Origin of the sequence: Streptomyces sp. NPDC052042, from assembly GCF_044548345.1 — a bacterium.
Lineage (GTDB): Bacteria > Actinomycetota > Actinomycetes > Streptomycetales > Streptomycetaceae > Streptomyces.
The window spans coordinates 1-110,675 of sequence record NZ_JBIUBU010000024.1 but is presented as its reverse complement, the minus strand read 5'-3'; the positions used below and the strand labels follow the sequence as shown (position 1 = coordinate 110,675).

60 protein-coding genes and 3 pseudogenes are annotated in these 110,675 nt (G+C 72.7%); 46 read left to right on the top strand and 17 right to left on the bottom strand.

Annotation, left to right across the window (positions count from 1 at the left end; translation table 11 throughout):
• The first annotated feature begins 425 nt into the window (after nucleotides 1-425).
• Together ACIHCL_RS29890 and ACIHCL_RS29885 are read left to right on the top strand one after the other, a co-directional pair.
• The gene (locus tag ACIHCL_RS29890; protein WP_399866763.1) at nucleotides 426-587 is read left to right on the top strand and encodes a hypothetical protein; all 162 of its coding nucleotides are present in this window, start codon (nucleotides 426-428) and stop codon (nucleotides 585-587) included.
• A gap of 81 nt (nucleotides 588-668) precedes the next feature.
• Complete coding sequence (locus ACIHCL_RS29885; RefSeq protein ID WP_399866762.1) at nucleotides 669-1,382, top strand: GNAT family N-acetyltransferase; 714 nt, start codon at nucleotides 669-671, stop codon at nucleotides 1,380-1,382.
• Nucleotides 1,383-1,688: 306 nt separating this feature from the next.
• Here ACIHCL_RS29885 and ACIHCL_RS29880 read toward each other — a convergent pair whose 3' ends face one another.
• Nucleotides 1,689-2,327 carry a response regulator transcription factor gene (locus ACIHCL_RS29880; protein WP_399866760.1) on the bottom strand — a complete coding sequence of 213 codons (639 nt, stop codon included), beginning with the start codon at nucleotides 2,325-2,327 and terminating at the stop codon, nucleotides 1,689-1,691.
• A 1,107-nt stretch (nucleotides 2,328-3,434) separates the two neighbouring features.
• Between ACIHCL_RS29880 and ACIHCL_RS29875 the strand changes: the two genes are divergently transcribed.
• The 25 genes from ACIHCL_RS29875 to ACIHCL_RS29755 all read left to right on the top strand — a co-directional run bounded on the left by ACIHCL_RS29875 (nucleotide 3,435) and on the right by ACIHCL_RS29755 (nucleotide 24,463).
• Nucleotides 3,435-5,102, top strand: coding sequence for an MFS transporter (locus ACIHCL_RS29875; protein ID WP_399866758.1), 1,668 nt, complete (start codon nucleotides 3,435-3,437; stop codon nucleotides 5,100-5,102).
• Between the two features lie 339 nt (nucleotides 5,103-5,441).
• On the top strand, nucleotides 5,442-5,693 hold the full coding sequence (locus ACIHCL_RS29870) for an acyl carrier protein (protein WP_399866756.1): 252 nt from the start codon (nucleotides 5,442-5,444) through the stop codon (nucleotides 5,691-5,693).
• Nucleotides 5,694-5,712: 19 nt separating this feature from the next.
• A complete protein-coding gene (locus ACIHCL_RS29865) occupies nucleotides 5,713-6,939 on the top strand; it encodes a beta-ketoacyl-[acyl-carrier-protein] synthase family protein (RefSeq protein ID WP_399866755.1) in 1,227 nt (408 codons plus the stop codon).
• Nucleotides 6,940-6,973: 34 nt separating this feature from the next.
• Entirely contained in the window at nucleotides 6,974-8,119 is a 1,146-nt protein-coding gene (locus ACIHCL_RS29860) for a beta-ketoacyl synthase N-terminal-like domain-containing protein (protein WP_399866753.1), read from the top strand.
• Entirely contained in the window at nucleotides 8,116-9,117 is a 1,002-nt protein-coding gene (locus tag ACIHCL_RS29855) for a beta-ketoacyl synthase N-terminal-like domain-containing protein (RefSeq protein WP_399866751.1), read from the top strand. Before ACIHCL_RS29860 ends, ACIHCL_RS29855 begins: the two co-directional genes overlap by 4 nt.
• The gene (locus ACIHCL_RS29850; RefSeq protein ID WP_399866749.1) at nucleotides 9,114-9,968 is read left to right on the top strand and encodes an alpha/beta fold hydrolase; all 855 of its coding nucleotides are present in this window, start codon (nucleotides 9,114-9,116) and stop codon (nucleotides 9,966-9,968) included. The genes ACIHCL_RS29855 and ACIHCL_RS29850 overlap by 4 nt, the downstream gene beginning before the upstream one ends.
• Nucleotides 9,968-10,999: a hypothetical protein gene (locus ACIHCL_RS29845; RefSeq protein ID WP_399866748.1), complete on the top strand. Its 1,032-nt coding sequence runs from the start codon at nucleotides 9,968-9,970 to the stop codon at nucleotides 10,997-10,999. The genes ACIHCL_RS29850 and ACIHCL_RS29845 overlap by 1 nt, the downstream gene beginning before the upstream one ends.
• Nucleotides 11,000-11,048: 49 nt before the next feature.
• Complete coding sequence (locus ACIHCL_RS29840) at nucleotides 11,049-12,236, top strand: beta-ketoacyl-[acyl-carrier-protein] synthase family protein (RefSeq protein ID WP_399866745.1); 1,188 nt, start codon at nucleotides 11,049-11,051, stop codon at nucleotides 12,234-12,236.
• Complete coding sequence (locus tag ACIHCL_RS29835) at nucleotides 12,233-13,243, top strand: beta-ketoacyl synthase N-terminal-like domain-containing protein (RefSeq protein ID WP_399866742.1); 1,011 nt, start codon at nucleotides 12,233-12,235, stop codon at nucleotides 13,241-13,243. The genes ACIHCL_RS29840 and ACIHCL_RS29835 overlap by 4 nt, the downstream gene beginning before the upstream one ends.
• Nucleotides 13,244-13,254: 11 nt before the next feature.
• Entirely contained in the window at nucleotides 13,255-14,049 is a 795-nt protein-coding gene (locus tag ACIHCL_RS29830; RefSeq protein WP_399866740.1) for an SDR family oxidoreductase, read from the top strand.
• Entirely contained in the window at nucleotides 14,049-15,059 is a 1,011-nt protein-coding gene (locus ACIHCL_RS29825; RefSeq protein WP_399866738.1) for an alpha/beta hydrolase, read from the top strand. The genes ACIHCL_RS29830 and ACIHCL_RS29825 overlap by 1 nt, the downstream gene beginning before the upstream one ends.
• Nucleotides 15,056-15,382: a hypothetical protein gene (locus tag ACIHCL_RS29820; RefSeq protein ID WP_399866735.1), complete on the top strand. Its 327-nt coding sequence runs from the start codon at nucleotides 15,056-15,058 to the stop codon at nucleotides 15,380-15,382. Before ACIHCL_RS29825 ends, ACIHCL_RS29820 begins: the two co-directional genes overlap by 4 nt.
• Nucleotide 15,383: 1 nt before the next feature.
• Entirely contained in the window at nucleotides 15,384-15,791 is a 408-nt protein-coding gene (locus tag ACIHCL_RS29815) for a hypothetical protein (RefSeq protein ID WP_399866733.1), read from the top strand.
• 2 nt (nucleotides 15,792-15,793) lie between these two features.
• On the top strand, nucleotides 15,794-16,195 hold the full coding sequence (locus ACIHCL_RS29810) for a hypothetical protein (RefSeq protein ID WP_399866731.1): 402 nt from the start codon (nucleotides 15,794-15,796) through the stop codon (nucleotides 16,193-16,195).
• A 38-nt stretch (nucleotides 16,196-16,233) separates the two neighbouring features.
• Nucleotides 16,234-17,343, top strand: coding sequence for a beta-ketoacyl synthase N-terminal-like domain-containing protein (locus ACIHCL_RS29805; RefSeq protein WP_399866728.1), 1,110 nt, complete (start codon nucleotides 16,234-16,236; stop codon nucleotides 17,341-17,343).
• Nucleotides 17,340-18,272, top strand: a complete 933-nt coding sequence (locus ACIHCL_RS29800; RefSeq protein ID WP_399866727.1) for an ACP S-malonyltransferase — start codon at nucleotides 17,340-17,342, stop codon at nucleotides 18,270-18,272. Before ACIHCL_RS29805 ends, ACIHCL_RS29800 begins: the two co-directional genes overlap by 4 nt.
• A 76-nt stretch (nucleotides 18,273-18,348) precedes the next feature.
• Nucleotides 18,349-18,606: an acyl carrier protein gene (locus tag ACIHCL_RS29795; RefSeq protein ID WP_399866725.1), complete on the top strand. Its 258-nt coding sequence runs from the start codon at nucleotides 18,349-18,351 to the stop codon at nucleotides 18,604-18,606.
• Nucleotides 18,606-18,992 (top strand): 3-hydroxyacyl-ACP dehydratase FabZ family protein, encoded by a 387-nt coding sequence (locus ACIHCL_RS29790; protein ID WP_399866723.1) that lies wholly within the window; start codon nucleotides 18,606-18,608, stop codon nucleotides 18,990-18,992. Before ACIHCL_RS29795 ends, ACIHCL_RS29790 begins: the two co-directional genes overlap by 1 nt.
• Nucleotides 18,989-19,519: a 3-hydroxyacyl-ACP dehydratase FabZ family protein gene (locus ACIHCL_RS29785; RefSeq protein WP_399866721.1), complete on the top strand. Its 531-nt coding sequence runs from the start codon at nucleotides 18,989-18,991 to the stop codon at nucleotides 19,517-19,519. The genes ACIHCL_RS29790 and ACIHCL_RS29785 overlap by 4 nt, the downstream gene beginning before the upstream one ends.
• The gene (fabG, locus tag ACIHCL_RS29780; RefSeq protein WP_399866719.1) at nucleotides 19,512-20,252 is read left to right on the top strand and encodes a 3-oxoacyl-[acyl-carrier-protein] reductase; all 741 of its coding nucleotides are present in this window, start codon (nucleotides 19,512-19,514) and stop codon (nucleotides 20,250-20,252) included. The genes ACIHCL_RS29785 and fabG overlap by 8 nt, the downstream gene beginning before the upstream one ends.
• 26 nt (nucleotides 20,253-20,278) lie before the next feature.
• Entirely contained in the window at nucleotides 20,279-20,992 is a 714-nt protein-coding gene (locus ACIHCL_RS29775) for a 2-hydroxychromene-2-carboxylate isomerase (RefSeq protein WP_399866718.1), read from the top strand.
• Nucleotides 20,993-21,094: 102 nt separating this feature from the next.
• Nucleotides 21,095-22,030, top strand: a complete 936-nt coding sequence (locus ACIHCL_RS29770; RefSeq protein ID WP_399866716.1) for an alpha/beta hydrolase — start codon at nucleotides 21,095-21,097, stop codon at nucleotides 22,028-22,030.
• 9 nt (nucleotides 22,031-22,039) lie between these two features.
• Nucleotides 22,040-22,567, top strand: coding sequence for a hypothetical protein (locus ACIHCL_RS29765; protein WP_399866715.1), 528 nt, complete (start codon nucleotides 22,040-22,042; stop codon nucleotides 22,565-22,567).
• A gap of 43 nt (nucleotides 22,568-22,610) precedes the next feature.
• The gene (locus tag ACIHCL_RS29760; protein WP_399866714.1) at nucleotides 22,611-24,272 is read left to right on the top strand and encodes an acyl-CoA carboxylase subunit beta; all 1,662 of its coding nucleotides are present in this window, start codon (nucleotides 22,611-22,613) and stop codon (nucleotides 24,270-24,272) included.
• The gene (locus tag ACIHCL_RS29755) at nucleotides 24,269-24,463 is read left to right on the top strand and encodes an acyl-CoA carboxylase epsilon subunit (protein WP_399866713.1); all 195 of its coding nucleotides are present in this window, start codon (nucleotides 24,269-24,271) and stop codon (nucleotides 24,461-24,463) included. Before ACIHCL_RS29760 ends, ACIHCL_RS29755 begins: the two co-directional genes overlap by 4 nt.
• Nucleotides 24,464-24,602: 139 nt before the next feature.
• Here ACIHCL_RS29755 and ACIHCL_RS29750 read toward each other — a convergent pair whose 3' ends face one another.
• From ACIHCL_RS29750 to ACIHCL_RS29740, 3 genes are all read right to left on the bottom strand, one after another.
• Nucleotides 24,603-26,429: an acyl-CoA dehydrogenase gene (locus tag ACIHCL_RS29750; protein ID WP_399866711.1), complete on the bottom strand. Its 1,827-nt coding sequence runs from the start codon at nucleotides 26,427-26,429 to the stop codon at nucleotides 24,603-24,605.
• 333 nt (nucleotides 26,430-26,762) lie between these two features.
• Nucleotides 26,763-27,191, bottom strand: a complete 429-nt coding sequence (locus ACIHCL_RS29745; protein WP_399866708.1) for a hypothetical protein — start codon at nucleotides 27,189-27,191, stop codon at nucleotides 26,763-26,765.
• Between the two features lie 76 nt (nucleotides 27,192-27,267).
• Entirely contained in the window at nucleotides 27,268-27,741 is a 474-nt protein-coding gene (locus ACIHCL_RS29740; protein ID WP_399866706.1) for an alpha-hydroxy acid oxidase, read from the bottom strand.
• 508 nt (nucleotides 27,742-28,249) lie between these two features.
• Here ACIHCL_RS29740 and ACIHCL_RS29735 point away from each other — a divergent pair.
• Entirely contained in the window at nucleotides 28,250-28,627 is a 378-nt protein-coding gene (locus ACIHCL_RS29735; RefSeq protein WP_399866704.1) for an SdpI family protein, read from the top strand.
• Nucleotides 28,628-28,721: 94 nt separating this feature from the next.
• Nucleotides 28,722-29,349, top strand: a pseudogene (locus ACIHCL_RS29730) (transposase family protein); the annotation flags it as partial.
• 281 nt (nucleotides 29,350-29,630) lie between these two features.
• On the opposite strand, the gene ACIHCL_RS29725 reads toward ACIHCL_RS29730, so the two are convergent.
• Nucleotides 29,631-30,881 carry an MFS transporter gene (locus ACIHCL_RS29725; RefSeq protein WP_399866702.1) on the bottom strand — a complete coding sequence of 417 codons (1,251 nt, stop codon included), beginning with the start codon at nucleotides 30,879-30,881 and terminating at the stop codon, nucleotides 29,631-29,633.
• Between the two features lie 45 nt (nucleotides 30,882-30,926).
• Between ACIHCL_RS29725 and ACIHCL_RS29720 the strand changes: the two genes are divergently transcribed.
• Nucleotides 30,927-31,949, top strand: a complete 1,023-nt coding sequence (locus ACIHCL_RS29720; protein ID WP_399866700.1) for a DUF5937 family protein — start codon at nucleotides 30,927-30,929, stop codon at nucleotides 31,947-31,949.
• A gap of 331 nt (nucleotides 31,950-32,280) precedes the next feature.
• Here the strand turns inward: ACIHCL_RS29720 and ACIHCL_RS29715 are convergent.
• Both ACIHCL_RS29715 and ACIHCL_RS29710 read right to left on the bottom strand, forming a co-directional pair.
• A pseudogene (locus ACIHCL_RS29715) lies at nucleotides 32,281-32,553 on the bottom strand (maleylpyruvate isomerase N-terminal domain-containing protein); the annotation flags it as partial.
• 394 nt (nucleotides 32,554-32,947) lie between these two features.
• Nucleotides 32,948-33,739, bottom strand: a complete 792-nt coding sequence (locus ACIHCL_RS29710; RefSeq protein WP_399866698.1) for an IclR family transcriptional regulator — start codon at nucleotides 33,737-33,739, stop codon at nucleotides 32,948-32,950.
• A gap of 608 nt (nucleotides 33,740-34,347) precedes the next feature.
• Here ACIHCL_RS29710 and ACIHCL_RS29705 point away from each other — a divergent pair.
• From ACIHCL_RS29705 to ACIHCL_RS29680, 6 genes are all read left to right on the top strand, one after another.
• Nucleotides 34,348-35,841, top strand: a complete 1,494-nt coding sequence (locus ACIHCL_RS29705; RefSeq protein WP_399866696.1) for an ABC transporter substrate-binding protein — start codon at nucleotides 34,348-34,350, stop codon at nucleotides 35,839-35,841.
• A complete protein-coding gene (locus ACIHCL_RS29700; protein ID WP_399866694.1) occupies nucleotides 35,834-36,709 on the top strand; it encodes an ABC transporter ATP-binding protein in 876 nt (291 codons plus the stop codon). The genes ACIHCL_RS29705 and ACIHCL_RS29700 overlap by 8 nt, the downstream gene beginning before the upstream one ends.
• Nucleotides 36,706-37,758 (top strand): oligopeptide/dipeptide ABC transporter ATP-binding protein, encoded by a 1,053-nt coding sequence (locus tag ACIHCL_RS29695; protein WP_399866692.1) that lies wholly within the window; start codon nucleotides 36,706-36,708, stop codon nucleotides 37,756-37,758. The genes ACIHCL_RS29700 and ACIHCL_RS29695 overlap by 4 nt, the downstream gene beginning before the upstream one ends.
• Nucleotides 37,755-38,702, top strand: coding sequence for an ABC transporter permease (locus tag ACIHCL_RS29690; RefSeq protein WP_399866690.1), 948 nt, complete (start codon nucleotides 37,755-37,757; stop codon nucleotides 38,700-38,702). The genes ACIHCL_RS29695 and ACIHCL_RS29690 overlap by 4 nt, the downstream gene beginning before the upstream one ends.
• 15 nt (nucleotides 38,703-38,717) lie before the next feature.
• A complete protein-coding gene (locus tag ACIHCL_RS29685) occupies nucleotides 38,718-39,611 on the top strand; it encodes an ABC transporter permease (RefSeq protein WP_399866688.1) in 894 nt (297 codons plus the stop codon).
• A gap of 113 nt (nucleotides 39,612-39,724) precedes the next feature.
• Complete coding sequence (locus ACIHCL_RS29680) at nucleotides 39,725-41,080, top strand: serine hydrolase domain-containing protein (RefSeq protein ID WP_399866687.1); 1,356 nt, start codon at nucleotides 39,725-39,727, stop codon at nucleotides 41,078-41,080.
• A 157-nt stretch (nucleotides 41,081-41,237) separates the two neighbouring features.
• On the opposite strand, the gene ACIHCL_RS29675 is transcribed toward ACIHCL_RS29680, so the two are convergent.
• From ACIHCL_RS29675 to ACIHCL_RS29630, 10 genes are all read right to left on the bottom strand, one after another.
• Nucleotides 41,238-41,552: a hypothetical protein gene (locus tag ACIHCL_RS29675; RefSeq protein WP_399866684.1), complete on the bottom strand. Its 315-nt coding sequence runs from the start codon at nucleotides 41,550-41,552 to the stop codon at nucleotides 41,238-41,240.
• Nucleotides 41,553-41,722: 170 nt separating this feature from the next.
• On the bottom strand, nucleotides 41,723-43,066 hold the full coding sequence (locus ACIHCL_RS29670) for an MFS transporter (RefSeq protein ID WP_399866682.1): 1,344 nt from the start codon (nucleotides 43,064-43,066) through the stop codon (nucleotides 41,723-41,725).
• A 375-nt stretch (nucleotides 43,067-43,441) separates the two neighbouring features.
• Nucleotides 43,442-44,404 (bottom strand): Gfo/Idh/MocA family oxidoreductase, encoded by a 963-nt coding sequence (locus tag ACIHCL_RS29665; RefSeq protein WP_399866680.1) that lies wholly within the window; start codon nucleotides 44,402-44,404, stop codon nucleotides 43,442-43,444.
• Entirely contained in the window at nucleotides 44,404-45,246 is an 843-nt protein-coding gene (locus ACIHCL_RS29660) for a class III extradiol dioxygenase subunit beta (RefSeq protein ID WP_399866678.1), read from the bottom strand. The genes ACIHCL_RS29665 and ACIHCL_RS29660 overlap by 1 nt, the downstream gene beginning before the upstream one ends.
• A 2-nt stretch (nucleotides 45,247-45,248) precedes the next feature.
• Nucleotides 45,249-45,638, bottom strand: a complete 390-nt coding sequence (gene ligA / locus ACIHCL_RS29655; RefSeq protein WP_399866677.1) for a protocatechuate 4,5-dioxygenase subunit alpha — start codon at nucleotides 45,636-45,638, stop codon at nucleotides 45,249-45,251.
• On the bottom strand, nucleotides 45,635-46,537 hold the full coding sequence (locus tag ACIHCL_RS29650) for an amidohydrolase family protein (protein WP_399866675.1): 903 nt from the start codon (nucleotides 46,535-46,537) through the stop codon (nucleotides 45,635-45,637). The genes ligA and ACIHCL_RS29650 overlap by 4 nt, the downstream gene beginning before the upstream one ends.
• Entirely contained in the window at nucleotides 46,534-47,550 is a 1,017-nt protein-coding gene (locus tag ACIHCL_RS29645) for an amidohydrolase family protein (protein ID WP_399866672.1), read from the bottom strand. The genes ACIHCL_RS29650 and ACIHCL_RS29645 overlap by 4 nt, the downstream gene beginning before the upstream one ends.
• Complete coding sequence (locus tag ACIHCL_RS29640) at nucleotides 47,547-48,710, bottom strand: 4-oxalomesaconate tautomerase (RefSeq protein ID WP_399866670.1); 1,164 nt, start codon at nucleotides 48,708-48,710, stop codon at nucleotides 47,547-47,549. Before ACIHCL_RS29640 ends, ACIHCL_RS29645 begins: the two co-directional genes overlap by 4 nt.
• Nucleotides 48,710-49,396 (bottom strand): 4-carboxy-4-hydroxy-2-oxoadipate aldolase/oxaloacetate decarboxylase, encoded by a 687-nt coding sequence (locus ACIHCL_RS29635; RefSeq protein ID WP_399866668.1) that lies wholly within the window; start codon nucleotides 49,394-49,396, stop codon nucleotides 48,710-48,712. Before ACIHCL_RS29635 ends, ACIHCL_RS29640 begins: the two co-directional genes overlap by 1 nt.
• Nucleotides 49,393-50,577 carry a 4-hydroxybenzoate 3-monooxygenase gene (locus ACIHCL_RS29630; RefSeq protein ID WP_399866666.1) on the bottom strand — a complete coding sequence of 395 codons (1,185 nt, stop codon included), beginning with the start codon at nucleotides 50,575-50,577 and terminating at the stop codon, nucleotides 49,393-49,395. Before ACIHCL_RS29630 ends, ACIHCL_RS29635 begins: the two co-directional genes overlap by 4 nt.
• A 118-nt stretch (nucleotides 50,578-50,695) precedes the next feature.
• Between ACIHCL_RS29630 and ACIHCL_RS29625 the strand changes: the two genes are divergently transcribed.
• The 10 genes and pseudogenes from ACIHCL_RS29625 to ACIHCL_RS29580 form a co-directional block, all read left to right on the top strand.
• Nucleotides 50,696-51,472 (top strand): IclR family transcriptional regulator, encoded by a 777-nt coding sequence (locus tag ACIHCL_RS29625; protein WP_399866665.1) that lies wholly within the window; start codon nucleotides 50,696-50,698, stop codon nucleotides 51,470-51,472.
• Nucleotides 51,473-52,344: 872 nt separating this feature from the next.
• Nucleotides 52,345-55,173, top strand: a complete 2,829-nt coding sequence (locus ACIHCL_RS29620) for a LuxR C-terminal-related transcriptional regulator (protein WP_399866664.1) — start codon at nucleotides 52,345-52,347, stop codon at nucleotides 55,171-55,173.
• Nucleotides 55,174-55,325: 152 nt separating this feature from the next.
• Nucleotides 55,326-58,091, top strand: a complete 2,766-nt coding sequence (locus ACIHCL_RS29615) for an AAA family ATPase (protein WP_399866663.1) — start codon at nucleotides 55,326-55,328, stop codon at nucleotides 58,089-58,091.
• On the top strand, nucleotides 58,088-61,030 hold the full coding sequence (locus tag ACIHCL_RS29610) for an AAA family ATPase (RefSeq protein WP_399866661.1): 2,943 nt from the start codon (nucleotides 58,088-58,090) through the stop codon (nucleotides 61,028-61,030). The genes ACIHCL_RS29615 and ACIHCL_RS29610 overlap by 4 nt, the downstream gene beginning before the upstream one ends.
• Before the next feature lie 322 nt (nucleotides 61,031-61,352).
• Nucleotides 61,353-62,447 carry a cytochrome P450 gene (locus ACIHCL_RS29605; protein ID WP_399866659.1) on the top strand — a complete coding sequence of 365 codons (1,095 nt, stop codon included), beginning with the start codon at nucleotides 61,353-61,355 and terminating at the stop codon, nucleotides 62,445-62,447.
• Nucleotides 62,444-62,656, top strand: a complete 213-nt coding sequence (locus ACIHCL_RS29600) for a ferredoxin (RefSeq protein ID WP_399866658.1) — start codon at nucleotides 62,444-62,446, stop codon at nucleotides 62,654-62,656. The genes ACIHCL_RS29605 and ACIHCL_RS29600 overlap by 4 nt, the downstream gene beginning before the upstream one ends.
• Nucleotides 62,657-62,793: 137 nt before the next feature.
• A complete protein-coding gene (locus ACIHCL_RS29595; RefSeq protein ID WP_399866656.1) occupies nucleotides 62,794-64,467 on the top strand; it encodes a GMC oxidoreductase in 1,674 nt (557 codons plus the stop codon).
• A 153-nt stretch (nucleotides 64,468-64,620) separates the two neighbouring features.
• On the top strand, nucleotides 64,621-87,705 hold the full coding sequence (locus ACIHCL_RS29590) for a type I polyketide synthase (protein WP_399866654.1): 23,085 nt from the start codon (nucleotides 64,621-64,623) through the stop codon (nucleotides 87,703-87,705).
• Between the two features lie 194 nt (nucleotides 87,706-87,899).
• Nucleotides 87,900-98,648, top strand: a pseudogene (locus ACIHCL_RS29585) (type I polyketide synthase); the annotation flags it as partial.
• A gap of 44 nt (nucleotides 98,649-98,692) precedes the next feature.
• Nucleotides 98,693-110,675: type I polyketide synthase (locus ACIHCL_RS29580; protein ID WP_399866652.1), on the top strand; the 11,983-nt coding region annotated here is incomplete at its 3' end.

Sequence of the window (110,675 nt, the reverse complement as noted above, 5' to 3'; positions counted from 1 at the left end):
CGTCGTCTACGCGGGCGGTCGGCCCGCGGGCTCGTGGGTCGGTGCGGCGCCCAAGCACGTCCTGGAGAAAAAGCTCACCTCGATCCTGCGGGCCGAGGGCGATGGCCGGTAAGCACCGGAACCGAACAGGCCGGACCGCGGGTGCAGGCCACGCACGGGAGGCTGCCGTTCGGCGTCTATCTGCTCGCCTTCTGCCTGTTCGCGATGGGCAGCGCGGAGTTCCTGGTCGCCGGGGTGCTGCCGGCAATACTGGCGCTGTTCAGGGGCCGGGTAGAACACCGTTCTCCCGTCGGCCCGCCGCCACAGCACTTCCCAAGCACGCAGCCAACACCGAGAGAGGATCCTCAGTGAGCGGCACGGCACATCACTGTCCTGGACTCCGCCCATTTCGGGCTGTCTCCTACGGCTCGGCCCCGGCGAGCCAGGTGACGATCATCTGGGTGGACCTCGATGGAACCGTGGCCGGACTGCCGCGGCGAAGGCATCGCGACGTTGACGCCGAGAACCCCACCGGCGCCCTTGGTCTGTATCAGAGCCTTGGATTCACCGTCGCCGCACGCTCGGTCAGTCTCGTCAAACGCTACTGAACCCCGGGCGGGTCCGGCCGCACGATCGTCCACGGCATCGCCCAGCCACCACCCGACCACGACGAGCAGAAAGTCCCAGACGTGTTCCCTTCCGCCATCACCGACTTCTGGCTGAGCCCGTCCCCGACAAGCCGACTCCTCTACAGCGGCGAAAATCTCAGCGTCACCGCCGATGCCGCCCTGGAGGAGGACGAACGACTCACCATTCTCACGACGACTGACGGAAGGACACGCGTACTGCTCACCCCGACCATCGCCGCGACCATGGCACTGGAAGAAGGACGGCCGGTCGACGAAGCGGGCTTCCGCCAACGCCTGGAGAAGTCCGGCATCTCGCTGCACGGAGCCGACAACCTGTTCTACTTCACCGACAAGGACCGGGACATGCTGCTCGGCGAACCGGACGCCCCCTCCATCCGCCCGCTCACCAAGACGGATGCCCGGGCATTCCAGCAGTTCCAGGAAGCCGCGTCGGAACAGGACCTCGACGACACATCGGTCGAACTGGATCACTGGGCCGTATACGGCGCCTTCGACGACGGACGGCTGGTGTGCGTGGCGAGCATGTACCCGTGGAACGATGCTCCACTGGCCGACCTCGGCGTGCTGACACTCCCGCCCTACCGGGGCAAGGGCCACGCCCGGCGTCTCGTACGGGCGATCTCCCGGCACGCCCTCGCACGGAAACACGAACCTCAGTACCGCTGCCAGCTCGACAACCATGCCTCGGTGGCGGCAGCCGAATCAGCCGGCCTGACACGATTCGGCACCTGGGACGTCGTCTCGCCGGATTGAAGCTCCCTGTGACGCCGGCTCCCTGTACCGCCCAACGTCCCCAGCAGATTGATCAAATGCTCCGGTGCCCATGGTTGAATGCGCGCAGTTCGAGCGCTGTACTTGTGCGGCTCTTGCTGCTGGTCTGCTTCAACCATGGCGCACGCAGCGCCGAGGCGGTGGTGTCCTCGGGCAAGCTCGTGGTCGACGTGTGCTGCCTCCACCCCGCGGCGTCCTCCGGCTGTGCGCCGAGCGCCCCGCCTCCGCGTGTACGGGCAGAAGCCCGGACCGGAGGTGGTCCGGCCCAGGCTTCTTTCGGTGGCGCTGTCAGGGGCGGGAAGCCCGGCGGGTCCGGAGCAGGCCGGAGTGGGCGGCGAGGACTCCGGCCTGGAAGCGGGAGTTGGCCCCCAGCTCGCTCATCAGCGAGGCCACGTGGCGCCGGTATGTGCGCACCGACATCCCTGCCTCCTTGGCGGCCGCGTCGTCCGTGTAGCCCTTCATCATCAGCTCCAGGACGCGGATGGTGTTCCGGCGGCGGGCCGCGTCCGAGGTGGTGCCGAAGTACGCCGGCGGCGCCTTGGGGCGGGCCGTGCTGGTCAGCAGGTGGTGCAGGGTGTCGGCCACGGTGGGGTCGTGGATGACCATGCCCTTGGAGGCGCCGGTGGTCTCGGCGTCGGTGTGCCGTATCACCACCATCTCCCGGTCCACGATGCCCAGGCTCCGGTTCACCGGCCGTTCGATGATCGCCTGGGGCTTCAGGGACTCCAGCTGCTTCGCGACCTGTTCGTCGTCGAGGGTCTCCGGTCCGCACACCAGGGTGACCGCCACACCGTGGGAGATCAGCTGGGCGACGGTCCTGCTGACGGCGCCCATGCGGTGGGCGGTGTCGGACGCGGGTGAGGCCGTGACCGTGCCGGGCAGGCACCAGACGACGTCGCGCTCCGCCGCGAGGAACAGGCGTGTCATCCAGCGGAGCGAGGAGGCCAGCGCGGCCGCCCGGACGGAAGCGGGCGACCCGTCCTGCGGGTGGGGGGACCCGTCGGCTTCGTAAAGGGATTTCTTATCAGGAGACGCTTTTCGGAGTTGGCTGCTTGCCGGGAAGTCAACTATGGAACCATGTTGAATTTTCAATAGGAATTACCCCCCGCTGTTCGTCTATGACCGCACCAAGGCGTCGGTACCGGCCGCCGACTGTACACATTGTCCTGGTGCTGCCGAGGGTTCGCCTCGGTGGGTGGAACGGCCCATTTCGGCCGACGCTACCACGCGCCCCAGGCTTACTCCTCGGTAATTGAGTGTTGATATGTGAAGCGCTTTGATGTTCCCCTCGTCGGTCTTTGTCTCCATCGGTTCGGATAGGCGTCCGCGGTTTGCCGACGGTTGCGGAACGGTATGTTCCGGCTTGTTGTCGGCGGCGCTATTGTCACCGGACTCAATTATTCCGGCTTGTTTTCCGAGGGGCAGCCGGTGACCCGCTTCTTGTATTTCGGCATGAAGAGGCCACGGGCGCGGATCCGGGCGCGCGGAGGGGTGGAAGGGCCGGGACGGGGGTGGTGCGTACGGGGTCCGGCGCCGGGCGGGGGGCGCGGTCCGGTGGGCGTGGGAGGGGGGAAGCGGCCAGGGCTGCGGGGCTCCCGGCGGTGTGCGAGCCTCCGGGGCGCGGCCTCCCTTCGTCGGGCGGTATGTGCTGCGCGACGCTCCTCTACGACGGGCAGGGATGGTCGCACCAGGGGTACCGGCGATTCGGTGCCGTATGCATTTCGGCTGAATTATCGCTGCGCGGTCGTGCGAGATGACGGCACGACGTGGCTTTTTGTGGGGTCTGTTGCCCAAAGCAAGCCTGTATTCAGCCACTTCTGGTTGTCAGGCACCGGGAATGGCAGCAACTTGCCAGAAATCCGGGAACGGGTTGTTTCCGTACTCGCGAGTTCCGCAGAATCGCTCAGAATTGCGCGATCTTGCCCGCAGGGAAGGCGAAGTGCCATATTCCGGTCAGGAGGAACGCCTGCCGGCCGCCGGCCGCTCGGTCCGATCGCGGAGCTGCGCACCTGCGACCCGTGAGGAACATGTCCTGTGACGACTCAGTCCGCCGCGCCCGGTCCACCCGTCGGCGTGGGTGAACAGCGCCCGACGGCCCGCCAGTGGCTGGCGCTCTCCGTCCTCGTCCTCGCCCAGTTGGCCGTCTGGCTGGACAACACCATCCTCAACGTCGCCCTCAAGACCCTGGCGGACCCGGACAAGGGGCTGGGGGCCAGCCCCAGCGAGCTGCAGTGGAGCATCAGCTCCTACACGCTCGTCTTCGCCGTGCTCTTGTTCACCGGCGGTGTCCTCGCCGACCGCTACGGCCAGCGGCGCGTCCTGCTCATCGGCATGGCGGTCTTCGGCCTCTGCTCGGTGTGGGCGGCATGGTCGGGATCGCCGACCGAACTGGTCGTCGCCCGCGGGGCGATGGGGATCGGCAGCGCCCTGATCATGCCCGCGACGCTCTCGCTCATCGCGGAGGTCTTCGACGCCCGGCACCGGGCCAAGGCCATCGCGATCTGGTCGGGCTGCAGCGGGCTGGCGATCGCCGCGGGCCCGCTGATCAGCGGGGCGCTGCTGGAGAACTTCTGGTGGGGCTCCGTCTTCCTGGTCAACGTGCCGCTGGTGCTCGTCTCCGTCGTGGGGGCGGTGGTCTTCCTGCCTGCGGCCGGGCCCCGGGACCGGCAGAAGTTCGACCCGCTGGGTGTGGCCCTGTCGACCCTGGGCATTTTCGCCGTGGTCTACGGAATCATCGAGGGCGGTCACCGCAACGAATGGCTCCAGTGGAACATCCTCGGTGTCGTCATCGGCGGTCTCGTGCTCCTGGCGCTTTTCGTCTTCGTCGAACTGCGGGCGCCCAACCCGAGTTTCGACGTGCGTCTTTTCCGCAGCGCCCGGTTCACCGGAGCCAGCGTCGCGGTGATGCTGACCTTCTTCGGCCTCACCGGCTCCCAGTACTATGCGACCTTCTACCTCCAGGGCCCGCGCGGGCAGACACCGTTCGAGGCCGGGCTCACCCTCGCACCGGTGGCCCTGGGCGTGCTGCTCGGCGCTCCCGTGTCGGCGGCCCTGGTCAAACGTTGGGACGCGCGCCGTGTCGTGGCGGTGGGGATGCTGACGGCCGCCGCCACCTTCCTCTGTTACGTCTTCTTCGACGAGAACACCCCGCTGTACTGGTTCTGGGTGCTGCTCGTCGTCCAGGGACTCGGCCTCGGCGGCTGCGTCGCCCCCACGACCGAGGTCGTCATGGCGGCCCTGCCGTCGGACCGCACCGGGGCGGGCTCCGCCGTCAACAACTCCATGCGGCAGATCGGCGGGGTGCTCGGGGTGGCGGTCCTGGGGACCGTCCTGGTGAGCAGCTACCGCGACCGGATCGCCCCGAGCCTGACCGGGCTGCCGGCCGAGGCGGCCGAGGCCGCCAGGGGGTCCGCGGAGGGGGCCCGGCACGTCGCGGGGCAGACGGGTCTGCGGGACCTCGTCGCGGCGGCGGACACCAGCTTCCTGGGTGCCATGCACGTGACGACCGTCATCGGGGCCGTGGTGACCGCGCTCGGCGCCGTCGTCATCCTGTTCACGTTCTCCCGCGGTCATGACACCGTGCCCGAGAAGGAGCCGGGAGCCCTGCCCGCAGAGTCCCCGGGCACCGTCCCCGCGCAGGACGCCGGTGCCGCGTCCGCGAAGGACCCCGCACTCGCGAAGGACCCCGTGACCGGCGACTGACCCCCATCGCGTCCGGGCCCCGGTACCGCCCGGACGCCCGTACCCGCGGACGCCTTGCCTTCCGTGCCGGCGGTCCGTCGCACCTTCCTCCGTTCCCTGCCCGGCAGGGGCGGAGGATTTTTTGTGCACCTGCCTGCATGCGGAACGGTTCCGGGATGACATAAAACGGCCGTTCCCCGTGGGAAAGCGGTGCGGTGGTGGCAGTTTCCGGTGCCTGCCGGTGAATGAGGCTTTAACGGCGGAAGCCCGTGGCAGTTTCAGGTCATTTCCTTGAGTAGGGCTGTGGCCACTCCTAGGGTTACGGGTGTTAGAAGGCGGATGAATAACGGAGGTAAAGGCATGTCCACCGTGACTGCGGAACGCCAGGAGCAGATCCGGGAAATTGTCTGCGACATTCTGGAGCTTGAGCCGGAAGAGGTGACGGAGGAAAGCCTTTTCAAGGAGGAGCACAACGCCGACTCCTTGCGCGCCATTGAGATCCTCGCCTCGCTGGAGAAGAACTTCAGCATCGTCATCGACCAGTCCGAGCTTGGACGCATGGTCAACCTGAAGGGTGTCTACGCAGTCGTTTCCGACGCCGCCGGCTGGTAGTCAAGAAAACGGGGAGACCATGCTCGACGCATCGGCCCGCAGGGTCGTCATCACAGGACTCGGAGCCGTCTCCAGCATCGGTGTCGGGGTCGGCGAGTTCCTTCCGGGGCTTCGTTCGGGGCGCAGTGCGGCCAAACCCATCACGGCTTTCGACACAACGGGATACGAGCACGCGATCGGCTGCGAGATCGCGGATTTCGACTCCGGCCGGTGGATTCGCCGGCTCGACCCGGACAGCCTGGGCCGGGCCAGCCAGTTCTCGGTGTCCGCGGCAAGGATGGCCGTGGACGATGCGGGGCTGGACGACGACGAGCTGCGGCGGAGCCGCTGCCTGACGTCGATCGGTACCACCGACGGTGAGTCCAGGGACCTGGACCAGCTCGTGGAGACCGAGGTGCGCCGGGGCCCCCAGCACATGGACGCGGGCGTCGCCCGCCGGGTGCCGGCCGGGCGGCTGTCCGCCGCCGTGGCCCACGAACTCGGGCTGCGTCGCGTGGAGGCGGTCACCCTTCCCACGGCCTGCGCGGCCGGCAACTACGCCATCGGCTACGGCTACGACGCGATCCGCGCCGGAGACGTCGACTACGCCCTGTGCGGGGGCGCCGACGCACTCTGCCGGAAGACGTTCACCGGTTTCTACCGGCTGGGGACGATCGCCCCCGAGCGGTGCCAGCCCTTCGACAAGAACCGGCAGGGCATCCTCACCGGTGAGGGCGCCGGTGTGCTGCTGATGGAGACCCTGGAGTCCGCGCTGGCCCGTGGGGCCCGTATCTACGCGGAGGTCCTCGGGTACGGCCTGAACTGCGACGCCTACCACCCGGTGGCGCCCAACCAGGACAGTGTGGCGCGCTGCATGCAGCTGGCCCTGGACGACGCCGGCGTCAAGCCGTCCGAGGTCGACTTCATCTCCGCCCACGGCACCGGCACCAAGGCCAACGACGTGACCGAGGCCGCCGCCATCCGCCAGGTGTTCGGCGATCGGACGCCGCGCACCGTGTCGATCAAGTCGATGATCGGCCACAGCATGGGGGCCGCCAGTGCACTGGCCTCCATCGCCTGCGCGCTCGCCCTCACCGAGGGGTTCATTCCGCCGACGATCAACCACGTCGAGACGGACCCGGAGTGCGCCCTCGACTGCGTCCCGAACCAGGCGGTCGACGCCGATCTGCGTGTGGTGCAGAACAACGGGCTCGCGTTCGGCGGCAACAACTCCGTCGTGATCTACGGCAAGTACGGGGGGAAGTAGTGGAGACCGGCCGCACGAGCGCGGGGGTTCCGTCATGAGCACGATGGTGACGGGAGCCGGGGCGACGGCCGCCGTCGGCGACGGCGTGGACGAGGTGTTCGACGCCCTGTGCGCCGGCCGCAGCGGACTCGCCGAGCTGCGGGGCTTCGACGCGACGAATTACCGGACGAAGCACGCCTACGAGATCGACGACCGGCCCGGAGCGGGCCGGGACGTGCCGTACCGCGCCACCGGATGGCTGGTGCGGGTCGTGGAGGAGGCGGTCGCCCAGGCCGGTCTGGGCGAGGACCTGCGGGACGTGCCCGTTCTCGTCGGCACCGGGCTGCGCGAGCTGCGCTCGGCCGAGCTCGCCCGGCGCGACGGCACCGGATTCGGTGTGGAGCGGCTGCACTTCGGCACCGCCCTGCGGGAACGTTTCGGCGCGCTGAGCACCCACACCTTCTCCAACGCCTGCTCCGCGTCGCTGCACACGCTCGCGCTCGGCGCGGACCTGCTGGAGGCGGGCGAGTGCGACACGGTCGTGGTGGCGGGCGTCGACACGCTCACCGAGAGCATGTACGGCCTTCTCGACCGCGTCCACATGGAGGCGCCCCGCCGGGTGCAGCCCTTCGACCGGGAGCGGCGCGGCGTCCTGATGGGCGAGGGGGCTGCGGCGGTGGTGCTGCGCCGCGAGTCCGCCGTAACCCCGGGGAGCGCTCTGGGCAAGCTGCGCGCCGTCAGCATGAACTGCGACGCGCACCACGTCACGGCTCCGGCCGCGTCGGGGATCACCGAGGCCATCCGGGACGCCCACGACCGGGCCGGGGTCAAGCCGGCCGACATCGACCTGGTGATGCTGCACGGCACGGGCACGCTGCTCAACGACGAGGCGGAGGCCGAGGCCGTCGCGGCGGCGTTCGGCGGCGACGTCCAGGCCCCGCTGATGACCGCGGTCAAGTCCATGACCGGGCACACCTCGGGGGGTTCGGGGCTGCTCAGCCTCATCGTCGCCCTGCGCAGCCTGGCCACCGGACGGGTGCCGGCCACGGTCGGGCTGCGGGAGCCCGTACCGGAGGCCGCGGGGTTCCGGTTCGTCCGCGACGAGGCCAGGACCGAGCCCGGGATGCGTCTGGCGCAGGTCGACGCCTTCGGGTTCGGCGGAGTCAACGCGGTGGCCATCGTGGAAGGGACGGGCCGATGACGCGGCAGACAGTACAGATCACGGGTGTCGGCCTGGCCCTGCCCGGGGTGGCGGACGCGGCGGCACTGGTGTCCCCCGTGCCGGACGGCGAACCGGTCGTGCCGGCGGACCGCATCGGGCGCAAGGGCCTGCGCTACAAGGACAGGGCCACGCAGCTCGCCCTGGTCGCGGCACGTGACGCGCTGCGTGACGCCCGGCTCGTCCCCGAGGACGGGGAGAGCTGCGCCCACGGTACGACGACGGCCGTCGTCGCCAGCTCGAACCTGGGCAACCTGGACACCGTCTGCCGGATCTCCGCGCAGATCGGGGAGGAGTCCGTGGAGCGCATCAGCCCCATGGACCTGCCCAACGCCTCCAGTAACGTGGTGGCGTCCTCGGTCGCCATCCGGTTCGGTCTGCGCGGCCCGAACATGATGCTGTGCAACGGGGCCACCAGCGGGCTGGACGCCCTGTGGTGGGGTGCCCGTCTGATCAGGTCGGGGCGGGTCGCGAGGACCCTCGTCATCGGCGTCGAGACGCACAACGAGATCACGCACGAGCTGACCGGCCGGCCGTCCGGGCGGCAGCTCGACGGAGCGGTGGCGCTGGTGCTGGAGAGCACGGAGTCCGCCGGGGAACGGGGCGTCACCCCCCTCGCGGGGCTCGGCGCGTACGGCCGCCACGAGTCGGTCGTGGCGTGCGTGTCGGCGCTGCTCGGCGGGGACGGCTCCACGCGGGACACCGCCGGCGACGACGCCCCGCGCGAGGGCGGTCCGGGCCTCTGGTTCACCCCGGAGGGGTTCGACGAGGGACGCGCGGTGCCCGGTACGGGGACGCTGGTGCGGCACGACCTCAGCCTGGGGATCGGCCGTGCGTCGGGGGCCCTGGGCGTCGCCCAGTGCGCCGCCGCGGTCGGTCTGCTCACCCCGGGCGGCCCGGAGGCGGCGCTGCTCACCAGCGGCGACGACTCCTGCGACGCGGTCGCCGGGATGCTGGTGCACGCCGCGGGCGCCCGATGACGGGCAGCCCCGCGGACACCAGCGGCCCGGAGGCGCCCGTCGTCGTGGCCCGCGCCAGGGCGGGCCAGGGGGCTGGGCCGACGCGTGTGCTGCTGCTGCACGGGCTGGCGAGCAGCTCCACCACCTGGAACGGCGTGGTGGAGCGGGTGGCCCCCGCCTGCGAGGTGTGGACCGCCGACCTGCCGTGGCGCGGGGCCGGTGTCCCCGGCTGGTGGCGGCGCACCCCGGCCGAGTGGGCCGGGGAGGCGGTCGACGCGGTGCCGGGCGGCCCCGACGTGGTGGTGGCCCACTCCTTCGGTGCCAACGCCCTGCTGAGCCTGCTCGACACCCGCGGTGCGGAGCCGGCCGGTTCCTGGCGGCCGCCGCGCGGGGTCGTCCTGGCCTCCCCCTTCTACCGGAGTACGGAGGACGACTTCGACTGGGAGGCGATCTCCTACTACCTCAACGACTTCGACCGGATCCTGGAAGACGGGGTGCGGGTGCGTTCCGGCGGCCGGCTGCCGCAGGACGTACGCCACCGCATGGCCCTCAAGGTCCGTGACCGGGTCGGCTGCTACGGGTGGATGCGCTTCTTCGACAGCTACCTGGCCACCCCGGCGCTGCGGACCTCGCGCATGCGGATGCCGTTCCTGCTGATCGGCGGCGGTGACGACTTCTCGGCCTACCCCCGGGACGCCGAAGCCCTCGGCCGGGCCCTGCCCGACGCCGCCGTACACATCCTGGGCGGCACCGGCCACTTCGCCATGACCGAACGGACCGAGGACTTCGCGGACCTGGTCAACGCCTTCATCCACGACACGGACGCACCGGCCCACCCGGACGTCCCTCTCTCAGCCCTGGAGTACCACTGATGAACGCAACCCCTGACCTCGCACTGCCGCAGGCCGTGAAGGCGCTGCTGAACGAGACCGCCGCCGTGACGGTCCGCCCCCGCTACGAGGGCTCCAACATCTGCACCTGGATCGGCTTCAAGCACGTCAACTACATGGTCGAGGAAGCGGTGCTCGACCACTTCCGCACCTCCGGCCTGGCCGCCCGTTCGCTGTTCGAGCAGTACGCCCTCGGGCTGGACATCGTGGACCTGGACACCCGTATCCTCCACGCCTTCCACATGGACGACACCGCGCGGGCCGAGGTGGTGCCCGACACCAAGGACGCCGACGGTGTCCTCGGCTTCCGGGTGACGCTGACCGTCGAGCGGAACGGCGAGCCGGTCAAGGCCGTCACCTCCAAGGTCAAGGTGTCGCTGCGCCCGGACGGCTACCTGGACAGCGCCCCCGAGGTGCCCGCGGAGCTCGGCCGGTTCGTGGTGCCCCGGCTCGGCGCCCACCTCGGTGCCCCGGCCGGCGAGGGTGCCGCCGTCACCACCGCGCAGAACACCTCGCTCGCCCAGGGGCGCGGCACGAGCGCGGCCGACGACCCGGTTCTCGCCCAGCTCACCCAGGGCGAGAACGCCTTCGGCTGGAAGTGGCGCATCCCCTACCCCTACTGCCACTTCACCGAGCGCCTCCAGATGTCCGGCTACCTGCGGCAGATGGAGGAGGTCGTCGACCTGTTCCTCGCCGACCGCGGCATCTCCATCAAGACGCTGCTGGACGACCGCCGGTGGATCCCCGTCGTCCCGCACTCGCGCGTCCAGATCCTGGACGAGGCACTGATGGAGGAGGACCTGTACACGGTCTACACGGTGGAGGACATCTTCAAGGACTTCACCTACACCTCGCGCATGGACTGCTACGTCGTGCGCGACGGGCGCCTGGTGCAGACGGAGACCGGCCGGATCACCCACGGGTACGCCGTGATCGAGAACCGCCGGGACTGGTCGCTGGTCAACTTCGACGCGCGCGTCGTCGACGCCTTCCGCGGCGGCCCGGCCGGCTGACCCGGACCGTGTGACGCCACCACCCCTCGCCCGTACCACGGAGAGACGCATGGACGACGACATACTCATCACCGGACTCGGGGTCATCTCCTGCCTCGGTACGGGAGTTGACGCCTTCTGGAGTGGCATGCAGAGGGCGGCCTCCGCGCCGCGGAAGGTGACCGACCCGCACGCCCACATGGCCGTCCCGCTGATGTACGCGGTGCCCGAGGCCGATGTCCCCACCCGGGCGGAGACGCTCGACGGGCAGGAACTCGGGCTCTGCTCCCGCTTCGCGCTGGAGGTGACCCGGCAGGCGCTGGCCGACGCCGGGTCCGCGGACCTCGATCCGTCGCGTACCGCCGTGGTCATCGGCACCGGCATGGGCGACGCGGGGCTGCACGAGCAGTGGCGGGTGCACGGCCACCCGGAGACCGACACCTGGAGTCCCACGTTCTCCGTGGCCTCCGCCGTCGGCGCCCTGGTCGGTGCGGAGGGGCCGAACACGAGCGTGAGCAACGCCTGCGCGGCGAGCGGGTTCGCGCTGTCCCTGGCCGCGGACCTGATCCGGTCCGGCGAGGCGGACGTGGTCGTCGCGGGCGGGGCCGAGGCCTACTCCCGGGTCGCGCTCGGCTGCTTCAACCGGCTCGGGGCGGTCGACACCGTCCGGTGCCGCCCGTTCGACGCCCACCGCGAGGGGACCGTCTTCGGTGAGGGCGCGGCGGCCCTCGTCCTGGAGTCCGCCGCGCACGCCGCCCGCCGGGGCGCGCCGAAGGTGTACGCCCGGCTGGCGGGCTCCGGCTGGAGCTGCGACGCGTACCACGCCACGGCCATCGAGCCGGAGGGCACGCAGATCACCCAGGCCATGCGCCGGGCCCTCGACGCGGCGGGCGTCGTGCCGGAGGACATCGGCTGCGTGGTGCCGCACGGTACGGGGACGCTCATCAACGACACCGTGGAGAGCCGGGCGCTGACCGGTCTGCTCGGCCCGGGGCCGGCCGAACGCCCCTTGTACAGCCTGAAGTCGCTGATCGGTCACACCGGGGGCGCCGCGGGGGCGCTGGCCGCGCTGTCCGCCGCCCTCATCGTGCACGCCGGGACGGTGCCGCCCAACGTGGCGCGCGACGAACCCGACCCGGAGTGCGGGATGTCGCTCCCGGAACGGGCGGGCACCCTCACCGCCTCCTCCGTCCTCGTGAACGCCTACGCGTTCGGCGGCAACAACGTTTCCCTCGTCCTGCAGGAGGCCGGTTCGTGAACGCCGACGACACCACGCGGATGGCCGTGACCGGGGTCGGTGTGGTCAGCCCGCGCGGCTTCGGCCCGGAGGCCGCGGACCGCCCCCGCGCGGCCGTGCCCGAGGGCTGGTTCGACCACCGCACCGAACTCGGGCGCCGGGGTTACAAGTACCTCCCCACGGCGGCGCAGTACTTCCTCGCCGCGTCCAACCGGGCGCTCGCCGCGGGCGCCGGCTTCACCGGTGTGCCGCCGCAGGAGCGCGGCGCGGCCGTCGGCACCAACAGCGGCGCCGACGCCCTGCACTCCGCGATGGACGCCACCGTCATGAAGTCCGGTGCGGGGGACCTGAGTCCCGCGACCGCCCCGTTCTTCTCGATCAACCTCTTCGGCAGCCGGATGGCCATGGAGCACCAGCTCCAGGGCTTCAACCTGACGCTCACCAGCCCGCGGGTGGCCGGTCTGGAAGCTGTGCAGACCGGGGCGCGTGCGCTGCGGCTCGGCCGTGCGTCCTGGCTGCTCGCCGGTGCGACGGAAGAGGCCGCCGACCCGCTCGAACCGGGCGTCTCGGCCGCGGAGAGCGGGGCGGTCGCCCTGGTGCTGGAGTCCGCCGACCGGGCCGCCGCGCGCGGCGCCACCGTCCTCGGGCACATCTCCGTACGCTCCGGCTACCTCCCGCCGCCGGCCGCGGGCACGGACCGGGGCCGCCGCCGGCTGGCCCGGTTGCTGGACGGGCTGGCGCCGGAGGAGGCCGACGCGACCCCGTACGGGGTGACGGCCGTCCTCGACGACTCGGCGGTCTCCGGCGCGGTCGCCGCCGCGCTCGGACCGGCCGCCCGGCACGTCCCGGCGGGCTCGGGGTGCCTGGAACCCCTCCTGCAGACCGCCGGTGCCCTGGCGGGCGGCCGGGAGCGGCGGCCCACCGCCGTGGTGACGGCCGCCGCCCAGGGCGGCGTGGCCGTCTGCTGGATCACCCCCGCGCACCCCACCGACGACACCGTGGCCGGACCGCGTCACGAAGAGGCATGAGGAGAACATCGATGGAAACACCTCTCGAAGGCTCCTGGGCGCTCGTCCTGGGCGTCTCCAGCGGCATGGGGCTCGCGGTCGCCCGTGAACTGGCGCACCAGGGCGTCAACATCCTCGGTGTCCATTTCGACACGGCCTCCGGCCAGGAGAAGGCGGAGACCGCCGCGGAGGAGCTGCGCTCCCTCGGCGTCCAGGCCCACTTCCACAACGCCAACGCGGCCCGCGCCTCGACGCGTAACGAGCTGGTCCCGCTCTTCGCCGGACTGACCGGGGAGCGTGGCATCCGCGTCCTCGTGCACTCGCTGGCCTTCGGCACGCTCGTCCCGTTCCTCCCCGCCGAGGGCACCCCCGGGGTGTCCGAGCGGCAGATGAACATGACGCTCGACGTGATGGCGAACTCGCTCGTGTACTGGACGCAGGACCTGTACGCGGCCGGGCTGCTGCGCAAGGGCGCGAAGGTGTACGCGATGACCAGCGCCGGGGACTACAAGGTCTCGCCCAACTACGGCGCGGTCTCGGCCGCGAAGTGCGCCCTGGAGGCGCATGTGCGCCAGCTCTCCGTGGAGCTCGCGCCCAGCGGCGTCGCGGTCAACGCGCTGCGCGCCGGCGTCACGGTCACCCCGTCGCTGGAGCGCATCCCCGAGCACCGGGCGCTCGTCGAGCGGGCGACGGACAACAACCCGCACCGGCGTCTGACGCGCCCGGAGGACGTCGGCGAGGCGGTCGCCCTGCTCTCCCGCACCGAGTCCTCGTGGATCACGGGCAACGTGATCGGCGTCGACGGTGGGGAAGTCCTCACCGCCTGATGAACGACAAGGAAGCCATGAACGTCACGGAGTCCGGACCCGGCGGCCCGGCACGGCGGGCCGCCCGGCTGCTCGCCGCGCCCGTCGGGGCGGTGCGCGGGGCGGTCCACGGCGTGCGCCACGCGTACCGGCTGTACCACCCGCCGCAGAGCCGGGTCGGCCGCACCCCGGAGAACAAGGGGCTGTCCGTCCGCCCGATGCGGGTCGTCACCTCGCGGGACCGGATCCCCCTGGCGGCGTGGGTCGTCCCCGGGAAGGGCCCGCACACCGTCGTCGTCTGCCACGGGGTGGAGCGGTCCAGGTCCAGCACCCTCGGCCACATCGAGATGCTGCACCGGGCCGGACACCACGTGGTGGCGTACGACATGCGCAACCACGGCGAGAGCGGCGGCGACCGGCGGATCGGCCGAATGGCGGTGCGGTACACCAGCGACCTGCTCGACGTGCTGCGGAGCGTGGCCGCCGACCCCGAGGTCGGCGGCGGGCGGCTGGCGGTGCTCGGCTTCTCCTTCTCGGCCTGGCCGGCGCTGTACGTGCTGCGCGAGGCCGGTCCGCCGGTGAGCGCGGTGATCACGGACAGCGGGCCGATGTTCGACATCCCCTCCGGGCTCGGGGCCTTCGCCGACCTGCGGCGCGGGTCGCTCCCGGAGCATCTGAGAGCCCCTGTGGCGTTCGGCGCCTACCGGTGGGCGTTCCGGACGGCGGCGCTGCGCATGCTCGGGCTGAAGGAGTGGCCGCCGGACCTCTCGCACGTGCCGGCCCGGTTGATGTTCGTCGCGGGCGGCGAGGACTTCGTCGTCCCCCAGGAGCAGGTCGGCAGGGTCGCCCGGTGCTTCCCCGGGGCCGAGTTCTGGGTGGCACCCCACGCGATGCACATGAACGCGATCCGCTTCGACCGGCAGGAGTACCGCACCCGGGTGCTGGAGTTCCTGTCGGCCGCCTTCGCCGCCGGCGACGAGCCGTCCGGCGAGGTTGTCCCCCTACACGGAACGGAAGGCCACGGCCGGTGACCGACATGCTGCTGATCGAGAGCGACGCCCCCGCGCCGGGGCCGGGCGGCGACCGCTTCGTGGAGGATGCCGTGCACCTGGCCGGGGCCGGGCACCGCACGGCGCTGTTCCTCGTCGACAACGCCGTCTTCTCGGCGCTGCCCGGCGCCGTGCCGCGCGTCGAGGAGTTCGTCGCGCGGGGCGGGGAGTTGATGGTCGACGTCTTCTCCCTGCGGCAGCGCGCCCTGGACGCCGGTGACCTGCTGCCCGGGGCCCGGCCGGTGGAGATGGACGACGTGACCCGCAGACTGCTCGACCCGCAGACCAAGGTGGTGTGGCACTGACATGGCTTCGACCCTTCCCCGTTCCGACGTCCTGCTCGCGGTGTTCGGCGGGCCGCACCGCACCGACCTGGTCAGCACGGTGTTCCGGATGGCGCACTCGCTGCTGGACCAGGGGGCGAGCGTGCAGGTCTGGACGTGCGGGGACGCCACCGGCCTGACGCGTGCCTCGCTCGGCGACAGCAAGCCCCGCAACGTCGTGGACTGGACCCGCGACTACCCCACGACGGCCGCCGTCGCCCGGAGCCTGATCGCGGACCACCCGGAGCGGCTGCACTGGTACGTGTGCCGTTTCTGCTCCGACGAGCGCGGCATGGGCGAGCAGATCCCCGAGGTCCGCCGTCGGCCGCCGTTCACGTTCTGGCAGCACACCGAAGCGGCCGGCAAGTCCCTGTGCCTGGGGGTGTGCTGACCGTGTCCGCACCGACCCTGCCCGCCCTGGTGATGGTCGAGCGCGCCTACCGGGGCGCCGTGGAGAGCCAGTTCGCCGACGTCCTGTACATCGTCCGGGAGCTGAACCGCCAACTCGGCGGAGTGCACCTGGCGTTCCGGGGCCAGGCGGTGACGTACGCCGTCGAGGCACCCGGCCACGAGCCCGTACTCACGCTCGGCAGCCGCACGATCGACACGCTGCCGGACCCGCGGCGGTCCGTCCGGACCCTGCTCGACGAAGGCGTGAGCGTCTGGGCCGAACAGGCCGACGTGGACCGGCTCGGCGCCTCGCTGCCGGACCGGCTGATCCCCGGCGTGCGCACGCTGCGGCCGGGGGAGCTGGCCGCGAGCTGGCCCACGTACACCCAGGTGTGGTTCATGTGACCCCGCCCGCCGGCACGACCGAAGGAGAGAACCCAACGATGGCCACCGCTGCCACTCGCGGCCCGCTGATCTCCGCATGGGCGGCCGTGTCGCCCTGGGGCGACAGCGCCGCGGACTTCAGCTCCGGTCTCGGCGAGGCCCGCCGGACCGACCAGCCGGTCGACCAGGACCGCTGGCCCGTCCCGTACGAACGCGCCTGCCTCGTACCGGACTTCGACGTACGGGCGGCCCTCGGCCGCAAGGGGACGCGGTCCATGGACCGGACCACCGGGCTCGCCGTGACCGCCCTGGGCCGGCTCGTCGGGGAGACCCGGCTGCCCGGCGTCGGCCCGGACACCGGCCTGGCGCTCGGCACCAGCACCGGCAGCGCGCAGAGCATCATGGACTTCACCCGTGACTCGCTCGTCGGCGAGAAGCCGTTCTTCGTCGACCCGGCCCGCTTCCCCAACACGGTCATGAACTGCGCCGCCGGGCAGTCCGCCATCTGGCACGGGCTGAAGGGGCCGAACACCACCATCGCCGGAGGCCGCGCCACCGGGCTGCTGGCCCTGCGGTACGCCCTGCGGCTCCAGCGGGCCGGGCGGGCCGGGACCGTGCTGTGCGGGGCGGTCGAGGAGTTCTCCACGGCCCGCGCCTGGCTGGAGTGGCACACCAGCGGCGGTACGCGCACGGGCGCGCCGCTCGGTGAGGGCGCAGCGTTCTGGCTGATGGAGGACGAGGAGCGGGCGCGGGAGCACGGCCGGTCCGGGCTGGCGCGCGTGGAGGGGCTGGAGTTCGGCTTCGCCTCCGAGCCGCAGGAGATCCGCGGTGTGCTCGCCGACTGCCTCCGCCGGGTCCACGAACACAGCGGGGCCCGCCCCGACGAGGTGTGGGCGGTGGCCGGTTCGGGTCTGGCCGGACCGGACGGCGACGCCGAGCGGGAGGCCCTGGGCGACGTCCTGGGCGACCACACGCCGCAGGTGCTGTCCTGCGCCGAGCTGATCGGCGACACCTACGCCGCGTCGGCGGCCTTCCAGGTCACCGCGGTCCTCGCGCGGGCCGGGCAGGACCCCGCCTCCGCGGGCCGCACCGCGCTGGTCACCTCCGTCGAGCGGGACGGCGTCGTGGCCGCAGGCCTCTTCCGCCTGCTGGACGGGGAGGAACGGTGACCGGCGCGGACGGCACCGCCCTGCTCTTCCCCGGGCAGGGCGCCCAGCGCGCCGGCATGGGGGAGGTCTGGCGGGACTGTGCCTCGTGGGAGCTCATCGGCACCCTGTCGGAGCACACCGGCGCGGACGTCGAGGAGCTGCTGCTCAAGGCGGACGACGAGACGCTGCGGCGGACGGACCTGGCCCAGATCGCGGTGTTCTCGACCGCGGTGCTGGCCCTGTACGAGGCCCGCGCGGCCGGCCTGCACGGCACCGCGTACGCCGGGCACAGCCTCGGCGAGTACGTCGCGCTCCACGCGGCGGGCGCGCTCACGCTCCCGGCGGCCGCCGCACTGGTGGGCGAGCGGGGGCGGGCCATGCGGCAGGCGGCCGCCGAGGAGCCGGGGTCCATGGCCGTGCTCGTCGGTGCGGACGCCGCCGCGGTGGACCTGCTGGTCGCCTCGGCGCACGCGGACGGCCACCGGATGTGGGTCGCCAACGTGAACTGCCCCGGGCAGATCGTCGTCGCGGGCACCCATGAGGGCATCGCCCATGTGGACGGGGCCGCCGGGGACCACGGCGCGAAGGTGATCCGGGTCCCGGTCGGCGGTGCCTTCCACACCCCGCTGATGGCCGGGGCGGGCGAGCGCCTGTCGCGGGCGCTGCGCTCGGTGCGGTTCGCGCCCCGGCACGAGCCGCTCGTCGCCAACGCCGACGCGCGTGTCCACACCGGCGCGGACGTCGACTGGCGGGACCTGGCGGTCCGCCAGCTCACCGGCCCCGTCCTGTGGGAACGGAGCGTGGAGGTGCTGCACGACGAGCTCGGCTGCCGCCGTTTCGTCACGCTCGGCCCCTCCGGGGTGCTCGCCGGCATGGTCCGGCGCATCCGCCCCGAGGCCGCCGTCACCACCCTCGACACAGCTGAACGGGCGGCGGCCCGGGTCTCCTGAGCCCGGTGTCGTACGCCTGCCATCCGAACCGAACACCAGAGAAATCCGAACCGAACACCAGAGAAAGAGGCTGAACATGTCCGACGCCACCATCCAGCTGGACCTCGAGGACCTGCGCCAGACCGTCGCCGACATCCTCGACGTGGACGAGGCCGAGCTGACCGACGATGCGCACTTCGTCGAGACGCTCGGGGTCGATTCCCTGATGGCCCTGGAGGTCATGGTCGTCCTGGAGAAGAAGTACGACGTCAAGCTCGGCGAGGAGGAGCTGAAGGAGGTCACCTCGCTGAAGAAGGCCTATCACCTGCTCGCCGCGAAGCTCGAGGCCAAGTGATGCGCACGCTGTGCACACCGGTGGACGGCACGCCGGAGGTGACGGACGTCCGGGACGGCGGCGCCACCACCCGGGTCACCGTGTCCTCCGACGAGCGGGTCTTCCCCGGCCACTACCCCGGCTTCCCCATCTTCCCCGGGGTGTGCGTCGTCGAGTACGTCCATCTCGGGGCCCTGGCGACGCTGCCCGCCACCGAGGGGGAGTGGGAGCTGTCCGCGGTGGAGACGACGAGGTTCCTCTCGCCGGTCTTCCCCGGTGACGTCCTGACCACCGAGCTGGCGTGGTCGCGGGACGGGGAGGCGTGGCGCTGCAAGGCGGTCGCCTCCTCTCCGCGGGGCAGCGCCGCCCAGGTCAGGCTCCGCTTCGAGCAGAGGAGTCCGCGATGAGCGGTACGCCCATGGGAACAGCCGGCATCAAGGCCGTGCTGCCGCACCGCCACCCCATGCTGCTGGTCGACCGGGTGGTCGGCCTGGTGCCGGGGGAGCGCCTGACGGCGCTGAAGGCGGTGACGTGCAACGAGCCCTTCTACGAGGGGCTTTCGGAGAAGGCTTCGGAGGAGGACCACGACTACCCGCGGGTCCTGGTGATCGAGTCGTGGTGCCAGGCCGCCGGTGTCCTGGTCGCCGCCGAACGCCCCAACCCGGATGTGCTGAGCGGCCAGGTGATGCTGTTCGGAGGCATCTCCGACGTGCGGTTCACCGGCCGGGTGCGGCCGGGTGACGTCATGGAGCACGATGTCCGCCTGACCCGGTCGCTGACCGACACGGTGATCTTCGAGGGGGAGTGCCGGGTGAACGGCGAGGTGGTCGCGGAGATCGGCCGGGTCGTCATGGCGATGCGCCCGGCGTCGGAACTGACCGAAGGGACGCGGCAGGGTGCCGCGGGCGGCGAACAGGGGGACCGGGATGTCTGAGAGCACCACCCGCACGGCGCTGGTCACGGGCGGTTCGCGCGGTCTGGGCCGCGCGACCGTGCTGCGGTTGGCCGACGACGGGTACGACGTGGCGTTCTGCTACACGGCGAACGAGGACGCGGCGCGCACGCTGGAGAAGGAGGTCTCCGAGCGCGGTGTGCGGGTGCTGTCGGCGCGGGCCGACGTCTCCGACCCGGTCTCGGCCAAGGCGTTCGTCACGGCCGCGCAGGAGGAGTTCGGCGCGCTGGACCTCGTCGTCACGTCGGCGGGGATCGTCCGGGACAACCCGCTGCTGATGATGCGGGACGAGGACTGGAACCGGGTCGTCGAAGTCAACCTCAACGGCACGTACTACATCTGCCGTTACGCGATCTTCGAGATGATGAAGCGCAAGTCGGGCTGCATCGTCAACATCTCCTCGGTCGCGGGGGTCCACGGCAACGCCACGCAGAGCAACTACTCCGCGTCCAAGGCCGGGATCATCGGTTTCACCAAGGCGGTCGCCAAGGAGGTCGGTCCCTACGGCATCCGGGCGAACGTGGTCGCGCCGGGCTTCATCGAGACGGACATGACCGCGTCCCTGACCGGCGACGTACGCGACCGGGCCCTCAAGAGCATCCCGCTGCGCCGGCTCGGACGGCCGGAGGAGGTGGCCGACCTGGTCGCCTTCCTGGCCCGCGCCGACTACGTCACGGGGTCGGTCTTCCAGGTCGACGGCGGAATCGTCCTCTGAACCCCGAGCCAAGGAAGGCGCGCACGATGAGACGCGACAGCACCCCGCGCTTCTACTTCTCGCTCCGCAGCCCCTACTCGTGGCTCGCCCACCACGACCTGGTGCACCACTACCCGGACGTGGCCGCCCAGGTGGAATGGCGGCCGTTCTGGGAGCCCGACCCCGCCTCCCGGGAACTTCTGCGGGAGGCGGGCGGGGAGTTCCCGTACGTGGCGATGTCCCGGGCCAAGCACCTCTACATCCTCCAGGACGTGCGCAGGCTGGCGCGGGAGCGGGGACTGGAGGCGGCCTGGCCGATCGACCGGGACCCCTGCTGGGAGGTGCCGCACCTGGCGTACCTGGCGGCGGCGGACGCGGGGCTGGGTGAGGAGTTCGTCGCCCTCGTCCACCGAGTGCGCTGGAACGAGGGACGCGACATTTGCGACCCGGCTACGATTGCGGCAGTGGCAACGGAGTTGGGGCTGGGTCAGGACCGTCTCGCCAAGGCGTCCACCGACCCGGAGCTTCGTGAGAGGGGGGCCGGGGCACTGCTCGCCGTCCACCGGGACGGTGTGTTCGGTGTTCCCTTCTTCGTGAACGGTTTCGAGAAGTTCTGGGGGGTCGACCGGCTGCCGGCGTTCGTCGAGTCGGTCCGTGCGCGTACGGGCGCCGCACCGGCACGGCCGGATACGGCCGCGGCGTCCCCGGACCTGACTCCCGCCCCCGGTGGAGACCAGGGCCACGCCGGAGGGTGCGGCTGAGGCGTTCCCCGTCGCCGGTTCCCCGTCGGCGAGGCGGCCACCCGCGCCCTCCATGGTTTCCACTACGACCAGCGACGGAAGCACCGACGAGGAGGCACACCCATGTCCCCAGCCCCGGAACGAGACGGGCCGAAGAGATACCCGCCGTTGACCCGCGCGTTGTCGGTGGCGGCCCTGCCGCTGGCACCCGTCTTCGGGCTCCTGCTGTCCTACATGCTGTTCCACCCGCCCCGCCGCCCGCACCACAAGGGGCCGCGGGACGTGGGACTGCCGGAGCCGGAGGAGCTGCGGGTCGGCATCGGCGGCGGCAAGCAGGTGCACGCCTGGCTCTGCCCGGGGGACACGGACCGCATCGTGGTCGTCGGCCACGGCATGGGGCTGAGCAAGTCGGCCACGCTGGGGCACGCCAAGTTCCTGCACGACGCGGGGTACACCGTGTGCCTCTTCGACCACCGCAACCACGGTCTGAGCAGCCAGGACCGCTCGGTGAGCGGTCTCAGCGGCAAGTTCACCAGTGACGTCCTGGCGCTGGTGCGGCTGCTGCGGTCCCGCGAGGAGTACCGGTCGGCGAAGGTCGCGGTGTACGGCTTCTCCTTCTCCACCTTCCCGATGCTCTACTCGCTGAGGGACGACGACTGCGAGGTCAACGCCGTCATCTGCGACAGCGGTCCAGGCCTCGAACTCGACCCGCTCTTCCGGAACTTCATCGACGCCAAGGTCCTGCCGATCCCGGCGGCCCTGCGCGCCATGCCCGCCCGGTGGGCGCTGGAGGGGACGCTGAGCAGCGCGGGCGTGGCCATGCTGCGCTCGGAGTGGCCGCCGCCGGTCACCGGCCGGTACGCCGACACCCCGCTGCTCTTCATCGCGGGCGAGGAGGACCGGATCCTGCCGGCCTCGTCGGTCGACGGGCTCGCCGCCCGGTACTCGCACGCCGAGGCCCACGTCCTGCCTGGTATCGGTCATCTCCAGGGGCTCAAGGAGGCCCCGGAGAAGTACACCTCGACCGTGCTGGACTTCCTCCAACGGGCGATGGGCTAGGGAGACGTCGTGAAGCTGCCGCAGGTCTGGGGGGTCCGCGAGGACGAGGTCCGGGCGGTCTATCCCTGTGACGGCCTGCTGGAGGCGCCACGGGAGCAGTGGTTCCGGGCGGTCACCGTGCGTGCCGACCGGGCCACCGTCTTCCGCTGGCTATGCCAGCTGAAGGTCGCGCCGTACAGCTACGACCTCCTGGACAACCTCGGGCGGCGCAGCCCCCGGGTTCTGACTCCGGGCGCCGAGCACCTGGAGAACGGCCAGCGGGTGATGTACATCTTCCGGCTGGCCGCCTTCGAGCCCGACCGCCACCTCACGGTGGTGCTGGACCAGCCGAGGGCGCTGCGGTTGTTCGGCGGTTTCGCCCTCTCGTACACCCTCACCGAACAGGCGCCGGGGGTGACGCGGCTGGTGGCCAAGCTGGTCGTCGGCGACGACGACGGGGTCCTCGGCCGGCTGCGCAGGCCCCTGATGTCCTGGGGGGATCTGTTCATGATGCACAGGCAACTGCACACCTTGCGCAAGCTCGCCGAAGGGCGATGACCCCGCCGGAGGGCGGGGCACAGACAACGGGGGGAAGGACGCCATGACGATCACCAGTGAGCGGCAGCCCGCGGAGGCCGGCCAGGGCGAGGCGCCCGGCCCGGCTACCGGGTCCGTCACCGGCCCGGCCGCCGGTCCGGGCCCGGAGGTCACGCCCGGCCACGGCGAACTCGTCGAGCAGCTCGCGCTCCGCCGGCAGGAGGCGCGGGACGGGCTCAGCGAGCGGGCCACCGAGGTCCAGCACGCCAAGGGCAAGCTGACGGCCCGGGAGCGCATCGAACTCCTGCTGGACAAGGGGTCGTTCAATGAGGTCGAGCAGTTCCGCAGGCACCGGGCCACCGGCTTCGGCCTGGAGAACAGGCGGCCCCTCACCGACGGCGTGGTGACGGGCTGGGGCACCGTGCACGGCCGCACGGTCTTCGTGTACGCCCATGACTTCCGCATCTTCGGCGGCGCCCTCGGCGAGGCCCACGCACAGAAGATTCACAAGATCATGGACATGGCCCTGACGGCGGGGGCGCCGCTGGTGAGCCTGAGCGACGGGGCGGGCGCCCGCATCCAGGAGGGGGTCACGGCACTCGCCGGATACGGCGGCATCTTCCAGCGCAACGTGGCCGCGTCCGGGGTGATCCCGCAGATCAGCGTGATCATGGGGCCGTGCGCGGGCGGCGCGGCGTACTCGCCGGCGCTCACCGACTTCGTGTTCATGGTGCGCGGCACCGCCCAGATGTTCATCACCGGGCCCGACGTCGTGCGCGCGGTCACCGGTGAGGAGATCTCGCACGACGGGCTGGGCGGGGCCGACGTGCACGCCACCACGTCGGGTGTGGCCGCGTTCGTCCACGACTCGGACGAGGAGGCGCTCGAAGACGTCCGGTACCTGCTGTCCCTGCTGCCCTCCAACAACCGGGAGCTGCCGCCCGCCGAGCCCACCTCCGATCCGGCGGACCGCCTCAACGAGGCGCTGACGCGGATCGTGCCGGTGGACGGCAACCGCCCCTACGACATGCGCGAGGTCGTGGGGGAGATCGTCGACGACGGCGAGATGTTCGAGGTGCACAGCGGCTGGGCCACGAACGTGCTGTGCGTGCTGGCACGGCTGGACGGCCAGGTCGTCGGCGTCGTCGCCAACCAGCCGTCCGTCCTGGCCGGGGTGCTCGACATCCACGCCAGCGAGAAGGCGGCGCGCTTCGTCTCGTTCTGCGACGCCTTCAGCATCCCGCTGGTCACGCTGCTCGACGTGCCGGGCTTCCTGCCGGGGATCGACCAGGAGCACGCGGGTGTGATCCGCCACGGCGCAAAGCTGCTGTACGCGTACTGCAACGCCACGGTCCCGCGGATCCAGGTGATCCTGCGCAAGGCGTACGGCGGCGCCTACATCGTCATGGAGTCCCTGTCGATCGGCGCCGACCTCTCGTACGCCTGGCCGACCAACGAGGTGGCGGTGATGGGGGCCGAGGGCGCGGCCAACGTGGTCTTCCGCCGGGAGATCGCGGCCTCCGACGACCCGGAACGCACCCGGCACGAACGCATGACCGAGTACCGGCGCGAGCTGATGCACCCGTACTACGCCGCCGAACGCGGGCTGGTGGACGATGTCATCGATCCCGCGGAGACCCGGGCCACGCTGATCCGGGGGCTGCGGATGCTCCGCAACAAACACAAGGTCCTGCCGGACCGCAAGCACGGGAACCAGCCCGCGTGAGCGCGCGGCCGGTTCCCGACGTGGTGGTGGTGCGCGGCGAGCCCGACGCCGCGGAGCTCGCGGCGGTGACCGCGGTCCTGTGGGCGGTGCGCGGGCGCGAGGAGGAGGAGCCGGAGCCGCGGACAGCGGCTCCCTGGCGGCGCGGGGCGGGCCCCTTCGTCGCCCCGGCGTCATGGACTCGCCGGGGCTGACGGGCCCAGGGCCGCCCGCCCCGGCCTCATGGACACGCCGGGAGCGACCGGGCCCGGTGCTACCCGCCCCGTCCGGGGCGGACCGGTCGGGGCGGGCCGAGGCGGTCCGGACCCGGTGTGCGGGGCGGGCGGCCGGCGGTCAGAAGGCCGACTCGGGCAGGTCCATCAGCGCGTTGTCGGTCTTCTCGGCCAGCCGGCGCGCGACGGCCACGCCCGGCAGCACCTCGGCGGCGAAGAACGAGGCCGCCGCCACCTTCCCGGCGTAGAAGTCCCGGTCGTCGCCCCTGGCTTCGGGCACCCTGGCCGCCGCCACGGCCGCCCCGCGCTGGAGCAGATAGGCGACGAGCACGTCCCCGGCGGCCATGAGCAGGCGCGTGGTGTTCTGGCCGACCCGGTAGAGGGCCGTGGAGTCCTGCGCGCTCTCGGTCAGCTGCCGCACCATGGCGCCGGTCATCGCCTCCAGGTCGTCGACGGCACCGGCCAGTTCCGCGCGGGCCGCCGTCAGCGCCTCGCCGCCGGCCGCCTCGGCGAGGAACTTCCTGATCTCCTTGGCGAGCGCGTCGAGAGCCCGGCCCTGGTCGCGGACGATCTTCCGGAAGAAGAAGTCCTGGCCCTGGATGGCGGTGGTGCCCTCGTACAGGGTGTCGATCTTGGCGTCGCGGATGTACTGTTCGGCCGGGTACTCCTGGAGGTACCCGGAGCCGCCGAAGGTCTGGAGCGACTGCGCGAGCTGCTCGTAGGCCTTCTCCGAGCCGTAGCCCTTCACGACTGGCAGGAGCAGGTCGTTGAGCGCGCGGGCGGCGGAGGCGTCCTCGCCCGCCCTCGTCCTGAGCGCGATCTCGTCCTGCACGCACGCCGTGTACAGGACCAGCGTGCGCAGGCCCTCCGCGTACGCCTTCTGCGTCATCAGCGAGCGCCGTACGTCGGGGTGGTGCGTGACGGTGACCCTGGGGGCCGTCTTGTCGGCGGCCTGGGTCAGATCCGGGCCCTGGACCCGCTCCCTGGCGTACGCCAGGGCGTTCAGGTAGCCGGTGGAGAGGGTCGCCATGGACTTCGTGCCGACCATCATCCGCGCGAACTCGATGATCTTGAACATCTGGCGGATGCCGTCGTGCCGCTCGCCCAGCAGCCACCCCTTGGCGGGGTGTTCGCCGCCGAAGGTCATCTCGCAGGTGTTGGACGCCTTGAGGCCCATCTTGTGCTCGACGTTGGTGGCGTGGACACCGTTGCGCGCCCCCAGCTCGCCGGTCGCCGGGTCGAACTCGTACTTCGGTACGAGGAAGAGGGACAGGCCCTTGGTGCCGGGACCGGCCCCCTCGGGGCGGGCGAGGACGAAGTGCACGATGTTCTCGGAGAGGTCGTGCTCGGCGTTGGTGATGAACCGCTTCACGCCCTCGATGTGCCAGCTGCCGTCCTCCTGGCGTATGGCCTTCGTGCGGGCCGCGCCGACATCGGAGCCGGCGTCAGGCTCGGTGAGTACCATCGTCGCGCCCCACCGGCGGTCGACCATCAGCCGGGCGAGGGTGTGCTGTTCCTCGGTGCCCAGTTCGTGGACCACACCGGCGAAGCTCGGGCCGCCGGAGTAGAGCCACAGGGCCGGGTTGGCGCCCAGGACCAACTCGGCGAACGCCCAGTACAGGGAGGGCGGGGCGTCGGTCCCGCCCAGCTCCGCGGGCAGGGCCAGCCGCCACCACTCGCTGTCCATGAACGTCTCGTAGGCCTTCTTGAACGACGCGGGAAGCGGGGCGGTGCCGGTCGCCGGGTCGAAGACCGGGGGGTTGCGGTCGGCGTCGACGGCGGAGTCCGCCAGCTGGTGGACCGCGAGCCGCTCGATCTCGGTCAGGATGTGTTCTGCCGTCGCCGGGTCGATCTCGGCGAAAGGGCCGGTCCCGTACACCGAGGTGCGGTCCAGGACCTCGAAGAGGTTGAAGGTGAGGTCACGGAGGTTGGAGAGGTAGTGGCCCATGGGTAGCAGCTCCGTCTCTGTGGGGTGGTGGCAACCGGCGAGAGGCCATGGCGCCGCACCGCGCCGGCGGTATGCCGAACAGAGTGCTACTGGCAGGTAGGTCAGGGCAACAGGCCCACGTCCCCAGGGCGTCGAGACGGCAGGTTCCTGCCATGTACGACGGTGCGGAGGGTTCGTAGGCCGGAGGTGTGATCGAGGCCGCGACAGCCCCGGGCTCGACGCAGCTGCAGCCACCTCCCGCCCGTTCGGCGACCGTGCGAACACGAGCACGTCCGGGACCCGAGCTGTATGCGAGGGTCCCGGACGCGTTTCTTCGTGCACGCTTGATGGATACTACGTCGCGTCCCCCGCGACGGTCGCGGTGACGAACGCGTGAAGGCGATCGAGCCCATCAGTAATCTGATGTAGCGTCAGTACGCTGCAAAATAGACGCAGTTGACGCTTGCCGCCCGTCCCCTCGTAGAAGTGGCTCATCGGTGTCCACAGCACACCGTGCTGGCGAGCCGCCTCCTCCAGTGCCGAGTCGTCCGCGGTGAAGGGGACGTCGACGACGACGAAGAATCCGCCGGACGGTCTGTTCCAGGACACCGGGAACGGCCCGCTGTCGGGGAACCGTGCGGCCAGTCCGTCGAGGAGGAGCCGACGGTTGCGCCGGTAGACGTCGATCTGCCGTTTGTTCGCGGTGACCAGGCTGTGGTCGTGTTCCAGCAGCTTGCCACCGATCACCGCCTGTGCCAGCGGGGAGGTGTTGACGGTGATCATGCTCTTTACCTTGGACAGTTCATCGACTGCAGAGCGGGGTCCGCCAGCGCGGGATGGAGCTCGCTCAGCGATCCCGTCACCTCGCGCTCCCCTCCCCACGCCGGAGTTCGAGTGCCCGTACCACGGCGAGATCCGCACACCCGGACAGCGCCATGGCGTCGACCAACTCGTCACGCAGGATGCCGAGTACGCCGGTGACTCCGGGTTCTCCCCCTGCCGCGAGCCCCCACAACACCGGACAACCCACGAGGACGGCGTCCGCGCCGAGCGCCAGCGCCTTGAGCACGTCCGTGCCGGATCGGATGCCACTGTCCACCAGCACCTCGCACCGGCCCGCGACCGCGGCGCACACCCGTGGCAGCGCGTCGGCGGTGGTGACCGCGCCGTCCAGTTGTCTGCCGCCGTGGTTGGACACGACGACGGCGTCGGCGCCGAGACCGGCGGCCGTCACGGCGTCCTCGGGATGCAGCACTCCTTTCAGTACCAGGGGCAGCTCGGTTCGCGACCGCAGCCATGCCACGTCGTCCCAGCCCAGCGACGGATCCACCACCAGATCGGTGTGCTGCGTGGTAGACGAACCCCGAGCACACCGCGTTCAGGTCGAAGGCGGGTACGCCCGCCAGGTCGAGGCGGCTCACCACAAAGGGAGCTGTCGCAGGGCAAGGATGATCCGGCGTAGTCGTCGCCACTACGACCACGTCCACCGAATCGGCCCGCGACGACTTCAATGCACGTGCAGCCGCCATGACGGCGAGATCCGACGTCGCCGTCGAGGGGTCGACGATGAATCGCTGACAGATGCCGGTTCGCTCCCTGATCCAGTGAGCCATTTTCAACCTGACGGGTGGTTGGACCGGTGACCCGTGCGGGGCATGAAGAAAGCTCCTGGCGGACTGGTGATTTCGGCCGTGAACCCGACCACCGGTAGCCTTATTCATGCTGCAGCCGGGGCCACCCATCCGCCCTCCCGTCAGATCGGAGACTGCTCACTGGTTGGCACGTGTGGCCCCCGGCCCGGTAGGGATGGGATTTTGCACTTGCCAGGAAGGGAAACGTTGATGGCTTCCGATATAGCGGGGCTGGTATCGATCCTGTTCGGGGTGATAGTCGTCTCCGCGGCGTCCACCTGGACGGCCCGTGCGGGAGCTAAAGGGGAGTTGACGCGCAATGGCTCTGTCGGGCTCCGCACACGGCACACCCAGACTTCCGATTCGGCCTGGCAAGCCGGCCATGCCGCAGCGCTGCCACTGCTGACCAGAACTGTCTGGGTTGCCGTTATCACCATCGTGCTCGCGGCCCTGGTCCAGCTTTCGTCCGGTGGGCCGTGGGGAATCCTCGTCGGGGTATGCGGCATGGTGGTCGAGGTCATCATGCTTGTAGTCGCCACGAGGGCGGCTAACCGAGCAGCGAAAGACGCTGAGTCGTTTCCAACCTGACGGGTGGTTGGACTGGCACCCCGGCAGCAGGCATGGGGAAAGCTCCTGGTAGACGGGTTCACGACCAAGATCACCAGTCCGCCAGGAGCTTCGTGTGCTTGTCTGCCCGTCCGGCATCGATCTGTCCAGCCGCAACCTGCAACACCTCGCCGGTCTCCTCGCAGGTCACCGCCGTCGGATCGGCTCCCGGTGGCGGCGCCTGACCTGCGGCCGACAGGCCCTGCTCGTCCTGGCCCACCTGCGCTGCGGCGACACCTACGCCCGCCTCGCCGCGGGCTTCCGCATCGGGATCGCCACGGCCGACCACTACATACGCGAGGCCGTCGACCCTCTGGCCGCCCTCGCGCCCACGCTGGAACAGGCCATGACGACCGTCCGGAAAAAGGCGTACGTGATCCTCGACGTCACCGTGCTGCCAATCGACCGCATCGCCGCCGACCAGCCGTACTACTCCGGGAAGAAAAAGCACCACGGGATGAACGTGCAAGTCCTCGCCGATCCCGCCGGACGCCTGATCTGGGCCTCGGACGCACCGCCGGGAGCCACACACGACCTGACCGCGGCCCGGACCCAGCGTTCCCGCCGCCCTCGCCGCACACGACATCAAGTGCTGGGCCGACAAGGCGTACCAGGGCGCCGGCCCTACGATCCGTGTCCCGATCCGTGGCAAGCACCTGCGCGGCCGGCGCCGACGTCACAACCGGGACCACGCGAAGATCCGCATTCCCCTGGCTTCGAATCCAGAGAGGGGAATTGGTGTATTTCTGTGGGTATCTGTCGACGTTCGTGGAAGGTGATCGGTGGATGACGGTTTGAGCGCGTCGGGAGGCGAGAATCGGAAACGATGGCGAAAACACTCCTGCCCGAGGTCTCGCGGCGGAGGGAATGAGCCCCCGCGGAACCGTTTCTCTGGAAGTCGGAAATCTTCCCTCTTCGACCGTATGCAGCTACAGGCCGCGCGGCCCCCGTTTTCGCCGGTGCACATATTTCAACTGTGTACGCGTCACGGCCTTTTGGCGTGATCGTTTTCGCTGGGGGAGGGGAGACGGGCCTCGTCGAACGCGCGACGTGAGAGGTTGCGCCAGACCAGCGCGATGCCCACGGCCTGGGCGGCGGCCGCGACGCCCCATACGGTGTCGAGCCCCCACGAGGCCGCGACCAGACCGCCCGCCGCCGCACCGAGCGGCGCGACGCCCCATGAGAGGGCTCGATGGCTGGTCAGCACCCGCCCCAGCAGCTCCGGCGGAGTGAACCGCTGCCTGCTCGACTGGGAGCCGACATTCCACAAGAACGTCACGAATGAGTGAAGGGCCAGTACCGCGCCCACCGAGGCCCAGTGCGCCGCTACGACTCCGAGCAACAGTTTGCAGACGACCTCACAGGCCATCGCGGCCCGCATCGTCACCGGATAGCCGAGCCGGGCGATGACCCGGCCCGAGAGCGGGGCCGCGGCGGCGAAACCCACGGCCATGCAGGCCAGCAGCACGCCGTACCACCAACGATCGAGATGAAGGACCCGCTCGACGTAGAGCACGAGCGTCGCGTATCCCATGAACCAGGCGAACGACGCGGCCGAGACCTCGACCGTGATCGACCGGAGCAGCCGGTTGCCGAACAGATAGCGCAGGCCCAGCTTCACCTCGTGCACCGGGCGCAGGCGTGTGACCGGAGGCTGCACGTCCGGAGTCCGCAGCCGCGTCGAAAGCGCCAGCGCGACCGCCGAGGCGGCAAGTGCCGCCCAGCCCACGGAGACCGGGTTCCAGACCACGAGAAAACCGGCCACCGGCGGGACCAGAAAACGCACGACGCCCACATCGATGAACAGCAGCCGTGAGTTCGCCGCGTCCAGACCGGTCGGCCCCACCACCCACGGCACGAGGGCACCGCGCGTACCTTCCCCGATCACCTGCCCCGCGACGAGCACGAACGCCGCGGCCATCAACACCGACAACGACGCCGCGCCCATCAGGACCGCCACCACGAGGCCCAGGTACGCGACCGCCTGCACAGCCAGCGAGACCCCGAGCAACGACGACTTGCGGACACGGTCGATGAGCACGCCGACAGCCAACGGCAGGACCACCCACGGCGCCTGACTCGCCGCCGTCACCAACGAGACACTCTTGGGATCCGCGGTGAGGGACACCGCCATCACCGACAACGCCGCAAGCAGCAACCCCTCCGCCCCCGATGCGCACAGTGCAATGCCCTGCAGCTTCCGCCAAGCCGATGGTCGTGCAACGGTGCTCCCCATACCCGCATGATCCCCGAGCCCGACACGCCCCCGTATGTTTCACCTGTGGCTAAACAGTCGAGTGCGCAACAGCAGGCGGTCGCGCTCACCGGCCGAGTCGCCGAAGGAGCACGCTTCTCGGTGTCGCCGCTGTGGGAGACGGTGTCCGGCCTCCGCGCCGTCGCCCGCCCCCGACTCCAGACCGTGCACGCGCGGTGGGCCGCCTGGGCCGACGACCGCCTCGCGGATCTGCGGGACGACCGGTGGTTCCGGCTCCTTCTGCGGTTATTGACCTCCGGAGCCGAGATTCCGGAGTTCCTCGTGGTCACGCCTGGCCTGCGTTCGGTCCCCATCGACACCGAGATAGAGGCTGTGATCGCCACCCCCGCGGTGCGTGTGCGCGCCGCGTTCGATGCGGCCTTCGGGCCGCACGAACTCCCTGCGGACATCCGCGCGCTCGCCGACCGGCCCGAGGAGACGTGCCGACTGCTCGCCGAACGGCTCGCCCTCTGCCACGACGCCGTGATCGCGCCGATATGGTCCCGGCTTGCAGGTGTGCTGGAAGGCGACATCGAATGGCGCGCGAGACAACTGGTGGAGTTCGGCCTGCCTCATGTCGTGCCGAGACTGCACGACTCGGTCCGATGGATCTCCGGATCGATCGTCATCGGTGATCCGGCACGGGCGACCGCCCGGGCCGCGAGCGATCGCGACCTGGTGTTCGTGCCCTCGGCGTTCGTCTGGCCCGACGTCTATCTGAGGTACATCCCGCACCGGACCGCGCTCTGTTACCCGGCCCGGGGGTTCGGCTCGCTGTGGCAGCGGACCCGTACCCCGTCGGGCAATTCGCTCAAGGCGCTGCTGGGGCGCAACCGTGCCCGCCTGCTCTGCACGCTGGAGCGTCCAGCGACCGTGACCGAACTCGCCAACTGCCTGGGAATCACCCCCGGCGCGGTGTCACAGCACTTGGCGTTGCTGAGGGCGGCCGGTCTGGTGGTCAGCAGACGCAACGGCCGGGAGACCACGTCGCTGCGCACGGCCCTGGGACATGCCCTGGTAGATGGACAGCTACCTGGGACACCGGCCTGATGGCCATTCAGAAATCCGGCGAGAAGAACTTGCGCAGATGGGCGTGCGCTCATCGGCGGCGGTTCGGGCGGTTCAGTTCGAGGCGGACGGCATTGACGCCTGAGGTTGCCCCGTCGTTCGGAAGGCGCTGATCAGCTGGTCAGAAGTGGGTTGACGGGTTCGCTCGTTCGATCGTTGCCTGCTCGGCGTAGTACTTCTCTACGAACTCGATGGGGCCCCTCGGTCTTGATCAGCATCCGCAGGTTCTCCGCCAGGGCATCGTCGTACGCGTCACCGACGGCCCCGATGCTCGCCGCGATGCCGGCGGCGTCCAGGTGCTCGGCGAGGTCTATGCGGCGGCCAGCCGGGGGAGCAGCGCATCGAGGGGGTCCTCACCGGTCGGTGGTTCGTCCAGGAGGCCCCAGTAGGTGACCGCGTCCGTGGTTGGTTCGGTTTCGGTGGGCGTGACCAGGATGATCAGGACGTCCTGGGCGTCGATGACCAGGTGGCAGACCAGGTCCCGCACGAGCCAGCCGGTACAGCCGGACGGCCGCTCGAAGTCCTCGTCCGGTAGTTCGGCGACCGCCATGCGCAATGCTGTCCAAGAGTGTGAGAAGAGATCCACTACGGCACGGTAGGCCGGACTCGGAACGGCGGACAAGCGAGTTCGGACGGTCGGCTCGTGTATCCAACCGCTCTTCCGTGACGTCTTACGGGCTGCCCCGCGATCAATCGCGGGGCAGCCCGTTACCGCCCACCGTCAGCAACGTCGGCTCGTCCCTGTTCGTCGAAAGGGTCCGCGAGACAGGCCTTGACCAGGCGATATCCGCCGTCGATCAGCTCCGGCGTCCGGACGGACGCGCCCCGGATGCGCTGCGCCGCGGCGGTCGAGGGTGACCGTGCCGAACTCGCCCCGATGAAGGCGGTCGGCGTGGCTGGGGGACGAGCTTGCCCGGGCCCTGGGACGGGATCGAAAGACGCTCGGAATCGGGTGGTGCGGCCCCGGCTTGCGGGGCCTGTCAAAGCACTGCTCCGAGGCGGGTGGAGATCTCGTCGGCCGCCGCGGTCACCAGTGGTACCAGCTCCGGCACCTTCTCGCGGGGCAGCCGATCCACGGGTGCCGACACGCTGAGTGCCGTCGTGCAGGCCCCCGACTGGTCGAAGACCGGGGCCGCGACGCAGCGGATGCCCTCCTCGTGCTCCACGTCGTCGACGGCGTAGCCGATCTCCCTGATCTCGCTCAGCGCGGCTTTCAACTCGGCGGCGGTGGTGATGGTCCGGGAGGTGAATGCCGGCATACCGTTCTCGATCACCAGATCGACTGTTTCCGGTGAGGCGTGGGCCAGCATGGCCTTTCCGACACTGGTGCAGTATGCCGGTGCGCTGTTGCCGATCCGGGAGAACATCCGGACCGGGTGCGCGGTCTCCACTTTGTGGATGTAGACGATGCTCGGGAAGTCCGCGACAACCAGGTGGACGGTCTCGCGGGTCCGCGAGGCGAGTTCCTGCAGGACGTCATGCATGCTCCTTGGCAGGTCCAGGCCCGCGAGATAGGCATTGCCCAGTTGGGCGTTGCGTCGGCCCAATCGATAGTTCCCGGAAGGGAGTTGTTCGACGAGGCGGGCTTCCAGGAGCGGCTGGAGCAGCCGGAACAAAGTGCTCTTGTTGAGGCCGACTTTCTCGGCGAGTCCGGTGAGTGGGTATCCGGTCCCGTCGGTCTCTTCTCCGAGTTTCAGAAGGATGCATATCGCCCGGCGTAGTGACGCCGAGTTGTTACGAGGTTTTGGTGCAGGGCTCAGCTCCCGGCTCACCTTGGGGTGCTCCTCTCTTCACTGAAAGCGCGACAGGTGCTCATGGTGGTGGTTCGTTTCCGTTTTCGGGAATGAAAAAGAGTGAGAGTGCCCCGTCTCTTTCAGGCAGGGGTGGTCGCGCTCTCGCAAGGCGGAATGTTCTCAAGAGTTCCATGCGTGCCGACATCGTGGCTCGTAGCCGGGCAGATGGAGGGGTGGGCACACCATACGACCAGGTCATGGTTTTTCAAACACCGGGCGGACTCGACTGTGTGAGGCATTGGGTATCGCCTGGCGCTGCCGACGGGCCGGGCTCGCACGATCCGGCGGGCGGTGGGCCAGGGCGGGAGATTCTCCCCCCAGGGCCCTTTCGGTCGGTTTCTCTTTTTGGGATGGCCGGGCCTTGACAGCACTGTGACACGCCAGCAAACATTCTGCAATGCACGCAGCTCGATCGCATTGCAAAACGCGATCCAATTGCAGTGCAGATCCTTCCAGAATTTGCACTGCAAAATCCTTCGCCTTGCGGCATATCAGTGGCCCTGAAGAGAGTTCAGAGGCGCTCTGAGACCTACCCTCCGAAGAGGTCAGAGATGAAAATGCAGCCCAGATTTGCCTTCCGTTCCGCTGTGGGCGCGATAGCCTGCTCAACGGCCGTGGTCGCCGTGGGGTGTTCGGCCCCGGCCGGCGGCACGTCGGCCAAGGGCATCACCGTCGCCGAGACGTCCGCGCCCTCCACGCTCGACCCTCAGGGATCGGCCCTCTACGCCGACCGTTTCGCCTGGCAGCTCTCCTACCAGTGCCTGATGACCACCACACCGGACGGGAAGATCGAGCCGGAGCTGGCCACCGGCTACGAACGGTCCTCGGACGGGCTCACGTACACCTTCGAACTCCGCAAGGGCGTCACATTCCACAACGGCGAGACGCTGACGGCCGCGGACGTCGCCTATACCTTCGACCGGCTCAAGAGCAGTCCCGACGGGATCGACAAGGAGCTGTTCCCCACCTTCGACCGAGCCGAGGCGGTCGGTGACTCCTCCGTCAGGTTCCACCTGAAGAGCCCCGACGCCGGATTCATCAACAACATGGCCAACCCCCTGGTCTGGGGCTGTGCCGTCATGAGCAAGAAGGCCGCCGCCTCGGGGAAGCCGGCGACCAGCATGGTCGGCACCGGGCCGTGGGCCCAGGAATCGTACCGTCCCAACAGCGAGCTGAAGCTCAAGCGGTTCGACGGCTACTGGGGCAAGAAGACCGCGTCGGACCGGCTCGACGTCCTCTACGTCCCCAGCTCCTCCACCCAGGTCAACAACCTCAAGGCGGGAGCCGTCGACCTCATCTTCACCGGCACCTCCAGCGCCCGGACGCTCTCGGGGTCCGACAAGATCGAGGTCAAGAACGTCCCGACGGACTCCACACTCTTTCTCCAGGTCAACAACCTCACCAAGCCCTTCGACAACGTGAAGGTCCGTCAGGCCGTCGCCCTCGCGCTCGACCGCACCGCCCTCGCGGAGGCCGCCTACAGCGGCGGCGGCGCGCGTGCCAGCGTCTACATACCCGATGGCGAGCCCTGGGCGCCCAAGCCCGCGGACCTGCCGAACTCGACCCAGGACGTCGCCAAGGCCAAGGCGCTCCTTGCCGAAGCCGGTTTCCCCAACGGCTTCTCCACCTCCCTGATGTACATCAGCGGTTACGACCCCGGCACCAACGACCTCACCGCGGCCATCCAGGCCCAGCTCGCCAAGGTGGGCATCAAGGTCACGCTGGATCCCCTGGAGCGCGGTGCCTGGCTCGACAAGCTGACGAACGCCAAGCACGCCCTCAGCTGGAACTCCCAGTCCTCCTACCCCGACCCCTACCAGTACGTCGCACCCGCCGACGGCCGTCAGGGCCCCGTCCCGTCCGCGCTGAAGAAGCTCCTCGACGAGGCCCTGCGCGCCAAGGACCAGGCGGCCTACCAGCAGGCGCTCATCGCCGTGGAGAAGTGGGAAGCCGAGAACGTCTACCCGACCGTCACCCTGCTCGCGACGAACATCCTGGTCGCGCACCACAGGGGGCTGAGCGGAGTCGAGATGCCGCCGAGCCAGAGCCGCGCCTTCCTGGCCCAGGTCAGCCGTGGCTAGCACTTCTGGGAACGGGCGCGCCCCCGGCGGCGCGCCCGCGACGGCCCACGAGCCGGGGCCGCTGCTCACGGTGGACGGACTCACCGTCCGCTACGGGTCCGCGAAGCGGCCCGCCGTGGACGACGTCTCCTTCACGGTCTCGCGCGGTGAACGCGTGGGACTGGTCGGGGAGTCCGGGTCCGGCAAGTCCACGCTGGCGGCGGCCGTCCTGCGGCTGCTCCCGGCGACGGCCTCGGTCAGCGGCGGCATCACCCTGGACGGCCACGATCTGGCGGCGCTCGGACCGAGGGAACTGCGGGCTCTGCGCAGCACCCTGATGGCCCGTGTCCCACAGGACCCGCTCGGCAACCTCAACCCGGTCTTCACGATCGGAAGGCAGCTGTCCGACGTGGTGTCCGCGCACCGCAAGCTCGGTCGCGGCGAGCGCACCGAGATCATCGAGGACGCGCTGCGCCGGGTCGGTATCGGCGACGCCGCGGTCAAGCGGCGCAGCTATCCGCACGAGCTGTCGGGCGGTATGCGCCAGCGCGTCATGATCGCCATGGCCCTGCTCAACCACCCTGATCTGCTGATCGCGGACGAGCCCACCACCGCACTGGACGTCACCGTTCAATCGCAGGTCATCGAGTTGCTGCGGGAACGCGTGGCCGGTTCGGGCATGACGCTCCTGCTGATCTCTCACGACGTCGGAGTGGTCTTCGAACTGTGCACGACCGTGATGGTGATGTACGAGGGGCGGATCGTGGAGCGGGGCACGGCCCGGGAGGTGCTGAGCAGCCCCTCCCACCCCTATACCCGGTCCCTGCTCGCCGCCGCGCACGGCGGGGCCTTTGATGGTGGTCCTGATCCCCGGAAGGTGACGGCATGAGTGGCAATCAGTCTCCGCGAGGTGCCGCCGGGCGGCCGGACCTGGTACTCGAGGTCCGGGACGCCGTCAAGCACTTCCGGATGAGGCGCACCGGTCTGACGGGCGGACGTCCGCAGGTGCACGCGGTGGACGGGGTCAGCCTGCGGCTGCGCGCCGGACGGACCCTCGGCCTGGTAGGTGAGTCGGGCTGCGGGAAGTCGACGCTGGGGCGGCTGATCACCGGCCTCGACGCCCCGACCTCCGGTTCGGTCCTGGTCGGCGGCCAACTGCGGCAGGCCGGCGCCGGCACGGGCGGAAAGGTGCAGGCTGTGTTCCAGGACCCGGCGAGCGCGCTGGATCCGCGCATGACCGTGCGCGCCAGCATCGCCGAGGCCCTGCCCGGCGTGGACGTGCCCGAGCGTGAGGAACGCGTCGCCCGTGCTCTCGATGCTGTGGGACTGCTGCCCGAGTACGGTTCCCGCTACCCCCACCAACTCTCCGGCGGCCAGCAGCAGCGCGTCTGCATCGCCCGCGCGATGGTCGCCGGACCGGATCTCGTCCTGCTCGACGAGGCGGTCGCCTCGCTGGACGCCTCGCTCCAGGCCCAGGTCCTGGACCTGCTGGAACGGCTCCAGCGCGAGACCGGTACCGCATACGTGTTCATCTCTCACGACCTGCGCGCGGTGCGCCGGATCAGTCACTCGATGGCCGTCATGTATCTCGGTCAGATCGTGGAGGAGGCACCGGCGGAGGCGTTCGACCGGGGACTGCTGCACCCGTACGCCGTCGCCCTTCGCTCGACCGAGCCCGGCATCTTCCAGGGCGACGCGCCCGTCGAACGCATCGTGCTGAGGGGCGAGCCGCCGAGCGCGGTCGACCCGCCGGCCGGCTGCCGGTTCGCACCGCGCTGCCCGATCGCCGACGCCCACTGCACCCGGGTCGCGCCCGAGCTCACGGAAGTGACGGCCGGGCACCGGGTGCGCTGTCACAGACCTGGCGGTCTGACGCTGACACAGGTCGCGGACACCCGAACCGTCACAACGGGTGCTGATCTGGGAGGAGAGTCTTGATCCTCTACCTGGCCAAGAAACTGACCAGTGCCCTCGGCGTCCTGCTGGTGCTCTCGGCACTGGTGTTCTTCGCCGGCCGGGGGCTGGTGCCGGGCAACGCCGCGGCGGTGATCGCCGGGCCCAAGGCCTCGCCCGAGACGATCGCCGCCATCGAGCACGAACTGGGCCTGGACCAGCCGCTCCTGAGTCAGTACTTCGACTGGCTGTCGGATGCGGTACGCGGGGACTTCGGTCTGTCGCCGATCTCCGGGCAGGAGAACCTGGAGGTGATCTCCCAGCAGGCTCCGGTCTCCTTCCAGCTGGCGCTGATGGGGCTGCTCATCGCGGTGCTGATCGGTCTGCCGGTCGGCGTGATCGCGGCAAGCCGCTCCGGCAAGGGGCTCGACTGGGGCATCCGTCTCCCCCTCCTCGTGGTGTTCGCCTTCCCCGGGTTCGTTTCCGGTTCCTTCGCGCTCTACCTGGCTGCGAACCACCTGACCAACCTCTACTCGGCGAGCTACATCCCGTTCAGCGTCAACGGCATGGGAAACCTCCAGACGATGTTGCTGCCGGCGCTGGCCGTCGGCATTCCCACGGCACCGCTCGTCGCCCAGATGACCCGTTCCTCGATGATCGAGATCCTTGCCCAACCGCATGTCACCACGGCACGCACGAACGGCATCGCACCGTGGCGCATCACGTACGTCTACTCGCTGCGCGCCGCCCTGCCGCCGGTGCTCACGCTGATCGGTTTCATCTTCGGCTTCCTCGTCGGCGGCCTGTTCATCGTGGAGGAGATCTTCAGCCTGCCGGGACTGGGGCGCGGTGTGCTCGCCTCGATCTCGGACCGGGACTTCTCCCAGCTCACCGCCCAGGCACTCGTCATCGCCGCCGCGTTCATCGTCGGCAACCTGCTCGTCGACATCGCGCTGCCGTTCGTCGACCGCCGAATCATCCACACCTAGGACACGGGAGTCAGCGTGACCAACACCGTCGCCCGCCCATCCCCTCCGGCCACCCCGGTCAGCGCCCCCAGGCGCTTCCTCCGTTGGCCGGTGCGCGGGCTCGTCGCCAACATCGCCGTGCTCCTGATCGTCGGTTACGTCCTCCTCGCGGTCTTCGGCTCCGTCATCACGCCGTACGAACCCAACGAGGTCGGGGTCGGGCCGCGGCTGTCGCCGCCGTCGCCGGACCACTGGCTGGGAACGGACGCGCTGGGCCGCGACCAACTCTCCCGCATCATCGCCGCCGCCCGCCCGGCTCTGCTGTCCGCGCTGTACGCGGTGCTGTTCGCCCTGGTGATCGGCACCACCATCGGCATCGCGGCGGGCTTCCTCGGCCGGCTCTGGGACGGGGTCCTGTCCCGCTTCGTCGATCTGCTGTTCGCCATCCCCGAGTACCTGCTCGCGATCCTCGTGATCGCGGTGATGGGCAGCGGTCTGATCAACGCCTCGCTGGCGATCGGCATCGTGAGCGTTCCCCGGTTCGCCCGCATCGCCCGGAGTTCGACACTGGAGGTCGCACAACGCAGCTTCGTCGACGCCGCCCGGCTGTGCGGGCGCGGCAAGTCCTGGATCATGTTCCGCCACGTCCTGCCCAACATCGCCTCCCCGATCGTCATCATGACCGCGATCAGCCTGTCGACCGCGGAAGGGGCCTACGCGGCGCTGAGCTTCCTCGGGTTCGGCGTCCGACCGCCCGACGCGGACTACGGCAGCATGATCTCCTCCTCCCAGCAGTACCTGCTCACCGATCCCTGGATCGTCGCGTTCCCGGCGATCGCCTTCGTGGTGCTCGTCCTCGCGTTCAACCTGCTCGGTGACGTCATGCGCGACCGCTTGGACCCGCATACCCGCACCGCATCCGGCGCCTGACCGCCTCGTGTCCCGACCGGGAAGGTCCATCGGCTCGCGACGCCCGGTCACAGCACTGGCACCCGCCCCGCATCCGTCTTGCCCCGCTTTCGTTCCGCAGGAGAAACACCACCGTGTCAGACTTCACCGCCCTCCTCGACGAGCACGTCCCTGAAATCCTGGAGCGCCACGGCGTACCGGGTGCCGCCGTGGGCATCCTGGCCGACGGCGAAACGGCGCTGCTCGGCTACGGCATCACCAACCTGGCGCACAGCCTCCCCGTGGACCCGGACACCATCTTCCAGATCGGCTCGATCTCCAAGACGATGCTCGGCTTCGTCATCGGGCGGCTGGCCGACCAGCATCTGGTGGATCTGGACGGTCCCGTGGCCCCGCTCCTCCCCGCCGGGGCGGGCCTCGACGAGCGCATCACCCTGCGCCAACTGATCACACACACCTCGGGCATCGACGCGCAGAACATGATCGCCGACGCCCCGGCGCTGCTCGCCGGTCACGCCGACGACTCCGTCCAGGCGTCGCTCGCCCACTTCGCCCGCCGCCCGCTGCTCTTCGCCCCCGGAACGGACTACTCGTACAGCGGCCCCGGAATCATGGTGGCCGCAGCGGTGGTGGAACGGGTCACCGGACGGCACTACACGGACGTCCTCCAGGACGAGGTCCTCGCCCCGGCCGGTATGTCGGGGACGTTCACCACGGCCGATCAGGTCGTGACCCGGCGGGTCGCAGCGCCGCACGGCCGCACCGCCGACGGCGGGCCCACGCTCCTGGTCGACCAGGGGTGGCAGCGACACTGGCAGCTGCCGGGCTGGGACGTGCCCGGCGGCGGTGTCCTCAGCAGCGCAAGGGACCTCATGCGGTACGCAGCCCATGTCACGCTGCCCGGCGCGCCCAGCGGTCTCTTCCACCCCCACGCGCACCGCGGCCGCGCGGGCCACGACATCGGCCTGGCCTGGATGCTTGAGGAACGGGCGGGCCGGGCGGCGGCGGCGCACGACGGTCTGACCATCGGCTACGCGAGCCGGCTGGTGCTCGTCCCCTCACTGCATCTCGCGTACGCCGTCCTCACCAACTCCCTTGAGGGCGCGGCCGTGGCGGACGAGATCGAGCGGCTGATCCTCACGGAGGCGACGGGCGAGCCGCCCGTCCGTGAGCTGCGAGGCATCGACGGTGATCTGGCCGAGGCCCTGCTGGGCACCTACGACTGCGGGTTCTACGGCACGATCACGCTCGTCCGGGGGGCGCGTGACGGCGAGCTGCGCCTGGTCGCCGAGCCGGCCCGCACGGAGCCGGGCCAGTACGTCATCGAGCTCGACTCCCCGGACCGGCTCGTCCTGGCCCCGCCGGACACCCTGGTGGCTCTCGGGGAGGAAGGCGACCCGCTGGGGGACGCTCTCTCCTTCGTCCGCGAGGCGGACGGCACCGTCCGCGCACTGCGGTACCACGACCGGCTCGCGCGACGGCTCCCCTGACGGCCGGGCGCGGTTCCCCCTCACACCGTCCTGGACACCGCGAGCGGGCCCTCAGGCCGCAGACCAGGGTGGTGCCGTAGCCCGAGAACCACTGCACGCCCCGGGCCACGAATCTCGTCGTCCGTCTGCGCGGGGGCTGTGGGGCGAACCGCGTGCGTCACAGCCCGGACCAGCCCCAGGGACGGGGCCGTGCACCGTAGCGATGGGGGCGCACGGCATCGCCGTTGTCGGCTTGGACGGCGTCCGGCATGGAATCCAGGACCGACACGCTGTTCGTTGCTGCCATGGTTTGGGGCCCGGCGCCGTCCGGCTCGACAACGGCAGCGGCGTGCTCGGCGGGAAGGACACCGGTGACGATCAGCGCGTCGGCGCGGTCGTATCGCAGACCGAAGACGCTGAACACCTCACCTGTGCCGGGCGGGTCGACCCGCGCAGCGGGGCCGGACCGGTCCAGGCCGAGGCACCCGAACATCTCCTCGACGGCGCCGGCCGGCTCCGTGACCTCCGGCCCGCGACCGGGACCGGCATCGCGCAGGGCGGGGGTGCGGCCCCGAGGAGGCGGGGTGACCGTCCGTCCGCCGGGGACCGGAGCCAGGGCCGGGGCCGGGCGGTCGGCCCGCCCGGCCCCGGCCCTCGTTCTGCCTAGCCCACGCCGCCCGCCGGGGCCGGGACGGCCGCCTTCGGCCGGTCGGCCACGGGCAGCAGCAGGAAGAGCGCGGCGGAGAGTACGAAGATCGCCGCGACCCCCAGATAGAGGATCTGCGCGGACCAGCCGCCGTCGAGCAGGCCGCCCGCGACGGTCGGGGCGAGGATCGACCCGATGCGTCCGATCGCCAGGGCGCTGCCGAGGCCGGTCGCCCGGACGCCGGTGTCGTACAGCGTGGCGGTGAGCGCGTACAGTCCGGCCACACAGCCGTTGACGAAGACTCCGATCAGCACGGCCAGGGCGAAGGCCGCCCCGAGCGCGGAGGTCGAGGCACTGAACGCCGTGAGCAGGACGGCCATGGCCACGAGGTAGGCCATGAGGACGGAGCGCAGCACGAAACGTGAGGCCAGGAGGCCCAGAACGGCCGCGCCGAAGATGCCGCCGAAGTTGAGGAGGGTTCCGCCCGTCAGGCCCTGGCTGCTGGACAGGCCCGCTTCCACCAGGAGGGTGGGTGTCCAGCTCATCACGAAGTAGAAGCAGGACATGATCAGGAAGAATCCGGCCCACAGCACGAGCGTGGAGCGGCGTAGTGCGGGGGACAGCAGTTCCCGGAACCCTCTCCCGACGCCGGACGGGACCGCGGTGGGCTCGGGAAGGCTCTCCAGCGCCGGTTGTCCCATGTGCCGGGCCAGGGCGTTGATCTTCTCCAGGGCGTGCTTGGGCCGGCGTGAGAGGAGGAAGCCCAGCGACTCGGGCAGCCAGAGGAGGGCCGGCGGGACGGCGGCCGCGGTGGCGATGCCGCCGACCAGGAAGACCGAGCGCCAGCCGAACCGCTCGATCATGCCGACCGCGAGCAGCCCGCCTCCGGTGGCGCCGATGCCGTAGCCGGTGGCGATGAGACTGACGGCGAGCCCACGCCAGCGGCGGGAGGCGTACTCGCTGGCGATGACACTGCTACTGGCGAGCACACCGCCGATGCCGATGCCGGTCAGGACGCGGAGCCCCCCGAGTTGGGCGGCCGTCTGGGCGAACGCGGACAACAGCATTCCGGCGGCGGAGACCGCCAGGCAGCCGATGATGACGGGACGGCGGCCGATGCGGTCGGCCCAGGGGGCCACGCAGAGCGCGCCGAGGGCCATGCCGACCAGGCCCGCGCTGAGCAGCAGACCGAGTTGGGAGGAGCTCAGCTCCCACTCGGTGGACACGGCCTTCCCGGTGAAGGCCATGACCAGCACGTCGAAGCCGTCGAGCGCATTGAGAAGGACGCACACCGCGACCGCGCGCCACTGGAAGCGGCTCATCGGTCCTTCCTCGAAGGCGGTGCGCAGCGAGCCGGTCACCGGGTCGCTCCGGATCTGGAGAAAGAGCGGGAAAAGCGCATGGCGGCACTCCATTGTGTCTGTGGTGGGTGGCGACGTGGTTCCAGTGGCGCGCACTGGTGAGGTGAGTCCGGGCGCGACCGGCCCGGGATGTTCGCGTCTCTGCCGTCGGCCCGGACGGGCGGCCGGCGGCTGCGCGTTCGGGCGTACGACCCCGAGCAGGCGTGCCGTGGGGAGGCCGGCGGTGCGCTCGGTCCGAGCGCCGCGGCGGAGGCGGGCGTTGGTGTGCCCCGGTACTGCGGCCCAGGTCCTGGCCGGCGTACGGCTGTGTGTCCAGGACAGGGCCGGGTGAGGAGCGGTCGGGGTCGCTGACCGCGGTCCTCGGGACGCTGCTCGTCAGGCCGCGAGCAGCTGTTCGAGTTCGGCGAGTGTCCGGTAGCCGTCGAGTACGGCGGTCAGGCTGGACTCGGGCTCGCGGTTCTCCCGGATGGCCGCGACGAACTCGCGGTCCTGGCCCTCGACGCCCGGCGTGGCGTCGAACGGGGAGAGGTCGATGGGCTCGCCGCGGCCGGAGGTCAGGGCGTCGTAGTGGGCGAGGTAGGTGGCGGTGTCCCCGATGTAGCGGAACGTGCTTCCCTGCGGACCGTCGTTGTTGAAGCTCAGGGACAGCGTGCAGACGGTTCCGCCGCTGGTGAGCAGGTGGACGGCCATGTCCATGGCGATTCCCAGTCCGGGGTGGTCGGGCCCTCGGATCGCGTGTGCGGCGACGATGTCCTCCCTTGTCTGATACCGCAGCAGGTCCACGGTGTGCGCCGCGTGGTGCCACAGAAGATGGTCGGTCCAGGTACGCGGCTGGTTCAGGGCGTTGAGATTGCTCCTGCGCAAGAAGTGCGTGCGCACCTCAAGTTGCTGGAGCCGGAACTCGCCGGTCCCGAGGCGGTGACGAATCCACCGGTGCGACGGGTTGAACCGGCGGGTGTGTCCGACCATGCAGATCCGGCCCGTCTCACGCTGGGCCGCCGCCACGGCTCGTACGTCCGCCCAGTTGTCCGCCACCGGGATCTCGACCTGGACGTGCTTCCCACTGCGCAGGGCCGCGATGGCCTGCTGGGCGTGCAGAGGGGTGGGGGTGCAGAGGATGACGGCGTCGATGTCGTCGCGCTTCAGCACGTCTGCCAGATCCGTGGCGGCCTCGGCCGCGCCGAACCGCAGCGCGACATCGCGTGCCTCGTCGCGATGGGGCGTCACGACGACGGCCAGTTCCGCGTCGTCGATGGTGACCAGGCTTTCGAGGTGCCGGCGGCCGAAGGCACCGGTGCCCGCCAGCGCGATCCGGGTGGGGGACGTGGCGATCGGCATCAGCTCAGCGCTTCCAGGACCAGGTGTCCGACGGCGGTGTTGGAGGCCGGCACATGGTAGTGGCGGTGGATCTCCCGCACGTCGTCGCCCAGAGCGCCGCGCATGATCAGCCACATCACCATCTCGATCCCCTCGGAGCCGGCCTCCCGCAGGTATTCGAGGTGGGGGATGCGGCGCAGCGCCTGGGGGTCCGAGGTGAGTCTGTCCAGGAAGGAGAGGTCGAAGGGGGTGTTGATCAGGCCGGCCCGGGGGCCCTGGAGTTGGTGGCTCATGCCGCCGGTCCCCCAGACCTGGACCTTGAGGTCCTCGCCGTAACTGTGTACAGCCTTCCGGATCGCCTCGCCCAGCATCCAACACCGGTTCCCCGTCGGCGGCGGGTACTGGACGACGTTCACCGCCAGCGGTACGACCTTCACCGGCCACGCCTCGGCCTCGCCGAACATCAGCGTCATCGGAACGGTGAAGCCGTGGTCGACGTCCATCTTGTTCATGATGGTGATGTCGAACTCGTCCAGGATCAGGGACTGGGCCAGATGCCAGGCCAGGTCCGGGTGGCCCTCGGCGATCGGCACGGGGCGGGCGCCGAACCCCTCGTCGGCGGGCGAGAAGCGCTCCGCGCAGCCCAGTGCGAAGGTGGGGATCATGTCCAGGGAGAAGGCCGAGGCATGGTCGTTGTAGATGAGGATGACGACGTCGGGCCGTTCGCGGCCGATCCACTCCCGGGTCCACTCGTACCCCTGGAACAACGGCTTCCAGTAGTCCTGTTCGGTCTTGCCGTGATCGACGGCCGCTCCGATGGCCGGAACGTGGCTCGTGGTGATCCCCGCGGTGATCCGCGCCATGGCTATCGTCCTTCCCTGATGGACCGTCGGCCTTCCGGCGAACGACCGCCGGCACGCATCGTCGCGGTGTATTCCTCGACCGGGATTCCGGTCATGGCGCTGGCCGCTTCCGGGAACGAGGTCCCGTCGGTGGCGAAGATCTTCGCGAGGAAGTAGATGTTCCCGCCTTCCGCGATCGCGGCGTTCCAGTCGCGTGTGAGTACGGCCTGCCTCTGGGCCTCGGTCATCGGCCATTCATCGAGATAGGCTCGTTCGTCGGCCTTGAATCTCTCCCGGTTCTCCGGGCGGGTGAGGCTCATGCAGAATTGATTGAGGTGGTATCCCTTCCGTGATTGCTCGCCGGTGAACACGGTGGTCCCCGGGATGTCCTCCAGATCCGCCTTCAGTGTCATCGCCCCTCCCCCCAGTACAGTCGCGTCGGGTTACTGACCAGCAGTCGGTGCTGCTTTTCCTCGTCGGTGGCAATGCGTGGTACGAAGTCGACCAGGCTGCCGTCGTCCGGCATATGGCTCTTCAGATTGGGGTGGGGCCAGTCGGTTCCCCACAGGACCCGGTCCGGGAACGCGTCCACGAGGGCCCTCGCGAACGGCACGACGTCGTCGTAGCCGGGGGGCCCGGACGCGGTGAGCCGGTCCGGGCAGGACACCTTCGCCCAGAATTGCGGGTGGTCCCGCAGCAGGGTCATGAAGCGCTCGAACCCCGGACCGTCCACCGGCTGCGTGACGTCGGGGCGCCCCATGTGATCGACGACCACGACCGTGGGCAGGGAGGTGAGGAAGTCCCAGCGTTCGGCCAGGTCGGCCATCTCGAAGTACACCACGACGTGCCAGCCGAGCCGTGCGATCCGCTCGACGACGGCACGGTAGTACTGGTCCGGTTTCGGATCGACCAGCCGCCTGACGAAGTTGAACCGTACGGCCCGTACGCCCGCTTCGTGGAGGCGTTCGAGTTCGTCGTCCGTGATGTCGGCGCGCACCGTGGCGACCCCTCGGGCCCGGCCGTCCGCGGCGTGCAGGGCGTCCATGAGGGCGCTGTTGTCCGCTCCGTGGCAGGTGGCCTGGACGATCACGTTCTTGTCGAAGCCGAGGAAGTCCCGCAGCCGGAACAACGCGTCGCGGCCGGCGTCGACCGGGGTGTACTTCCGTTCGGGCGCATAGGGGAAGCGGTCGCCGGGCCCGAAGACGTGGCAGTGGGCGTCCACCGATCCTGGCGGTGGCCGGAAGGCCGGAGTGCTCGGATTCCGGTGGTACGGCAGCCAGTCGGCGTCCGGCCGGAAGGGGGCGGCCGTCATCGTGACCTCGCCTTCAGCGCGGTGTCCAGGCGTGGATAGACCCGGCGCGCGTTGTGCTCGTAGACCTTGGCCCGTACGTCCGGGGGAAGGTCGAGCGCCTCGACGTACCGCCGGGTGTCGTCGAAGAAGTGGCCCGTGCGCGGGTCGATGCCGCGGACGGCGCCGATCATCTCCGAGCCGAAGAGGATGTTGTCGGTGTCGATGACGTCGAAGAGCAGATCGATCCCGGGCTGGTGGTAGACGCAGGTATCGAAGAAGACGTTCCGCATGACGTGCTCCGCCGGTCGGGGCTTGCCCAGCATGTCGGCGAGGCCCCGGTAGCGGCCCCAGTGGTACGGGACCGCTCCGCCGCCGTGCGGGATGATCAGGCGCAGTTCCGGCAGGTCGGCGAAGAGGTCGCCGCTCAGCAACTGCATGAACGCGGTGGTGTCCGCGTTGAGGTAGTGCGCGCCGGTGGCGTGGAAGCTCCGGTTCGCGGTTCCCGAGACGTGCACCATGGCGGGCACGTCCAACTCGATCATGACCTCGTAGAAGGGGTACCAGTTCCGGTCGGTCAGGGGTGGCGCGGTCCAGTGTCCGCCGCTGGGGTCGGGATTGAGGTTGCAGCCGACGAAGCCGAGCTCCAGGACGCATCGTCTGAGCTCGTCGATGGACCGCTCGATGGGAACGCCCGGCGACTGCGGAAGCTGGCCCACTCCGATGAACCGGTCCGGGTACAGGGTCGTGACCCGGTGGATGAGGTCGTTGTTCACCCGCGTCCAGGCGGCACTGACCTCATCGTCGCCGATGTGATGGGCCATGGCGGAGGCACGGGGGGAGAAGACGGTCATGTCGATGCCGCGTTCGTCCATCAGCTTCAGCTGGCCCGCGACGGACTCATGGATCTGGTCGTCACTGATCGCCGGGTACGTCGGGGCCGGCCCGCCGTCGGTGAAGGCCGCCACCTGGGCGTCCCGCCAGTCGGCGTGCTCGGCGGGCACCGTGGTGTAGTGGCCGTGACAGTCGATGATCATTCTGTGTCTCCCTCGTGAGCGGCGGGGGTGGCCCGGCCGGCGTCCGGACCCACCGGCCGGGCCTCGGTCTCGGCCCCGGGGAAGTCCGCGGCGAAGGCGTCACCGCGCATCAGCAGGCGCGCGGTACGCAGCAGGGCGGCCCGTCTGACGGTCACCGTCGTGCCCTCGACGGTGACGTCCATGGAGACGGCGAAACAGCCGGTGGGGTGCTCGATGTCGAGCTCTTCGCCGTCGGGGGACCGGCGGCCGGCCCGGGCGAGGCCGGCCGCCACCGAACCGGGCACCCGGCAGGCGGTCGCGACCGACACCGCGCCGAACACGCCGATCGCCTCGTGCACCCGGTGCGGGATGAAGGTGCGGGTGGCGATCACGCCGCCGTGCTCGGGTTCCGAGAGCAGACTGACCTTCGGCACGGTCTTGTCCCGCACATCTCCCAGGTTCATCAGCCGGCCCGCGGCCAGTCGCAGCCTCTCCACCCTCGCCCGCAGCTCGGTGTCGGCCTCCAGTTCGGCGGGGCCCTCGTGGCCGGTCACACCCAGCGCCTCGGCGGCGACGCAGACCACCGGCATCCCGTTGTCGATGCAGGTGACGGGGGTCCCCTCCACCAGGTCCACCGCGTTGCCGGTCGGCAGCAGCGACCCACAGGTGGAGCCGGCGGAGTCCTGGAAGTCGATCAGGATCGGAGCGTGGGTACCGGGCACACCGTCGATGCGCGCCGCTCCGTCGTAGCGCACCCGGCGGCCGGGCGTCCGGACCCGGGCGACGGCGAGGCTGCGGGTGTTCTCCATCCAGATCCGCACGGCCGTGACGGGGTCGCCCGGATCGACCAGGCCCTGCTCGATCGCGAAAGGCGCGACGGCGGCGAGCATGTTGCCGCAGTTCTGGTTGCCCGACACCTCCGTCCGGTCGGGCCACACCTGGAGGAACAGGTAGTCCACGTCCGCGTCGGGGCGGGCGGACCGCCGCACCACCGCCACCTTCGAGGTGAGCGGATGGGCGCCGCCCAGGCCGTCGATCTGTCGGGGATCGGGCGAACCCAGCAGGGAGCGCAGCATGGCGTCACGGTCCGCCCGGTCACCCGGCAGGTCCGTGGCGAGGAAGAACAGTCCCTTGGACGTGCCGCCGCGCATCACCGAACAGGGAATCGCCCGCCCGCTCATCAAGACCCATCCGCGTCGATGTAGCGGAGGCCGCGCTCGGCGAGCCGGTCGCGCATCCCGTACATGTCCAGGCCGAGCTCGCCCGCGGCCAGCCTCCTCCGTTTGTCCGCCTCCTGGGCTTCGCGCAGCCGGGCCTTCTCCAGGACGGTCCCGGCCCGGGACCGCTCCACCACCACGACACCGTCGTCGTCGGCGAGGACGACGTCGCCGGGCCGGATGAGCCTGCCGCCGCAGACCACGGGCGTCTGTACGTTGCCGAGGGTCTCCTTCACGGTGCCCTGGGCGCTGACCGCGGCCGACCACACCGGGAACCCCATGGCTGTGAGTTCGGCCGTGTCCCGCACACCGGCGTCGATGACCAGGCCCCGTACGCCGTGGGCGCGCAGGCTCACGGCGAGGAGTTCGCCGAAGTATCCGTCCGAGCAGGCACTGGTGGGCGCCACGACCAGGATGTCCCCGGGCCTGGCCTGCTCCACGGCGACGTGCAGCATCCAGTTGTCACCTGGCGCCACCTCACACGTCAGCGCCGTGCCGGCGACGCGGACCGACCTGTGTATCGGACGCAGCCGCGGGTCGAGCAGGCCGGACCGTCCCTGCGCCTCGTGCACCGTGGCGACACCGAGTTCGGCAAGTCCGTCGACGATCTCGCCGTCGGTCCGCGTGACATTGCGAACAACCACGCTCATCGGTAGGACCATCCTCTGTCGTAGGTCAGGCCGGTGTAGTTCTCGGCGAGTGCGGCGGCCGCAGGCCGGGAGGAGGCGATCCACTCCAGCTGAGTCGTGCCGAGGCGGTCGTCGAAGACGTCGGCGCCCGGTGACTTGTGCAGGATCGACGTCATCCACCACGAGAAGTGGGTGGCCCGCCACACCCGGCGGGACGCCTCCTCGGTGTAGGCGGCCAACAGGTCCTCGCGCCGGTCGTGGTAGTAGCCGCCGAGCGCGTGCGAAAGCAGGCGGACGTCGGCCACGGCGAGGTTCATGCCCTTGGCCCCCGTGGGCGGCACGATGTGGGCGGCGTCGCCGGCCAGGAACAGCCGACCGTGCTGCATCGGGGTGGCCACGAAGCTACGCATGGGCGTGATGCTCTTGTCGAGCAGCGGGCCCTCGGTCAGCGCGAAGCCCTCGTTGTCGCTCAGCCTGGTGTGCAGTTCGGCCCACACCCGTTCGTCGGGCCAGTCGGCGAGGTCCGCGTCCGGCGCCACTTGCAGATAGAGCCGGGTGACGTGGGCCGAGCGCATACTGTGCAGGGCGAAGCCGCGGTCGTGCCGCGCGTAGACGACCTCGGGGCACGAGGGCGGCGCTTCGACGAGAATCCCCAGCCAGGAGTACGGGTACGTGCGCTCGTACTCGTCCAGACCCGGTATCGCACCCCGGCTGATTCCGTGGAAGCCGTCCGCGCCGATGATGAAGTCGCAGACGAGTTCGGTGCTTTCGTCCCCGTCCACGAAAGTGATGCGGGGCCGCTCACCGTCGATGTCATGCACGGCCACGCCCTCGGCCCCGAAGCGGATGTCCCCACCCGCCTCCAGTCGAGCGGCGACGAGGTCCTTGACCACTTCCTGCTGGCCATAGACGGTGACGCAGCGCCCCACCAGCTCTTCCAGGTCGAGCCGGTGGGTGCGCCCGCCGAAGCGCACGTTCAGACCTTCGTGGACCATCCCCTCGGCGTCCAGCCGCTCGGCGACCCCCGCCTCGCGGAGCGTTTGGACCGTGCCGTGCTCCAGGACGCCGGCCCGCACCCGCTGCTCGACGAAGTCCCGGTCCCGCCGCTCCAGGACGACCGAGTCGATGCCCTGCAGGGAGAGCAAGTGCGACAGCAGAAGGCCCGCGGGCCCGGCTCCGATGATCCCCACTTGAGTCCGCATCCACACCCTCCGTATTGCTTCTCTCGGTTTCTGGTGGCAGCTTGTCCGGCGAGGCCAGGATGTGGGGGACGATTTCCACCCTGAGGGAAACTTTGTGGTCAGAGCAGGTGAACAGGTCATGAGCACCGGCCGGTTGTCGAGCACACAGCGCGCACTCGCGATATTGGACTGCTTCACCACGGACGCGCCGACACTGACGCTGTCGCAGATCGCCCGACGACTGCGCCAACCGGTGTCGTCCACCCACCGCCAGCTCCAGGAGCTGACCCACTGGGGTGCGCTGGAGCGCGACGCGTCGGGGCGCTACGCGATCGGCCTGCACCTGTGGGAGGTCGGCTCGCTGGCCCCGCGGAGCAAGAGCCTGCGCGAGGTGTCGCTGCCGTTCCTGGAGGATCTGTACGAAGCCACGCACCAGAACGTGCAGGTGGCCGTTCTCGACGGCGACGAAGTCGTCTACGTCGAGCGCCTGTTCAGCCACGCCGCCACCCGGATCATCGCCGACCCGGGCACCCGCCTCCCGCTGCATCCCACGGGCGTCGGCCGGGTCCTGCTCGCCCACTCGGGTACGGAGCGGATCAACGAGGTGCTGCGCGGCCCGCTCCAGCCGTACACCGAGTACACCGTGGTGGACCCGCACCAGCTGCGGCGCGAGCTCGCCGCCATCCTCCGCACCGGCTACGCGATCACGGACCGGCAGTTCGAGCTCGTGTCGACCTCGGTCGCGGCGCCGATCCGCGGCCCGGACCAGAGTGTGATCGCGGCACTGTCGATCATCGTGCCGTCGCGCGACGGCACGGCCCACGGCTTCGTCCCGGCCGTGGTGACCGCCGCCCGGAGGATCTCCCGCGCGTTGGGAGCGCAACTCAAGCACCCGGTCGCGCCGGCGCGGAGGTAGCCGAGCCGGCCCGGCGGCCCAGGGTGGCGTGTTCCGGACCCCCGGACTCCGTCGCGCCGGGCGAGGAGTACGGCCAGGGCCTGTGCCTCGGGCGCCTCCACGTCCACGCCGACCGGCCGCCCGGCCACCGAGACCAGGCCCAGGCCGCCCGTATGGGACAGGGAGAAGTGCGGCGCGCCCGGACCGGCCGGCGCCGGCCGTCCGTGGGGGCCGCCGCAGCACGGGCAGGATCGGCGCACGAACTCCAATTCCGTCGGAGGGACGTCCTCGTAGGCGCTGAGCACCCGGCGCAGCGCGAGGTGCGCGGCCACGTAGCGGCTCCGGTCCAGAGGATGGACGGAGCCGACGGCCCGGGCGCGCCCCTGCGCGTCCAGCGGGGACTCGTCGAGGATCACGGAGCGCAGCCCGGAGTCCGGGACGCGTAACAGCCACAGGTCAAGCACGCCCCCGTCCGGCCGGGGACGTGCCCCCGGCCAGGGCGATTTCACATGGGACAGCACGCAGCACTCCGACGGGTTCGGCGGCCGACCACCGCCCCGGCACGATAACGCAGCCGGGTAACGGGAATTGATGGCCTGATAATGGCTGCACCGTTCCGCCACGAGGCCGCCCCGCACCCGCCGCCTCCCACGGAAAACAAGGGAATTCGGCATTGAGGAAAGGCCGAAATCCGGTGCGGTTTTCCGCCGACGGGCGCCTCGTGGTGGCACGTGCCTCGGCCAAGGTCCAGTGCATTATGGCTCAAATTGAGCGGATCGGCCGGAAGTTCCTCCGGTACATCCCCTACGGTCTTGGTCACGCAAAGACATTCCGGCGTTGTACCGCCGGATGATCCAGAGGGCGGTTCCACGAAGGAAGAGGGAAATACAGTGGTGTTCACCGCTGGAATGGCGCAGGGCCCGGTCATGCACCCGGACGCCCCCACCCCTGAACTCGAAACCTTGCTGCGCCACGCCGCCGAGGCCCGGGCGGGCACCGCGCGGGCCGTTCTCGTCAGAGGCCCCGCCGGAATCGGCAGGACCCGCCTGCTGACCCTCGCCCGGCAGCGGCTCGCGGCTGCGGGATACACCGTCCGGTACGCCGCCGGCCCGCCGGACGGCCCGGCCCGCACACGTACGGTGGACACCCTGCTGCCGGCCCCGTCCGGGCAGCCGGCCGGCCCCCCGGACGGGGCGCACGACCTCCACCACCGGCACGCGCTCCACGGCCGCGCCCTGGACCTGCTCTCCGCCGGACCCCTGGCCCTGGTCATCGACGACGCGCAGTGGTGCGACGAAGCCTCCCTGCGCTGCGCCGACTTCATCCTGCGCCACGCCGCCGTCCGGCCCCTGCTCCTGGTCCTCGCGCAGCGCACCGACGCCCCCGGCCCCGGAACCCCCGTACTCGCCGAGATCCTCGCCCAAGGCCGCTGCACCGTCCTCGAACCCGCCCCGCTCTCCGAAGTCGGCATTGCCCACGTGGTCACCCATACGTCCGGCGGGCCGGCGGACCATCGGTTCGTCCGGCGCTGTGCCGAACTCACCGGCGGCAACCCGCTGCTCCTGGACCGGCTGCTCGCCACCCTGCGCACCCTCGGCATACCGCCCGACGCGCACGCCGTGCACCAGCTGAGCACCGTCCACCAGACCGTGCTGACCTCGAGGATCCCCGAGCTGCTGGCCGCCGGCCCGCGCCGGGTCCGGCAGGCGGCCACCGCCCTCGCGGTGCTCGGCCGGGCCACCCCCGATCTGCTCGCCGCGCTCAGCGGACTGGACGCCCGGGCCGTGGAATGCGCGCTGACGGCACTGCGCCGGATAGAGGCCGTGGCCGAGGGCTCCCCGCCGCTCATGCGGGAGGGCCTTCGGCACGCGGTCCTCGCCACCCTGACCGCACCCGAACTCCGGGGCCTGCGGGTCCGGGCCGCCCGGGTCCTCAGCGACGCCGGACAGCCCGCCCCGGAGGTCGCCGAGCAGCTCGCCCCGCTGGACCGGATCGACGAACCCTGGATGTTCGCCGTCCTGCGCGACGCCGCAGCCGAGGCCCCCACCCGGGCGACCGTCAGGGCCGCCGGCCGCTGGCTGCGCGGCGAGGCGGGCCGCGCCCTCACCGACGCCGAACGCGGCGGCCTGCACGTGGAACTGGCTCGCGCCGCCAGCCGTACCGTCGCCACCCCGGCACACGCCCTCCGGCACCTGCGCCAGGCCCTTGCCCTCACCCCCGACCCGCGCGGGCAGGCACCCGTCGCCGTGCAGTACGCCATGATGGCGCTCGGCACCCGCCGCGCTCCCGAAGGCCTGCGGTTACTGGAGCGGGTGCTGGACCGCCTGACCGGACCCCCGGGCAGCGGTACCGGCCCCGCCGACCGGGAGCTGCGTACGACGGTCGAATCCGCCCTGCTGGCCACCGCCGTCAACGACCGCACGGCGCTGGCCGCCGCACGTGCCCGGGCCGCCGCCCTGCCCGTACCGACCGGGCACGGTCCGGCCGACCGGCGCCTGCTCGCGGCGCTCAGCGCCTTCGCCGCCCTCGACGGCGGCTCCGCGGCCCGGGCCGCCGCCTTCGCCCGTCAGGCCCTGCGCGCCGACGAACCCGGCACCGCCGGCTGGGGGGTGTTCTGCTCCTCGGCGGTCCTCGCGCTCGCCGACCTCGTCGACGAGGCACTCGCCGCCCTGGACCGGGTGCTGTCACCGGCCCAGGCCCACCCCCCGCTGTGGCCCCGGTGCGCGGCGCTGGCCGGCCGCTCCCTGATCCTGCACGGCACCGGCGACGTCGCCGCCGCCGCGCGGGACGCCTGGGCCGCCACCGAGGGAACCGGCCCGGCCGGGGCCCCGCCCCTCGCCCACCTCGCACTGAGCTCCGTACTGCTCTCCCAGGGGGAGGTGGAACGCGCCGGCGCCGTGCTCGACGGACTTGCCCGCACCGCGAGCCACCTGGACCGCAGCGTCTGGGAATGGCACCTCTACCTGTATACCTCGGGCGAGGTCCGCCGGCGGCGGGGCGACCTCGAAGGGGCGCTCGACCTGTGGCGGCGGTGCGGTCGCAGCCAGGAGGAGGCGGGCATCGCCAACCCGGTCCTCGCCCCCTGGTGGCTGTCGACCGCCACCGCCCTGGGCAGGCTGGGCCGGGGCGCCGAAGCCGCCGGGATCGTCGAAGCGGCCCTGGACCGGACCCGGAACTGGGGGACCCCGCGCGCCCTGGGGCTGGGCCTGGTCGCGGCGGCCTCGCTCGTCGGGGGCCGGGTCCGTACGGAGCTGCTGGCCGAGGCCGTGGAGACCCTGGCCGGCTCTCCGGCCCGGCTGGAGCTGGCCAGGGCCGAGTACCGACTCGGCCGGGAGCTCCTCGAGCTCGGCGACGCCCGCGCCGCGCGCGGCCATCTGCGCCAGGCCATCGAACTCGCCACCCGCTGCGGTTCCCACGCGCTGACCGCCACCGCCCGCGACACGCTGGTGACCGCCGGCGGACGGATGCCGCAGCTGGCCGTCGCGCCCGTGGACTCCCTGACCCCCAGCGAGCGCCGGATCGCCACCCTGGCCCAGCGCGGCCACAGCAACAAGAAGATCGCGGAGGCGCTGTTCATCACCCCGCGCACGGTGGAGATGCACCTGACCAACGTCTACCGCAAGCTCGACGTCCGGGGCCGGGGCGACCTGCCGCGTGGCCTCGGCTCCCGCCCCCGCCCCGCCGTGCCCCGCCCGGCAGCAGGCGTACCGGCCACCCCCTAGGGGCCGCGGCCCCGAGTCCCGCCCGACCCCCGGTCCCTGGCCCACCGCGCGTCGAGCCCGCACGGTCCCGAGGGCCCGTGGCTACCTCCGGACGCCCGCACGGGGCCGGCGGGGGAGCCCCATCGACACCACACCCAGAAGGACGGACAGCCATGCCACGGACGACAGCCGCCCCGCCGGGCCCGGCCCCCGGCCCCGGCGGCCGGGAGGCGGAGGCGCCCATCGGGCGGGACACCGAGGACCGGCTGCTGCGGGGCCTGCTGGCCGACCTGCGGCGGGGCCTTCCCGCACTCGTCGAGGTCCACGGACCGCCCGGCATCGGACGCAGCACACTGCTGGACCACGCCGCGGCCCTCGCCGCCGAAGCAGGAGTGCGGGTCGCTGTGGCAGCGGCCTCGCCCGAGGAGAGCGGCCTGCCCCACGGGGTCGCCGCCCAGCTCCGCACCCAGCTGCCGCCCGGCCCCGCCGGTCCCGGTGACGGCCCGCCCGCCGACGCATGCGCACCCTTCCTGGCCGCCGCCCGCAGCCATCCCCTGCTGCTCGTCGTCGACGACGTCCAGTGGGCCGACCAGCCGTCACTACGCCGGCTCCAGGCACTGGCCCGGCGGCTGGCCGGGGTACCGCTGATGCTGCTCACCTCCCGCAACAGCGCCGCCCGACCCGATCCGTACGACCGGATCGAGCCCTGCCCGCTCGCCGACGGGCGCTCGGTGGCCCGGCACGCGCTGGACCTGCCCCCGCTGCCCGACGAAGCCGTATGCCGCGTCCTCGCCCGCACTTGGCCCGACTCCGTCGACGAAGCCTTCCAGCAGGAGGCCGTCCGCTGCCTCGACGGCAACCCCGCTCTGCTGCGGTCGGTCATCGCCCGGTTCGTACGGCACGGCTGGGCCCCGCGCACCGGCCACCTCGCCCACCTCGCGGAGAGCGCGGCGGAGGCCGTCAGGGAACGCACCGTGCGCACCCTCCCCCTTCTGTCGGCGGAACTTCTCGGCGTCCTGCGCGCGATGGCGGTCGCCGGACCCGACTGCACCCCCGGCCTGATCCACGCGCTGGCCACCGGCCCCCGCAGCCTGGGCACCGCCCGGGCCCTGACCCTGCTGTCCGGCACCGGCCTGCTCGCCGCCGGCCCCCGAGCCGCCCTGCGCGGCGAAGCCACCGCCCGGGCCGTACTGGCCGACCTCGGCACCGAGCAACGGGAGGAACTGCACGCCCGCGCGGCCGAATGGGCCCACCGCGCCGCCCTGCCCGACAGCGCCGTGGCCAGGATGCTGCTGGGCGCCGGCCGGATCGGCGTCCCCTGGGCGGTGGCGACCCTGCGCCGCCGGGCCGCCGAACACCGGGCGGCCGGCCGCCACGCCCAGGCCGCCCGGCTGCTGGAACGGGCCCTGCGCGAGCCGGTGCCGGAGGAGCTGCGGGTACGGCTGCTGACCGAGCTGGGCACCGCCGTGCTCCCCACCGAGCCCGAGGCCGCGAGCCGCCACCTGCACCGCGCCCTGGACCCCCCTGCGGGCGGAACCGGATCCGCCCCCGCCGACCCCGGCACGGTACGGGCCCGGCTGCGCGCGGCGGAGCTCCTCGTGGCCCGCGGCGACGTCCTCACCCCCGCCGCCCGCATCGCCCGGGCCGTCGCCGAAGCGGAGCCGGGCACCGCCGAGCACTCCGCGCTGCGGGCCCTGCACTGGATGGCCGAGCATGGCCGCGCCGACCCGGAGGACGGCTGCGGATCGCCGCTGCTCGAAGCCTGGCCCGCCCGGCCCGAACAGGCCGCCGAGGCCGCCGTCGCCGCCTGGCGGACCGCGCAGCGGGGCCTGGACATCACCCGCGCCCGGGGGCTCGCCCGGGCCGCCCTGACCCCGGAGGCCCACGAGCACGTGCCGCCGGCCGTCCGGGCTGCCGCCGCGTACGCGCTCGTGCTGACCGGGGACACGGGGGAGGCCCGGAACGCCCTCGACGAGATCCTGGTGTGCGCCGGACAGCGGGACGCCCCGCCGGTGGCCGGGGCGGCCCTGCTCGTCACCTGCCTCGCCGAGCTGTGGGGCGGACGGGACGCCGCCGCCTCGGAGGCCCTGGACCGCTGCGAGGAGGTCATGCCCCGCCGCTGCTGGCACCCCCTCATGGCGCCCGGCCCCCTCGCCCTGCGGGCCCTGCTCGACCTGCGGCGGGGCGACGCGGACGCCGCCGCGCGGATCCTGGAGACCCCGCTGCCGCCCGCCTCCGAGGCGGGTCTGGCCTGGGCCTACCTCCTCTACGCGCGCGGGCGGTTCCGGCTCGCGGCCGGGGAGCGCGACGGTGCCCTCGCCGACCTGCTGGAATGCGGACGCCGGCTGCTGGCCCGGCAGGCGGCCAACCCCGCCCTGCTGCCCTGGCGTTCGGCCGCCGCGCGGACCCGCGACCCCGAGGACCCCCTGGCGGTGCGGCTGCTGGCCGAGGAGCGCCGCCGGGCCCTGCTGTGGGGCTCGCCCGCCGCGCTCGCCACGGCGCTGGCCCCGGGCCCCGGCGGGGCCGCCGTGCCCGGAGCGCCGGTGCCGGCCCCGGGGCGCGCGGCCGGCTGGCAGTACCGGCAGGCGCTGGTGGCCCTCGGTACGGCCCGCTTCTCGGGTCACCTCACCGTCGACTCCCTGCTCGGCGACGACCGGGCCGCGGCCGGCCCCGCACCGGCCCCCCGACCCGACCCGGCCGGGCAGCCGGAACCGGAGCGGGGCGACGGCGTACGACGCGACGTGCTCACCGACGCCGAGGCCCGGGTCGCGGCGCTCGCCGCCGGGGGCCTGCCCAACCGGGCCATCGCGGGGGAACTCGCCGTCACCGCTCGCACCGTGGAGCAGCACCTGACGAAGGCATACCGGAAGCTCGGCATCCGTGGGCGTGCCCAGCTGGCCGCGGCACTCGAACGAACAGCGACGGAGGAACCCGCATGAATCCCCTGCTCCACCGGAAGCAGGAACTCGACCTGATCACGGCAGCGTTGGACGCCACGGCCCACAGTGCGGGAGGCGGGTCGCTGACGGTGGTGACCGGGGGCTTCGGCATGGGCAAGACCGCCCTGCTGAGGGCCCTGCCGGAGCTCGCCGAACGCCGGGGCATCCGCGTCCTCACCGCGAGCGGAACCCCGTACGAACAGGCCTTTGACTTCGGTGTGCTCAGCCAGCTGCTGACCCCGCTGCTGCCCGCCGCCGGGGGCTCCGCCACCCCGCCCGACGGCCGGGCCGATCCCCCCGCCGGTCCCGGACAGGACGCAGCGCTGCTCACCCTGGTCGCCGAACACGGCGACCGCAAACCGCTGCTCCTGCTGGTGGACGACCTCCAGTGGGCCGACACCCCCTCGCTGCGCTGGCTCGCCCGGCTTGCCGGACGGCTGCCCCGGCTGCGCGTCACCCTGGTCGCCGCCCTCCGCGAAGGGGACCCCGGCGAGGACGAACCCGGCCTCCAGCACCTCACCGGTCGCGCTGCCGCCGTCCTGCGGCTGCGTCCGCTGTCCCCCGGGGCCACCGCCGAACTCGTCGGCACCCGCCTCGGCCGGGCCGTGGACCAGGGCTGCGCCGAAGCCTGCCACGAGGCGACCGGCGGACACCCCCTGCTGCTCACGGCCACCCTCGACGCCCTGACCGCCGCCGGACCGCAGGCCACCGAGGGGCGGCTGCCCGATGCGCGGGTCCTGCGCGGGATGCGGCCCGACGGCCTGCGCGAACGCCTCGCGGTGGTCCTGCGCGGCCAACGGTCGCCGGTGCGGCGGTTCGCGGCTGCCCTGGCCGTCCTCGACGAGGACACCGTCGAGGGCATCGGAGCCACCGGAGACGCGCGGGACACCAGCGCCACCGGGGAGGACCTCGCGGGCAGGCTCGCAGGACTCGACGCCACCGGCCGCGCCGAGGCCGTCCGGGCGCTGCGCCGACTCGGCCTGCTCGCGGAGGACCCCGTACCCCGGTTCGTCCACCCGGTGGTCGCGGATGTTGTCGAGGAGGCGATGGCCCCCGCTGAAGCCGAGGCCGTGCGGCTGCGCGCCGCCCTCCTGCTGCACCAGGGCGGCCACCCCGCCGAGCGGGTCGCCGCCCAGCTGCCCGCCGTCTCCTCCTGCGAGGAGCCCTGGGCGCGGGACATCCTGCGGGCCGCCGCGACCGACGCCCTGCGCCGCACGGACCCGGAAGCCGCCGCCCGCTACCTGCGCCGCGCCCTGCTCATCAGTCCGCCCGAGGGACCCTGCCGTGCCGAGCTCCTCGTGGAACTCGCCACCATCGAGCGGGACTTCGCCCCCAGGGCGGCGCTGCGCCACTTCACCCAGGCGCTGCTCCTCCTCCCGGCGCCGGCCCGGCGCGCCCGGGTGGCGGGCCGGATACCGCCGTTCCTCCTCGACGACTGCCCGACCGCCACCCTCGACACCGTCGCCAGGACGGCTGCCGAACTGGGGGACGCGGCCGGTCTCACCGGCACCGCCCGCCGCAGCGCCCTGCGGCTGGAAGCCCGGCTCCGGCACGCGGCCGTGGCCGGCCCGGCCGAACTGGCCGCCTCCGCCGACCGGTTACGGGCCCTTGGACCCGTACCCTGCCTGGACAGCGCGGCCGACCGGGAACGGATCACCGTCCTGCTCCACGGGGCCGTCCTGGCCCAGCAGGTCACCGGCGCCGAGGCCGTGCCCCTCGCCGAACGGCTGCTCCAGCACGAGCCGGCCACTCCGGACCACGTCCACACCGCCCTGCCCCTGCTGACCCACGTCCTGGTCGCCGCCGACTCCCTCGGCACCATCGGCCCCTGGCTGGACACCGCGTACGAACGGGCCCGCCGCGACCACACCACCGTCCCGCGCGCCCTGATCGCCGTCGAGCTCGCCCACCTTGCCCTGGCCCGGGGGGACCTGACGACGGCCCGCGCCCACGCCGCCGAGGCGCTCGACCTGGACGCCACCGACTGGGCCACCCTCCGCACCCTGGCCGCCGTCGTCCTGGTCGCCCTCGAAGCCCGGGACACCGCCCTGTGCGAAAGGCTGCTGTCCAGCACTCCGCCGGACGCCTCCCACGGCCCCCTGCCCTCCCTGCGCCTGCTCATCCGAGGCTCCGCCGCCGCCCTGCGCCACGACCTGCCGACCGCCCTGGGCTGCTACCTCGACTGGGGCCGTACCGCCGAACGCGCCCACTGGCACAACCCGGCCGTCGCGCCCTGGCGCAGCTGGGTCTCCGCGCTGCACTACCGGATGGGCCGGCCCGGCCAGGCCCACGACCTCATGGATGAGGAGTACGCGCGCGCCGTCAGCTGGGGCAGCCCGGTGGCCATCGGCCGCGCCCAGCGCGGCCGGGGCGCGCTCACCGGGGGAGAACGGGGGCTCGCCCTGCTGCGCGATTCCGCCGCCACCCTGGAACGGACCGCTCACGTCCTCGAACAGGGCCGCACCTCCCTGCTCCTCGGCAGACGGCTGCTGGCCGCCGGACGGGAGGCCGAGGCCGAGGCCGAGTACCACCTGACCCGGGCCCGGGAGCAGGGGCTGACGTGCGGGGCGCCCTGGATCGCCGACCGGGCCGGACGCGCCCTGCACACCATCGCCGGCTCGCAGGGCGCGGACGCGGTCGCCGCGCTGACCCGCACCGAGCGCCGCGTCGCCGGACTCGCCGCCGCCGGCACCTCCAACCGGGCCATCGCCGAACGGCTGGAGGTCAGCGCCCGGGCGGTCGAGAAGCACCTCACCCAGGCCTACCGCAAGCTGCGCATCGACGGCCGCGCCGAACTCGCCCCGATGGCGAGGCTGCTGTCCGAGGAGTGCCCGGAAACCCGACGTAGCCCCGGGGGAGGGGGCGGGCGGAGGGGCGCGGGTCCGACGGGGATCCGTACCGAACCGAACCGAACCGAAGCCTCGCGGTACCGCCCGTAACCGTACCCCCGCTCCACACGCCCACAGGGTTAGCGCACGGGGGATTGGTTTCGTTGACACTCCTGACCGCATCTCCATACCTTCGTCGTGGCGCTGATCGAACTGCGCGGACGGCGGAGTTCGAATTGCAGAACGCCGTGTCAAGAACGCGTTGTCGCCGTGTTGAGGCCGCGTTTCCCAGCGATTCAGCCGCAATACGGCCGGCCATGGAAGGGCATGTATGAGCCAGGGTTTACCGGTGACCTTTTCCACTGTCCGGGACGGATACTTCAATCCGCCCCCGGCTACCCGGTCACTGCGCCGGACCGCACCGCTTACGCGCATGGAATTCGCCGACGGCCATCTCGGATGGCTCGTCACCGGATATTCTGCCGCCCGGACCGTCCTCGCCGACTCCCGGTTCAGCGCCCGCGGGGAGCTCAAGCACCCGCCGGTCCCGCGCGCCGCGACCCTGGACGAGGCCCCGGCCGCACCCCCCGGCATGTTCATCCAGCACGACGACCCCGAGCACCAGCGCTACCGCAAGCTGCTGGTCGGGCAGTTCACCGTCCGCCGCATGCGACTGCTCACCGACTGGATCGAGAAGATCACCGCGGAGCGGCTCGACGAGATGGAGCGCCTCGGCTCCCCCTCCGACCTCTTCGAGCACTTCGCGCTCCCCATCCCCTCCCTCGTCATCTGTGAACTGCTCGGCGTGCCCTACGCCGACCGCGCCACCTTCCAGCACCACACCCACGTCTGGAGCAGCTTCGGCGAGTCCACCGAGGACGTCACCGCCGCCTTCCTGGAACTGGGGGCCTACCTGGGCGGCCTGGTGCGCCTCAAGCGCACCGAACCCGCCGACGACATCCTCAGCGGACTGATCACCGCCGACCCGGACCTCACCGACGAGGAACTCACCTCGATCGCCTTCCTGCTGCTGGTCGCCGGCCACGAGACCACGGCCAACCAGCTCGCCCTCGGCGCTTTCGCCCTGCTGGAACACCCCGAGCAGCTGGCCGTGCTGCGCGCCGACTCCTCGCTGATCGAGGGCGCCGTCGAGGAGAGCCTGCGCTACCTGAGCATCGTCCACCACGGCCCCACCCGGGCCGCCCTGGAGGACGTGGAGATCGAGGGCACCCTCATCGGGGAGGGGGAGGTCGTGATGGTCTCCCTCGCCGCCGCCAACCGTGACCCCGAACGCTTCCCCGACCCCGAGTCCTTCGACGTGACCCGGCGCGCGGCCGGCCACCTCGGCTTCGGCCACGGCATCCACCAGTGCCTGGGTCAGCAGTTGGCCCGCATCGAACTGCGGGTCGGCTTCACCGCCCTGCTGGAGCGCTTCCCGGAACTGCGCCTGGCCTGCCCGCCCGAGGAGATCCGGCTCCGCCACGACATGCAGGTCTACGGCGTGTACGCGCTGCCCGTCGCCTGGTGACGGACGACCCGCTGCGGGTCGGGGTCGACCGGCGGCTGTGCTGCGGGGCCGGCATGTGCGCCCTGCTCGCCCCCGAGGTCTTCGACCAGTGCGAAGAGGGCTTCGTGGTCCTGCTCGAACCCGCCCCGCCCGCCGCCGCGCACGCCGCCGTGCGCGAAGCCACCGACCAGTGCCCCTGCTCGGCGATCACTCTGCACACCACCGACTGACGCGTCCCCGAAGACCTCCCGAACCCCGCCGGAGCCCCCCACGCGACGTCCTGCGCGTGCCTCCCCGAAGGCCTGCCTCGCCCCTCGACGTCTCGCTCCCCGTTGCCTGCCCGCGTTCGCCGCCCGACGCGCCCCCCATGCCCACGGCTCGTCCCCTTCCTCCCGAAAGTCAGGTACATACCGTGGAACAGCACCTGTCACGCCGCCGCATGCTCGGTCTGACGGCCCTCGGCGCGGCGGCCCTCGCGGGCAGCACCACCATCGGCGCCCCCCGGGCCCTGGCCGCCGGCCGCACCGACGGCGGTGAGTTCGTCCCCGCCGTCGTCATCGGCACCGGCTACGGCGCCGCCGTCTCCGCCCTGCGCCTCGGCGAAGCCGGAATTCCCACGGTCATGCTCGAAATGGGCCAACTGTGGAACCAGCCGGGCCCCGACGGCAACGTCTTCTCCGGCATGCTCAAGCCCGACAAGCGCTCCAGCTGGTTCAAGAACCGCACCGAGGCCCCCCTCGGCAGCTTCCTCTGGCTGGACCTGGCCAACCGCGACATCGACCCGTACGCGGGCGTCCTGGACCGGGTCAACTTCGACCAGATGTCCGTGTACGTCGGCCGCGGCGTCGGCGGTGGCTCCCTCGTCAACGGCGGTATGGCGGTGGCACCGAAGCGCTCGTACTTCGAGGAGGTCCTCCCGCGCGTCGACTCCACCGAGATGTACACCCGCTACTTCCCGCGCGCGAACTCCATGCTCCGCGTCAACCACATCGACAACGGCTGGTTCGAGAGCACCGAGTGGTACAAGTTCGCCCGGGTCTCCCGCGACCAGGCCCAGAAGGCCGGACTGGGCGCCGTACACGTCCCCAACGTCTACGACTTCGACCACATGCGGCGCGAGGCGGCCGGGGAGGTCCCCAAGTCGGCGCTCGCCGCCGAGGTCATCTACGGCAACAACCACGGCAAGCAGAGCCTGGACAAGACCTACCTGGCCGCTGCCCTGGGCACCGGTCAGGTCACCATCGAGACCCTGCACCAGGCCAAGGCCATCCGGCAGCAGAAGGACGGCACCTACCTGCTGACCGTCGAGCAGCGGGACGCCGACGGCCGGCTGCTGGCCACCAAGGAGATCTCCTGCCGCCACCTCTTCCTCGGCGCCGGCAGCCTCGGCTCCACCGAACTGCTGCTGCGCGCCCGCGAGACCGGCACCCTGGCGAACCTCAGCCCCGAGATCGGCGCCGACTGGGGCCCGAACGGCAACATCATGACCGCCCGCGCCAACCACGTGTGGAACCCCGTCGGCGCCAACCAGTCCGCCATCCCCGCCATGGGCATCGACGACTGGGACAACCCCCAGAACCCCGTCTTCGCCGAGATCGCCCCCATGCCCGTGGGTCTGGAAACCTGGGTCAGCCTCTACCTGGCGATCACCAAGAACCCCGAACGCGGCACCTTCGCCTACGACCCGGCCACCGACCGGGCCATCCTGCGCTGGACCCGCGACCAGAACACCCCCGCCGTCAACGCCGCGAAGTCGCTGTTCGACCGCATCAACAAGGCGAACACCACGATGTACCGCTACGACCTCTTCGGCAAGCAGCTCAAGGCCTTCTCCGACGACTTCACCTACCACCCGCTCGGCGGCTGCGTCCTCGGCACGGCCACCGACGACTACGGCCGGGTCAAGGGCTACAAGAACCTCTACGTGACCGACGGTTCGCTCATTCCCGGCTCCATCGGCGTGAACCCGTTCGTCACCATCACAGCCCTCGCCGAACGGAACATCGAGCGCGTGATCCGGCAGGACGTCACCGCCTCGTAGACCGGCGGCGGACACCGGTCCGCCGGGCCCCCGGGGCCGTCCGGTCCAGCACGCAGGGGAAACAGCACGGGGCCCTCCCCGGCACGCCCGCACGCCCGAAGGCGCTGCGGAACCAGCAAACCAGCAGTAGTTCAACGGGTCGATGGAGCACACATGATGCGCGAGTCTGTTGCGATGCCGGAGGAATCCGGGAACGGCGCACACGAGGTGATCGTGGCGATCGGGTCGGCGCACCGCCCGCCGGAGGACACCGGCGCGGACGGGGCGTTCGACGCGGAATTCCTCGCGGAGGCCACCGCAGACCCGTCGCACCCCGCGCGGACCGGCACCCTGCCGTACGGCCCGGCTGCGGCGGAGACCTGGTGGGAGGCGCTGGAGGACGCCGGTGTCGTCCTGGCGGTGGCCCCGGGCCCGCGCACCGGCCTCTTCCTCGCCGTCCCGGGTGAGCAGGGCGAGGAACTCCCCGGGCAGGAGGAGGCCGCCGCCGCGGTCGGCGCCGTCCTGCGGCTCGCCCCCGCCGCCGCCCCGCTGCTGCGCCGCCTCCCCACCGGCGTCCACGCGCTCCGCGCAGCCCACGACAGCCTCACCCGGGGCGAGAGCACCCTCGCCCTGGCCGCGGGCCCAGACGTACGCCTGCCGGACGCACCGGACACCACGCCCGGCGGCTACGGAGCCGTCCTGCTGAAGCCCCTCGCCGGGGCGCGGGCCGACGGCGACCGGGTAATCGCCGTACTCGGCGCCGACGGCCGGTTCACCGCCGCCGCCGACTTCGGCTGGAACGCCGACCCCGGCGAAGAAGCCGACCTCGCCGCCGGCGCCGGTGACCCCACGCAGGAGCCACTGCCCTGGATCCTCTCCGCGGCCGGCCCCGAGGCCCTGCGCGCCCGGGCCCGGCAGCTCCATGAGCACCTCACCGCACACCCCGGCCTCGACCCCGCCGCCGTGGGGCGGGCCCTCGCCACCACCCGGCACCACTTCCCCCACCGCGCCGTCCTCCTCGGCGACGGCCCCGACCGGCTCCTCGACGCACTGTCCACCCTCGCCGACGGCGGCTTCGCCACCGACGTGGTCCGCGGCACCGCCGCCGACCGCCCGGCGGCCTTCGTCCTGTCCGGCATCGGCGGACAGTGGCCCGGCATGGCCGGTGAACTCCTCGATTCCTCACCGGAGTTCCGTGCCGCGGCCCTGCGCTGCGAGCAGGCCCTCGCGCCCTTCACCGGCTGGCTCCTCACCGACGTGCTGCGCGGCGCCCCCGGCGCCCCCGGCCTGGGCACCTCCGACGTCAGTGTGCCCGCCACCTTCGGCGTCCAGATCGCCCTCGCCGAGACCTGGCAGGCCCACGGGGTCCGCCCCAGGGCCTACGCCGGCCACAGCATCGGCGAGGTTGCCGCCGCCCACCTGGCCGGCGCCCTCACCCTGGAGGACGCCGCCCGCACCATCCACGCCTGGGGCGACGCACTGGCCGAACTCGCCCGACTCGGCGGCGACATGCTCGCCGTGAGCCTCCCCGGCCACCTGCTCCAGGAGCGGCTCGCCCCCTGGGCGGACCGGCTGGTCATCGGCGCCCACAACGGCCCCGAATCCCAGGTCGTCTCCGGCGACGGCGACGCCGTACGCGCACTGCGCGCCGAACTGGAGGGCGAGGGCATCCGCTGCGGCGGCGTACGCCTCGGCGCCGCAGCCCACTCCGCGCACGCCGACGCCGTCCGCGACCGGATGCTCACCGCCCTCACCGGCCTCGCCCCCCGCGCGGGCCACACCCCGCTCTACTCCTCCGCCACCGGCGGCATCGTCGACGGCCGCACCCTGGGCGCCGACTTCTGGTTCGGGGCCCTGCGCCGCCCTGTCCGCTTCGAGCAGACCACCCACGCCCTCCTCGCCGACGGCCACGAAGCCCTCGTGGAGATCAACCCCCACCCCTCGCTGACCGCCGCCATGCAGGACACCGCCGCGGCGGCCGGACGCCACGCCGTCACCGTCGCCACCCTGCGCCGCGGCCAGGGCGGCCTGCACCGCCTGCGCACCGCCCTCGCCGAGGCCTGCGTACAGGGCGTCGACGTCGACTGGGCGACCGCCTTCCCCGCCGCCCCCGGGGTCCGCGTCCAGCTGCCGACCTACCCCTTCCGGCGGCCCGCCGCCGACACCCAGGCGCCCACCGCCCGGCTCGCCCTGCTGCCCGAGACCGAACGCGAGCACACCGCCGCCACACTCGTCCGCACCCTCACCGCCGCCCTGCTGGGGCTGCCCGGCCCGGACACCGTCGCCCCCGGACGGGCCTTTCGCGACCTCGGCCTGGACTCCGTCACCGCCGTCGAGCTCCGGGCCCGCCTGAACGAGGCCACCGGACTCGCCCTGTCCCATACCGTCGTCTTCGACCACCCCACCCCGGCCGCCCTGACCAGCCGGATCCTCGCCGAAGCCCTCGGCACCCACGAGGACCCGGCCGACGACGACACCACCGCCGCGGCCTGGGACGAACCCGTCGCCATCGTCGCCATGAGCTGCCGCCTGCCCGGCGGGACCGACACCCCCGAAGCCCTCTGGCAACTGCTCACCGAGGGCGGCGACGCCGTGTCCGCCCTGCCCGCCGACCGAGGCTGGGACATCGAGGGCCTCTACGACACCGAGCCCGGCCGCCCCGGCCGCTACTACCAGCGCGAAGCCGGCATGCTCCCCGAAGCCGGCGCCTTCGACCCGGAGTTCTTCGGGATCTCCCCCCGCGAGGCCCTCGCCATGGACCCCCAGCAGCGGATCCTCCTGGAGACCGGCTGGGAGGTGCTCGAACGCGCCGGCATCGACCCCGCCACCCTGCGCGGCACCCGCACCGGCACCTTCGTCGGCGCCATGAACCAGGACTACGGCCCTCGCCTCCACGAGGCGCCCGAGGACATCAGCGGCTACCTGCTGACCGGCAACAGCGTCAGCGTCGCCTCCGGCCGCCTCGCCTACACCCTCGGCCTCGAAGGCCCCGCCGTCACCGTCGACACCGCCTGCTCCTCCTCCCTCGTCGCCCTGCACCTGGCCGCCCAGTCGCTGCGCACCGGCGAATGCTCCCTGGCCCTCGCCGGCGGCGTCACCGTCCTGCCGACGGCAGGCTCCTTCATCGAGTTCAGCAAGCAGCGCGCGCTGGCCCCCGACGGCCGCTCCAAGGCCTTCTCCGCCGACGCCGACGGCTTCGGCCTCGCCGAGGGCGCCGGCATGGTCCTCCTGGAGCGGCTCTCGGACGCCCGCCGGGGCGGCCGCCGGGTCCTGGCCGTCCTCCGCGGCTCCGCGATCAACCAGGACGGAGCCAGCAACGGACTCACCGCGCCCAGCGGCCCCGCCCAGCAGCGGGTCATCCGCCAGGCCCTCGCCAACGCAGGGCTGACCGCCGCCGACGTGGACGCCGTCGAGGCCCACGGCACCGGCACCACGCTCGGCGACCCCATCGAGGCCCAGGCCCTGCTGGCCACCTACGGCCGGGACCGGGACGGGGACCGGCCGCTGTGGCTGGGCTCCCTCAAGTCCAACATCGGCCACACCCAGGCCGCCGCCGGCATCGCGGGCGTTCTGAAGTCCGTACTGGCCCTCCAGCACGGGCTCCTGCCCAGGACTTTGCACGCCGAGGTCCCCTCCCCGCACGTGGACTGGACGGCCGGCCGGGTCAGGCTGCTGACCGACGCCGTGGACTGGCCCGCGACCGGCCGCCCCCGCCGCTTCGGCGTGTCCTCCTTCGGCATCAGCGGCACCAACGCCCACGCCATCATCGAAGAGACCCCCGCCGAGCCCCCCGTGGCCGACCCCGCCCCGGAGGCGGACACCCCGGCCGAAGCACCCGACGTGCCCTGGATCCTGTCGGCCCGCAGCCCCGAGGCGCTGGCCGCCCGCGCCGAGGATCTCCTCGCGCACATCGCCGCGCACCCCGGCAGCCGCCCCGCCGACATCGGCCACGCCCTCGCCACCACCCGTACGGCCTTCGAACACCGCGCAGTCGTCACCGGCGCCACCGAGGCCGAACTCACCGGGGGCCTCGGCGCCCTCGCCGCCGCCGGCTCCACCCCCCGCACCGCACAGGGCACGGCCGCCGACGCCCGCCGCGTCGCCTTCGTCTTTCCCGGCCAGGGCTCCCAGTGGGCGGGCATGGCCGTCGGACTCCTCGACTCCTCCGCCGTCTTCCACGAGCGGATCGCCGCCTGCGGCCGCGCCCTGGCCCCCTACGTGGACTGGTCCCTGGAGGACGTCCTGCGCGGCGCCCCCGGCGCCCCCGCCCTCGACAGCGCCGACGACGTCGTCCAGCCCGCGCTGTGGGCCGTCATGGTCTCCCTCGCCGAGCTGTGGCGCTCCTTCGGAGTCGAACCCTCCGCCGTCATCGGCCACTCCCAGGGCGAGATCGCCGCCGCCGCCGTGTCCGGCGCCCTCGGTCTCGACGACGCCGCCAGGGTCGTTGCCCTCCGCAGCCGCCTCCTCGCCCGCCTCGCAGGCCTCGGCGGCATGGTCTCCGTACCCGAGCCCCTCGCCGACGTCACCCGGCGCCTGGACCAGTGGGGCGAGCGGCTCGGCATCGCCGCGATCAACGGACCCCGCTCCACCGTCGTCTCCGGCGACGCCGACGCCCTCGACGAACTCCTCGCCGCCTGCACCGCCGACGGCGTCCGCGCCAAGCGCGTCCCCGTCGACTACGCCTCCCACTCCTCGCACGTGGAGCTCATCGAGGCCGAACTCACCGAAGCCCTCGCCGGCATCACCCCGCTCACCCCGCCCGTACCGTTCTACTCCACCGTCACCGGCGAACCCGTCGACTCCGCCGCCCTCGACGCCACCTACTGGTACACCAACCTCCGCACCACCGTCCGCTTCGAGCCCGCCGCACGCCGTCTGATCGCCGACGGCCACCAGGTCCTCGTCGAATGCAGCCCGCACCCCGTGCTCGCCATCGGCCTCCAGGAGACCGCCGAGGACGCCGACACCACCGTGGACGTCGTCCCCTCGCTGCGTCGCGGCGACGGCGGCTCCGCCCGCTTCCTCACCTCGCTCGGCCAGGCCTGGACCCGGGGCGTCCCCGCCGACTGGGCCGCCGCCTTCGCCGGGCTGCGCCCCCGCCCCGCCGACCTGCCCACCTACCCCTTCCAACGGCGCCGTTTCTGGCTCGACACCGCCGCACCGGCCGCTCCCGCGACGGGCGCGGGCCACGGTGAGGAGGAGGCCCGCTTCTGGGCCGCCGTCGAGAACACCGACGTCCAGGCCCTGACCAGCTCACTGGACCTGGACCCCGACGCCTCCCTCGACGGCATTGTCACCCGGCTCGCCGACTGGCGCCGCCGTTCCACCCGCACCGCGCGGATCGACAACTGGCGCTACCGCGTCACCTGGACCCCCACCGAAACCCAGGCCCGGCGCGGCAGCAGGGCCCCGCTCACCGGCACCTGGCTGCTCGTCACCACCACCGCCCGGCAGGACGGCGCCACCGCCACCGCCGTCCACGAGGCCCTCACCGGCTGCGGCGCCCGCGTCGAACGCATCCCCCTCGACCCGGCCGCCCACCCCGACCGGCAGACCGTGGCCGCACTCCTCACCGACCGGCTCGCCCAGGGCGGGCTGGCCGCCGACACGGTCACCGGAGTGCTCTCCCTGCTCGCCGAAGACCCCGCCGACGCGCCCGGACACCACGTGCCGGCCGCCCTCGCCGCCACCCTGGCCCTCCTCCAGGCCCTCGGCGACACCGGCATCGGCGCCCCCCTGTGGTGCGCCACCTCCGGGGCCGTGGCCACCGGCCCCGCCGACCCGCTCCGCCGGCCCGCCCAGGCCCAGATCTGGGGCCTCGGCCGGGTCGCAGGCGCCGAACACCCCCAGCGGTGGGGCGGCCTCGTCGACCTGCCCGAAACCCTCGACGCACGCGCCCTCGACCTCCTCACCAGCCTCCTCGCCGACCCCGCAGGCGAGGACGAGCTCGCCGTCCGCGCCACCGGCACCCTCGCCCGGCGCCTCGTCCGCGCCACCGCGGACCCGGCCGCCCCCACCGGCGACCACACCCTCGCCCGCCCCCACGGAACCGTCCTCGTCACCGGCGGCACCGGCACCCTCGGCGCCCACGTCGCCCGCTGGCTCGCCCGCTCCGGAGCCGCCCACCTCGTCCTCACCAGCCGCAGCGGCCCCGCCGCCGAAGGCGCCGCCGAACTCCACGAGGAACTCGCCGCCCTCGGCTGCCGCGCCACCATCGCCGCCTGCGACGTCAGCGACCGCGACGCCCTCGCCCGGCTCCTCGGCTCCCTGCCCGCCGAACACCCCCTCACCGGCGTCATCCACACCGCCGGTGCCCTCGACGACGGCGTCCTCGACGCCATGACCACCGACCGGCTGGAACACGTACTGCGTCCCAAGGCCGAGGCCGCACTCCACCTGCATGAGCTCACTGCCGGCCACGACCTCGACTTCTTCGTCCTGTTCTCCTCCATCGCCGGCATCGTCGGCAACGGCGGCCAGGGCGGCTACGCCGCCGCCAACGCCTTCCTCGACGCCCTCGCCCACCAGCGCCGCGCCCAGGGCCTGCCCGCCACCGCCATCGCCTGGGGCTCCTGGGGCAGCGGACGCATGATGGGCCGCCATGCCGAGGAACACCTCACCCGGCGCGGCATCCTCCCCATGCCCGCCGACCTCGGCATCGCCGCCCTGCGCCGCGCCATGGACCACGACGACACGGCCGTCACCGTCGCCGACATCGACTGGGAACGCTTCGTACGCGCCTTCGCCCACACCGGCGACTACCCGCTCCTGCACCGCCTCCCCGAAGCCCGCCGGATCCTCGAAGCCGCCGACGCGCCCGCAGGCGCGGGCCCCACCGCGGGCGGCCCCGCGCTCGCCGGACAGCTGGCCGCACTCCCCGGCCCCGAACGGCTCCGGGCTCTCGTCGAACTCGTCCGCACCCAGGCCGCCACAGTCCTCGGCCATTCCCGCGCCGACGCGGTCCAGCCCCAAAGGGCCTTCCGCGACACCGGATTCGACTCGCTCACCGCCATCGAGCTCCGCAACCGCCTCGTCGGCGCCACCGGCCTGAGGCTGGCCACCACCGTCGTCTTCGACCACCCGAACCCGGCCGAACTCGCCGCCCACCTCGACGCCCGGCTCCTCGGCAGCCCGCAGACCGGCAGCTTCGCCGCGGCGCCCGCCGCCCGGCCCGCCTACGACGACGAACCCATCGCCATCGTCGCGATGAGCTGCCGCTTCCCCGGCGGTGTGACCTCCCCCGAGGACCTGTGGAAGATCCTCTCGGAGGGCGCGGACGCCCTCTCCGCCTTCCCCGAGAACCGCGGCTGGGACCTCGACGCCCTTTACCACCCCGACCCGCAGCACCCCGGCACCACCTACGCCCGTGAAGGCGGGTTCCTCCACGACGCCGGCGAGTTCGACGCTGCCTTCTTCGGGATCTCCCCCCGCGAAGCCCTCGCCATGGACCCCCAGCAGCGGCTGCTGCTGGAGACCACCTGGGAGGCCTTCGAACGCGCCGGCATCGACCCCGCCACCCTCAAGGGCAGCCGCTCCGGCGTCTTCATCGGCTCCAACGGTCAGGACTACGCCTCCGGCCTGCGCCAGGCCCCCGAAGGCGTCGAGGGCTACCTGCTGACCGGCCGGGCCGCGAGCGTCGTCTCCGGCCGACTCGCCTACACCTTCGGCCTGGAAGGGCCCGCGCTGACCGTCGACACGGCCTGCTCCTCTTCCCTCGTCGCCCTCCACCTGGCCGTCCAGTCCCTGCGCCAGGGCGAATGCGAACTCGCCCTGGCGGGCGGCGTCACCGTCATGTCGGGCCCCGGCATCTTCGTCGAGTTCAGCCGTCAGCGCGGACTGGCCCCCGACGGCCGCTGCAAGGCCTTCGCCGCCGCGGCCGACGGCACCGGCTGGGGCGAGGGCACCGGCATGCTGCTGCTGGAGCGGCTTTCCGACGCCCGCCGCAACGGCCACCAGGTGCTGGCCGTCGTACGGGGCTCCGCGATCAACCAGGACGGCGCCTCCAACGGCCTGACCGCTCCCAACGGACCCTCGCAGCAGCGGGTCATCCGCCAGGCCCTGACGGACGCGGGCCTCGCGCCCTCGGACGTCGACGTGGTCGAGGCACACGGCACCGGCACCCGGCTCGGCGACCCCATCGAAGCCCAGGCCCTCCTCGCCACCTACGGGCAGGACCGGCCCGGGGACCGGCCGCTGTGGCTGGGCTCACTGAAGTCCAACCTCGGCCACACCCAGGCCGCGGCCGGTGTCGCCGGCGTGATCAAGCTGGTCCTGGCCCTCCAGCACGCGGAACTGCCCCGCACCCTGCACGTGGACGCCCCGACCCCGCACGTCGACTGGTCGACGGGCTCGGTCGAACTGCTCTCCGCCCCCGTAGCCTGGCCCGAGGCCCCCGACCACGTCCGCCGCGGCGGCGTCTCGGCCTTCGGCGTGAGCGGCACCAACGCCCACGTGATCATCGAACAGGCCCCCGAACCGGCCGGACCAGAAGCCGACCGGGTCGCGGACGACACCGACGCGGCGAAGGGCCCGCCTTCCGCCTGGCTGCTGTCCGCCAAGACCCCCACCGCACTGCGCGCCCAGGCCCGGCGCCTGCGAGCCCACCTCACCGAGCACGACGAGGCCACCCCGGCCGACATCGGCTTCTCCCTCGCCACCGGCCGGGCAGCCCTCCAGCACCGGGCGGCCGTCCTCGGCACCGACCGCGCCGAACTGCTGCGCGGCCTGGACGCCCTCGCCGACGAGGACGTGGCGGGCGCGGCCCGCCACGTCATCACCGGCGGCACCGACTCCGCCACCGGCTGCGAACCCGGCCGGACCGCTTTCCTGTTCTCGGGACAGGGCAGCCAGCGTCCCGGCATGGGCCGCGAACTGTACGACGCATTCCCGGTGTTCGCGGACGCCTTCGACGCGGTCTGCGCGCACCTGGACGGCCACCTGGAACGGCCCCTGCGGGACGTGGTGTTCGGCGAGGCCGCGGAAGTCCTGCACGAGACCCGTTTCACCCAGCCGGCGCTGTTCGCGATCGAGGTGGCCCTGTTCCGGGTGATGGAGTCCTGGGGCGTGCGCCCCGACTTCCTCGCCGGACATTCCGTGGGCGAGCTCGCGGCGGCCCATGTCGCGGGCGTGCTGTCCCTCGGGGACGCGGCGAAGCTGGTTGCCGCGCGTGGCCGGCTGATGCAGGAGCTCCCGGACGGCGGGGTCATGGTGGCGGTCCAGGCCTCCGAGGAGGAGGTACGGGAACTGCTGGCCGGGATGGAGGACCGTGCGGGTGTCGCCGCCGTCAACGGGCCTGCGTCCGTGGTGGTTTCGGGCGAGGAAGAGGCCGTGGCCTCGGTCGTGGACCGGCTGTCCGCGGAGGGCCGCAAGACCAAGGCGCTCAGCGTCTCCCACGCCTTCCACTCCCCGCTGATGGACCCGATGCTCGACGCTTTCCGCGAGGTCGCGGAGTCGGTGACCTTCGAGGCCCCGAAGCTGCCCATCGTCTCCACCCTCACCGGCCGCATCGTCTCCGCCGAGGAGTTCTGCTCGGCCGACTACTGGGTGAGCCACGTCCGCGAGGCCGTCCGCTTCGCCGACGCCGTCGCCATCCTCGCCGCCGAGGGCATCGGTACCTTCCTGGAGATCGGCCCGGGCGGCGTACTCACCGCCCTGGCCCGGGATTTGCTCGACGAGTCGGCCGTCACCGCCCCCGTCCTGCGCGCCGACCGCCCCGAGGGCCTCGCCGTCACCACCGCCCTGGCCCAGCTCCACGTCCGCGGCGCTCCCGTCGACTGGACGGCCTGGTACGCCGACCGCGACGCACGCCGCATCGCCCTCCCCACCTACCCCTTCCAGCGCGAGACCTACTGGCTGCACGTCCCGGCCGCCGCCGACCCCACCGCGATCGGCGTCACCGACACCGAACACCCCCTCCTGGGCGCCACCGTCGTGCTCCCGGACGGCGGCATCGTGCTCACCGGCCGCCTCTCCCTCGCCACCCACCCCTGGATCGCCGACCACACCGTCTCCGGAGCCGTACTCGTCCCCGGCACCGCCTTCGTGGAACTGGCCCTGCGGGCAGGCCGGGAAGCAGGCCGTACCCACATCGAGGACCTCACCCTGGAGGCCCCGCTCGTCCTGCCCGAACACGGCGGGGTCCAGCTCCGCCTCACGGTCGGTGCGCCCGGCCCCGACGGCCGCTGCGCCCTGGAGCTCCACTCCCGCCCCGAGAACCCCGCCACCCCCCAGGACTGGACGCGCCACGCCGGCGGCACCCTGACCGCCGAAGCGGCCCGGCCCCCGGCAGCGCCCGAGGTCGCGGCATGGCCCCCGCACGGAGCCGAACCGGTCGCCACCGACCACCTCTACGAGCTCCTCGACGACCTCGGCTTCGGCTACGGCCCCGGCTTCCGCGGCCTCACAGAGGCATGGAGGCACGGCGACACCCTGTACGCCGCCGCGACCCTCCCAGCCCCCACCGCACCGGACGCGGGCGCGTTCGGGCTGCACCCGGCCCTCCTCGACGCCGCCCTCCACGCCTCCTGGCTCGGCCTGCTGTCCGGCACCGGCACCGGACAGGGTCTGCTGCCCTTCTCCTGGAGCGACGTCAGCCTCCACGCCACCGGCGCCCCCGCCGTACGCGTCCGGCTGACCCCGGCCGGACCGGACACCGTCTCCGTACTCGTCGCCGACACGGCGGGGCAGACCGTCGCCTCCGTCGGCGCCCTCGTCCTGCGCCCCGTCTCCGTCGACCGGCTGCGCGCGGCGGCGTCCCCCCGCGCCGACACCCTCCTCCGCCTCGGCTGGACCCCGGCCCAGGTACCCGCCGACACCCCCGAACCCGACTGCGCCGTGGCCCTCGCCGGCCCCGCCCCCGACGGCGGCGCGGCACCGGACGGCCCGGCCGGAGCGGTACGCGCCACCGCCCACCGCACGCTCGCACTGATCCAGTGGTGGCTCGCCGAGGAGCGGTCCGACCGGACCCCGCTCGTCGTCGTCACCCGCCACGCGGTCGCCACCACCCCCGCCGAACGCACCACCCTGGACCCGGCCCAGGCCGCCGTCTGGGGCATGCTCCGCACGGCACAGTCGGAGAACCCGGACCGCTTCGTCCTCCTCGACCTGGAACCGGGCCTGGACCCGGACGCCGGACCCGGCCGGGAGGCCCTGCGCGCCGCCCTCGCCACCGGTGAACCCCAGCTCGCCGTACGCGGCGGCACGGTCCTGGTGCCGCGCCTCACGGCCCACACGGACCACCCAGCCGACGAGGACCCGCAGCGGCAGGAGTTCAAGGCCGACGGCACCGTCCTGGTCACCGGCGCCACCGGCACCCTCGGTCGGCTCGTCGCCCGCCACCTCGTCACCGAGCACGGCGTACGCCACCTCCTGCTCACCGGCCGCCGGGGCCCCACCGCCGAAGGAGCGGCCGACTTCGAGGCCGAACTCACCGCCCTCGGCGCCCGGGTCACCACCGCCGCGTGTGACGTGGCCGACCGCCACGCCCTGGCCGACCTGCTGGCGACGGTCCCCGCCGAGCACCCGCTGACCGCCGTGGTCCACGCGGCCGGCGTGACCGACGACGGCATCGTCCCCGCCCTCACCCCGGACCGCGTCGACCACGTGCTCCGCCCGAAGGTCGACGCAGTCCTGCACCTGCACGAGCTCACCCGCGACACGGACCTGTCCGCGTTCGTGCTCTTCTCCTCCGTCTCCGCCACGCTCGGCGGCGCCGGCCAGGCCAACTACGCCGCCGCGAACGCCTTCCTCGACGCCTTCGCCCAGCAGCGCCACGCCGCCGGACTGCCCGCGGTATCGCTGGCCTGGGGCCTGTGGGCCGACGGCAGCGGAATGACCGGCAAGCTGGACTCCACCGACCTCGCGCGGATCCGCCGCATGGGCCTCGTCGGCATGGACGCGGCCACCGGCCTCGCCCTGTTCGACGCCGCCTGCACGGCGGGCGCGGACGTCCTCTTCCCGGTGCCGCTGGACCACGCGGGACTCCGCGTCCAAGCAGCCGAGGGCAAGGTCCCCGCCCTGCTCCGCGGGCTGGTCAGGACCCCGGTCCGCAAGGCCCACAGCGGCCCCGGCACCGCCTCCGCCGCACCCGCCGACCGCGCCTCCGCCCTGGCCGCCAGCCTCCACGGGCTCCCCGAGGCCGAACAGGACCGCGTCCTGACCGACCTGGTACGCGGCCAGGTCGCCACCGTCCTTGGCCACGCATCGCCCGACCAGGTGGAACCCGAACGCCCCTTCAAGGACCTCGGCTTCGACTCGCTCACCGCCGTCGAACTGCGCAACCTGCTCAACGCCGCCACCGGCACCCGACTGCCCGCGACCCTCGTCTTCGACCACCCCACCCCGCTGGCCCTCACCCGCTTCCTGCGCGCCGAGATCCTCGGCAACGCCCCTCTCCCGGCGCAGCCGGCCGTGGCCGGAGAAGTCGTGGCGGTCGGTGATCCGATCGTGATCGTGGGGATGAGCTGCCGTTATCCGGGTGGAGTGCGTTCTCCGGAGGATCTGTGGCGGTTGGTTGCCGAGGGGGGTGATGCCGTTGGTGGTTTTCCGGTGGACCGTGGTTGGGCGCTTGACGGGTTGTTCCATCCGGATCCGGATCATGCGGGGACGAGTTATGCGCGTGAGGGTGGGTTCCTCTATGAGGCGGGGGAGTTCGATGCGGGCTTCTTCGGGATCTCGCCGCGTGAGGCCCTTGCGATGGATCCGCAGCAGCGGCTGCTGTTGGAGACCTCGTGGGAGGTGTTCGAGCGGGCCGGGATCGATCCGGCGACGCTGCGTGGTTCGCGTACCGGGGTGTTCGCCGGGGTCATGTACCACGACTACGGCTCCCGACTCTCCGTCGTCCCCGAGGGCTTCGAGGGCTACCTCGTCAACGGCAGCGCGGGCAGCATCGCCTCCGGCCGCGTGGCCTACACCTTCGGCCTGGAGGGGCCCGCGGTGACCGTGGACACGGCCTGCTCCTCGTCCCTGGTCGCCCTGCACCTCGCCGCCCAGGCGCTGCGGCAGGGCGAGTGCTCCATGGCCCTCGTGGGCGGCGTCACCGTCATGGCGACGCCGAACATCTTCATCGAGTTCAGCCGGCAGCGCGGGCTGGCCGCCGACGGCCGCTGCAAGGCTTTCTCGGGCTCGGCGGACGGCACCGGCTGGGCGGAGGGCGCGGGCATGCTGCTGGTGGAGCGGCTCTCGGACGCGCGCCGCAACGGCCACCGGGTACTGGCCGTCGTACGCGGTTCCGCGATCAACCAGGACGGTGCGTCCAACGGTCTGACCGCGCCGAACGGACCTGCGCAGCAGCGGGTGATCCGCCAGGCGTTGGCGCAGGCGGGTCTGTCGGCGGGGGACGTGGACGTGGTGGAGGCCCATGGCACCGGCACCACCCTGGGCGACCCCATCGAGGCGCAGGCCCTTCTCGCCACCTACGGACAGGAGCGTGAAGCCGACCGGCCGTTGTGGCTGGGCTCCCTCAAGTCGAACATCGGGCACACCCAGGCGGCTGCCGGTGTGGCGGGTGTGATCAAGATGGTGATGGCGATGCGTCATGGGGTGCTGCCGAAGACCCTGCACGTGGATGAGGCGTCCCCCCACATCGACTGGTCGGCGGGGGATGTACGGCTGCTGACCGAGGCCCGGGAATGGGCGGAGCCGCAGAGCGGCCGTCCGCGCCGGGCGGGCGTCTCCTCCTTCGGCGTCAGCGGAACCAACGCCCACGTCGTCATCGAACAGCCCGCACCGTACGAGGACCCGGAAGCACACCATCGCCCCGAGGACGTACCGGCCACCGACACGGCCGTCGTCTGGCCGCTGTCCGCCAAGGACCCGGCAGCGCTGAGCGCGCAGGCCGGGCGCCTCCTCGCCCACCTCACCGCCAACCCGGACCTCCGCCCGCGCGACGTGGCCCTCGCCCTGGCCCCCCGGGCCGCCCTGGACCTCCGGTCCGCGGCAGTCGGCACGCGCCGCGAGGAACTGCTGAGCGGCCTGGAGGACCTCGCCGCGGGCCGTCCGACGGCCGCCGCCGTACTGCGGGGAGAGACCCCGGAGGGCACGCCCGTCGGCGGCAGCCGCACTGCGTTCCTGTTCTCGGGCCAGGGCAGCCAGCGGCTCGGCATGGGGCGTGAACTGAACGCCGTCTTCCCGGTGTTCGCGGAGGCCTTTGACGCGGCCTGCGCAGCTCTGGACCCGTACCTCGAACTCCCGCTCAGGGATGTGGTGTTCGGCGAGGACGCGGAGCTGCTGAACGAGACGCGTTTCACCCAGCCGGCGTTGTTCGCGGTGGAGGTGGCGTTGTTCCGGTTGGTGGAGTCCTGGGGTGTGCGGCCGGACTTCCTGGCCGGGCATTCGGTGGGTGAGTTCGCTGCTGCCCATGTGGCTGGTGTGCTGTCCCTTGAGGACGCGGCGAAGCTGGTGGCCGCACGCGGGCGGCTGATGCAGGCGTTGCCGGCCGACGGCGCCATGGTCGCGGTCCAGGCCTCCGAGGAGGCGGTACGGGAGCTGCTGGCCGGGTTCGAGGGCCGCGCCGACATCGCCGCTGTCAACGGACCGACGTCCGTGGTGGTTTCGGGTGCCGAGAAGGCCGTGGCCGTCATCGTGGAGCGGCTGTCCGCGGAGGGCCGTAAGACGAAGGCCCTGGCCGTGTCGCACGCCTTCCACTCGCCGCTGATGGATCCGATGCTCGACGCCTTCCGTGAGGTCGCGGAGTCGGTGACCTTCGGGGCCCCGAAGCTGCCGATCGTGTCCGCTCTCACCGGTGGGATCGTCTCCGCCGAGGAGTTCTGCTCGGCCGATTACTGGGTGAGCCACGTCCGTGAGGCCGTCCGCTTCGCCGACGCCGTCGACTGCCTGGCGCTTGAAGGCGTGCGGACCTTCCTGGAGGTCGGCCCCGGCGGTGTCCTGACCGCCTTGGCCGCAGACGCCCTCGACGAGCACGCCGTCACCGTCGCGGCCCTGCGGAGCGACCGTGCCGAGGACCTGGCCGTCACCACCGCCCTCGCCCGGCTCCACGTTCACGGCGCCCCCGTCGACTGGGCCGCCGTCCACGCCGGTCGCCCCGTCCGTCCCGTCGACCTGCCCACCTACCCCTTCCAGTACGAGCACTACTGGCTGGACGTCCCGGCCGGCACCGGCGATGTCACTGCCGTCGGACTGGCCGACGCCGACCACGCACTGTTCGGGGCGACGGTCCTGCTGCCCGACGGTGCGGGCTCCCTCCTCACCGGACGGCTGTCCCTCGCCACCCACCCCTGGCTGGCGGACCATGAGGTCTCGGGCGTGACCCTGCTCCCCGGTACCGCATTCCTGGAGATGGCGTTCCGCGCCGGTGACGAACTCGGCTGCGGCCGGGTCGAGGAACTCACCCTCGCCGCCCCCCTGGTGCTCCCCGAGCAGGGCGCTGTCCAGGTACGGGTGCTCGTCGGCGCCGCCGAAGAGCCCGCCGGACGCCGGACGGTGAAGATCTACTCCCGCGCCGAGACCACCATCGAGGCCGGCGGGGAGGAGTCCTGGACGCGGCACGCGACGGGCTTCCTCGTCCCGGACACCGAGCCGTCCCCGCCCGCTGCGGACGGCACATGGCCGCCCGCCGACACCACCGCCGTGGACCTGCACGACTGCTACGAGCGGCTTGCCGACGCCGGCTTCGCCTACGGACCGGTCTTCCAGGGCCTGCGTGCCGTCTGGCGGCGCGGGGACGAGGAGCTGTTCGCGGAGGTCGCCCTGCCCGGAGGGACTCCGGTCGACGGGTTCACCCTGCACCCCGCGCTCCTGGACGCGGCCCTGCACGCCATCGTCGTCGGGGAGCCGTCCGACGCCGATGACGCCGGCCACGCCGGCCGGCTGCCGTTCGCCTGGAGCGGCGTGAGCGTGTACGGCAGCGGCGCCGAGACCCTGCGCGTCCGCCTGACCCGGGCCGGGACCAGTTCCGACGCGGTGCGGCTGCGGATCACCGACGGCCTGGGACGGCCCGTCGCCTCCGTCGACTCCCTCCTCTTGCGCGCGGTCACTCCCGAGCAACTCGCCGAGGCGGGCGCGGGGTTGCGGGAGGCGCTCTTCCGCGTGGCCTGGGAGCCGTGCGAACCGGCCGTCGAGACCGAGCCCGCCGAGGTGGTGTGGTGCGAGAGCCTCGCGGACCTGGACTCCGTGCCGGACACCGTCGCCGTCGCCGTCGCCCCGCCCGAGGGCGGGGAGGCCGACGCACCAGCCGCCGCCACGCACCGGGTGCTGGCGCTGCTCCAGGAATGGCTGCACGAGGAGCGATACGCCGCCTCGCGGCTGGCACTGGTGACGCGCGGCGCGGTCGGCGCCCCGGCAGCCGGTGCCGCAGCCGCTGCCGTGGACCCCGTACAGGCCGCCGTCTGGGGGCTCGTACGCTCGGCCCAGTCGGAGAACCCCGACCGGTTCCTGCTGGTGGACACCGACACGGACGAGACCTCCGCGCCGGCGGCCGCCCTGGCCTGCGGCGAGCCCCAGGTCGCGGTCCGTGGCGGGGCCCTGTTCGTCCCCCGGCTCGTACGGGCCGACGAACCGGCGCCGGCCGGGGACGCCCCCGTTCCCTTCCCGGCCGACGGAACGGTGCTGATCACCGGAGCGTCGGGTGCGCTGGGCCGGCTGGTCGCCCGCCACCTGGTCACCACCCACGGGGTACGCCACCTGCTGCTGGCCGGCCGCCGGGGCCAGGACGCCCCGGGCGCAGCCGAGTTCGCGGAGGAGCTGCGGGAACTGGGCGCCCAGCCCCGGACCGTGCGCTGCGACGTCGCGGACCGCGCCGAGCTCGCCGCCCTGCTGGCTGGCGTTCCCGCCGAGCACCCGCTGACCGCGGTGATCCACGCGGCCGGCGTGACCGACGACGGCACCGTCCACGCCCTCAGCCCGGACCGCGTCGACCGGGTGTTCCACCCGAAGGCCGACGCGGCCCTCAACCTCCATGAACTGACCCGCGACACCGACCTGTCCGCCTTCGTCCTGTTCTCCTCCGCCGCAGGCACCCTCGGCAGCGCCGGCCAGGCCAACTACTGCGCCGCGAACTCCTTCCTCGACGCCCTTGCCGAGTCTCGGCGGGCCGAGGGACTCCCCGCCGTGTCCCTCGCGTGGGGCCTGTGGGCGCAGAGCAGCACGCTCACGGCACGCCTGGCCGCCGCCGACCGGCACAGGATCAGCCGCTCCGGACTGATCGCCCTGGAGGCGGCGGAGGGCCTGGCACTCTTCGACGTCGCCTGCCGCTCCGAGCGGGCCACGCTGGTCCCGGTCCGCCTGGACACCGAGGCGCTGCACGCCCAGGCCCGCGCGGGATCCCTGCCGCCGCTGCTGCGGCAACTGGTACGCACCTCCGTACGGCCCAGCCTCGAAGGCGACCGGCAGACGGCGGCCGGGCGGACCCCGCTGGCCGCCAGGCTCGCCGCCCAGTCGGCGGACGAGCGGCACGCGTTCGTCCTCGACCTGGTACGCACCCAGGTGGCGGCGGTCCTCGGCCACGCGTCCGCCCGATCAGTAGCGGTGGACCGGCAGTTCAGGGACCTCGGCTTCGATTCCCTGACCGCCGTCGAACTGCGCAACACCCTCAACTCCACCACCGGACTGCGGCTGCCCGCGACCCTGGTCTTCGACCACCCCACTCCCGAGGCACTGACCCGCCTGCTGCTGACCGAGCTGCTGGGCACGGCCGCCGGCCAGGCGGAACCGGCCGTGGCCGGAGAAGTCGTGGCGGTCGATGATCCGATCGTGATCGTGGGGATGAGCTGCCGTTATCCGGGTGGAGTGCGTTCTCCGGAGGACTTGTGGCGGTTGGTTGCCGAGGGGGGTGATGCCGTTGGTGGTTTTCCGGTGGACCGTGGTTGGGCGCTTGACGGGTTGTTCCATCCGGATCCGGATCATGCGGGGACGAGTTATGCGCGTGAGGGTGGGTTCCTCTATGAGGCGGGGGAGTTCGATGCGGGCTTCTTCGGGATCTCGCCGCGTGAGGCCCTTGCGATGGATCCGCAGCAGCGGCTGCTGTTGGAGACCTCGTGGGAGGTGTTCGAGCGGGCCGGGATCGATCCGGCGACGCTGCGTGGTTCGCGTACCGGGGTGTTCGCCGGGGTCATGTACCACGACTACGGCTCACAGCTCGGCGGGACGGTGCCCGAAGGGCTCGAAGGACACCTCGGCATGGGCACCTCCGGCAGCGTGGCCTCGGGCCGGCTCTCGTACACCTTCGGTCTGGAAGGCCCGGCGGTGACCGTGGACACGGCCTGCTCCTCGTCCTTGGTCGCCCTGCACCTGGCGGCGCAGGCGCTGCGGCAGGGCGAGTGCTCCATGGCCCTGGTGGGCGGTGCCACCGTCATGGCGACGCCGAACACCTTCATCGAGTTCAGCCGGCAGCGCGGGCTGGCCGCCGACGGCCGCTGCAAGGCGTTCTCGGCAGACGCCGACGGCACCGGCTGGGCCGAGGGCGTGGGCATGCTGCTGGTGGAGCGGCTCTCGGACGCCCGCCGCAACGGCCACCGGGTGCTCGCGGTGGTCCGCGGCTCCGCCGTCAATCAGGACGGTGCGTCCAACGGTCTGACCGCGCCGAACGGGCCCGCGCAGCAGCGGGTGATCCGCCAGGCGCTGGCGCAGGCGGGTCTGTCGGCGGGCGAGGTGGACGCGGTGGAGGCCCACGGCACCGGCACCACGCTGGGCGACCCCATCGAGGCGCAGGCCCTGCTCGCCACCTACGGGCAGGAGCGTGAAGCCGACCGGCCGTTGTGGCTGGGCTCCCTCAAGTCCAACATCGGGCACACCCAGGCCGCCGCCGGTGTGGCCGGTGTGATCAAGATGGTCGAGGCGATGCGTCACGGCGTCCTTCCCAAGACCCTCCACGCCGATGAGGCGTCCCCCCACATCGACTGGTCGACGGGGGCGGTACGGCTGCTCACCGAGGCCCGGGACTGGACCGGCGACGGCGGCCGTCCGCGCCGGGCGGGCGTCTCCTCCTTCGGCGTCAGCGGCACCAACGCCCACGTGGTGCTGGAACACGTACCTGACACGGAGCCCGACATCGAGCCCGATCCGTCTGCCACCGGCACGGAAACGGAGCGCGAAGCCGTGGCGTGGCTGCTGTCGGCAAAGGACGAAACGTCCCTGCGCGCCCACGCGCAGCGCCTCGCGGCCCATGTCACAGAGCACCCGGCCCTGGGCCTCGCCGACATCGGGCGGACGCTCGCCGTGTCGCGCGCCTCGATGGAGCTGCGTGCCGCCGTCGTGGGGGCCGGCCGTGAGGAACTGCTCGCGGGCCTGGCGGCCATCGGTGCGGGCCGGCAGGCGGCCGGTGTCATACGGGGCGAGGCCGAGACCGGCGGTCCCGCCGACGAGAGCCGCACGGCCTTCCTGTTCTCCGGGCAGGGCAGCCAGCGTCTGGGGATGGGGCGTGAACTGGACGCCGTCTTCCCGGTGTTCGCGGAGGCCTTTGACGCGGTGTGCGCAGCTTTGGACCCGTACCTCGAAGTCCCGCTCAGGGATGTGGTGTTCGGCGAGGACGCGGAGTTGCTGGACGAGACGCGGTTCACTCAGCCGGCGTTGTTCGCGGTGGAGGTGGCGTTGTTCCGGTTGGTCGGGTCCTGGGGTGTGCGGCCGGACTTCCTGGCCGGGCATTCGGTGGGTGAGTTCGCGGCGGCTCATGTGGCCGGTGTGTTGTCTCTCGGGGACGCGGCGAAGCTGGTTGCCGCGCGTGGTCGGCTGATGCAGGGGCTCCCGGGCGGCGGGGTCATGGTGGCGGTCCAGGCCTCCGAGGAGGAGGTACGGGAACTGCTGGCCGGGTTCGAGGACCGTGCGGGTGTCGCTGCCGTCAACGGGCCTGCGTCCGTGGTGGTTTCGGGTGCCGAGAAGGCCGTGGCCGTCATCGTGGAGCGGCTGTCCGCGGAGGGCCGTAAGACCAAGGCGCTCGCCGTCTCCCACGCCTTCCACTCGCCGCTGATGGAGCCGATGGTGGCGGAGTTCCGCGAGGCGGTCGAGCAGGTGGCCTTCGGGGCCCCGGTCCTCCCCGTCGTCTCCACTCTCACCGGTGGGATCGTCTCCGCCGAGGAGTTCTGCTCGGCCGATTACTGGGTGAGCCACGTCCGTGAGGCCGTCCGCTTCTCCGACGCCGTCGACTGCCTGGCGCTTGAAGGCGTGCGGACCTTCCTGGAGATCGGTCCCGGCGGGGTCCTGACCTCGCTCGCCCAGGAGCTCCTGGACAACCGCGCCCTCACGGTCCCCGCCCTGCGGGCGGACCGCGCCGAGGACCTGGCCGTCACCACCGCCCTCGCCCGGCTCCACGTTCACGGCACTCCCGTCGACTGGGCCGCCGTCCACGCCGGTCGCCCCGTCCGTCCCGTCGACCTGCCCACCTACCCCTTCCACCGACGCCGCTACTGGCTCGACCCGGTCGCACCCGCCGACGACGTGGCCTCCGCCGGGCTCGTGGCCGCCGAACACCCCTTCCTGGGGGCGGCCATACCTCTCGCCGACGGCCAGGGGGCCCTGCTGACCGGCAGGCTGTCCCCGGCCACCCACCCCTGGCTCACCGACCACACCGTGCTGGACACGATCCTGCTGCCCGGCACCGCACTGGTCGACCTGGCGCTCCGCGCCGCCGACGAGGTGCGCTGCGACCGGGTGGACGAGCTGTCCCTCGGCGCCCCCCTCGTTCTCCCGGGGGACGGGGCCGTGCAGCTCCAGGCCGTCGTCAGCGGGCCGGACGCGACCGGGCACCGTACGGTCGGCGTCTACTCCCGCCCCGAGACCGCCGATGCCACCGAGCCGTGGACCTGCCACGCGACCGGCACGGTCTCCGTGGACGCCCACGGACCGCAGGAGCCGTCCTCCGCACTCGCCGAGTGGCCGCCACCCGGGGCCGAGCCCCTGGACACCGGCGGCGCGTACGAGCGGCTGGCGGACCTCGGCTTCGGCTACGGACCGGTGTTCCAGGGCCTGCACGGGCTCTGGCGGCGCGGCGACGAGGTGTTCGCCGAGGTACGGCTGCCCGAGGAGACCGGAGTCACCGGCTTCGGCGTCCACCCGGCGCTCCTCGACTCCGCCCTCCACGCGATCGGGCTCGGCGGACTGCTGCCCGACGCCGGACGGGGCCGGATCCCGTTCGCCTGGAACGGGGTGACCGTCCACGCCACCGGCGCCCGCGCCCTGCGGGTCCGGATCGTCCCGGCCGGTGCCGACTCGGTGGCGCTGCTGGCCACCGACGAGACCGGCCGACCCGTCGCCTCCGTCGACTCCCTGGTGCTGCGCCCCGTATCGGTGGAGCAGCTGGCCGAGGCCGGGCGGGCGCACAGGTGGCAGGAATCGCTCTACGGGCTCGACTGGACCCCCCTTCCCCTCACCCCGGAGGACCCCGTGAACCCGTCGGGCGGCCAGTGGACCCTCGTCGGTGGTGACGACGGCCTGCGCGCGGCACTGGAGGACTCCGGCATGGACGTCGCGTTCCGTACGGACCTCACGGATCCGGCAGACGGCGACGCGACCCCGGCGCCCGCCGTCCTCCTCGCGGCCGTCGACGTCCACCCGGACCGGGACCACCCCCTCGCCCACGTGCACGCGACGGCCCACCGCGCCCTGGAACTGCTCCAGCGGTGGCTCGCCGACGACCGGTACGCCGACTCCCGGCTGGCCGTCCTGACCGGCAACGCCGTGGCAGCCAAGGGCCGCGGCGCGGAGGACCGCGACAAGGAGGTCGACCCGGCGCAGGCCGCGATCTGGGGCCTGGTGCGTTCGGCGCAGGCGGAGAACCCGGGCCGTTTCATCCTGGTCGACCTCGACCGCGACCCGGCGTCCGCGCGGGTCCTGCCCGCCCTGCTGGCCTCCGGCGAGGAGCAGTTCGCCGTACGCGGCGGAGAGGTCCTCGTGCCCCGGCTGGCTCGGACCGGGCAGCCGCCCGTCCTCGGCGAGGCCGGACCCACGTTCACGGCGGACGGCACGGTCCTCGTCACCGGCGCCTCCGGCGGGCTGGGCCGGCACGTCGCACGGCACCTGGTGACCGCGCACGGGGTACAGGACCTGCTGCTCGTCAGCCGTCGCGGCGGCGCCGCCGAGGGCATGGCCGAACTGGAGGCGGAACTCACCGACCGGGGGGCCCGGGTCACCGTGGCCGCCTGCGACGTGGCCGACCGCGAGGCCCTCGCCCGGGTACTCGCCGAGATACCCGCCGCCCACCCCCTGACCGGTGTGGTGCACGTGGCCGGTGTGACCGACGACGGGATCCTCACCGGCCTCACGGCGGAGCGGATCGACCGGGTCTTCCGCCCCAAGGTGGACGCCGCCCTGCACCTGGACGAGCTCACCCGCGGCATGGAACTCTCCGCCTTCGTCCTGTTCTCCTCCGCCGCCGGAGTCTTCGGCGCGGCCGGCCAGGCCAACTACGCCGCCGCCAACGCCTTCCTGGACGCCCTCGCCGGTCGGCGCCGCGCCGCCGGCCTGCCGGCCGTGTCCCTGGCGTGGGGGCTGTGGGCCGAAAGCAGCGGCATCACCGGCGAGTTGACGGAAGCCGACCGGATCCGGATGTCCCGCAGCGGCATCCTGCCGCTGTCCACCGAGGAGGCCCTCGGCCTCTTCGACGCCGCGACGGCGCACCAGCGGAGCGCGGTCGTCCCGGTCCGCCTGAACCTGGCGGAGCTGCGCGGCCAGGCCGCCGCCGGCACCCTGCCGGCCCTGCTGACCTCCCTGGTCCGGACCCCCGCCCGGCGCTCCGCCGCCGACGGGGGAACGGATACCGCTGCCGGGCTGTCCGGCACCGCAGGTGGGGACCTGACGGCCCGGCTGACGGGGCTCTCCGAGGCCGAACAGCGCACCCTGCTGCTGGACCTGGTGTGCGAGCACGTGGCCGCGGTCCTGGACCTCGCCTCGCCCCAGGCGGTACGGCCAGGCCAGGCGCTCCGCGACCTCGGAGTCGACTCGCTGACCGCCGTCGAACTGCGCAACCGGCTGGGCAAGGACACCGGGCTGCGGCTGCCGCCCACGCTCGTCTTCGACTACCCCACCCCCGCCGAACTGGCCGACCACCTCAAGGCCGAGGTCGCACCGGTCGCCCGGGACGTCTCGGGGCTGCTGGCCGAACTCGACCGGATCGAGACGGAGCTGCAGAGCACGGCGACCGCCGACGCGGAAGTCCGGGACACCGTCACGGCGCACCTGCGCCACCTGCTGGACCGGTGGGCCGCGCCCGCCGACCAGGGGGAGGCGGACGGCGCGGGCGTCGCGGGCGGGCTCCACACCGCCACGGACGACGAGATGTTCGACTTCATCGGCAAGGAGTTCGGTATCTCCTGATCGGGATCTCCCGCACCCGCCACCCCCTGCCGCGTTCCGGCCCCGGCCGTATGGGCCTTCGCGGCCTACCCGGCCCCCTCCCAGCCGTACAGGCCCCACGGCCCCCACGGGCTCGATGTAAAAGGTGACCCCAGGTGACTGACCTTCAGGCGAAGAACAACGAGGAAAAGCTGCGCTACTTCCTCAAGCGGGTGTCCGCAGACCTCCACGAGGCCCGCGAGCGGCTGCGGGACATCGACGCGGCCCAGCACGAACCGATCGCCATCGTCGCGATGAGCTGCCGCTACCCCGGTGGTATCACGACCCCCGAGGAACTCTGGCGGCTCCTGGCCGACGACGGCGACGCCATCACGGAGTTCCCCGCCGACCGGGGCTGGGATCTGGAAGGGCTCTACGACCCCGACCCGGACAGCCGGGGCACCAGCCACGTCCGCGAAGGCGGGTTCCTCGACGGCATCGGCCTCTTCGACGCCGGCCTCTTCGAGATCTCGCCCCGCGAGGCACTCACGATGGACCCCCAGCAGCGGATCCTCCTGGAGTCCAGCTGGGAGACCTTCGAACGAGCCGGCATCGACCCCACCTCGCTCAAGGGCAGCCGGACCGGGGTGTTCACCGGCGTCATGTACCACGACCACTCCTCCCTGCTCCAGCAGGCGGTGGAGGACGTCGACGGCTACATCGGCACCGGCGGCGCGGCGAGCGTGGTCTCCGGCCGAGTGTCCTACACCTTCGGCCTCGAAGGACCGGCCGTCACCGTGGACACGGCCTGCTCCTCCTCCCTCGTCGCCCTGCACCTGGCCGTCCAGTCCCTGCGCCGGGGCGAATGCGACCTGGCCCTCGCGGGCGGCGTCACCACCATGCTCACCCCGACGTCCTTCGTGGACTTCAGCCGGCAGCGCGGGCTGGCCGCCGACGGCCGCTGCAAGCCGTTCGCGGAGGCCGCCGACGGCACCGGCTGGGGCGAGGGCCTCGGCATGCTGCTGGTGGAGCGCCTCCCGGACGCCCGCCGCAACGGCCACCCGGTCCTCGCGGTGGTCCGCGGCTCCGCCGTCAACCAGGACGGCGCCTCCAACGGACTCACCGCACCCAACGGCCCGGCCCAGCAGCGGGTCATCCGCCAAGCCCTGGCCGACGCCCGCCTGACCCCCGCCGACGTGGACGCGGTGGAGGCCCACGGCACGGGCACCACTCTCGGCGACCCCATCGAGGCGCAGGCCCTCCTCGCCACGTACGGACAGGGACGCCCGGCGCAGCGGCCCCTGTGGCTGGGCTCGCTGAAGTCCAACATCGGGCACACCCAGGCGGCGGCCGGCGTCGGCGGAGTGATCAAAATGGTCGAGGCCATGCGTCACGGCCTGCTCCCCAGGACCCTGCACGTGGACTCCCCGTCCCCGCACGTCGACTGGTCCTCCGGCGCGGTACGCCTCCTCACCGAGCCCGTGGAGTGGGCAAAGAGCCCGCGGCCCCGGCGAGCGGCCGTCTCCTCGTTCGGGTTCAGCGGCACCAACGCCCACGTCGTCCTGGAGGAGCCCCCGCACGCCGAGCCGGAGCCCGGTCCACAGCCGGCCACCCCGTCCGGGACCACGTACACCCCCGTGCTGCTCTCCGGGAAGAACGCGGCTGCCCTGCGCGGGCAGGCCGCCCGCCTCCTGCGCCACACCGACGACCACCCCGAGCACTCCCTCGCCGACCTCGGCCTCTCCACGGCGACGACCCGTGCCGCACTGGACCACCGCGCCGCGATCACCGCCTCGGACCCCGAAGGACTGCGCCGGGCCCTGGACCTGCTGGCGCGGGGTGAGAGTGCCGCCGACACCGGGGAAACCAGCACGGCGACGGGCGCGGTCATGCCCCGCAGCCGGACCGCGTTCCTCTTCTCCGGGCAGGGCAGCCAGCGCCCGCACATGGGACGCGAACTGCACGCCGCCTTCCCCGATTTCGCCGCGGCCTTCGACACCGTCTGCGCCGCCCTGGACCCGCACCTCGAGCGCCCCCTGAAGGAGGTGGTGTTCGGTGCCGACACCGAGCTGCTGAACCGGACGGGTCACGCACAGCCTGCCCTGTTCGCGCTTCAAGTGGCCCTGTACCGGCTGCTGGAGTCCTGGGGGGTGCGCCCGGACCTGCTGGCCGGGCACTCGGTCGGCGAGCTCGCGGCGGCCCACGTCGCCGGGGTGTTCTCCCTCGACGACGCGGCCCGCCTGGTGGCCGCCCGCGCCCGGCTCATGCAGGCCCTCCCCGCCGGGGGAGTGATGGTCGCCGTCGAGGCATCCGAGCAGGAGGTGCAGGACCTGCTCGCCGGATACGAGGACCGGGCGGGCATCGCCGCCGTCAACGGACCCGCCTCCGTGGTGGTTTCGGGTGCCGGCGAGGCCGTTGCCGCAGTGGTCGACCGGCTCACCGCCCAGGGCCGCAAGGCCAAGGAACTGCCGGTCTCCCACGCCTTCCACTCCCCGCTGATGGACCCGATGCTCGCGGACTTCCGCGAGGCTTTCGAGGGCGTGTCCTTCGGAACCCCGGCCCTGCCAGTCGTCTCCACCCTCACCGGCCGCCCGATACCGGCCGAGGAACTCCGTTGCGCCGACTACTGGGTGCGGCACGTCCGCGAGGCGGTGCGGTTCGCCGACGCGGTCGGGTCTCTCGCAGCCGAAGGCGCGGGCACCTTCCTGGAGATCGGCCCCGCAGGCGTCCTGACCGCCCTGACCGCGAACCTCCTCGACGAACACGCGGCGGTCGTGATCCCCGCCCTGCGCGCCGACCGGCCCGAGGACCTGGCCGTCACCACCGTCCTCGCCCGCCTTCACGTCCACGGCACCGCCGTCGACTGGGCCGCCGTCTTCGCGGGCCGCGACGCCCGCCGCGTGGACTTGCCCACCTACGCCTTCCAGCGCGAGGAGTACCGGCTCGAAACCCGGCCCGCCACCAGCGACCTCTCCGGCGCCGGCCTCAGGCCCGCCGGCCACCCTCTCCTCGGCGCCGTCGTCACCCCGGCCCACGACGAGGGCGTCCTGCTGGCGGGCCGCGTGTCGCTGACCACGCACCCCTGGCTCGCCGACCACCGCGTACTGGACGCCCCCCTCCTGCCGGGCACCGCCCTGGTCGAGCTGGCCATCCGCGCCGGGGACCAGGCCGGCTGCGGCCGGATCGAGCAACTCACCCTGGAGGCACCGCTCGTCCTGCCCCTGCAAGGCGGGTTGCAGCTCCAGGCCGTCGTCGACGCCCCCGACGCCCACGGCCGGCGTGGCGTACGGCTCTACTCCCAGCCGGACGACGCCCTCGCCGCCGACACCTGGACCCGTCACGCCTCCGGCCTGCTGGCCCCCGCCCCCGCCGCCGTCCCCGACGCCTCCGCGCTCTCCCCGTGGCCCCCGGCCGACGCCGAACCGGCCGACCCCGAGGCCCTCTACGACCGTATGACCGGCCTCGGCCTGGAGTACGGGCCCCTCTTCCGCGGAGTCCGCGCGGGCTGGCGGCGCGGCGGAGAGCTCTTCGCCGAGATCGCCCTGCCCGACGGCACCGACACCACCGGATTCGGCCTGCACCCCGCCCTCTTCGACGCCGCCCTCCACGCCGCCGGCCTCGCCGACACCGGACCGGACGGCGGCGGGCCCCGCATCCCCTTCGAATGGAACGGGGTGACCCTGCACGCGACCGGAGCCACCACGCTGAGGCTCCGCATGGCCCCCTCACCGGACGCGGACGGCGTGGTCACCCTGCTCCTCGCGGACGGCGCGGGCCACCCGGTTCTCTCCGTCGATTCCCTGGTACTGCGCCCCGTGACGCCGGAGCAGCTGACAGCCGCCACCGGCACCCGCGACGACGCCCTCTTCCGCCTGACCTGGACCCCGACCGACACCACCACCGAAGCACACGCCCCCGTCACCCTGCTGGACTCGCTCACCGACCTCCCCGCCGATGGCGGTGCCGCGCCCGGGACGACCGCATTACGGATGCCGCCGCCGGCCGAGGGAGACGACCCGCACGACCGGCCCGCCACGGCCGCCGGGGCCGCGCTCGCCCTCGTCCAGGCATGGCTCGCCGACGCCCGCTGCGCCACCTCACGGCTCCTGGTCCTCACCCGGGGGGCCATCGCCACCGGCCCGGCGGAAGGCGCCGACCCGGCCCAGGCCGCCGTCTGGGGTCTGGTGCGCTCGGCGCAGTCGGAGAACCCCGGCCGCCTCGTACTCGTCGACGCCGAGGCCGACACCGCCGACACGGACCCCGCCCTGCTCGCCGCCGCGGCCGCCACCGGCGAACCCCAACTGGCGGTACGCGGCGGAGCACTGCTCACCCCCCGGCTGGTACGCGCCGACGCCCCGACGGCCGGGCAGGAGACCCCGGCCCCGGTGTTCCCGCCGCACGGCACCGTCCTGGTGACCGGAGCCTCCGGCACGCTGGGACGCCTGGTGGCACACCACCTCGTCACCCGGCACGGCGTCCGGCGGCTGCTGCTCCTCAGCCGCAGCGGCCCCGGCGCGGCAGGCGCACGCGAGTTCGCCGCCGAACTCACCGCCCTCGGAGCCGTGGTGGACACCGCCGCCTGCGACGTCGCCGACCGGCAGGCACTGGCCGACCTGCTGGCCGCGCTCCCCGCCGAGCACCCCCTGACCGCAGTCGTCCACGCGGCGGGCGTCACCGACGACGGCGTCGTACCGGCCCTCACCCCGGAGCGGATCCAGCACGTGTTCGCCCCCAAGGTCGCGGGCGCACTCCACCTGCACGAGCTCACCCGCGACCTGGACCTCTCCGCCTTCGTCCTGTTCTCCTCGGCCGCCGGCGTCTTCGGCAACCCCGGCCAGGGCAACTACGCCGCCGCCAACGCCGCCCTGGACGCCCTCGCCCAGCAGCGCCACGCCGCCGGACTGCCCGCCGTATCCCTGGCCTGGGGCCTGTGGGCCCGCAGCAGCACCCTGACCGCCGGCCTCGCCGAAGCCGACCAGCGCCGCATCGGCCGCTCCGGCCTCCGCGCCCTGGAGACGGACGAGGGCCTCGGACTTTTCGACCGCGCCCTGGGCGCCGCCGAACCCCTCCTCGTACCCGTCCGCTGGGACCTGCCCGCCCTGCGCGAGCAGGCCCGCGCGGGCACCCTGCCCGCCCTGCTGCGCGTCCTGGTCCCCACACCCGTACGCCGTACCGGGGCCGCCACGGCCGCAGCGGCCGACGGCACCCGGTCCGCGCTGGCCGAGCGGCTGCGCACCCTGCCCGAGGCGGGCCGGACCGCCCTGTTGACCGACCTCGTCCGGACACACGCCGCCGCTGTACTGGGCCATGGCCGCCCCGAAGCCGTCCAGACCTCCCAGGCCTTCCGCGAACTCGGTTTCGACTCGCTGACCGCCGTCGAACTGCGCAACCACCTCGCCTCCGCCACCGGCGTACGCCTCCCGGCCGGTCTGGTCTTCGACCACCCCACCCCGGACGCCCTCGCCCGCCACCTCCTGCGCCGAGTGACGGACGCCCCCCGGCCCGCAGCCGCCACCCGCACGGCCGCCCCCGCCACAACCACCACGGACGAACCCGTCGCCATCGTCGCCATGGGCTGCCGCTACCCCGGCGAGGTACGTTCCCCCGAGGACCTGTGGCGGCTGCTCACCACGGGCACCGACGCCATCGCCGGCTTCCCGGAAGACCGGGGCTGGGACCTCGACCTGCTCTCCGCCAGCGGCGGCACCGCCGGATCAAGCAGCACCCTCCGGGGCGGATTCCTCTACGACGCGGGCGAGTTCGACGCCGCCTTCTTCGGGATCTCCCCCCGTGAGGCCCTCGCCATGGACCCCCAGCAGCGGCTGCTGCTGGAAACCTCCTGGGAGGTGTTCGAGCGCGCCGGTATCGACCCGGCCGCCCTGCGCGGCACCCGGACCGGCGTCTTCACGGGCGTCATGTACCACGACTACGCCTCCTCCCTCCAGTTGGTACCCGACGGGGTCGAGGGCTTCCTCGGCACCGGCAACTCGGGCAGCGTCATCTCGGGACGGCTCTCCTACACGTTCGGCCTCGAAGGACCCGCCGTCACGGTCGACACGGCCTGCTCCTCCTCCCTCGTCGCCCTCCACCTGGCCGTCCAGGCCCTGCGCCAGGGCGAATGCACCATGGCCCTGGCCGGCGGCGTCACGGTCATGGCCGGCCCCGGCGCCTTCATCGAGTTCAGCCGTCAGCGCGGGCTCGCCGCCGACGGCCGCTGCAAGGCCTTCTCGGCCGACGCCGACGGCACCGGCTGGGCGGAAGGTGTCGGCGTGCTGCTGGTGGAGCGCCTCTCGGATGCCCTGCGCAACGGGCACCCGGTCCTCGCGGTGGTCCGGGGGAGCGCGGTCAACCAGGACGGGGCCTCCAACGGGCTCACCGCCCCCAACGGGCCCGCGCAGGAACGGGTCATCGAACAGGCCCTCGCGAACGCCGGACTCTCGGCGGCGGACGTTGACGCGGTGGAGGCGCACGGCACCGGAACCCGGCTGGGTGACCCGATCGAGGCGCAGGCGCTGCTGGCGACGTACGGTCAGGGGCGCTCACAGGAGCGGCCGTTGTGGCTGGGCTCCCTCAAGTCCAACATCGGCCACACCCAGGCGGCGGCCGGCGTGGGCGGGATCATCAAGATGGTCGAGGCGATACGCCACGGCCTCCTGCCCCAGACCCTCCACGCCGATGAGCCCTCCCCGCACATCGACTGGTCCTCCGGCGCGGTACGCCTCCTCACCGAGCCCGTGGAGTGGGCAAAGAGCCCGCGGCCCCGGCGAGCGGCCGTCTCCTCGTTCGGCTTCAGCGGCACCAACGCCCACGTCGTCCTGGAACAGGCCCCGGAAACCACCGCCCAGACGCGCCCCGCTGCACCGCTCGCGGCGCCCTGGCTCCTCTCGGCCAAGAGCCCGGAAGCCCTACGCGCACAGGCCCGCGCCCTCCTGCCGTACGCGCAGGACCCGGACCGGGCGGCGGTGGACACGGCCTACTCCCTGGCCACGGGCCGCAGCGCCCTGGAACACCGGGCCGCAGTGCTCGCGGACGACCCGGCCGGACTCATCGAAGCCCTGACCGCCCTGGCGAACGGATCGCCCTCCCGTGCGGTGGTGCAGGCCTCGGCCGCACCGGCGAGCGGGAAGCACGCGTTCCTGTTCTCCGGGCAGGGCAGCCAGCGTCTGGGGATGGGGCGTGAACTGGACGCCGTCTTCCCGGTGTTCGCGGAGGCCTTCGATGCGGTGTGCGCAGCTTTGGACCCGTACCTCGAAGTCCCGCTCAGGGATGTGGTGTTCGGCGAGGGCGCGGGGCTGCTGGACGAGACGCGGTTCACTCAGCCGGCGTTGTTCGCGGTGGAGGTGGCGTTGTTCCGGTTGGTCGGGTCCTGGGGTGTGCGGCCGGACTTCCTGGCCGGGCATTCGGTGGGTGAGTTCGCGGCGGCTCATGTGGCTGGTGTGTTGTCTCTCGGGGACGCGGCGAAGCTGGTTGCCGCGCGTGGTCGGCTGATGCAGGGGCTCCCGGGCGGCGGGGTCATGGTGGCGGTCCAGGCCTCCGAGGAGGAGGTACGGGCCCTGCTGGCCGGGCTGGAGGACCGTGCGGGTGTGGCTGCCGTCAACGGGCCTGAGTCCGTGGTGGTTTCGGGCGAGGACGAGGCCGTGGCCGTCATCGTGGAGCGGCTGTCCGCGGAGGGCCGTAAGACCAAGGCGCTCGGCGTCTCCCATGCCTTCCACTCGCCGCTGATGGATCCGATGCTCGACGCCTTCCGTGAGGTCGCGGAGTCGGTGACCTTCGAGGCCCCGAAGCTGCCCATCGTCTCCACTCTCACCGGCGGGATCGTCTCCGCCGAGGAGTTCTGCTCGGCCGATTACTGGGTGAGCCATGTCCGCGAGGCCGTCCGCTTCGCCGACGCCCTCACCACCCTCGCCGCCGAAGGTGTACGCACCTTCCTGGAGATCGGCCCCGGCGGCGTCCTGACCGCCCTCGCCCATGAGGCCCTGGACCAGGACGCGGTGGCCGTGGCGCTGCTGCGCACCGACCGCGCCGAGGACCTGGCCGTCGCCGCCGCCCTCGCCCGGCTCCACGTTCACGGCACGCCCGTCGACTGGGAGGCGCTCTTCGCGGGACGCGGTGCCCGGCGCGTGGACCTGCCCACCTACCCCTTCCAACGCACCCGCTACTGGCTGGAGTCGGCCGCCGCCCCCGGCGACGTCGCCGCCGCCGGTCTGGCCGAGGCGGACCATCGCCTGCTTGGCGCGGCCGTTCCGCTCGCCGACGGTGAAGGGCTCGTCCTGACCGGGCGGCTCTCGCTCGCGTCGCACCCCTGGCTCGCCGACCACGTCGTGCTGGGCACCGTACTCGTCCCGGGCACCGCCTTCGTGGACCTGGCGCTGCACGCCGCCCACGCCGAGGGCGTGGGCTGCGACCGGCTGGACGAGCTGACGCTCGGTGCCCCGCTCGTCGTCCCCGAGGACGGGGCCGTCCAGGTACAGGTACGGGTCGCGGCCCCCGACGCCGACGGACGCCGGGCGCTGGAGGTCCACTCGCGTCCGCAGGGTGCCCCCGCCGGGGAGCCGTGGACGAGCCATGCGGTGGGCACCCTGTCCGCCGCCGCTACCACCGACGAAGGGGTCGCCTTGGCCGAGTGGCCCCCGCCGGGGGCCGTGCCCGTCACCGACTGGTCCCCGGACTCCCTGTACGAGCGGATGGCCGGGCTGGGCCTCGACTACGGTCCGCTGTTCCGGGGCGTTCGCGCCGCGTGGAGCCGGGACGGGACGCTCTTCGCCGAACTGGAACTCCCCGACGGCACCGACGTCTCCGGATTCGGCCTGCACCCGGCCCTGCTGGACGCGGCCCTGCACGCCGTTGCCCTCGGCGACGGCCTGCTCGGCACCGGCGCCGTTGCCGGCACCGACCGGGCGAGGGTCCCGTTCTCGTGGACCGGGGTCAGGGTGTCCCCGTCCGGAGGGCCGACCGGACTCCGGGTCCGGCTGGCCCCTGTGGGCCCGGACGCCGTCTCCCTGCTGGCCGCCGACACCGCCGGCCGGACCGTGGCGTCCGTGGACTCCCTGGTCCTGCGGCCGGTCTCAGCCGAGCAGCTCGCCGCCGCGCGGGCCGGGCGCTTCCAGGACGCCCTGTTCCACGTCGAGTGGACCGAGGCGACCCCGGCCCCGACCCTGACGTCGGCCACCGACCACGTCGTACTGCTGGAGGCGGAGCTCCCGGACCGCCCGGCCGAGGCGTCCGCCGCCGTTCGGTACGCGGCGACTCGCGCCCTGGCCCTCGTACAGGAGCGGCTGGCGGCGTCGGAGGCGGAGGAGGACGCGCGGAGGCTGGTCCTCGTCACCCGGAACGCGGTCCGCGTGGTCGACGGGGACGCGGCCCGGCTGGACCCGGCCCAGTCCGCCGTGTGGGGCCTGGTCAGGTCCGTCCAGTCCGAGCACCCCGAACGCTTCGTCCTCGTGGACGTGGACGCCGACGCGCCTGCGGAAGCCGTCCTCCCGGCCGGGCTGACCGAGGCGCTCGCCACCGGAGAGCCGCAGTGCGCCGTCCGCGCGGGCAGGGTGCTCGTGCCCAGGCTGGCGCGCGCGGCGGCGGCCACGACCACAGCCGACGCCTCCGCCCTGGGGCTGGATCCGGCCGGTACGGTCCTGGTGACCGGGGCCACCGGTGCCCTGGGCCGGCTGGTGGCCCGGCACCTGGTCACCGCACACGGCGTACGGCACCTCCTGCTGACCAGCCGCCGGGGGCCCGATGCCGAGGGCGCGTCCGCCTTCGCCGCCGAACTCGGCGCGCTGGGCGCCGAGGTGACCCTGGCCGCCGGTGACGCGGCCGACCGGACCGCGCTCGCCGCACTGCTCGACGAGATCCCCGCCGCCCATCCGCTGACCGGGGTCGTCCACGCGGCGGGTGTGCTCGACGACGCCCTGGCCGGCTCGCTCACGCCCGAACGCCTGGACCAGGTCCTCAGGCCGAAGACGGACGCCGCCTTACACCTGCACGAACTGACCCGGGACCGGGACCTCGCGGCCTTCGTCCTGTTCTCCTCGCTCGCCGGTACCTTCGGCAACGCGGGCCAGGCCAACTACGCCGCTGCCAACGCCTGCCTGGACGCCCTCGCCCAGTCACGCCGGGCGGCCGGACTGCCGGCCGTCTCTCTGGCCTGGGGCCCCTGGGCGGGCGCCGCGGGCCCGCACGGGATGCTGGGCGGGGCCGGTGCCGGGGCGCTCGCCCGGATGGCACGAGCCGGCGTGTCGCCGCTCTCCCCGGACGAGGGCCTCGCCCTCTTCGACGCGGCGACCGCCGCCTCCGCAGCCGACGACGCGGAGGCCGTGCTCCTGCCCGTACGGCTGAACCTGCCCGCGCTGCGCCGCAGCGCCGGGACCCGGCCCGTGCCCGCCCTGCTCCGCGGCCTCGTACGGCCCCCCGCCCACCCGGCGGCGGACCCCCGGGGCGGGGCCGAAGCGCTGGCCGCGCAGCTGGCGGGGACCTCGGACGAAAAGCGCCGGCGGATCCTCCTCGGCCTCGTCCGGGCCCAGGTCGCCGCAGTGCTGGGGCACACGTCCGCCGAGGCCGTCGGCGCCTCCCATGCCTTCCGCGACCTCGGCTTCGACTCGCTGACCGCCGTCGAACTCCGCAACCACCTCGGCGCGGCCACCGGGCTCCGGCTCCCCGCGAGCCTGCTGTTCGACCACCCCACCCCGACGGCCCTCGCCGAACACCTGGCCGGCGCGCTGCCCGCCGCCGGACCGGGTGCCGACACGGCGGCCCCCTCACTGCTCGCCGAGATCGACCGCCTGGAAGGCGCCTTCGCCCGAGCCCCGCACGACCGGGCGGCCCGCGCCACCGCCGCCCTGCGGCTGGAGGTCCTCCTCGCGAAATGGCGAGAGGCCGATACCGGTCCGGTCGCAGGCCACGAAACCGGGGAGGACAGTGCGGCCGAAGTGGCTCAGGCCTCCGACGAAGAGTTGTTCGACCTGCTCGACAGCGAGCTCGACACCCACTGATCGACCAGCACGCCTACCCCTTCGCGTTGAGGAACAGAAACCAGATGACGACCGATGTGAACAAGCTCCGCGACTACCTCAAGCGTGCCACCGTCGATCTGCGTCACGCGCGCCAACGACTGCGCGAGGCCGAGGGCAAGAACCGGGAACCGATCGCGATCGTGGGCATGAGCTGCCGCTTCCCCGGCGGCGTCGAGTCCCCCGAGGACCTGTGGGACCTGATCGCCTCGGGCCGCGACGCGATATCCGGCTTCCCCACCGACCGGGGCTGGGACCTCGACGCACTGTACGATCCGGACCCCGAGAACCCCGGCACCACCTACACCCGGGAAGGCGGATTCCTGCGCGGGGCGGCCGAGTTCGACCCCGGGTTCTTCGGGATAGGCCCCCGCGAGGCCCTCGCCATGGACCCCCAGCAGCGGCTCATCCTCGAAGCCTCCTGGGAAGCGGTCGAGCGGGCCGAACTGGACCCGCAGTCCCTGCGCGGCAGCCGCACCGGGGTCTTCGCCGGGGTCATGTACCACGACTACGTTTCCCGCCTCCCCGCCATGCCCGAGGGCATCGAGGGGTACGTGAGCACCGGCAACACCGGCAGCGTGGTCTCCGGCCGCATCGCCTACACCCTGGGCCTGGAGGGCCCGGCCGTCACCATCGACACCGCCTGCTCCTCCTCCCTCGTGGCCCTGCACCTCGCCGTCCAGGCGCTGCGCCAGGGCGAGTGCGACCTCGCGCTCGCGGGCGGCGTCACCGTGATGGCCGGACCGACCACCTTCGTCGAGTTCAGCCGCCAGCGCGGGCTGTCGCCCGACGGCCGCTGCCGGGCCTTCTCCGCGGCGGCCGACGGCACCGGCTGGTCCGAGGGCGTCGGCATGCTCCTCGTCGAACGGCTTTCCGACGCCGTCCGCCTCGGACACCCCGTCCTGGCCGTGGTCCGGGGCTCCGCCGTCAACCAGGACGGCGCAAGCAACGGCCTCACCGCCCCCAACGGGCCCGCCCAGCAGCGCGTCATCCACCAGGCCCTGGCCAACGGCCTGCTCTCCCCGTCCGACGTGGACATCGTCGAGGCGCACGGCACCGGCACCACCCTCGGCGACCCGATCGAGGCGCAGGCCCTGCTCGCGGCATACGGCCAGGAGCGGCCCGCCGACCGGCCCCTGTGGCTGGGCTCCGTCAAGTCCAACCTCGGACACACCCAGGCCGCGGCCGGCGTCGCGGGCGTCATCAAGATGGTGCAGGCGCTGCGCCACGGCATCCTGCCGAAGACCCTGCACGCGGACGAGCCGACCCCGCACGTCGACTGGTCCTCGGGGGCCGTGTCGCTGGTCACGGAGAACGCCGCGTGGCCCGGGACGGAGCCCGGCCGGCCCCGCCGGGCGGCCGTCTCCGCCTTCGGCGTCAGCGGCACCAACGCCCACGTCGTCATCGAACAGCACCTCGCCCCGGCCGAACGGACCGACCCCGAAGCCGACACGGCCCCCGTAACCGCCGGTCCGGCGGACGACGTGCCGCCCCTCATCCCCTGGGCGCTCTCCGCCAAGACCCCGGCCGCTCTCGCCGCGCAGGCCGCCCGGCTCCGTACCCACCTGGCCGCCCTGCCCGCAGCCCCCGACGGCACCGTCCCGACGGCCGCCGACATCGCCCACTCCCTCGCCACCACCCGCACCGCCTTCCCCCACCGCGCCGTACTCCTCGCGGCCGACCGGGCGGGCCTGGACCGCGCCCTGGACGCACTCGCCGACGCCGACTCCGGCACGCCCGCCCCCGAGGGCACCGACGTGGTGCGCGGCACCGCCGACGACACCCGCCAGGCCGCCTTCGTCTTCCCCGGCCAGGGCTCCCAGTGGGCGGGCATGGCCGTCGAACTCCTCGATACCGCACCGGTCTTCGCCGAACGCATCCGCCAGTGCGAGGACGCCCTCGCCCCGCACGTCGACTGGTCGCTGACGGAGGTCCTGCGCGGCGCGCCCGGCGCCCCCGGTTTCGACCGGGTCGACGTCGTCCAGCCCGTCCTGTTCGCGGTGATGGTCTCGCTGGCCGAACTGTGGCGCTCCTACGGGGTGCACCCCGCGGCCGTCGCCGGCCACAGCCAGGGCGAGATCGCCGCCGCGGCCGTCGTCGGCGCACTCAGCCTGGACGACGCCGCGAAGGTCGTGGCCCTGCGCAGCCAGGCGCTGACCGTACTGTCCGGCCGGGGCGGCATGCTCTCCGTCGCCCTGCCCCTGGACCGGCTCACCCCCCGAATGGCCCCCTGGGGCGAGCGGCTGTCCGTCGCCGCCGTCAACAGCCCGTCCTCCATCGTCGTCTCCGGCGACGGCGACGCCCTCACCGAACTGCGGGACGCCCTGCACGCCGACGGGATCCGGGCCCGGCTGATCGCCGTGGACTACGCTTCCCACTCCGCGCACGTCGAAGCCGTCCGCGAACGCGTCCTGGAGGCCCTCGCCGGCATCACCCCCCGTGCCTGCGAGGTCCCCTTCTACTCCACCGTCACCGGCGCCGTCGTGGACACCGACCGGCTCGACGCCGAGTACTGGTACCGCAGCCTGCGCCAGACCGTCCGTTTCGAAGAGGCCACCCGCGCCCTCGTCCGCGACGGGCACGGAGCCCTCATCGAGGTCAGCGCGCACCCGGTGCTCACCGTCGGCGTCCAGGAGACCCTCGACGACCTGGGCGGCGGCGCCGTCGCCCTCGGCACGCTGCGCCGCGACGAAGGGGGCACCGACCGCTTCCTGCGCTCCGCCGCCGAGGCTCACGTGCACGGCGTCTCCCTCGACTGGACGGCCGTCCTCGCTGCCCCGGACGCCCGCCGGATCCCGCTGCCCACGTACGCCTTCCAGCACGAGCGCTACTGGCTCGACGCCCCGTACGCCCCGGCGGACGCGGCCGGCCTCGGCCTCGCCCCGTCGGACCACCCCCTGCTGGGCGCCGTCACCACGCTCGCCGACGCCGACGGCCTGCTGCTGACCGGCCGGCTTTCCACCCACACACACCCCTGGCTGGCCGAGCACACGGTGCTGGGCGCGGCCATCCTCCCCGGTACGGCCTTCGTGGAACTCGCCGTCCGCGCGGGCGACCACCTCGGCTGCGACAACCTGGCCGAACTCACCCTCCAGGCACCGCTGGTCCTGCCCGAGCAGGGCGGCGTCCTCGTACAGGTCGCCGTCGGCCCGGCCGACGGATCCGGGGACCGGCGCTTCGCCGTCCACTCCCGCCCCGACACCGCGGCCGACGAGGACGGCTGGACCTGCCACGGCACCGGCGTGCTGAACTCCGCCCCCGACCCCGGGCCCGCCGGAGCGGACACGAGCCGGCCGCCCGCCGAGGCGGTCCCCGTCGACCTCGACGGCTTCTACGCCGAGCTCGCCGCACGTTCCTTCGCCTACGGCCCGGTCTTCCAGGGGCTGCGCGCCGCCTGGCGGCTCGGGGACGAGGTGTTCGCCGAGGTGGCCCTCCCCGACGACGCACGCACCGACGCCGACCGGTACGGGCTGCACCCGGCCCTGTTGGACGCGGCGCTGCACGCCGTCGGCTTCGGCCCGCTGGGGGACATGGGCACCGGCCGGATGGCCTTCTCCTGGGAGGACGTACGCCTGCACGCCACCGGAGCCACCCGGCTGTGGATCCGGTTGACCCCCGCCGGAGCCGACGGCGCGGTCACCGTCACCGCCGCCGACGACAGCGGCCAGGCCGTGGCCACCGTCGGCACGCTCACCTTCCGCGAGGTCCGCGAGGAACACCTGCGGGCCGCGCTCACCGACCACCACGAATCCCTCTACCGGGTGGAGTGGGCCGCACAGCCGCTCACGGACACCGCGGCCCCCGCGACGCCCTGGGCCCTCGTCGGCACCGGCCCGCAGGTCGCCGACGCGCAGGAAGCCCTCCAGGAGACCGCCGCCGCACTGGAGACCACCGGCCCGCGCCCCGACACCCACGCCGACCTCACCGCCCTGGCCGAGGCGGTCACGGCCGGCGCGCCCGTCCCCGCGACCGTGGCGGCGGTCCTGCCCGTGACCGGCGGCGAGGCCGACGCCGAAGCCGTCCGGGAGACCGCGCGGGACGCCTTCGCCCTCCTCCGCAACTGGCTGGCCGACGACCGCTTCGCCGCCTCCCGGCTGGTCCTCCTCACCCGGGGCGCGGCCGCCGTACCGGTCGAGGACGCCGACGGCGCACCGGACACCCGCCCGGAACACGCCCCCGTCTGGGGCCTGATCCGCTCCGCCCAGTCCGAACACCCCGACCGCCTGGTCCTCGCCGACACCGACGGCACCCCGGACTCCCTGCGCCGCCTTCCGGCCGCCGTCGCCAGCGGCGAACCCCAACTGGCGCTGCGCGAGGGCCGGATGTCCGTGCCGCGGCTGGCCCGTGTCCCCGTCGCCCCGGATTCCGCCATCGCCGACGCCCTCGACCCGCAGGGCACCGTACTGATCACCGGGGGCACCGGCGCCCTCGGTCGGCTCGTCGCCGCCCACTTCATCACTGCTCACGGCGTCCGCAACATCCTCCTCACCAGCCGTCGCGGCGCCGAGGCAGAAGGGGCCGCCGCACTCCAGGAGGAACTCGCCGCGCTCGGCGCGACCGTCACCGTCGCCGCCTGCGACGCCGCCGACCGGAACGCCCTCGCCGCCTTGCTGGCGGAAACCCCCGCCGACCGGCCGCTCACCGCCGTCGTCCACGCCGCAGCCGTCGTGGCCGGCGGACCCGTCGACTCCCTCACGCCCGAGGACCTCGACCTGGTCCTGCGCCCCAAGGTCGACGCCGCCCTCAACCTCCACGAGCTGACCCGTGACCTGAACCTGGCGGCCTTCGTCCTCTTCTCCTCCCTCGCCGGCACCTTCGGCGGGGCCGGCCAGGGCGCCTACGCGGCCGGCAACGCCTTCCTCGACGCCCTCGCCCACCAGCGCCGCGCCCAGGGCCTGCCCGCCTCCGCCCTCGCCTGGGGCGTCTGGGACGAGCGCGGCGACCAGACCCGGCTGGCCGACGGAGACCTGCGGCGCATGGCCCGCGCCGGACTCGTCCCGCTCACCGCCGAAGAGGGCCTGCGCCTCCTCGACACCGCCCGCACCCTGGATCACGCCGCCCTGGCGCCCGTACGCCTCGACCTGGCCGTACTGCGCGCCCAGGCGTCCGGTCCCGTCCCCGCCCTCCTGCGCGGACTGGTCCGGACCCCCGCACGCCGCGCCGCGCAGGGTGCCGCACCCGGCCCCGGCGGCCTCTCCGCCGAGCTGTCCCGGCTGGCCGCCCTGCCGGCTGCCGAGCGCAAGGACACCGTGCTCACCCTCGTACGCAACCAGGTGGCCGCCGTACTCGGCCACGACACCCCCGCGGCCATCGACCCCGGGCGGGCCTTCCGTGAACTCGGCTTCGACTCGCTGGCCGCGATGGAGCTCCGCAACCGGCTCGCCACCGCCACCGGCGTGCGCCTGCCCGCCACCGTGGTCTTCGACCACCCCACCCCCACCGCCCTCGCCGGCCACCTCCTGGAGGAGATCCCCGGCGGCCACCCCGGCACGGCTCTCGTCACCGCCGCGCCCACCACACCCGGCCGGGCCGCTGTCACGGGCGGCGAGGAACCCGTCGCCATCGTCGCCATGAGCTGCCGACTGCCCGGCGAGGTCCGCAGCCCGGAAGACCTCTGGAGCCTGCTCGCCGACGGCACCGACGCCATCACCGGCCTGCCCGCCAACCGGGGCTGGGATCTCGACGCCCTTTACCACCCGGACCCCGACCACCCGGGCACCAGCTACGTCAAGGAAGGCGGATTCCTTCACGACGCGGGCGAGTTCGACCCCGAATTCTTCGGGATCTCACCCCGCGAGGCCCTCTCCATGGACCCGCAGCAGCGGCTGTTGCTGGAAACCTCCTGGGAGGTGTTCGAGCGGGCTGGGATCGACCCGGCGGCCCTGCGCGGCTCCCGCACCGGAGTCTTCGCCGGCACCAACGGCCAGGACTATGCCATCGGCCTCTCACAGGAGCAGAGCGAGGGCATGGAAGGGCACCTCCTGACCGCCAACTCCGCCTCGGTGGTCTCGGGCCGGCTCTCGTACACCTTCGGCCTCGAAGGCCCGGCGGTGACCGTGGACACGGCCTGCTCCTCGTCCCTGGTCGCCCTGCACCTGGCGGCGCAGTCCCTGCGCCGGGGCGAATGCGACCTGGCCCTCGCGGGCGGCGTCACCGTCATGTCCACCCCGGGCGCGCTCATCGGCTTCAGCCGCCAGCGCGGACTGGCCCCCGACGCCCGCTGCCGTGCCTTCGCCGCCTCGGCGGACGGCACCGGCCTCGCCGAGGGCGCGGGCATGCTGCTGGTGGAGCGGCTCTCGGACGCCCGCCGCAATGGGCACCGGGTGTTGGCCGTCGTACGGGGTTCCGCGATCAATCAGGACGGTGCGTCCAACGGTCTGACCGCGCCGAACGGGCCCGCGCAGCAGCGGGTGATCCGTCAGGCGCTGGCGCAGGCGGGTCTGTCGGCGGGGGACGTGGACGCGGTGGAGGCCCATGGCACGGGCACCACGTTGGGCGATCCCATCGAGGCGCAGGCTCTGCTCGCTACCTATGGGCAGGAGCGGGACGGGGGCCGGCCGTTGTGGCTGGGCTCATTGAAGTCCAACATCGGGCACACCCAGGCGGCTGCCGGTGTGGCGGGTGTGATCAAGATGGTGATGGCGATGCGTCACGGGGTGTTGCCGAAGACCCTGCACGTGGATGAGCCGTCCCCGCACGTGGACTGGTCGGCGGGGGACGTGCGGCTGCTCACCGAGGCCCGGGAATGGGCGGAGCCGCAGAGCGGCCGTCCGCGCCGGGCGGGTGTCTCCTCCTTCGGCGTCAGCGGAACCAACGCCCACGTCGTCATCGAACAGGATCCGGCCGACACCCACACCGGTGAGGCGAACGCCAGCCCGGACGAGGCCCCTGCTCCGATGCCCGTGCCCTGGCTGATCTCCGCGAAGAACGAGAACGCCCTGCGGGCCCAGGCGGAACGGCTCCTGACGTACGCACGATCCGCCGCCCGGCCCGACGAGAAGGACATCGCCCTCTCCCTGGCGACCACCCGCACCGCCTTCCCGCACCGCGCGGTCATCACCGGCAACGACCGCGACGACCTGCTGCGCGGCCTGATCGCCCTCGCTCGCGACGAGACCCCGGGACCGGAGACCGTACGCGGCACGGCACCCGCAGGGGCTGCTCGCCGGACCGCGTTCCTGTTCTCGGGCCAGGGCAGCCAGCGGCTCGGCATGGGGCGTGAACTGCACGCCGTCTTCCCGGTGTTCGCGGAGGCCTTCGACGCGGTTTGCGCAGCTCTGGACCCGTACCTCGAAGTCCCGCTCAGGGATGTGGTGTTCGGCGAGGACGCGGAGTTGCTGGATGAGACGCGGTTCACTCAGCCGGCGTTGTTCGCGGTGGAGGTGGCGTTGTTCCGGTTGGTCGGGTCCTGGGGTGTGCGGCCGGACTTCCTGGCCGGGCATTCGGTGGGTGAGTTCGCGGCGGCTCATGTGGCCGGTGTGTTGTCTCTTGGGGATGCGGCGAAGCTGGTTGCCGCGCGTGGTCGGCTGATGCAGGGGCTCCCGGGCGGCGGGGTCATGGTGGCGGTCCAGGCCTCCGAGGAGGAGGTACGGGCCCTGCTGGCCGGGCTGGAGGACCGTGCGGGTGTCGCTGCCGTCAACGGGCCTGCGTCCGTGGTGGTTTCGGGCGAGGAAGAGGCCGTGGCCTCGGTCGTGGACCGGTTGTCCGCGGAGGGCCGCAAGACCAAGGCGCTCGCCGTCTCCCACGCCTTCCACTCGCCGCTGATGGACCCGATGCTCGACGCCTTCCGCGAGGTCGCGGAGTCGGTGACCTTCGAGGCCCCGGTCCTCCCCGTCGTCTCCACTCTCACCGGCGGGATCGTCTCCGCCGAGGAGTTCTGCTCGGCCGACTACTGGGTGAGCCACGTCCGTGAGGCCGTCCGCTTCGACGACGCCCTCACCACCCTCGCCGCCGAAGGCGTAGGCACCTTCCTGGAGATCGGCCCCGGCGGTGTCCTGACCGCCTTGGCCGCAGACGCCCTCGACGAGCACGCCGTCACCGTCGCGGCCCTGCGGAGCGACCGTGCCGAGGACCTGGCCGTCACCACCGCCCTCGCCCGGCTCCACGTTCACGGCACCCCCGTCGACTGGGTCGCCCTCCTCGCCGGTCGCGGCGCCCTTCTCGCCGACCTGCCCACCTACCCCTTCCAACGCCGCCCGTACTGGCTGATCCCCGCCGGCCCGGGCCAGACCGGCGCCGAGACGGCGGATCCTGGCGAGGCCGCGTTCTGGGACACCGTCGAGAACGAGGACCTGGCCGCCCTCGCCGAACGGCTGGAGGTGGCCGACGACTCCCCGCTCAGCTCGGTCCTGCCCGCCCTGTCCCGGTGGCGCCGACGGCAGCGCAGCCGCTCCGTCGTCGACTCCTGGCGCTACCGGATCTCCTGGCAGCCGCTGACCGGCGGTCGGGACACCGCCGAGCTGACCGGCACCTGGCTGCTCGCCGTCCCCGAGGGCGGCGAGGACGACCCCGCGGTCAGTGCCGTTACCGACGCCCTGACCCGCCACGGCGCCGAGGTCGCACCCCTGCCCGTACGTACCGGTGAGACCCGAACGGAACTCGCCGCACGCTTGGGCCGCGACCCCGGCGCGACGGCACCGGCCGGGGTCTTGTCCCTCCTCGCCCTCACCGGCGAAGCCCACCCGGACCACCCCGAGCTGCCCGCCGGGCTGGCCCTGACCACCCTGCTGGTCCAGGCATTGGGCGACGCGGAGAGCACCGCACCCCTCTGGTGCGCCACCCGGGGAGCGGTCTCGACCGGCCGCTCGGACACGCTGACCAGCCCGCAGCAGGCCATGGTCTGGGGCCTCGGCCGCTCGACGGCACTCGACTACCCGGACCGCTGGGGCGGACTCGTCGACCTGCCCGCCACCCTGGACGAGCGGGCCGCGCACCGCCTCGTCCAGGTCCTCGCCGGCGGGACGGGCGGGGAGGACCAGATCGCGATCCGGCCCTCCGGCCTCTTCGCCCGACGCCTGGGCCGCGCCCTCGCCACCGACGCGGGCACGCCCCTGGGCCCGGACCGGACCTGGCAGCCGCACGGCACCGTCCTGATCACCGGCGGCACCGGAGCCCTCGGCGCCCAGGTGGCCCGGCACCTGGCCCGGAACGGCGCCGACCACCTCGTCCTCACCGGCCGACGTGGTCCCGAGGCCCCCGGGGCACTCGAACTCGCCGCCGAGATCCGGGAACTGGGCACCCGGGTGACCATCACCGCCTGCGACCTCGCCGACCGGGAGCAGGTGGCCGACCTGCTGCGGGCCCTCCCGGAGGACCAGCATCCGCTCACGGCCGTGATCCACGCGGCCGGCCTGCCGCAGTTCACCCCCACCGACACCCTGACCCCGGCCGAGCTCGCCTCCGTCGTCGCTGCCAAGGCGGCCGGCGCCGGGCACCTCGACGAACTGCTGGCCGACCGGGAACTGGACGCCTTCGTCCTGTTCTCCTCCGTCGCCGCCGCCTGGGGCAGCGGCAGCCAGGCCGCCTACTGCGCGGCCAACGCCCACCTCGACGCACTCGCCGAGAAGCGCCGCGCCCGAGGGCTTGCCGCCACCTCCGTCGCCTGGGGCCCCTGGGCCGACGGCGGCATGGCCGACGACGAGGCCGAGGCCCACCTGCGTCGGCGCGGTCTGCCCGCCATGTCCCCAGACACCGCGATCGCCGCACTCCAGCGGGCACTGGACCTCGACGAGACCACGATCGTCGTCGCCGACGTCGACTGGAACCGGTTGGCGCCCGCCTTCACCCTCGCCCGGCCCAGCGCCCTCCTCGCCGACCTGCCCGAGGCCCGTACGGCCTTCACAGCCGCCGGGGGCGGGGCGGGCGCGGTCGGCGCGGCTGATGACACGGCCCCGTCCCGTACCGCCGGATTCGCCGCCCTTCCCGCCGCCGAGCGCCACCGCGTGCTCCTGGACCTCGTACGGGCCGAAGCGGCCCAGGCCCTGGGCCACTCGGACCTGGCCGCAGTGGCCTCCGACCGCTCGTTCAAGGACCTCGGCTTCGACTCCCTCACCGGCATCGAACTGCGCAACCGGCTGAACGGAGCCACCGGACTGCGCCTGCCCACCACCCTGGTCTTCGACCACCCCAACGCCGAGGCCCTCGCCGCCTACATCTCCGCAGAGGTGTCCGGCCATGCGCAGGCCGACCTCCCGGTGGGAGGCGCCGTACCGGCCGTGCCCACCGGGACGGGCCCACTCGACGAGCCGATCGCGATCGTGGCCATGGGCTGCCGCTTCCCCGGCGGGGCCAACACCCCCGAGCAGTTGTGGCAGTTGCTGGCGGACGGTGTCGACGCCATCACCCCCTTCCCCGCCGACCGGGGCTGGGACCTGGACTCCCTCTACGACCCGGACCCCGAACACCCCGGGACCACCTACGTCAACGAGGGCGGATTCCTCCACGACGCGGGCCGCTTCGACGCCCGGTTCTTCGGGATCTCCCCGCGCGAGGCCCTGGCCATGGACCCCCAGCAGCGGCTGCTGTTGGAGACCGCCTGGGAGACCCTGGAACGGGCCCGCCTCGCCCCCTTCTCCCTGCGTGGCAGCCGCACCGGCGTGTTCATCGGCTCCGGTTACCAGGGCTACGGCGCCACCCCGGGCGCCCTGCCCGACGGCGTCGAGGGCCACCTCCTCACCGGCACCTCCAGCAGCGTCATGTCCGGCCGCATCGCCTACGCGCTGGGCCTCGAAGGCCCCGCACTCACGGTGGACACGGCTTGCTCCTCGTCCCTCGTCGCCCTGCACCTGGCCACCCAGGCCCTGCGCCGGGGCGAATGCGAACTGGCCCTGGTCGGCGGGGCGGCCGTGATGGCAGGCCCCAACGCCTTCGTCGAGTTCAGTCGGCAGCGCGGGCTGGCCGCCGACGGCCGTTGCAAGCCGTTCGCGGCCGCCGCCGACGGCACGGGCTGGGGCGAGGGCGTGGGCATGCTGCTGGTCGAGCGGCTGTCCGACGCCCGCCACAACGGCCACCCGGTCCTCGCGGTGGTCCGGGGCTCAGCCGTCAACCAGGACGGCGCCTCCAACGGCCTCACCGCCCCCAACGGCCCGGCCCAGCAGCGGGTCATCCGCCAGGCGCTGGCGAACGCCGGGCTGATGGCGGCGGACGTCGACGCCGTCGAGGCGCACGGTACCGGCACGGCCCTCGGCGACCCGATCGAGGCGCAGGCGCTCATGGCGACATATGGCCAGAACCGGCCGGAAGGGCGGCCGTTGTGGCTGGGCTCCCTCAAGTCCAACATCGGCCACACCCAGGCCGCCTCCGGGCTGGCGAGCGTGATCAAGACCGTGCTCTCGCTCCGGCACGGCCTGCTGCCCAAGACCCTCCACGTGGACGAGCCCTCCCCGCACGTCGACTGGTCGGCGGGCGCGGTCCGGCTCCTCACCGAACCCGTGGCCTGGACGGACACGGACTCCGGCCGACCGCGCCGCGCGGCCGTGTCCTCCTTCGGGGTGAGCGGCACCAACGCCCACACCATCATCGAGCAGGCCCCGACGGCCCATGCTGCTGAGGCCGAGGCCCGGCCGACCCCCGACACGCAGCGCGGCTGCCTGCCTTGGATCCTGTCCGGCGCGGACGAAGCGGCCCTGCGCGAGCAGGCCCGCAACCTCCTCACCCACACCCGCTCCCACCCCGGCCTCACCCCGGCGGACCTGGCCCTCTCCCTGGCCGAGTCCCGCACCGCCCTGTCCCACCGCGCGGTGGTGCTGGGCGCGACCACCGAGGAACTGGTCACCGGCCTAAACGCCCTGAGCCAGGATGAGCCGTCAGCAGACCTCGTACGGGGCCGGGCGGGCGCAGCGGGAGCGCGCACGGCGTTCCTGTTCTCGGGTCAGGGGAGTCAGTGGCTGGGGATGGGGCGTGAGTTGTATGCGGCGTTCCCGGTGTTCGCGGATGCTTTCGACGCGGTCTGTGCGTATGTCGACGGGCGTCTGGACCGGCGGTTGCGGGAGGTGGTGTTCGGTGAGGACG

Bases quoted from the DNA above. Each gene is read 5' to 3' on its own strand.
- ACIHCL_RS29640 (WP_399866670.1), bottom strand. From the start codon at position 48,710: ATGAGCGGGCGGGCGATTCCCTGTTCGGTGATGCGCGGCGGCACGTCC.
- ACIHCL_RS29725 (WP_399866702.1), bottom strand. From the start codon at position 30,881: ATGGGGAGCACCGTTGCACGACCATCGGCTTGGCGGAAGCTGCAGGGC.
- ACIHCL_RS29785 (WP_399866721.1), top strand. From the start codon at position 18,989: ATGAGCGGTACGCCCATGGGAACAGCCGGCATCAAGGCCGTGCTGCCG.
- ACIHCL_RS29590 (WP_399866654.1), top strand. From the start codon at position 64,621: ATGATGCGCGAGTCTGTTGCGATGCCGGAGGAATCCGGGAACGGCGCA.
- ACIHCL_RS29650 (WP_399866675.1), bottom strand. From the start codon at position 46,537: ATGACGGCCGCCCCCTTCCGGCCGGACGCCGACTGGCTGCCGTACCAC.
- ACIHCL_RS29865 (WP_399866755.1), top strand. From the start codon at position 5,713: ATGCTCGACGCATCGGCCCGCAGGGTCGTCATCACAGGACTCGGAGCC.
- ACIHCL_RS29845 (WP_399866748.1), top strand. From the start codon at position 9,968: ATGAACGCAACCCCTGACCTCGCACTGCCGCAGGCCGTGAAGGCGCTG.
- ACIHCL_RS29830 (WP_399866740.1), top strand. From the start codon at position 13,255: ATGGAAACACCTCTCGAAGGCTCCTGGGCGCTCGTCCTGGGCGTCTCC.
- ACIHCL_RS29770 (WP_399866716.1), top strand. From the start codon at position 21,095: ATGTCCCCAGCCCCGGAACGAGACGGGCCGAAGAGATACCCGCCGTTG.
- ACIHCL_RS29815 (WP_399866733.1), top strand. From the start codon at position 15,384: ATGGCTTCGACCCTTCCCCGTTCCGACGTCCTGCTCGCGGTGTTCGGC.
- ACIHCL_RS29660 (WP_399866678.1), bottom strand. From the start codon at position 45,246: ATGGCGCGGATCACCGCGGGGATCACCACGAGCCACGTTCCGGCCATC.
- ACIHCL_RS29610 (WP_399866661.1), top strand. From the start codon at position 58,088: ATGAATCCCCTGCTCCACCGGAAGCAGGAACTCGACCTGATCACGGCA.
- ACIHCL_RS29595 (WP_399866656.1), top strand. From the start codon at position 62,794: ATGCCCACGGCTCGTCCCCTTCCTCCCGAAAGTCAGGTACATACCGTG.
- ACIHCL_RS29675 (WP_399866684.1), bottom strand. From the start codon at position 41,552: ATGTTCGGGTGCCTCGGCCTGGACCGGTCCGGCCCCGCTGCGCGGGTC.
- ACIHCL_RS29860 (WP_399866753.1), top strand. From the start codon at position 6,974: ATGAGCACGATGGTGACGGGAGCCGGGGCGACGGCCGCCGTCGGCGAC.
- ACIHCL_RS29795 (WP_399866725.1), top strand. From the start codon at position 18,349: ATGTCCGACGCCACCATCCAGCTGGACCTCGAGGACCTGCGCCAGACC.
- ACIHCL_RS29760 (WP_399866714.1), top strand. From the start codon at position 22,611: ATGACGATCACCAGTGAGCGGCAGCCCGCGGAGGCCGGCCAGGGCGAG.
- ACIHCL_RS29850 (WP_399866749.1), top strand. From the start codon at position 9,114: ATGACGGGCAGCCCCGCGGACACCAGCGGCCCGGAGGCGCCCGTCGTC.
- ACIHCL_RS29605 (WP_399866659.1), top strand. From the start codon at position 61,353: ATGGAATTCGCCGACGGCCATCTCGGATGGCTCGTCACCGGATATTCT.
- ACIHCL_RS29735 (WP_399866704.1), top strand. From the start codon at position 28,250: ATGGCTTCCGATATAGCGGGGCTGGTATCGATCCTGTTCGGGGTGATA.
- ACIHCL_RS29775 (WP_399866718.1), top strand. From the start codon at position 20,279: ATGAGACGCGACAGCACCCCGCGCTTCTACTTCTCGCTCCGCAGCCCC.
- ACIHCL_RS29615 (WP_399866663.1), top strand. From the start codon at position 55,326: ATGCCACGGACGACAGCCGCCCCGCCGGGCCCGGCCCCCGGCCCCGGC.
- ACIHCL_RS29840 (WP_399866745.1), top strand. From the start codon at position 11,049: ATGGACGACGACATACTCATCACCGGACTCGGGGTCATCTCCTGCCTC.
- ACIHCL_RS29635 (WP_399866668.1), bottom strand. From the start codon at position 49,396: ATGAGCGTGGTTGTTCGCAATGTCACGCGGACCGACGGCGAGATCGTC.
- ACIHCL_RS29625 (WP_399866665.1), top strand. From the start codon at position 50,696: ATGAGCACCGGCCGGTTGTCGAGCACACAGCGCGCACTCGCGATATTG.
- ACIHCL_RS29825 (WP_399866738.1), top strand. From the start codon at position 14,049: ATGAACGACAAGGAAGCCATGAACGTCACGGAGTCCGGACCCGGCGGC.
- ligA (WP_399866677.1), bottom strand. From the start codon at position 45,638: ATGACACTGAAGGCGGATCTGGAGGACATCCCGGGGACCACCGTGTTC.
- ACIHCL_RS29645 (WP_399866672.1), bottom strand. From the start codon at position 47,550: ATGATCATCGACTGTCACGGCCACTACACCACGGTGCCCGCCGAGCAC.
- ACIHCL_RS29695 (WP_399866692.1), top strand. From the start codon at position 36,706: ATGAGTGGCAATCAGTCTCCGCGAGGTGCCGCCGGGCGGCCGGACCTG.
- ACIHCL_RS29805 (WP_399866728.1), top strand. From the start codon at position 16,234: ATGGCCACCGCTGCCACTCGCGGCCCGCTGATCTCCGCATGGGCGGCC.
- ACIHCL_RS29630 (WP_399866666.1), bottom strand. From the start codon at position 50,577: ATGCGGACTCAAGTGGGGATCATCGGAGCCGGGCCCGCGGGCCTTCTG.
- ACIHCL_RS29855 (WP_399866751.1), top strand. From the start codon at position 8,116: ATGACGCGGCAGACAGTACAGATCACGGGTGTCGGCCTGGCCCTGCCC.
- ACIHCL_RS29745 (WP_399866708.1), bottom strand. From the start codon at position 27,191: ATGATCACCGTCAACACCTCCCCGCTGGCACAGGCGGTGATCGGTGGC.
- ACIHCL_RS29790 (WP_399866723.1), top strand. From the start codon at position 18,606: ATGCGCACGCTGTGCACACCGGTGGACGGCACGCCGGAGGTGACGGAC.
- ACIHCL_RS29750 (WP_399866711.1), bottom strand. From the start codon at position 26,429: ATGGGCCACTACCTCTCCAACCTCCGTGACCTCACCTTCAACCTCTTC.
- fabG (WP_399866719.1), top strand. From the start codon at position 19,512: ATGTCTGAGAGCACCACCCGCACGGCGCTGGTCACGGGCGGTTCGCGC.
- ACIHCL_RS29880 (WP_399866760.1), bottom strand. From the start codon at position 2,327: ATGACACGCCTGTTCCTCGCGGCGGAGCGCGACGTCGTCTGGTGCCTG.
- ACIHCL_RS29870 (WP_399866756.1), top strand. From the start codon at position 5,442: ATGTCCACCGTGACTGCGGAACGCCAGGAGCAGATCCGGGAAATTGTC.
- ACIHCL_RS29665 (WP_399866680.1), bottom strand. From the start codon at position 44,404: ATGCCGATCGCCACGTCCCCCACCCGGATCGCGCTGGCGGGCACCGGT.